Raw genomic sequence first — 115,343 nt, 5'->3', positions numbered from 1 at the left:
AACGGCCGGGGCGAAGTACGTTCCCTTCCAAGGAACCATCGGCACGTCCGCTCCCCGAGATCAGATTTTCAAAGTGGCCACCGGAGACGCGGTCCTGGCGATGGATTGCCACGTGCTTTATCCGCCAGGCACCATTAAGCGGCTGATCGAATGGTACGACGACCATCCCGATACCGAGGACATCTATAGCGGGCCGTTGGTTTACGACGATCTGCACAACTTCACGACTCACTTCGACAATGTCTGGCGAGGTGAGATGTGGGGGATCTGGGCCCGGGCTTGGAAATGCTGTGACGGCGGCGTGCATTTTTCCGCGCGTCAAAACAACCAAGAGTGCGAATACTTCGACCTTACGCTCGGCAAGACGCCCGTGCAAAGCTGTCACAAGTGCAACAAGCCGTTACCCACGGGGATTTCATGGGCGGGCCACGAGAACAAGCTTCGTGAAGCCGGTTATCGGCCACTTGGCGAGCACGTCGACGACGAACCCTTTGAGATCCCAGGCATGGGCCTCGGAGTCTTTTCCTGCCGTCGAAAGGCCTGGCTTGGCTTCCATGAACATGCCTCAGGCTTCGGGGGTGAAGAACTGTATATCCACGAGAAATTTCGCCAGGAAGGACGAAAGGCCATGTGCCTGCCCTTTCTGCGTTGGGTTCATCGATTCGCGCGACCGGATGGCGTCCCTTATCCTTTGCCGCGGTACTCGAAAGTTCGAAATTACGTCCTGGAGTTCCAGGAACTTGGCTTTTCTCTGGACGAAATTCACGACCACTTCGTCAAGCCTGGATTGTTGTCTCAGCAGCAATGGGATCACCTCGTTGAAGATCCCATCGGACATTCTAGTCCGCCTCCGGCCAATAGCTGCGGCAATGCTGAGAGCAATGAAATTACGAAGACAAAAACCGTGAAGGATGCCTTTAAACGGATGCTCCAGCGAGAACGAGATTTGAATCGGCACATGCCCAAGTTGCGTGAACTGGCAGAGAAAGTAGAGCACGTTACGGAGTTTGGCAAACGCACGGAAGGATTCACTGCCTTTGCGGCCGCTCAGCCCAAGAAGATCGTCTCGTATAACGTGGATGCTTCTCGAGAAATGGCCCACCTGACCGAGCTGGCCAGGACCGAAGGCATTGAAGTAACTCACGAAAAGTCTGCCTCCCCGGATGTATCGGAGATCGAAGCGACCGATCTTCTGTTCATTGATTCGACGGCTCACAACGCTAAGCGACTGAACGAAGAACTCAAGAAGTTCTCCGGATCGGTGGCACGCTACATCGTCATGCATGATACGGCGCTACACGGCAATAAAGGGGATGATGGCGGGGCAGGCCTATTCGGTGCACTGCTGCCTTTTTTGAAACAAAACCAGTCTTGGCAAGTCGTCTATCACACCCAGGATCAATATGGCCTGACGGTTATCTCCAAGGACCCAGCCGATCGAAAGTCGCTCCCTTCCACCATAACGATGGCCAAGAATTTCGCGAAGGCATCACTAGCGCACATCAAAGATGGCGCTAAGGCCGCATCCCAGGAACTTTTGGAAGCCAGACTAGCGGTTTGCACGCTCTGTGAACAACGAAATGGAAACCGCTGCTCCGTATGCGGCTGTGGTCTGTCCGCGAAAGCTGGTTGGTTGGAACAAAACTGCCCGCTTGATAAATGGCCAACCTACGACAAGGAAACGAAACGTCCTCACGTCGACTTTGAGGTCGTCAAGGAAGACTCGAGCGAAGCCGTTCTCAACAGTTAGCCAGGCATAAAGGGATGACAGACTCTGGATGCTTTTGATTCTCCAGTGTATGCCCGACGGCAACACTGGAGATCCTGGCAAGTGATTGAGTACCGACGATTGCGGGCAAACGCTCTTTTGTGAGGACAACAATGATTCCCCGAATTTTCCATCATGTTTGGCTGGGAAGAAAACCCTTGCCCACCTTGTTTGATCGCTTTCGGAATCAATTTCGCGATCTGCATCCCGACTGGGATCATCGATTCTGGACCGAGGATGATTGTCAGCAGCTTGACTGCAAAGCGTTATTGAATGCCTGGCCTAACCAGGCGTCTCGATCAAACGCCGCTCGTCTGGAGATCTTGAGTCGGTATGGTGGCGTCTACGTGGACACAGACGTGGAACCGCTTAAGTCATTCGATCCTCTGCTGCAGGTAGATGCTTTTGCCGCGGAAGAGTATCGCGGAAGAGTCTGCAACGCCGTGATGGGATCTGTTCCGCAACATCCTTGGGTCCTTTGGCAATTAGAAGCACTTCCACGCTACAAAAAGAAACGCCCGCCTTGGGGGCCACTTCTAGCGACCGAGGCTTACAAGGAGATGGTGAAGCAAGGAGTCGAAGTTTCACTTTACCCAACCACTCATTTCTATCCTTATCTGTGGAACCAGTTGAGCCTGCGAGGTTCGAACGAATACCCAAAGAGTTATGCCGTTCACCACTGGGCTATCAGTTGGAATCCACGAATTGCTTGGGAGACCTCCAAATGATCGGGTGCATTTTATTGACCTACAACCGCTTCTCCGGGGACCGACAGTTCCTTCTTAGCGAATCGGTTGAATCGTTCCTACGTCAAACGCACCAGGACGCCGTTCTCTTGATCTGCAACGATACGCCTGGACAGAAGATTCAAGTCGAAGATGAGATCGGACGACGCATTCGCATCTTCAACTTCGAACGGCGATTTCCATTTCTGACCGATAAGATCCAAGCAATGATCGATAAGAACCCTGATTGCGACATGTTCTGTCGATGGGATGACGACGACATCAGCCTACCCAATCGCCTGACACTCTCGCACGATCATTTGCTGGCTGGCAATTGTCTGGAATGGAGACCCAACAACTACGTTTGGTCGACATCTCCAGGAAGCTATCGACATATTTCCAAGCCGGGAAATACGCACGTCATGAGCCTTTGGAGGAGAGACGTATTGAAGTACTTTCCCGAGGGCAAGTACCCACAGAGGATCTCGGGTTGGGAAGACCAAACGTTCAATCAGTATCTTTCCCAATACAACGTTCCACGTTCCGTCGAGAAGAGCATCTCGTACCAGGATGTCACCTACGTTTACCGCTGGGGTGCGTCCGATCGACATCTTTCTAGTAAACGACAAGGCAGCGATAGCAGCTTGCAAGCCCACTACGATTCGATTGGAACACAGCCAATCCGCGCCGGCAACTTTACGATCCATCCGTATTGGCAGAGAGACTATGAATCAGAAGTCCGCAGCCTCGACCATCACGTCAGCGATTCAAGTCGCAGCCGGGGAAACTCCCCAATCGCTTCAAGTATGGAATGATCATGTCTCACTTTCTGATTAGATCCAAGAATCCTGAAACCCGATTATGTGCATCAAGTGGAGGATTTGCTCGTGAGTTTTTGGCTGGCCTGCTTCGATATCGATTGGTCGATGTCGTGTGTTACGTTTCGACTGGGAATAGCGCCAATGGACTTCGTCCCATCATTCGTACAACGAGTGATCCTAGTGAAATACTTACAAGCACTTGTACAAGCTCCGTTTATCATCCGGTAAACCCATTGCCGACAATAGCTCGGGTTCAAGGAAGATGTGCTGCGACGCTTCTTGCTTGTCATGCGAAATCGGCAAACCGCCAGAGCCTCCCTCACCTCACCTGCAAAGTTGAGTTGCTATGCAAGTTGGTTCCACCGAGACGCTGGACTTTGGAAATGCTCGCCCAGATGAAGGTCGATCCAAGCAATGTCTCCAAGTATGCCTACCGATATGGCGAACCCCCAGGCAAATTCACCGTCTGGACGCGGGATAACAAACTCTTGACGAAGGATTTTCGGCCTAGTTGGCCGGATGAAGATCGAGAACACTTCCCCAGCTTTTGCAAGTCATGCGCTCTCCGCGATGGCGGGAGTGACGTTCTCTGCTGCGACCCTTGGAGAATATCCGGTGCAATTGGTTTTACTCTGGTTTCGGTACGATCTTCCAAATGGATGCCGATCATTCGCCAACTTGAAAGAGACGGACAAATTGAGACTCACCCTGTGTCACGGCAAGAGTGGGAACGAAACAATCAACGATTTTACGCATGCAAGGCGGTCAGAAAATGAAGGTCGAGTCGATCTATTGGCAAAAAGATTCCGCCATCTTGAACTTTGGCGAGCATTTTGCAGAGTATATCCCACAAACCATCTTTGGGACGAAATTCGTCGAACGCTCATCTGTAGGATTCTTAAGTATTAGTTCCGAGTTTACCCCAAAGACTTTAGGACAATTTTCCAAGGTGTGTGTTTGGGGCGCGGCCAATGGTTATGGAAAAGCATACGCCGTAAAGGATTTTTCGAACTGGGAGGTGTGGGCAGTACGAGACCTCCTGACGCGCAAGTGGTCCCACCTACATGTGCCAGTTTGCGATCCAATCTTCTTGTCAAATGAAATCTGGCTACGCTCCTCTTATCTTTCGGGAGTTCTCTATGCTCCCCACTGTCATGAACTAAGTCACTTCGGCAAACAAAAGATCTTGGAACGACTACCGGGAATTACGGAAATTTTCGACGTCAAGATTCATCGACGTGATTTTCCGGCCGGTGTGAACAAATTACTTACTGCGGAGTTTGTCCTGTCAGGCTCCCTCCATGTTCTGTTGTTTTGTATCGCCTTGCGAATTCCCTGTGCCCCCTGCTTTGTCTTCTATCAAGACAAGCCGACTAAATGGCAGGGAATGGCCGCAACGCTTGATGTTTCCCTAGATGGCGTTAGCAATGTCCAAACTGGAAAAGCCTGGTGGGAACGAAATTCTTTAATGATACGGGAACAGGATACCGCCGGATTGAAAGACTCTTACAACCTTTAGGAGAATTACCATGCGCGTTAGCTGCATCATGGTGACAGGACATAAGCCCGAAAGAAGAAGACTCGCTGAAGTCGCGATTGGCTGCTTCAATCAACAGACTTGGCCTGATCGCGAACTGGTTATCGTCAATGAAGGAGAACCCTTTAATTTGCCTGGCGAGCGGTTAGTTCCTACGGGAGCAACGCTGGGAGAATTACGAAATCTAGGCCTTTCAAACGCGGATGGAGATTTGATTATTCAATGGGATGATGACGACTGGTACCACCCTGATCGAATACGAGTTCAAGCCGAAGCATGGAAACCAGGGCATGCCGTCATCCTCAACCATGAAATCATTTGTGACATGACATCGGGACAAGCCCTTGTCTGCACCGTTGGTTTTCCGGGTTCTATTCTGCATGAGGCTCAAACTACTGCTAGATATGAAACGCTAAGAAAAGGGGAAGACTCCGTTTTTGCGGATTCCTTTCGGCGAATCCATCTCAACAACAATCCAACCCTCTATATTCGATTTTGGCATGGCCTGAATACTTGGGATCGAAAACATTTTCAGAGCTTAGCCAGAATTAGCCGTCCTCTAACCGAGGATGAAAATCTGCAACTTCAGAGGGCTCTCTCATCCTATCAATGCCAAAAAGTAATGTGATCGCGATAAAGAACGACATGTTGTCAAGTGTTTCACCGGTGGTTCCCTTCCTCTATCCGAGCGTTTGCCCAGGAGCACCGTCTGTATACCTTTCCGAAGAAAAAGGTGAATGCTTGACGAGTTGCGTCACTCGAAGTATCTCCCAGATTTTACTTTTGTATCGTGGAGATTTCTTGAGTTCAAACGGTTTGTTCACGGCGGTGGCGGTCTGGTTCTTTTTAAGACGCGATTCTTGGTGTCGGCAGCGAACCCAGTGATTGGCCAACGCCATCACGACTTCATTTTGCAGTTTGCCTCGACTCCGCATGCTGACGACCAGCCTGGTCCCGCGACCACTCGTTTGTCGAATCATTTGTTTCCCCAGTTCAATCCAGTACGTTCGGCAGGTCAGCTGGTGCTACATTTCATCTGGGTTTGCGTGACAACGCTGGACGCCAACGCGGCGATGAAAGCGATCGTAGCCCCAATAGGAATACCCTCTCTTAGGCCGAATGCCTTTGAGTTTTTTTGCGCGCACTATGTTGAAACTATCGAAGGCGGTATAACAAAACAACCGACAGACGATGAGGCCATATTCTCACCGTGGCGAGAACCCTGAACACTCTGTTGTTAGTATGGCCACAGCTACTCGCTGCAATCTCGAAGTGGTATCGGGATCTTGTTCTACAAGTGCTCCCCAACCCGCAGATTTGCTTTTCAACACGTGTCCTCCATGTCTGCCTTCTTCAAAACGTTGTAAGTGTTGAGTTCGCCTGTGATGCTTCATTGAAGTTGAAAAAATCGTCTACTCCCCATGCAGTGCAAGACGACAAGTGCACTTCAAATCACAAGTGCAAAGTGAAGGTATTGAAGCGGTTAGATTTTACAGAGGGATAGAACACTCGGTGGGCAAGATTTGTGAATTTGGCGGATCGAATCAATCAATAACAAGTCCGCTATTCAGGAAAGGGATGCGGCATCTCACGCATCCTTTTCTAAATAGTGCAAATGAACTTTTAGATCGGCCTTTGAGACAAAAATCGCATATCCCCTTTGCTAGTGCGGAGAGGATTTGAAGTCAACGTGCTTGGCCAAACTCGTCGGCTAGAACGTCAGCGTGCGCATCACGCCAACTCTTAAACGAGTGAATTAGCCGAAAGACCGATTCAGCAATTTCTTCAGTAAGTTCTTTTCGAACGAGCCGCACTAAAAGGTCTCGGTCGATTTGGGGTGCAAGGCTTTCATCGCGAAAATGCCCTTGAAAGCAATGATTCCCTGAGCCGGTCAATGGCCATTCAGAAAATGAACCGTTCAAAAAAAACAATTTCGTGTAATTCCCGGAAACATGAAACACCCTATCGAATCTTGAATCAGTATTTCGAGTTATTTCGAGATTTGCAACAACAGCAGGAGTCACTTTCCCATGACCTTAGACAAGGAAGACCTTAAGCATCGCTTTCTCGCTGCTATCGATTATGGTTGGCAGTGGGAGAAAGTGTGGCACCTACTAATCTCGCATCCCTGGTATCAGATAACGCTTCAAACCCAGGCTCAAAATGTATTACGGAAACAGCGACTTCCGATAAACTGGCATGAGGATGTACAACAAGACGCCATGTTGCTACTAGCCCGTAGCTTGCGGCATAGAGCAGACCTTCGTGTCGACTTGGATCAAGTGCATGAATGCTTTGCCGGCTGGATGGCAAGAATCATTGCACGAGATTGCCAAGAGGCCGTTCGACAAATGCGAAGACAGTTCATGCGAGAACAGTCTATGCCGGATATTGTTCCATTAGAAATGGATCGCCTGCCCCTAGATGCGAAAATTGATATTAGCCTGAAGATCCAGCAGTTGAATGATCCAGAGCGGACGATTCTTACCCTATGGTCAGAAGGGTTCTCTGTGACTGACATAGCTAATCGACTGGCTTTATCCTATCAACGTACCTATTACCTGTGGCGACGTGGCACACGGCAACTACGAGCACTTTTAGGGGCATCCTACTTGGCGGTACACGTCAGCTAGAAATTGTTCTCGCAATCGGATGCAAATCTTTTTTTCCTGCCATTCGAGTGTTTTTAGCCGCGAAATTGTTCAAGAACTCCTGCGATCAGTTGGAAGGTATCGTTGGCATCAGCTGTCCACCCTAATGGTTTCGCGTCCTCGTTATTATCGACGAGGAAATCGTGAACTAACGCTTCGAGCTTGGGAATGCCGCGAAACGCACCCAGACGGTCCCGCTTCTTCGCAATCTCAGCGAAGAAACGGTCAACATGATTAAACCATCTCGTACTTACAACTCACTGCCCAAAGCCTCGAACTGCATCGTTCTTTCGTTGTAAGAATAGACCGCGTGTGATTCGACTCGAAAGAACAGCGAGGTCACCTGGATTTCGGCAACGGTGGAATACTTGTGAATTGCGCACAGCTGTGCGAGTTGAACATTCACTTCAAGTAACCTCTGTTCCGCCAGCTTGCTAGATTCCTGCCGTTTGGCCATACGCTGCAGCAGACTGCTTGGTTCCGCGATGCAATCGCCTGGACTGACGTTATTGGACGCCTGGCCGGGCGGCAAGAAGTGAGAGTGACCTAAGATGACAACTTCGCCGATTGCATAGTCTCTGAGATTTTCTTCAATCACAGAGATAAGATGCAGTGGCGATTCAAATAGTTCGCCAGAAACACGAACGATTGGATCACCGTACGTGTTTACAATTCTTGATAGAAGTCGATTCACGCAATCATCTTGATCGGTAAGCCAAAGAGTAGCCTTGCGTTGCGATCGAGACGTGGCGGAAGAGCTCTGTGATGAGTTTCCGTCCATCCACCAGAAAGACCCCTGCGAAGATACCATAGCACTCTCCCTTCTTGAGTTTATAGAATTGGCTTGCTCTATTGACCTACTTCGGTCCGGATACTTTTGAGACGACTAAGCTGTAGATGTTCTCAGCGATGTCCTCAGCTTTTGAATGATCCCTGGAATTGCTTGTATCTCCATGAGAGTCGAGATCGAAATACAGGAACTCGTTCCGTGAACACTCTCGACGGATCGCATTTTTGAGCTCTTGATTGCCAGCTTCGAATACTGATATGCAAATTAGCCCCATGTCACTTAACGATCGGGTGACCTGCAGGCCTGGCCAAAGATGGCTCGGCTTTCCTGTCGCCGCATGAGATCCGTCGTTCTCATGTTCTCCGTGAAGGTCGCCTGCATTAATTACGCCGACATGGAAACCCTCATTGAATAGACGAAGTTCCAGGTCATACGCGACACGCAAAAGTTCGTTACTCGTTCGACCGGCAATCACGACAGAAAGCGAATCATGTCCCACTCGATACTTCCGTTGAGCTGCCGTTACTTGGCTGAATTGCCTCTCGGTAGCAATCGGTATCGAAGCAGCAACACTCCTATTGTCTTCGCTTGAAATAATTCCTGCCGCGACCGTCTCATGGGAAATTCGATCAACCAGGATGAACGATCCCATCTCACGGATACTAGTGTAGCTTTCATGAACAACCGGTTCGTGAAGCAGTAGATGACATTGGCCAATTTCATTCAACTCAAGCATCGAAGCAGGTTCGCTATCTCCCGTTTCGATACATATCTTCGACTGCATTGTAGCGACTTCGGCCATTACCGTTTTCGTACCGCACTTAAGCCAATAGATCTTTCCGACAACTAGTGGTTCGGTTGACATCCAAACCAGTCTCGCATTGAGCTCACTACTCATCGCGGACGAAACACCGGGCGAAACGATCCAGTCTCCTCGCGCCACGTCGATCTCATCTGCCAACGTGATGGTTACCGCTTGCCCTGCGCAGGCAGATTCATATTCTCCATCCATCGTAATGATCGATTGAATCTTTGATGTCCTTCTTTGTGGAAGGATCTCGATCGGATCATGAACCCTTATCTTGCCTGTAGCAATCGTTCCGCTCACACCACGAAACTCGGAATCGGGTCGTACGACTCGCTGGATTGGTAACCGAAAACCATCCGCGGGATTGCCACGAGACGCCTGAGATGACTCCAGTGTCTCGATCAAGGTCGGCCCCTGATACCAATCCATATTTTCACTACGGCGACATACGTTATCGCCACACAAACCAGAGAGAGGAATCGAAACGATATCCAACTCCTCAAAGGCTTTCGTAAAGCGATGAAAATCGCCGGTAATCTCGTGAAAGACGTTGCTCCTGTAGTCAACAAGATCCATCTTGTTGGTGGCTAAGATAAATCGCTTGATCCCTAACATGGAGGCAATCAATGCATGACGTTTGGTCTGTTGAACAATTCCTTTCCTCGCATCAACTAGTAATAATGCCACGTCGGAACGCGAGGCAGCCGTGACCATGTTCCTGGTGTACTGCTCATGACCGGGACTATCCGCGATGATGATTTTTCGGCGAGGCGACCGAAGGTAGCGATAGGCGACGTCGATCGTAATGCCCTGGGCTCTTTCGTCTTCCAGCCCGTCTACGATCAGAGCAGGATCGACTGCCAATTCCGTGGTACCGTGTCGCTTGGTTTCAAGTTGAAGCGACTGTAAATGATCTTCGTATACGGCGCCAGTTTCGAGTAGAAGTCGTCCAATTAACGTACTCTTGCCATCGTCTACGCTTCCGCACGTGAGCAATCTAAGTATGCCCAAACGAGTTCCAATGGTCTGACCTGCTGGGGGCGTGATTTCGATCGTGCTGTCTTTTTGCGTAATCATCAAAAGTATCCTTGTCGCTTCTTGCGTTCCATTGCTGATTCTTCATCCTTATCGATTGCCCGTCCTGCTCTTTCGGAAAGATGGGTCAACCGTAACTCTTGAACAATCTGGCTGACAGATTCCGCTTCAGACTCGATGGCCCCCGTGACCGGATAGCAGCCCAGGGTCCTAAATCGAACCTTTCGCATTTCCGGCTGCTCCCCAGACCTCAGTGGCATTCGCTCATCATCTACCATGATCAGATTGCCATCGCGTTGAACGACTGGCCGCTCTTTGGCGAAATAGAGCGGCACGAGCGGAATTTCTTCCAGCAGGATGTATTGCCAGATCTCCTCTTCGGTCCAATCTGAGAGTGGAAAGACACGCATACTTTGACCACGATGGACCCACGTGTTGTAAAGTCGCCAAAGCTCTGGACGCTGATTGCGCGGATCCCATCGGTGATGCTTGTCTCGAAAGGAAAAGATTCTTTCTTTTGCTCGCGATCGTTCCTCTTCCCGACGCCCTCCCCCAATCGCCGCATCAAAGCGATACCGTGTCAGGGCCTTCTTCAACGGTTCTGTTCGCATGACGTCGGTGTAAACAGGACTGGGAAAGTCGAACGGATTGATACCGCGGCGGACTCCCTCGTGATTGATTTCCACAAGGACCTCCATTCCGAGCGTCCCTCGAACGTGTTGCTCGCGAAACTCAATCATTTCTCGGAACTCCCATGTCGAATCGATATGAAGCAGCGGAAATGGAGGCTTCTCCGGATAAAAGGCCTTCCGGGCCAGGTGCAAGAGCACACTGGAATCCTTCCCGATGGAGTAGAGCAATACGGGATTCTCAAATGACTCGGCAACTTCCCTGAAAATGTAGATGCTCTCTTCCTCGAGCATTCTCAGGTGTGCGTTCAGGTCGCCTGAGACAACATTCTGTCGTCCTTCTCTATCCACTACCGAAGTGTTCATGAGGCTCGTCCTCTTGAGCAAAAAATCACACAGTAAAATTAGTTCGATGGTTGATCATCCCAAGGCTCCCAAGCGCCTTGACTGGTCCATCGGGAGAAACGCTCTCCTTCCAAGCAAAGCAAAGTGATCCATCCATGAGACACAAGTTGCCGAACGTCGGTATGGGAGCGAACAATTTGCTCAATGCGTACCTTCGGCGCTTCAATGATCACTGTTAGCCGCAGTGGCTGATGTTGCCATTGCTTTCCATTGTGCACGGACTGCAAAGGCAGTCCCGTTTTCAAGTCACCTCCGTTTCCTTCCAGCACGCCGAACTTACCTACCGCATTATGGATCAGCTTATCCCCACTTCCGTACTTGCCTGCCTCAACCGTTGAAGCAAAGTACTGCAAATTAATCCAGCTAGTGACGATCATCGGTGCGGTCATGATCAGTTCGAGCACACTGCCATCAGAGTCTTTCTCTGCCTCATAGCTATGCAGAAATACACGGCCTTTTAGATCCAGCGATTGCGTTCTAGATCGAGGTGCGACAACGAATGCGGCATTTCCAGCGAGTCCCCACTCGGGACGCACGTCACTCCAGTCGTGACTCTTACGCGTTAAGTCTTCTTTTTTCGATGTACCATATCTTTCAGGACGATTCCCAGCGCATTGTTGACTTGCTTCATTGCAAATCGAGATTAGCTGAGCAAACTCTTCCTGAAACTCATCAGGAACATTAGCTTTCTCCGTGAATACAATCTGTTCGGTAGTCGTGTTATGAACGGCCGGTACAAACCACGTACTATCTGGAATCGCAATCCCCAGCGTCGCCAGTCCAGCCCGAACTTCAGAACTGTTCAACCACCAGCTCGCGACACGCGCGTTGGGCTCTCCCGAGTGTCCTCCGCAGGCACCACAGTCGAGACCTGATTGAAACAGGTTGTTTTGCACGTCCGAAGCATGCCCACACACAACGACGAAGCGAGCAAATCCTTTGGTCAGGCCAAGGTTCGCAAGAAAGCCTTTGCAAAATGTGATCCGGCTTTCCAGAGAAAGCTCTTCGCAATGCCCAACGTGTGTTTCTCCCTCAGGATAGACTTGAGGTTTGCTGTCACACGATTGTTGCTGAAATCGACTTTTTACCCATCCATAAGAATCGGACAACAACTTTCCGGCCGTAAGCCAGCCCAAAGTCTCGACGAATCCCAGGCTCGAAATCGGGCCGGAACGAAAGGCTTTCCAAGCGTTTTGCAAACTCTCTTGCCCAGAACTTTCATGCGCTTGATCCCAGTTGACCTGGAACGCTGGTTGGAGAAGCACTGGACAGTGCGCGCTACCGACCGAGCCTCCCCCAGTCACATGACGCAACGGCATGCCGAAGAATCCAGCAAATCCGAATGTCTCTACTTGCTCATTGACACGTTCTAGATGGCGACGAATTGGTTCGGAACGCACGTCAATGCAGAACACCATTTGCGCCAGGGCTTTTACCGGTCCTGTCTTCTCGTTGATTCCGTCCAAAAGACCTGAAGTCAGGCTCTGCTGGAACTTCATCTCCTGCGCAACAAGTAGAACATACCGCACGACACTTATGAGACTGGGCGACAACACTTGGCGATTGAAGTCGTGGTCGTTCCAGATGTCTTCGTGAAAACAGCATGAAATGCTTTGCTTACTCGACTCAATCAGAAACACATCGTATGCCAGTCGAATGGCAAGCAAATCTTTCAGGCAACTTGACTCCGGCTTCGCTGACTGTCCCGACTGGTTCCGTGCGTAGGACGCCCATCCCGAAATGGATGCGAGCTGGCAAACACAAAGCAAAGAGAGAAGTCGATTCGGTACGTCTGCCTTCTCGAGCAAAAGGGGAATTGCCTGATCAGAATCGTCGGGCAAACTGCGGACAAACTTCCTGAAGCCTCGCATTCCTAGCAGGTCCATGCGATAGCTAGTAGAGCTAACCTGCTTCCAAGCCGCGTAGGGCGAATCATCCTGCCATGGCATCAACCAGGAAGCCTCGCCTTCGTCGAAGTATCCCGATAGGAACCGAGTGATATCATTGATGATTTGATTGCTTCTCTCCCCTCCACCCTCGCCATCCAACACTTCGGCCATCGTCCAAACCTTACGACGGCAGCGTATTGCGGGCTTAAGGTCGCTCTGTAGCCAGTCCAGCACGTCGGCTAGAGATACGTCTGTGAGGCTGGCGGAACCATCTCGGGCAATCTGTAGGTAAGCTGTTTCCACGTCACTCGTGGAGATCGATTCACTTCGATAGCATTCCCGGAAGAATTCCAGTGACGGGAGTAGTTCGACATCACTGATCGATTTCAAAAGTGAGTCAGTTTCCAGAAGCGTCTTGCCGGTGAATCCGAGAAATGGGTTCACGGCAACAAAATCCTTTAGCGGCCAAAGCGGGGCAATCGACTCGTGAAGTTTCTCGATGACGTGCTGAATGCCTTGCGATTTTTTATCGGCATTCGTGCGATTCGGCTTGTCGGTATCCTTCAGCAAGTGATTCGATGATTCTATTAATGAAATCATGTCGGAGTTCCTTCGATAATCTTACTTATGAGTGATGAATGATTGCTTAAGGAGTTGGAGCGGATCGCCCCCACAGCAAAGCCGTCACACGACGTGCAGCGATGTCTAGGTAGAACCCGTTTAACGCATGGACATAAGCTGCTTGCACGAACGGTGAGTTCCCGAACTTGACCCTCGCGATCTGAAATGCTGCCAGACACACAAATCCCAAAGATACGATCCCAACAACAACCCACATTGCTGAACCGAACGCGGGCATTTCCCCAGCGTAAGCCTCGAATGCTAAACGGTGCATTGCCTCGTGGCTGAACAAGTAGATACCTACCAGCAGCAGCACGACAGACAGCCCGATTAGCACTGTTTTGGTTGACCGCGTGCGAATCACTTCCACAAGTATTTGTGACAGAGACAGGGCCAGAATAAGTCCGAGCAGTAGTCGTCCATCTGGTTTGACAACATCAATTCCCAGCAACCATCCAGAGCCTGCCAGAAGCCCGAAAGATGCGGCCGTTCCAAGTACCATCGCCCAACCGTTTTGGGTGAATGCGATCTGACCTTCCGGATTTCCGATCGAGTGGTTTGCAACTGCGCTGCCAGATCTAAGGAAAGCATGCGACTTGTAGAGCGAATGAAAGATGATGTGCAGAAAGGCCACTGAAAACGCTCCCAGGCCGCATTGCATCATCATGAAGCCCATTTGTGACATGGTGCTGTAAGCCAGCTTCTTCTTGATGCTCGACTGGGTCATCATGATGAGTCCGCCCAACAGACAGGTAACGCCGCCAACCAACAAGCACAGAGAGAGAGCTGTCGCCGATTGTCCAATAATCGGGTACAAGCGGATGAGTAGAAAGCCGCCTGCGTTGATGATCCCCGCATGCATCAAAGCGGAAACGGGAGTTGGGGTCTCCAAGGTATCTGGCAGCCAGGTATGAAACGGAAATTGGGCCGACTTGGTTAAGGCGCTGAGAACAAACAAGAGGCAAACAATCGTTACTCTTGGGTCATATATTCCTAGGCTTTCCGTGGCGTGCACGTTAGCAAAGAGCATTTCAATCTCGACAGTTCCCCAAATCTGGAGAGTCAGATATATCGCCGCGGCCAAGAACACGTCGCCTAGTCGACTGATTAGAAACTTTTTGCGGGCAGTCCAAATTGCCCAAGGGCGATTGCTGTAGTGGATCAAAAGCTGATGCAGCGCGAGACTTGTCAATATCCAGAAACCGAACATCTGAATGAGGTTTCCGCTCACCACGAGTCCGAGAATTGCACCCAGACAAACCATAAGCCACTTGTAGTAACGGCCCTCGTTTGAATCGCCGTCGAGATATCTGACCGAGAATCGCGTGATGATCCAAGCGACGTAAGCGATCAGAAGCGTCATCATTGCGGATAGTGGATCGTAGAAAACAGACAAAGTCCAAAGTCTGCTCGACTGTGATAATGAAATACTCGTACTGATGCTTTCAACTTTCAGTAGCATCAGCGAGGCGAGCAAGTAAAAAACGGCAACAGTTACAACAGCAAAGCAGGCGAAGCGTCGAACTTGCTGTGGATACCTGTTCGCCCACGACGTAGGGAACGTCATAGCCAACACAAGACATAAAGGCGCGACTAACAAAAGCATGGCTGTGTCCAACATGGCGAATTCCTGGTGCGGTTCGACTTTCCGGGCTAGGCCCACGACACACGAAGATTAAAGCACGACTTATTTGTCGTCAATCCCATGTCGCATGACTTTTCGGTAGATTTTGCTGTTTGACTTGAGTGAAAAAGAATTCCGTTGACTTGCGACACAGAATTCCGGATTGCTGAATCACGACACTTCGGCTAATATAAGTTCTTTCACAGCATGGCCTTACGCGTCCCACCCAGTCCCCGGCTAGGCCTTCCCCTGCAGAGGTGAATTTATGGCGGTGAATCGCAAAAAAACTTCGCGTGCCAGCAACTCGTCAAAGTCATCTGGCGCTGTTCAAACCCGCCTGAAGAAAGCCCAATCGCCTGTGGGACAAGAGCATTCGCCCGCGCGGTGGACTTTCCTCACCAATCATTCCCATGTCTTAATTCTGCTCTCGAGAAATCCGAGCATGGTGCTTCGGCAAGTCGCCATCGAAGTTGGTATTACCGAACGCGCTGTCCAGAGAATTATCGCTGACTTGGAAGAATGCGGAGTGATTCGAAAAGAAAAAGTCGGCCGTCAGAATCATTACTTCATCATGGGGGATCAGCCGCTCAGACACCCCGTCGAAGCACACAAATCGATCAAAGATCTGTTGGAATTGCTTGCCGATGACACAAACTTGCGAGAAGGCATAGGCCCCTAGCAGGCTAAAGAACTCGGTGGGCTTGAGCTTGTTTGAGCATGGGGAAATGAGGGGCCTTTACTCGACGTTGGAACTAAAGAACGGTTTTTCTCATATCATTAGTTATCACTAGGGCTGATTTTCGGTGCGCTCACTTGGCCAGGCAGTGCATCGGTAGAACCTCGGCAGTACTTCATCTAGTTTAGGTAAGTGCTCTCGTCCAACCCCTAAATTCCTGAATTCACTGTTCAATGGCAACAATACGTGTGAGAATCACGCTCCCATGGATCTCTCGTTGCGAGTAACAGTCAACACCAGCTAGTTCAGGAACGGATCAAGGGAATGAAACTACAAGCAACAGCCGCAATTCTCTTGTTTCTGTATGCATGGCAAGTGTGCTTCGCAGAGAATTATCCTCAGTTTCGAGGTGCGGAATCGAACGCTATTTCGGCTTCGCGACTTCCGGTCACTTGGTCAGACGAAAACGGAAATCAAACGAACATTCGCTGGAAGATTCCTCTACAGGGTGAAGGATGGTCTCAGCCGATCGTTTGGGAAAATCGTGTGTACTTGACCGCTGCTGTTCCCTCTGACCCAAACCAGAAAGAGAGGACTCGCCCAGAGTCCAACAATGGTGGCTACGGACGTGATCGCAGGGACTTGGTAAATGTCATTTATCGATACGACGTCATCTGCATTGATTGTGAAAACGGAGAAGTCATTTGGCGTAAAACCGTTAAGAAAGGAAAGCCGCCACTCCCGCGACACAGCACGAACACCTACGCGACCGAGACGCCTGTGACGGACGGCGAACGTATCTACGCCTACTTTGGTATGAATGGTGTCTATTGCCTGGACATGGAAGGCAACATGCTGTGGCAAAAGGATCTAGGCATTTATGAAATGCGTGCCGGTTGGGGTACCGCTAGCTCTCCGACCCTCCTGGGCAACCGCTTGTTCGTGCAGGTCGACAATCAGGAGAAATCGTTCCTCTTAGCCTTAGATACGCATACAGGCAAGGAAATCTGGCGGGAGAATCGGGATGAGTCTTCCCAGTACAAGTCCATTTATTTGGGAGAATTCATTACGGAAAGAATTGATTGTCGGTGGAATGATTTATCGCTCTTATGATCCCTTCACCGGTAAACTACTTTGGCAAATTGACATGAATAAAGGGCGATCTTCCGCAACACCTGTGGCGATTGGTGATCGACTGTTTATAGGAAATGAGTTCCGAAATCGAGGTGGCGACGACGACGGAGGAGGACGACTTTATGCAGTCATGCCAGGTGGAAGTGGTGATATTACGCCTCCCGACAATCGCAATAGTGGCGAGTTTGTCCAGTGGAGGATGGATGAGTCAGGCATTCAAATGGCATCCCCCACTTACTTGGATGGCAATTTGTACTTCTTCGAACGTCGTCTTGGAATCGTTCGCTGTGTAGATGCTGAAACCGGGCGACTGAAGTACAGACGGCGAGTCGGTCGCGCTCCCGCATTCTGGGCTTCACCATGGTCTGATGGCCAACATGTTTATGCGCTGGATTCTAACGGAAACACGCATGTTATTTCCGCCGGCGATGATCTTGAAGTGGTCTCAGTGAATGTACTTGACCAACAAGCTTGGGGAACGCCCGCACTTGCTGAAGGGCGAATCTATCTCCGCACAGTTGATCACTTGTATTGCATTACTGATGAAAACTGACGGTCCGCCCCATGAGTGCGCCGGCCACGTTCATCGGGCGAAGTACGTGAACCGCAGACACATGCGAGGCAAATAAGAATCATGGATCACTCAGAGAGGGTCAAACTTGCCAGGAGTTGCTGGAAGAACACTGGACAAAATCGTCCGGCGTTCGCGATAGAACCGAAAGAAGGTGAAGAATCGGTTTGGGATTACCCGAGACCTCCGGTGATTGTAGAGGACAACCGCGAGGTGATTGTCCGCTCTGGTCAGGTCATTATTGCTCACACGACAAGGAGCTTGCGAATCTGTGAAACCGCGAGTCCTCCGACGTTCTATCTGCCACCTTCGGACGTAGATCAAAAGTATCTCAGTCGAACAGCAAGCCGAACTTTTTGTGAATGGAAGGGGCAAGCTACTTACTGGTCGTTGGCGATACCTGAACAGTTAGAAAAAGCAAATATTGGCTGGTCTTATGAGCGGCCAAGTGTCGAATTTGAACCGATTCAGGGATTCTTCTCATTTTACCCTGGTCGGATTGATTGCTTTGTCGATGGCCACGCGGTCTTACCCCAAGCCGGTAATTTCTATGGCGGGTGGATCACTCCGGAAATTGTCGGTCCCTTTAAGGGCGAGCCAGGTACTTTTGGTTGGTGAGAATTGTCATGGCGGAATGGGACGTGATCATCGTCGGAGCTGGCATCGCTGGATTGAGCTGTGCGGAAGAACTCCGATCGCAGGGTCTCGAATTACTAGTCCTGGAATCGAGCAATTCCCCAGGAGGACGGATCGCAACTGATGAATACGAAGGCTTTCTTCTCGATCGAGGTTTTCAAGTTTTTTTGACTGCCTACCCAGAGGCCAAAAGGTTACTCAACTACGCCGAGCTCAAGCTAAAACGCTTTGCGCCGGGGGCCCTAATCTGGCACGATCGCAAGTTTCACCGTTTTTCCGATCCATGGCGAAAACCTGGCGACTTACTTGCGACAGCTCTCTCACCAGTTGCCTCTACCTTAGACAAGGTACGTATTGCCAGGTTTCGTCGTGATACGACAACCGGCGACGTAGCCCGGCTCTACGAGCGTCCTGAGATGACAACCATTGAGATGCTCCAGCAACGAGGTTTTTCTCCGGTTGTTATCGAAAGATTCTTTCGCCCATTTCTGGGCGGCATTTTCCTGGAACAAGAGTTGAATACGTCACGCCGACTTTGTGAATTCGTTTTTCGGATGTTCTCAACCGGTGATGCCGCATTGCCCGCTGATGGAATGCAAGCGATACCCATGCAGTTGGCCAGTCGACAACCGGCAGGAGTTCTAAGACTAAACTCGCCGGTAAACGAGGTGCGTGAGGGGGTCGTGCAACTCTCATCTGGCCAGCAGTTAACCGCCAAGCAAATTGTGGTAGCGACGGACAAGCCGACAGCGGAAAGACTCACCGGAACCTCTTCTAACAGCGAGGCAAATCGCGTCGTTTGCATGTACTTTGCTGCTGACAAACCTCCAATTGAGGAGCCGATTCTTATGCTCAACGGTGAAGGCCAGGGCGTAGTGAATAACGTTTGTGTGCCGAGCCAAGTCGCAAGCAACTATGCTCCGGCGGGGCAATCGTTAATCTCTGTCACAGTTCTGCCTGAGTCCGAGCAAGAACCCCGCGTAGATGTCGTTTTGAGTCAACTTCGCGAGTGGTTTGGCTCGCCGGTCAACAGTTGGCGACATTTGAAGACCTATTCCATTCGCTATGCCCTGCCCCGTCAGTTTTCCCCAGCACTCGAACCGGTAGAGAAAAGTCCGCGTCTCACTACCGGCATCTACTGCTGTGGTGACTACTGCGATACTGCTTCGATCAATGGAGCCATGGCCGCAGGGAGACGTGCTGCCGCGGCCGTGATTGAGGATCTTGGCCAATAGGAAACGCCGAAGGTATCTCAAACCAAACCACCAGAACTCGACGAAAACGCGTCACGTTTTTCGCCACCCAAGCCTTCTAGACGAAAGCACTTACAGAGCCCCGGTCTATCCTCTGCGACATCCACAAATTTGTTGGGAACGCGGTGGTCAGAACTCTATTAACATGTGCAACACATCTTCGCTTCCCGGCCGCGAATGACAAGATATCCCAACTTCCGGCCCAGGTTTTAAGAACCTCACGACGGTTCATCCTGATGTGCAGGTCAAATTGGGCAGAAACTGGTTTACCGACTGGAGGCGATTGAAGGGGGTAGATCACGCTTTCTTGACAAACTCAGACTTCAAGGCCATTGCTCCAATACCGTCGATCTTACAGTCAATGTCATGGTCACCTTCGACGATGCGGATGTTCTTCACCTTCGTACCTCCTTTTACGACACCTCCCTTGAACTTTAGATCTTTTATAACAACGACGGTGTCGCCGGTCTGAAGCAAGTTACCGTTTGCATCACGCGTCGCATCGTTGTCAGCGGCAGCCGCTTCGTCGGCCTGTGACCACTCGTGGCCACAGTTCGGACACACAAGTAATGGTCCGTCCTCGTACGTGAATTCGCTATCGCACTGGGGGCAGTTGGGGAGTTCGCTCATGGACTGATTACCTATTGATCTAAGAATGGCTTCTGGATTTGCGAGGCAACGGTGATATAGATCGCTTAAATGATAGCAAAACAACCACGGGCAGGATCGTATGAACGAACACGGGCGGTGTTGTCATTGACGACCCAAGCGTGCAGCTGCAACGTCCCGGCTTCAAGCTTGTTGCGGATAAACGCATGAGAACAAAGATGCTCCAACTGAAACAGAGTGTGTTCACAAATCAGGGCCTCAATTCGATCCTCGGCAGAATATTCGGGATATGCTTGATTCACCGCCTCCAAAGTGGTCTGCTCAAAACGAGCTCGGATTCCACTTACGTCAGGAGCGTCAGGATAAAGCAGCCAATTTCGGATTACGCCGCATCCAGTATGCCCACAAATAATCACGTGTTTGATTTTGTATTTCGAAAATGCAAATTCGATGTCCGAAATTTCTGAATTCTCGTCACGATCGCCTGCTGGACGAATCGACGATGCCAAGTGCTGAACCACAAAAAAACGACCTGATTTCGCAAATGAAACTCTATCAGGCGCGCCTCCCTGATCTGCACAGGCAATCATCAATGTATCCCTCTCCTCGCTTTCTGCTGACAACAGAAAGTCACTTGCCGTGCCAAAATGCTTGACCGGAAAACGGTGCAGAGAGGAATCAAGCTTATTCATAGTCGCATCCTATCGGATCCGCTGAAGAAGGGTTATGCGTCTCTCGATTCGTGTTGAACGATTTCGATTGAATCCACGCAAGCATGTCCGTTTTGCTCTGTGAGGACATCTCGCCGGATAAAATCGAGAAAGTTTTCGCACGTCTGTGGCGATACAATGAGTTCGATACGAATTAGCGACTTGGATGGGACGACTGAAAAGGTGCTTGCCCCAAATTCAGGAAGTCGTTCTTCGATTCGCGGGAAGTGCTCGGACTCCATCGTAAAAGCAACGCGTCGCATTATTTTCGGACGTCGTTTTCGAGTCGCATGAACGTTGTCGGAGAATGACTCTAGCTGGTTCAATCCTCGAACCTCAAATGTCAGCCCTTCTTGTTCAAAATCTCGTTGAACTTCTTCCAGTTTCTCCATCACACTATGGTCAATCAACTTCGTACCCGATACATCGATCACCAGATTTCGCTTCTGAACTAGACCAATCTGTTCAATCTGGCGTCGAAAAGGGAGCCAGTTACTGAAAACGGCCGACTCTCGGGCCAGGATCACACTCGTGTCGTCATTGATTTCCTGGACTTCGATATAGGGTTTGAACAACGATCGCAACGAGACGCCGTTGGCGAGATGAATCACCATCTTGAGCAAGATCCCAACGGCAACTCCAACCAACAAGTCCGTTGCCAGAACGACCACCAAAGTGGTGACAAAGATGGCAAGCTGCTCTTTGCCGATTCGATAAACGTGAATGAACTCGTTCGGGTGGGCGAGGCGATATCCAGTATAGATAAGCATCGCAGCCAAGGCCGCCAGTGGAATCCTATGCAGATAAAATGGAATCAAGGCAACACACGCCAGCAAAAATACACCATGCCAGAAATTGGCAAATCGCGTTCTTGCACCATTGTCGATGTTGGCCTTCGAGCGAACGATTTCGGATATCATGGGCAAGCCGCCCACCATGGATGCACAAAGATTCCCAACGCCAATCGCAATCAGGTCGCGATTCATCTTGGTCTTACGTTTCCATGGATCGAGTAGATCGATCGCTTTGGCACTCAACACCGACTCCAGGCTGCCGATGATGAAGAACATCAGAATCCATTTCCAAGCCTTGGGTTGCACCAAGACTGCAAATTCCGGAAACGTAATGTCATTGAACATCCCGAACACCTTGTCTGGCATCTTCACGAGATACTGTTCACTAAGTTGATATTTATGTCCTTGCAGCGTGTAGGAGTGTTCGTGCAGCAGATCGAATGCCATGGCCATGGGAACTGCAAATAAAAGCACGACGACGGGTGCAGGAATCTTTTTTAGAACTCCCAGGCGTGCGGCCATCAGAGGCCACAGAAACATTATTAGCAGACTGACGACACCAATTGCCGCGATGGCAGGATTCGCCTCCATCAGGTAATGCGGGATCTCGCGAAGCATTTCCATCGGTTCACCTCCAGCCGACACCCCTAGCGCGAACGGGATCTGCTTAACGATGATGATGACGCCGATTGCTGCCAGCATGCCGTGAACCACGGATACAGGGAAAAACTCGCCCAGGATTCCGCCGCGAAAAAGCCCAAACACAATTTGAATAGCACCTGCAACGACCCCTACGGCGATAGCAGCCCGGTAGGCAGCAATGTCCGACTCCGTCCAACCGCCTGTCATGCCATCGCCACCGAAGTCCTGGACACAGCCGATGGCGATCACAATCAGCCCGGCCGCTGGCCCTTTGATGGTCAACTCACTGTTGCTGATCAAAGGCGTTACAACCGCCCCGATGATCGCAGTAAAGATGCCTGCGATGGGTGGAAAGCCGCAAGCAAGCGAGATGCCTAAACAAAGCGGAAGCGCTATCAGAAAAACCAAGAAGCCGGAGTTAAAGTCGTACTGAAAGTACTTAAGGAATCCAGCGGAGTTTCCGTGTGGGATATCACTGGCAAGTTTGTCGCTAGGCATCATTAGACTCAACGATTCGATTGAGGAAATAAGAAACCACCGGTGGAATGACCCTGATTAATTCCGCGTGCATTGGCGCGGGAAGTAGCAGAATGCTCTATTGCTTCATCGACTCCCCGCATCTTGATCAATGCAGTTGCAGCGTGATACCGCGATCGAACTCCTGGCTCGGGAAACACCCCACCGCCGATGATCAATACCACCATGAGTAAGATCGTCACACGTTCGGGCGGTCGGCATACGAGTGACACGGTGGCCAGATGACGCGTACCAGTGAAGACGTGAAAGTAAGCTTTAACCACAGCAATACCATTGAGTGCGGCGGCTAGTACGACGGCAAAGCCCATCATGGGATAGATATCAACGACTCCCTCTACGAGCAACTCCGTGCCGATAAAGCCAATCGTCCCTGGGAATCCAATCGAAGCCAGGCCGGTCAATAGAAACATGTTCGCGAGGAACGGAGTGTGTTCATACAGCCCGTGAAACCCATCGAGTGAGAGGCGTCCCGTTCGCGCCTCGACCGATCGCAGCGCCAAACCAAATCCCAACAACGAGATCCCCACAGAAAGCCAGACGTACAGCGCCCCGGTTAAACCGATGGGGGTCGCCATTTCCAGTCCGACCAAAACCAGCGATGAGTGGCTCAAAAAAAGGTAGCAAAAGAATCGTCGTGATTCATGCTGAACCAAGGCCATACCGGCAGCGTAAACGGCCGTCATCATCGACAAAATGGCGATGCTTTGCAGAGCCCAGTCGGGGGCAATCGGAAATACCAGCCGCATTACAGCGTAGGCGCCTGCCATCGGAGTGACAAATAGCAAAGCGGTGCCGAAGGTTGCTTTCTCAAATAGATCGGTCATCCAACAATGCAACGGGCAAACACCACTTCGAACCAACGCGCCCGCAGTCAATAGGCAACCGGCAAGGATAGGCGGATTGGCAGCCGATGCATCAGGCCCCACCAACCACTGCCCCAAGACCAACAGTCCCACGAACAACCCCATGTGCAGCGAGTACACCTGCGTTGATTGATGACGCTTGCGCAACTCGATCCAAGGGGGAACGACGCCGACGGCCAGCAGCAAGATAATCAACCAAGAATCCCGACAACCGAGCGTTGCCAAAAGCACCGATTCCGAAAACAACGTCCACCCGAATGAAAAGCGATTCACCTTGGTTCGAAGTGTCGTCAAAATGGTCGTGAGATAGAGCAAAGCCCCTAGTGGGATGAGGGGGGCGCTAAGTTCGTCTACCACGAACGCATCGTTTGCAAAGAATAATTGAAAGATGTCCCAGTGATCGTGTGCTTCGAAGGAATGCAGCATCGTAAAATCGATCCATTCCCCACAGGCGCAAATGAGCGTCATGACACCTATCGCGACGCTGACTTGCCGCGCGTGATCACGATCCTTCATCAACGACACCACGATCGCACCCGCCAGCGGCAACAGCACGGTCAAACCCAGCCAGGGCAAGTGCAATTCCGACATTATGCAACGTCCTCCAGCGAATCTCCGTACGGAGTTAGACGATCTGATTCGCGTGATTCGCCGCCAGAAAGGAAGCTGGTCCAGCGTCTCTCCAGGACATCGAAGCTACGAAACGCGGTCACGAACGGATCGACAATCCAGCGATTGAGAAATGCGTCGAGATAGCCACGTTCGAGAGCAAATCGATAAAGCCAGATTTGACGAGAAGAAATGGCGGGAGACTCAACGGACTTATTGCCCCCCAAGGGGCTTCCCACGGCATCTTCCAACATCCTGTAATCTTTCAGCACGGAAGGTGCTCGTAGCAGTTGCAACGTTCTCAAACAGGCATGGCCAATCATATGGACCAGAGCGACGTATTGTAGGCCGAACCCAATCTCGACCGTAATAATTCCAACTTGAGTCAACGATGCAAAGGCCAAGGCGTTCTTGACATCGCTTTGGGCACGGCAAGCGATGGCTCCAAAGATTGCCGTGGCAAGTCCCATCACGATAACCGCTATTCGCAGCGGAACTGATACATCCAATAATGGACTCACACGCAGCAACAGAAACGCGCCGAGGTGAACCGACAATGCTCCATAAAACACGGCACTCGATGGCGTAGGGCCCTCCATCGCACGGGGAATCCAACCGGAAAACGGCACCATCCCTGACTTGCCTGCGGCAGCCAGTAGCAGGAGAAGACCAACCATCAGTGCCGACGTGGAATCGATTGCAGCGACGCCGTCGGGCCAAGGGCCTGACCCCATCAGTCCGTCGAAATCCCCGGCTCCCGTCAAATGGTGCATCGTTAACGCGGCAATCAAGAATGCCGCATCCGCAATGCGATAGATGGCCCAGACCCGAAGTCCGTTGCGAACCGGAGCGGTACGCTCATGGAAATAAGCAACAAGCAGCGCCGACGACAGACCTACCAGTTCCCAACCAAAGAACAGCGTCTCGATGGTGCCAGCTAGCGAGGAAACCACCATTCCCAATAAGAACAATGCATAGAGCAGGAAGAAACGCCGATAGCCGCGATCACGATGCAAATAAACCGAAGCGAATGCTCCCACAGTCCCACACAGCACGAAGGATAGAATCGCAAACGGGACAGACAGCCTATCGAAAACAAACTTAAGATGAAAATGAAAGTGTTCCTGAGGGATGGAAACCCAGTTTCCAAACTCGATTGGCACATGACGCGATCCCGACGCAAGCATGACTCCGAGAATGCCGATCGCGGCCATCAACCCTGTGACGACACTGAGTTTTGTCAGTCTCGATTGAACCACTTCACTCAGTCGGACCCCAGCCATCAGCGGCAGTCCCAGGGCCATTACCAAAAGCGTTGGACTGACAACGACCGCAACTCCCAGGACATATAGGACATAGTCAACGATCATTGCTGCCTCACCGTTCCCGCAATCGAGTAAAACGGCAAGTTCTCACGGGATCCTCGATAACATTCCAGCGAGCAGGAAGCCTCCGGCAGGTACCTTCCTGAGACTTCATACGGATCGAATTGTCCATTCCTGTAGACTTGAACCGTCGATGTTTTCGGATTGATGACTGCCAAATGGATCCAACCGCCGCGACAAAGTCGACCGATGGTTGGATTACTTTGCATGATGGAAAGGATAGCCTCAGGGGTTGATTCAATCACAAACAACATCCTCAGTGGTTCATGTATCTCTACCATTTGCTGGTAAAGTCCGGTCCTCAAATCACTTGCCGTCCCATCCATGACCCCCAGCAGAGAAACAATGTTATGTGGCAGTTTTGATCCAGAACCGTAAACCACATGATCCACACGTGAAAAGTAGTACTCCAGATTGATGCCGGCACAAACGGGAATCGCCGCTGCCAGAATTCGTGCGAGGACGGAATGGTCGTCGTTGTCCTGGGCCGGATCATAAGACGTGAGAAATGCTCGGCGATCTAGAAATAATCCACGTGACCAGTCGCGTCGTCCGACAATGCAGAGTGCGTTGGTGGCGTGATTGTATTCTGGCCGGGCCTGTGAAATATCTTGAGCACGAGCTTCAACGTGCCGAATGGCTTCATTGGGAGAAATGGACAGAGGCACGGAAACAAACCGTCGGCAACGTTCATGGGCATTTCGCCGACGTGCCTCCTCGATGGCATCTCGAGCGGTTTCGAAGTCGGCATGATGGGATGCCGGCAGCATGTCGAGATCAAAAAACACGACCGAGTCATCACACGTATTGTGGTAAGCACCAACGAATACGGTGTCGTCTGGAATCGATATTCCTGCCTGCCGGACTTTGGCACGTACTCGCCAATCGTTGGCCATTTTGGCAAATGCTCTGGCATTCGGGCCGCCTCGTTTTCCCGCGCACGCCCCGCAACAATACGCGGATTCGTGGGGGTTGTTGAGACTCGAAGAACCATGTCCGCAAACGACAAACAGGCGTGAAAACGATTCTGGGCTCGTTACGCCAATGTCCTGCATTAGTCGCACGACGACATTGGCCATTTCATCACAGGTGAATCCGATGTGGCCATTCTCCGGACCAGGATTTTCCTCATATCGTTCCAACTGAAGTGTCGTTACCGGTGGCGGCTGGACGAACGTTCCTAAGTGCTTGCGAATGCGAGCCGTCAGATGGGGAAACAACACACTGGCCACGAGCGGCACGGTGGCCAATGATCCGACGATGCCAGTAAAGATTCCCCCCAGAAACGTTCGGCTGCGGGTATGGAAGGCGTGACTCACCAATCCAAGTCGCCTTCTTAACTCGGCCCGCTCGCGGTGCATTCCTTCGAACGTGTAACCAACGTCCTCTTGAACATAGTGCTCTGGAGTAATTACGTTGGGACATAGCGGCTTGTAAAAGCTATCTGCTGCTCCACGATAATAGATAGCCACCGCAAAAAAGCCCGCCGCTCCCAAAGTTTCGCACTCAGGATGCACTTCTTCCAGGTGCCGCCGGAACGACTCCTCTCGATCGTCGATGCAAGTTAGGACTTGAAACTCCGGACGGCGCGGTTTTCGCTCCGCAATAGATGCGTTAAGGACATTGGTGTGGTTCACGAAAGCATCGAGCGCTTCGCGTCGATACTTTCGCTCGAATGCCTCATGGTAGATTCGACGTCTTTCGACGGCAGAGAACCCATCGGCTTCGTCATACAACTCTTGCCATTGAATCTCAGACAATGCCAGTAACTGCTGCGGCTGCCAACCAAGTGTTTGGGCTACTTGAAACAAGAGAAACGCGCGGCGTTCCACACTCAATGGCCGCGGTTCAGACAACTTCGTCCGAGCAAATTGCAATACATCCGACGCACTGCCACGCTTCCCGGTGGCTTCTCGACCAACATCGATGATCGCAAATCGCTCAAGAATAAGTTGAACAGCCAATAGCCCGAGCAAGGATCCTTTGGGAATCGAATGGACAACCGGACCCGCACCGGTTTCGAGTTGCCAAACCATTCCTGCCCAACCACGCAGGCTTAGGAGTGTTTGGATTACGAATTCTTCGCGATCGTCGTTGGCGATTCCTAATTCCGCCAGTGATTCTTGGATCGATGCTTCTGGCGAGAGGCCGGAACTTTGCAGTCGCCACAACTCTCCTGAGAGCCCGCGTAACCGACGATCCGAACACCAATTCGATTGCGAATACAACGTAAGAAAAGCGTCATAAAAGCCCTTGTCGCGACAAGGCATTTCCCAGTCGGAATAGCCTTGATCGATATAAGCCGCACAAAAGCGAATTAATAGATCATGCACATCGCGATCGACGTCGATGCCAAGTGCGTTCAGCAATAGGTCGCGCGGACGGACATAACGACTGGGGGCGCCTTGGTGCGGAACGGATTGAATACCGCTGCGACAGATTCGCCACAGCAGATGCAAGGAGAATGCTTCCCAGGAAGCCTTTTTCCATTCCGGATAGTTACTGCCGAACTTGGAAACAAGTTCGGCAAGATCTGCCAGGGCTGGACTCAGAGACGCTTGCTCGTGTTGCAGCCACTGTCGCGTACCAGCGACAACCCGGTCGCGAAGGTCGTTGGGAACTTCCGGGCGAAATCGATCGAGGGCATCAGTTTCCGCCACGATCCACCTCAATTCCGCATCAGGCCCGACGTGGATCGGCTGACGAAGCATCGCCAAACGAATTTGCCCTCGTGTTCCCAGACCATTGATTTGCTTGTGACCCTGAGGCCCCAGGGCTTCTTGTAAGACTGCCTGGAGATCCTCATCCGTGATGCGACCTTCCTGAAACAATTGCCGATACTCTTGCTCCGGCAAGTAGGGGTGAGCGCCATATCGTGCCAGGCCCGTCTTCACGGCCTCGTGAAAGGGCAAGTCCTCAAACGCATGCAGCGTATTGTGATGGACAAAGACTTCGATCGGCCCCTGGGACGGCAACAAGTGTGCAGCGTGCTCAACCAATTTGCGGATCGCGTCAGATCCGCAGTGGTCATCGACCGACTCGGCCGCAGATTCAGTGGTACATTCCAAAGCGAAATTGGCCCAGGGCTAACGTTCAGACAAAAAGGCAGGAGATAGGTGTTCCCTGCCTCAAATGGGGAGGGAGTCATTGCAGGGGTAGGTGTACCTTTATGCAAGCGTCATGCCGGAAGCAGGGCAACAAGTTCGCTACCAGGCGTTCAAAAAGGGGTGCACTTCGGAAAAGTCGGGGTTGGAAGAGAACTTTTGTTCGCAAAAAACACAATCGAGGAGGTCAATCGGCCTCCCAATGGATAGAATTTGGAGATATCAATCACGCAATTTATTGCAGATCCAGTGCAGATTTTTGCACGGATTATCTTCTTCGACGAACGGGATTCGACCAATGCAGCAGTTAGTTCAAGGAATCCATCGATTTCAGCGCGAGCAGTTCAGCCAGGATCAAAAGCTATTTGAGACACTCGTCGATGGGCAGCATCCGTTGGCATTGTTTATCACTTGTTCGGATTCACGGATTGATCCAAGTCGCCTGACTCAGACGAAGCCTGGTGAGCTATTTATTCAACGCACCGCGGGAAATATTGTCCCTCCCTATGGATCTATTCTTGGCGGTGAGGCCGCCACAATCGAGTATGCGGTAGCGGCGTTAAAGGTCCGTGACATCGTCATTTGCGGACATTCTCACTGCGGAGCGATGGCCGGTCTTCTGACACCGGAAATGGTCGATAAAATGCCAGCGGTTCGTGCCTACCTTCAACACGCTGAAGCGACGCGGCGAATCGTCGAAGAAAACTATTCCCACCTAACCGATCCAGCCAAGAGACTAACCCTGACGGTGGAGGAGAATGTCCTGGTCCAACTAGAGAGCCTGAGAACCCATCCCGCCGTGGCCGCAGCGATTGGTCGTGGCGATTTAAAATTACATGGGTGGGTCTACAAATTTGAAACTGGCGACGTATTTGCTTTTGATCCGGATCAGAATCAGTTCTTACCACTCCAGGACGTCACTTCACCAGTAAGCGAGAAACAACGGACGCTTCCACCGATCTAAGACTTGATGTTGCTAAACACGAGAATTCGAGAGGTTTGAGTGCGCACGTTGGCAACCTCGCAACCAAGGGAATTGGCGTGAATCTTTGGAGCGGCTGTCCTTTGACACCTTGATCATCTGCTTTTATGTTTCGTACTCAATCTGTTGCTACCGGTAAGGGATACCGGCTTTCCATTACCGGGCTGCTACTGCTCAGCTTGGCGGCCCTGGTCATAACCATTTGGATGATGGCTGACTTTCTGCGAGAACAAGCCATTGTCGAAGAACTGACGCGACAACTGCCCCGTGATTCAACCGCTGTGGCCAAGGACTTGGCTAGCGAATTACGTTGGCAGTTTCGGCTTTCCATCCTGGTCGTTCTTAATCTTATCGCGACTGGTTTGGCGCTTATATTGCTCTCCCGGGCCTATCGGTCATCCCAAGAATCTCTTCGGGACATCAAAGCGCTCGCGGGGCATATTCTCAGCAGCATGGACCAGACGGTAATCACAACCGATCGAAACAGCATCGTTACCAGCATCAATCGTCATGGCATGGATTTATTGGGGGCCAAACTCGACTGTATCGGCAAGCATGTGAACGAACTGTCGAGTGACCTTGACCTTGATCAGTTCATAAGTGACTGGCAGACGGAAAAGTCCTCGTCCGTGACAAGAGATTTTCATGTCGGCAAAGCCGGAAGGACCGTCCGTGCGACATGTCAATCATTGAATGACTTCGGCGGAAAGGAAATCGGCAAAGTTCTACAACTACGCGATGTAACGGAACGCGTCTTAATGGAAGAGCGAATGCGTCGAATGGAACGTTACATGGGACTTGGGTCCTTGGCAGCGGGACTTCATCATGAGATCCGAAATCCACTCGCGGCTCTATCGCTACATGTACAACTGCTCGAAGAACAGCTTGAGGAAAGCGCGGATTCCGAGGACGTGCAACCGATGCTAGCCGTAATTAAGTCGGAAATGACGCGAATTGGAGAAGTGTTAGAGCGATTCCGTGATTTTGCATCCATGGACAATTTAAAGCTCGAACAGGTCAATCTTGTCCAGCTCATACAGCGTCAAGTGGATCTGGCAATTCCTCAAGCAAACCAGCAGGGGATCGCGGTTCAATTCGCGTTGCCGGAATCGCCTTTGCCAAATTTAACGGCAGATCTTCTCCGATTGGAACAAACTTTGCTAAACCTGTTCCTCAACGCGATGCAAGCCATGCCCCACGGGGGCAGACTTTCCGTTTCCGTGACTCAGTCTTCCGACGCGTTACGTGTCGAAATCTCGGATACCGGATCTGGGATTCCGGAGGATCTCCGTGATCAGGTATTCGATGCCTACTTTACGACCAAGAGCGATGGGACAGGCTTAGGGCTAGCCTTGTGCGACAAAATCGTACGACAGCACAATGGGAGCCTTGACTTCTTTAGCAGCAAGGATGGCACGACCTTCGTGATGACGTTGCCAATTCAACAAGTGTCTTTACCTTCGGACTAGTGTCATGGACGAAGCTTTTCGCATTCTGATTGTTGATGACGAGCCCAACATTCGCTCCGGGCTGGCTAAAGGCCTCGAGAAAGAGGTCGACCATGTCGACACGGCGAGTAGCGTTAATGAGGCATTGGACAAGTTCGATGCGGAGAGCTTTCAGATCGTTATTGCCGATGTTCGGTTGCCAGGGGATCGCGATGGCCTGGAGCTTTTATCTCTGATCCAGCAGCGCGAACCCAATACGACGATGATCATGATAACTGCCCATGGCACGGTTGAGATGGCCGTCGACGCGATGCGCCGTGGGGCGTTCGATTTTATTACCAAGCCGGTTGATCTGAACTTAATCCGACAACAAATTGCCAAGGCAGTGGAACACCATCGGTTGCAGACCGAAAACCGCTTCCTGAAGGATCGGTTGGCGGAAGCAGGCGAATTGCCGAATATCATCGGAAATTGCCAAGCTCTCAATGATGTACTGCGACAGATTCGACAGGTCGCTGATACGGATGCCACGATTTTGATTCACGGCGAAAGTGGGACTGGAAAAGAGTTGATTGCGAGGGCAATTCACGACTTGAGCAAACGCTCCACATTTCCGTTCATTCCCGTCAACCTCGGTGCATTGCCGGTGAATCTATTGGAAAGCGAGTTATTTGGACATGAAAAGGGAGCATTTACGGGGGCCTCTCGCCAAAGACCTGGCTGCTTCGAACAGTCCATGCGAGGAACGTTATTTCTCGACGAAATTACCGAAATCCCCATGAAGTGCCAAGTGGATTTGCTTCGTGTCCTTGAGACGGGACAGTTCACAAGAGTCGGAGGCGAAACAACACTTACGTCCGATGCTCGCATTGTGTCCGCCACGAACAGGGACATCCCGCAATTAATAGAAGAAGCGAGTTTTCGAGAGGATCTTTACTATCGACTGAACATCATCCCAATTGAAGTGCCGTCACTGCGGCAGCGGCGCGAGGACATTGCTCTATTGGTGGACCATTTCCTGAATTTCTTTTGCACTCGACATCATCGACCACCCAAAACCGTAGACAATGAGGCATTACAGGTTCTCATGTCGGCGACTTGGCCAGGCAATGTTCGTCAACTACGCAATGTCATCGAACGCTTGGTTGTCACCGTAAGCAGTGACAGAATTACAGCGGCAAATTTACCTGCTGAATTAAGCTCGGTTGCAAGAAACGCTTCCGCAAGCGAAGTACGCTCACTGGCAGAAGTAACGGAAGAGGCTGAGAAGGAAGCAATCCGGATTTCCCTTGCGGCCAATGATTTTCACCGCGAGCAAACCGCAAAAGTGCTGGGGGTCAGTGTTCGCACATTGCACTATAAGATGAGTCGCTACGGCCTGCATTAGCCACCGTTTTGAGGAACGCTTTGCCGTACTTTCTTAAAAGCGCCTTGTGGGCTTGGCGGGCAACAACATTAGAAGTGAACTGTAGCACCAGGTCGTGGATGCTACAGAAGACCGACCAGAAAGTTTACTGGTCCGCATCGTGAATCGCTTCCGGTGAGTGCTGACGGATAAAGAGTAATGGGATTCATTTCCATTGCCCTATTAATTCCCACTGGGCTATGCACAGGAGACGCCTTTTTATCTTCTCTAGTTTGCCGTAAGTAAGAAAGCCTTTCCCGTAGCCATGATGTCACGAGTTATTTTTCGCTTAACAAAGCATTTGCTAGTCAGATAAAACTGGACTGAACCGTCCAGGATTGGTATCTTAGAGACTTCCTCCCTCCCTCAACCTCACCGAACGCTGGCCCCCTGGCGTTTCATCCCCTCCCCCCTTCCTCAGGGCGATTAATTATGGTTTTGCCTATCTCTCTTTGGGCAAGTCGCCGGCAAATCGTTGGCTTGGCAATCGTGCTGTTTCTAGTTTCCGTTGTCCATTCGGAGGACGTTGCCCAACAGCCAGTCAGTTTCGTCAATGATGTTGTCCCTGTTCTGACGAAAGCAAGCTGTAACACAGGCGGTTGTCACGCGAAAGCTGGAGGAGGTCAAAACGGATTTCAGTTGTCGTTGCTGGGATTCGAGGTCGCAGAAGACTACGAAGCCATTGTTCGTGAAGGACGCGGCCGTCGCTTGTTTCCTCCCATTCCCGAAGAGAGCCTGCTGCTTCGCAAGGCTTCCGGTGAAACACCTCATGGTGGTGGCGTAAGACTTTCGAAGGACTCTGAGGGGTACGAAATCATTCGCCGCTGGATCAGTGAAGGAGCTCCTTTCCATACCGCTAATACCCCGCAGCTTGAAACCTTTGAAGTCTCGCCCAACCGTGGCGTCGTGGGAATGGGTGCCCAGCAGCAGCTCCAGGCGCTGGCAACTTTCTCTGATGGCAGCCAACGCGATGTCACCGAATTCGCGTTGTTTGAGTCGAATTCAGAAGCAATGGCCGAGGTTTCATCCGATGGCCTCGTCAAGTTCCAACAGATCCCTGGACGCGTGGCAATCATGCTGAGATACCAGGACAAATCGGCCGTTTTCACAGCGGCGATCCCACTGGGTGCACCGATCGGGGAATTGCCGAAACCGAACAATTTTGTCGACGAACTGGTCTTTGGCAACCTGCAGGAAATCGGCATTCCTCCTTCACCGGTCAGTGACGATGCCACCTTCCTCCGTCGAGTCACCCTCGATATGACTGGACGTCTCCCAACCGTCAAGGAAACGGAATCCTTCTTGAGCAGCAGCGCCCCTGACAAAAGAGACCAAGTCATCGAGCGTTTGTTACGCAGCCCAGGCTATGCGGACTTCTTTGCCAACAAGTGGACTTCGCTGCTGAAGAATCGCCGGGACGATGCCAGCGACATTACGTCGAACTTCGCATTCCATGCCTGGATCCGCGATAGCCTCTTAGATAACGTTCCGTACGATCAGCTAGTTCGTGAACTTCTGGCTGCAACAGGCACGGTCGTGGCCAATCCACCGGTTGCCTGGTACAAGCGAGTGAAGGAATCTAAAGAACAACTCGAGGATGTCGCTCAGCTATTTCTGGGCGTTCGTCTGCAGTGTGCCCAGTGTCATCATCATCCATTTGAACGCTGGAGTCAGGACGACTATTACAGCCTCGCGGCTTTCTTTAGCCAGGTAGGTCGTAAACCAACAGAGATCCGCGGCGAGGATATGATCTTCCATAAACGAGGGATCGCTGCCGCCACAAACATGAAGACAGGAGAAAAGCTCCGTCCTGCGGCTTTGGGTGATTCGGTCGGCGATATTCCTCCAGAACAAGATCCACGATTGCTGCTGGCCGATTGGATTTCCAAGCCGAACAATCCCTTCTTTGCCAAGGCCGTTGTTAACCGATATTGGAAACATTTCTTCAAGCGGGGACTGATCGAACCGGAAGACGACATTCGAGATACCAATCCTCCGTCGAATCCTGAATTATTGGCGGCATTGGAAGAGCACTTCGTCGCCAGCGGCTTTGACCTGAAAGAATTGGTCCGCGTCATCACGCAATCGAAAGCTTATCAACTCAGTTCGGTTCCCAACGAATTCAACCTGATCGACGAGCAAAACTACTCACGGTATTACCCGCGTCGCCTTCAAGCGGAAGTACTGCTGGATGCCGTGAACGACCTTACGGCTTCCCCAACCGACTTTCCCAATCTTCCGCTAGGCACTCGTGCGGTGGCCTTACCAGACAACAGCTACAACAAGGCTTCCCCCTTTCTGCGAGTCTTCGGACGTCCTGATAATTCCAGTGTATGCGAGTGCGAACGCGTGCAGTCTTCCAGCTTGGCTCAAAGCCTGCATCTGATCAATTCCTCGGAAATCAAATCGAAACTGGGCGCGGCCAAAGGTCGTGCCGCCAATCTGGCCGGGCAAGACACACCGGTGGAAGCAAAGATAAGCGAGATCTACCGAATCGCGTTTTCCCGGGAACCTACTGCGGAAGAGCTGCAAATTGCGATCGAGTACGTGAAGCAGATTCCCACCGATGCGGAGGGAAAACCAATCGATGCCAACCAAGCTGCCCGACAGAACTATCAAGATTTGATCTGGGCGTTGATGAACTCCAAAGAATTCCTGTTCAACCACTAGAGGACGCGATGTATATCAAACGCGTAGGCGCGGCCACCTGCCTCCGAGTGCTTCAGCTATTGTTCCTCGCGGTCATCTGGCCGTCTATTGGATCGGCACAGTCGGTCTGTTTGCCAGCACCGAGACTACTGACGACGCTGCCGATGGGTGGCCAGGCCGGAACGACCGTGGACGTGACGATCAGCGGCGAAAACCTCGACGACCTGGGGGAGTTGCGATTCTCGCATCCGGGGATCACTGCGACTGCGAAGGTGGGTGAAGAAGGGATTCCGCTACCCAATCAATACTCCGTGACGATTGCCCCTGATTGTCCGACCGGGGTACATGAAGCACGCATCATGTCTCGCCTGGGGCTTTCCAGTTCTCGTGTATTCAGCGTCGGCAATTTGCCCGAGATTATAGCCACCGAGTCACACAACACGCTCGATACGGCAATACCTCTGCAAGTTAACTCGATCTGCAATGGACAGATGAAAGCCAAGGCAATCGATTACTACACATTCGAGGCAAAGGCAGGGCAACGGTTGGTTATCAGCAGTGCCGCGGAAGGTATCGACTCGAAGCTTAAGTCGGTCTTAATTGTTGCTGATGAAGATGGCAACGACCTGCAAGTCGAACGACGCGGCGGCGCGATTGATTTCACCCCGGAAGCGGACGGCAAGTTCGTCATTAAGGTTCACGACTTGACGTATGGCGGCGGTCCGTATTACTTCTATCGGCTGGCCCTGGAGGAGATCCCGGCCGATGCGGCCGTCCCGCGGCCTGCATCAACACGCAATGTCAACGCATTTTCATGGCCGCCAACCAACCTGGCAACAACCGCTGTATTGACCGAAGTCGAGCCCAACAATGCCTCCACCAAGGCCCAGCAGATCACGCTTCCGTGTGACATCGAGGGAAGTTTCTTCCCAGCAGCAGATGTCGATACCTTCGAGTTCACCGCCAAGAAGGGAGAGGTCTGGTGGGTCGAGGTTGCATCGGAAAGACTTGGACTTCCGACAGATCCTTCCATCACCGTACATCAAGTAAAGAAAAGCGGTGACCAAGAAGAGGAGGTCGACGTCACCCAGCTTTCGGATATTCCCAGCCCGGTTAAGGTTTCGAGCAATGGATATAGCTACGACGGCCCGCCTTACAATGCCGGTTCGTCGGATATTCTTGGCAAGGTCGAGATCAAGGAGGATGGCGTCTATCGGCTGAGGTTAACTGACCTGTTCGGTGGCACACGCAACGACGCGCGAAACATCTATCGCCTGATTATCCGCAAAGCCCAGCCCGATTTTGCGATCGTGGGATGGGCACTCCATATGAATCTACGCAATGGAGATCGCAATGCTTTATCCAAGCCAATTGCACTTCGGGGTGGCGCAACGATGCCAATCGAAGTGGTCGTTGTCCGTCGAGATGGATTCGACGGCCCAATCGAACTAGGCATGGAAAATTTGCCGGAAGGCGTTACCGCCAGCGGCTTGACGATTCCGTCTGGCAAGTGCTGCGGAACTTTGCTGGTGACCGCAGCAGAAAACGCTCCGCGCGGCCTGACAAGTGCCAGTTTGTTCGGGCGCGCGGAAATCGATGGTAAGCCGGTTACCCGACAAGGAAGCTACGCGTCGATGGCCTGGCCGGTGACCAATGCCTGGTCCGAAATACCCAGCCCGCGACTCCTTGCCGATGTGCCGGTTTCCGTTGGCGGTTCCGAGAATACTCCCTTGAGCGTCGCCCCGACCGAGGACAAAGTTTGGGAAGTCACAGCAGGCCAGTCCTTGACGATTCCGCTGACTCTTACGCGCCGCTGCGAGTTCTCGGGCCCGACGATGAGCATGAAGACGTTTGGCGAACCCTTCGATAAGAACGGTGCGTTTGACGTATCTCTCGAGGAAGATTCTTCCGAAGCCGTACTCGATTTGGCAAAGCTGAAACCAGCCCCAGGCCTGTACACCATCGCATTCTACGGAAGCGCCGTTGCCAAGTATTCGTACAACACCGCGGCGGTGGCCGAAGCGGAACTCGCCTTGGAAGCGGTTAAGAAGTCCGCCGAGCAAGCATCTGAAGAAGAACAACAAAAAGCAAAGGCGGCCGTTACCGCGGCGGAAAAACGTTTGCAAAAGGTCAAGAAAGAAGCAGCTCCGAAAGACATCGTCGACATCATCGTCTCGAAACCGATTCAGATTCGTGTCATTCCCGCCATTGAGGTAACTTCGAAATGACTCACCCGTTCAACGCATCATATGCCATCTGCCCGGGTCCTTCATCGCGCCGTGGGTTCATGCGCATGGGACTAGCGGGATTCGCTTCGCTGAGCCTGCCTGGCATGCTTCGCCTCCGGGCCGAGAGCCCAGCCGACCCAAGCCGCAAGAAGAACGCCGTCATCATGGTCTGGCAACCAGGCGGATGCTCTCATATCGACACGTACGATCCCAAGCCGAACGCACCGGTTGAATACGGAGGTCCGTTCAGTACGATCCAGACGAAAGTGCCTGGTCTGAACTTCACCGAGTTGCTGCCGATGCAAGCCGCCATCGCCGACAAGTTCACGGTCTTACGCTCCATGCGTCAGACCGCCGGCGGACATCCGGCCGGGTCGATGCAGTTACTCTCGGGAGACCCTGATACTCGGGACAAACCAGCGCCTCGTCTGCCAGATTGGATGTCGATTGCCAATTACATGCGATCTCAAAATACCGAGCGCAACAATCCGCTACCAATCTACGCAGGAGTAAACCCACCCACGAACTATACCGGCCCTGCATATTTAGGTGATGCCTACGCGCCGTTCGCCGTGACCGGTGACCCTAACAGCCCGAGCTTTTCAGTACCGAATATCGGAGTTGCGAATCCCGGTGAAGCCATCCATCTCGAACGACGAGCCTCTTTGCGGCAAAGACTCGACACGCTCGAGCGAGCCTTCGACAAGGCTGGAGAGATGGATGCACTCGACGAATTCGAAACACAGGCGATGACCCTGCTAACGAACCCCAAGGCCAAAGAAGCTTTCGATCTCAGCCAAGAAGACGACAAAACTCGCGATCGGTACGGGAGAAATACCTGGGGGCAGCAGTTGCTTCTAGCACGTCGATTGGTCGAGGCAGGTGTTGAGATCCTGACGACCAGCTTGCATGGACCGCTTTGCGGTCGCGTCAGTAACTGGGACGATCACGCAGTGAATCATCACGTTTTCGACGCGCTGAAGTTCAGGGCCCAGGCTTACGATCAGGCAGTCTCGGCACTCATCGAAGATGTTTACCAGCGTGGGCTGTCAGAGCGTGTGCTTGTGGTAGTGACCGGCGAGTTCGGCCGAACCCCCAAGGTCAATTATCAGCCGAGCACTGGCGCCGGCAATGCGAGTGCGGCGGCAGGCACCAAGCAACCGGGGCGTGACCACTGGCCGCGCGCATTCTCAAACATCTGGGCCGGAGGGGGCATCGAGACGGGCCGCGTCATTGGTGCTACCGACAAATTGGGAGAAGATTCCGTTGAAAGAATCTGCGGACCGGGAGACTTTCTTTCAACGATCTACCATCACCTGGGGATCGATGGCAGAAAGGTCTTCATCAAAGACTTCAACGGCCGCCCAACACCGATCATCGATCATGGCGAACCAATTCCGGAACTGATTTCCTGATACTCGTGGGCACTTATTCGCCCACGAGTATCGACTTCAGCTGCTTCCCATTCGTCCCGTCCCAGATAAATAACCGTCCGTCATCGCCCCCGGCGATCACCAACTTTTCGTCTGCCGTCGCATCGACGCAGTGCAGCCAGACGCCAGCTTGAAAGGTTCTGATCGACTTACCACTGGCGGCATCCTGCAGACGAACGATTCCGTCGCCACAGCTCGAAACCACATGATTCGTAGCCCCAACGAATCGTACCGCCGTGACATCCTTTCCGAAGCCGGAAATCGTCTTCAATTGATCAGCCGTTTCCGCGTCCCAGACCTTGATGGTTTTATCCGACGATGCAGTCGCAATGGATGTCGCGTCGTCTTTCCAGGACACACCCAACACATAATCGGAATGCCCTTCAAACTGCTTCAATGGATCCTGGTCAGTTAGGTTCCAGAGTCGTACGTACTTATCGGCGCCGCCGGAAATAAACTGCGTACCATCGGGAGAGAACCTCGCAGAATAAACCACGTCGGAGTGCGCATCCGGCAGATGCTGGATGCAGGCACTGTCTTCCAGACGGAATAGACTGAGTTCGCCGTTTCGTGATGGTAGGCCACTACCAATTAGCAGTTGGGCGTCATTCGCGTCGATATCGAGTGACGTGACGCGTCCCATGATCGGGTCGTCACTCTCAGCGGAATCGATTGTCTGTCGTAGCCGCCAAGCGGGATTCAGTTCCCAAACAACCGTTTCCGTCGTTCCGAACGATGAAAGCAGACGATCATTGCCGATAAATTCGATCGGGGAAAGGGAGCCTGGTTGCTTCGCCAAGGCATCTACCGCGATCCCTGTTTCAGCATTCCAGATCTGCACGGTCGGAAAATCACCCGCGGTCGCCAGTCTCGTTCCATCGAGCGAGAAGCTAACCGAACGCAGAGGTAATTCCGACTCGCTTGACTGCTTGACCGCCAAATCGGATCTGGCCTGAGCTTCTTCTACTCTCGCCGCAGCGTGCTCTACTAGCTGGTTAACCAACGCGACGCTTTCTTCCGCTTGTTTTACGGCTGCTTCGGCCGCAGTTTGTTTCTTGGTCGCCAGTTGCTGGGCTGACATTGCCTCTTGTAGCTTCTTTTGAGCCGCTTCTTTCATGGTTTCAACATCATCAGGCTTCTCTTCTTTCTCTGCGTCTTCGGCAGCAGCAGGCTCTGAAGCGGGTGGCTCATTATTTAATTTGTCCAGCGCCGTTTTCCTCTGAGCGAGATCCTTTTCGGCTGCGGCAACTTCCTTATCGGAAGTTTCTTTCGCCTCGATCCGCTTCTTGAGCACGTCTTCAACGGTAGCAAGTCGCTGCTTGACAATTGCCAATCGCTGCTGCGCCGCGGCGAGGATCTGCTTTTTCCTCTGTGCATGCTGCTGTAATCGCGGGTCTCCCTTCATCTCGGCGATCTGCTTGCCGCCCTTATCCCACAGCTTTGCGGTATTGTTTTCACTAACTGAAGCGATTCGCTGCCCATCCGATCGGACGGCAACTGCCAGCACCGGCGCGCCATGCGAGAATTGACCAAGCTGCTTTTTTTTCTCCAGGTCCCAGTGGCGTACCGTTCCGTCGCGGCTCGCTGAATAGACATGCATTGTCTGCCCGGATATCGCAGCAAGAGAAGTGATAGCTTCTGTGTGTCCTGGAAGTTCTTCTGCTTCGATCATGGACCACGCCTGTGCCGTCGCGTCGGGTTCTACCAGCCAAGTCCGTAGTACCTTATCGACACCTCCCGCAATTAGCATTTGCCGAGGCTGTGCATCATTGTCCGGCACCGCGGTAGTCCACAACAATTCGATCGCGTGGATCGGCGTGGGAACCTGAACAAGCCCCGCTTGCGTACCTTCGGAACAGTTCCACACCCGGATCGTCTTATCGTGCGATGCCGAGAACAAATGCCTGCCGTCTGAAGTAAACCGCAGGGCAGTGATCAAATCCCCGTGCCCAGTCATTTTCGGACCGCGTTTTGAAGTCTCAAGGCTCCAAAGCTGAATGACATGGTCATCACCAGCGGTAGCCATCCACTTGCGATCGGTGCTGAAAGCCAACGCTGTCGTTGCCGATTTAGTTGGGAATGACAACGCACGTGCGTCGAGTGGCTTTTCCCACAGCTTTGCCTCACGAAATCCGCCTGAGACGAGCAACGAACCATCGCTTCCCCAGGCAAGCGATTGGACCAGATCACGATGCGCCGCAGGAGGTTTCAGCGAGGGATCCTCCAAACTTCCGACCAATTTCCCGGACTCAGCGTGGTAAATGAATAGCCGGTTAGCTCGGCTCACCGCCACGAATTGTCCATCAGGGCTCAGTGCCGCTGCGTAGACCGGGCCCAGATTCTTAGGAATCGAACTCCAATCTCGCGGTGTTGTCGATGTAGCAGACGATCCGCCTACGGCACCTTGGTCGATCCATAGACGGATAAGCCCAAGTTCCTGCGAAGTCAGTTGGGGAGCGTTCACATCGTTATCAGGAGGAGGCATGAAAGACTCCTCCTGGTGCGCCGACAGCTTGACAAGCAAACTTTCAGCCCCTTTACCAGGAATGACCGCCGCTCCAGAGTCCCCTCCTTTGCGAATTGTCGCCGGAGTTTCCAAAACCAATTCTCCATTCGCTTCGCTGGCACTGTGACAGGCAAGACAACTGCGCCGGAAGATCGGAAGGATCTCTTTCTCGAATGAAACTGGATTGGATCGCTGAATATCGGCCACGGTAATTGGTTCACCGAAAGTCGCTGTGCAACAACTAATGAGAATTGCACAACAGAGTACAAAGAGTCGCATAGTCAGACCCTGAAAGATGCGGGCAGCGCCCAGTCATTATGGAGAGGCAAAGGGGGAAGTTGGCGGGAGGCCCTATGGAGCAAGAAGCATTGATTCGACTTCAACTAGGCCACATCGAGGAACGATACTCGGCATTGAGTGACTTATCGCCCGACATGGATTATCAACCCAGGACCGATTCCCATCATATCACACCAGAATTCGGTTGACAGAAAAATATCTGCCTGCTCCCCGAACGCCATGAAATGGTTCAGGCATGGCTCTGTAAAAAACTCAAGCCCACCAGAGAATCATAACTTGGTGGGGCAGCGACATCAGGAGCAATTCTTCGTGGCATCTTTGGTCCGTTTTGCCTCGGACGATGTTGCCTGGGAGACGTTTGATCATGCTCATCACCTTTCGACTTGGCTTCGATGGCGTCAGGTGTTGGCATCGGAGCTAAGGTTGCATGCGCCATCGGTAAAGACCACTGGCTGGCTTGTCAGTGGGACGAACGTGCTTGTCACTTTTGACCTCAGCTTACCAATGCTGCTCTCCACGAGTTCGCTCAGAAGAGGAGCCAAGCCTTCGTCCTCCAACGAACCCCAAACTCAGCCCTATCAGGAATGAACCTGGCTACCATTCGGCCTGGCAACCACCTTGATGCTCTAACGGATACCCAGCATCGCACGCACAGATGATCGACGCATGTTTTGTTCGTAATCAATCACGAGCAGCTATTGATGTCTGCGCCCTAAATCGAATGCCTCTGCCAGCCATTTTGCCACGAATTCCGGGACTTCCGTTGGTCGCCCCTATCGGATTGGATGCGCGGACGACAATAATCTGCATTTCCTGACGTTACTTTCGATACCAAGAGAGCCTACATATCAAAACACTTCTATCATCATTCCTTAACAAGAAAAGTCCTGGCATTCATGCATCTGCATTTATATACTCGCGTCTACCTCAAGTTGGACGAAGTTCAGCACACAGTTGTTTCCCTACAAGCATAGAAGGTGTACAGCAATGAGACGGTTGTGTTTGCTATTATCGTGCCTTGCGTTTAGTTGGATAACCAGTCCGCTCTTCTCGCATGACATTTGTTCGACTGACTATGTGGTGGCGATGCACGAATATCCACCGTACAACCAAATGGAGAACTTTCTCCCGCCGCCTCAGAATTTGATGCGTGTTCCTTACCTGCACACCCCGACATGCCCCCCCACGGCGATTGCGCCATGATGGGTTATCTGCGACACTGAGGCAATGGCGGTCAGGCGATTTTGTGACGGAGGTTGTCGCGGCCTGATCCGGTGTTCTCAGGTGCCTTTCTCATGTCGTCACGTTCGCCTGTTTCCCTTCAAGAGTGCTTTGCCGATCTGACCGATCCGCGGACTCGCAAGGTGACTTATCCGTTAACGAATATCGTGACCATCGCGCTGTGTGCGGTGATGAGTGGGGCGGATGATTTTGTGGCTATCGCCGACTGGGCCGAGATGAAGAAGGAGTGGCTGGGTAAGTTCCTTGATTTGAGTTCCGGCATCCCTTCGCACGATCGCTTTAATGCGATCTTGGCTTCGCTGAATCCGGCTGAGTTTGAGAAGTGTTTGCTGACTTGGATCACCGCCTTACACGAAATCACCGACGGGCAGATCATCGCGATTGACGGCAAGACGCTGCGGCGGAGTTTCGACAAGGCCAGCAGCAAGGCGGCCATTCACATGGTCAGTGCCTGGGCGACTGCCAATCATGTGAGTCTCGGCCAGGTAGTAACCGACGCGAAGAGCAACGAGATCACCGCCATTCCCAAACTGCTTGAAATCGTCGAGGTTTCCGGCAGTTTAGTGACGATTGACGCTCAAGGTTGCCAACAGGACATCGCTCAGAAGATCGTCGACCAGGGAGCCGATTATTGCCTGGCCGTGAAGCGCAATCAGCCGACCCTCCACGATTCGATCGAAGATTTTTTTGTCGCGCAGCAGGAAAGCAATTTCAAGCGAGCCAAAGTACACCGTCACGAAACGCACGAGAAAGGGCATGGTCGCGAGGAGTCGCGTTCCTATTATATCTGCCCTGTGAACGACGAGATCATCACACGAGATCGTTGGTCGAACTTGAGGGCGATCGGGATGACGATCAATATCGTGAAGCAAGGCGGGAACGAGACGAGCGAGGTGCGATACTATATCCTGAGCAAGTACCTTTCCGGCAAGCGTTTCGCCGAGGCCGTTCGCGGTCATTGGGGCATTGAAAACAGCCTGCACTGGCAACTGGACGTGACGTTCGGTGAAGATCAATCTCGCATCCGCAAAGGGCACGCCGACGCCAACTTTAGCCTGCTACGAAGGACGAGCCTGAGCCTGCTGAAGAACAACAAGACAGCCAAGGTCGGCGTGAAGAACAAACGATTAAAATGCGGCTGGGGCGATGACTACCGCATGGAAGTCCTGCTGGGACGGTGAGTTATGGTGCAATCGCCGTGCATGCCCCCCTGGTCACAAGAAGTCTTTTTTTATCATGAATCCCGGTGAAGACATGCTTCAACCGGGGATTACTCGTTCATGGGCCTATCCAGCCCAAGGCTTTGACAATGGGCTGCGTACTGGAGTTCACTGCCATTGGGTATGCCGCCACGGTTCTTGGGTTCGTGAGTATTACATCTGGCTAACGCTATCGCCGGAAGCAATCTATCAACCTCTTATCTATACTTATTCCGATCCTAACAACGCTTCGCAAAGCTGTTTCGATCCCGCAGCGGGTTCGACATTTGTTGATTTCTTCGAAAGAAATCGATCCGAACTAGAAAAGTACTTTCATGCCGACAAGGTCCGAGATCATTTTTGGAAACAATATGTTGCCGTAGGCCCTAAGACATTTACTGAACTGAAGCGGTGGAACTTCGGTTTGATGGGGCCTCGAATATCGCCGGAGCCTACTCAGACACCTATTGTTGCCGCCATCGATCTCAAACCAGGAATGCGTCTGCGTGTGGAGCACGCGGCCCTGCAAAACGAAGGCCGAGGTTTTCCTGACGACAAGGGAACGATTCGGGGCTACGTTGCCAGCGGGGTTACCTATCTGGAAGTGAGCGAACAACCGACGCGGGTCGCGGGTGTGACCAATCCGTTCCTTTCCTTTGATCCGTTCTTGGGAGATCTACGTGAGTCGATGGCGTTGCCGCACGATCAAACCAACGACTTCACTAATGTTGCTTCCGGCACGCTCGATTTAAGTACTTCGCAGACCCCCGTCAGCAAGTACCGGCTGGTTTATCCCCAAACTTGGTTTGCCAGCCAGACAGCCGAAGACAAACCGAAAAACCACGTCGTCCTCGTTGGTTCCGATGATCGGGCGGATCTGGAGGGTCGGTCACTGTATCGCATGCTGAATGAAGGGGAAATTGACTGGACGATCCAAGAAGATCCCTTCTTAAGCGAGGGATTTTCACGAACGCTATTGACGTTTCGAGGAAGAAGCTTTGCCGTTCCGGAAGTCGCCGTGAAGTTTGATGGCGAACCAACGTACGTATCGGTATCGACTCGGTTTCGACAACTCGTCCAACGGCGGGAAGATTGGCCGCGAGGGAACTATAAGACCAATGCAAAGCTATATCGACGAGACGCTCAAGGGCTTCATCGCGTCGTTTTTCATGTAGCAGGCCCCCTGGACGCGGCCTGCTTTGAAATTCCCCTTCTGAAAGGTGACGAGATCCGATGGTAGCCATACAGCGTCATCAGTCGACCAATTTGTTTTTGGTGGCCGGTATCGATCCCGCGCAAGCGCGATTTGCCGTAGTTCTCGATCCCGACGATTCCTCGGCCAATCCTCAAACACTTGCCGAGACCTGGGGTAGTGCGCGGTACGTGTTCTTTCCCAGGGGAAAGGCCCTCGAGTTTCTGAGTGTTGGAGAAGCCATCTGGAACATGTTCCAGTCGCAGCCGGACATACGAATTGGATGGAGTGCAGCCCCCGGCGTATTTACCCAGACAGTCCGCGTTCCTGTGGCCGCCCCACAAGACGCTCCCATCACTAACGATGTCGAGTTGGGGATCCGCAATTACAAGTTGAACATTCCTCAGGGAACACGACTTGGTTTTGGTCCCAATGGTTTTCTATTCGCTTTCGGTTCGCAACCGTCTTCTCCCAAACTGGAGCGGGACCGCTTTCACGTAAAGCTTCAAGGAGACTCCTTCCAGTTGGCCGTCGTCGACGATCATTCAAAACATGTTTCGCGATTTGAGTGCGCCTTGTCGGCTAACGCCGCGACGGTCGACAAACCGGATGACTTCGATCGACTCGACATCGGTTTGCGATACTTCCGCCGTATCTTTGACGTGGAAAGGACTATCGAACAGATTGCCGACCCCGATACGCTCGTTTCGCGGCGATTCGCGGTATTCGATATTTCTCCTCCCTTTGTCCCTTCTGGCAACGCTCCCATGCGGGCCTACCTCGATTTCTTCCACCATGGCGTTCAATTGGATGAGGATTCGCGAATCGTCGCAGACTCCTACCTAGAGTTTGACCCGCGTCATGAGTTGGAAATCGGTACGTACTTCCGCACGAGTCATGGTCAGCGGTTGATCCTCAAACCCGAGACGACATCGCGGCTTCTTTTCATTGACAAGCCGCAGTTTTTTAATCAGGCCGCCGACCAGTACTATCTGGCCCCAGACGGGGAATTTCACATCGATCGAATCGTGAACGAAAAGGGTCAGACGATCGACGGCAACCGATCGAACCGCCTGGTCTGCGGAAATTCAGGGATCGAATATATTCGCTTTCGTTCCCGCGATCGCATCTCATTTTTGCCACTGCAGAATGCCTTTTACACGATGCCGCAGCCGCCGCTCGATCCGGCTGAGGCTCCCGCCTCTAACGGCGCGGCTCGGAAACTCTCGGGGGAAGCCCGAACCTCGTGGCTGCAAGTCCTGCCCCATGAGATTGACAAACTGGCGAATTATCGAGCCCAAGCAGACGACGCACCCCTCTACACACCCCTCCCCAAAGATCCTGACATCGACCAAAGTCAGTGGCCTGAGTCTGGGAAGCCCATTTTCGAATTTCAACAGATCAATGTGAAAGCATTGCCGGCGGATACCCAGCCCCCCTTTCCGTTGGCTCCTGTCGACGGCTTTCGCCCCGCGATCTCAAACCGAGTCGGTTCCCATCACCTCAAAACGCTGGTTCCTTGGCTCAATCGTGAATATGTCGCCTTCGAGTCGCTCGTGTTGCAGCCATCGCGACGAGAGATCATCGGGCAAGTTCAAGCAACGGCGCCCCCCGCACCGGTCTCCTTTGCCGAGCGAACGGACGAAGAACTGCAGGACACCGTCACGCCACAGGGTTTGATCGTACAGACCAACCCGCAACAAGGATTCCGCTATGAGACCTTGCAATTGGCCAGGTCCGAGCCGCCCAATGAGGACGCCTTCCTCACGCTGAAGAACGTCTTCGAGAATCAGAATCTCGTCGACGCACTGCAGCGCAATCGTCTCTTCGCGGTACTCTCGCGCATTCCTACCGGCGTCATATTCGACGACGACACGTTCAAAATCTTGAGTTGGGCATTTGCTTTTAAATTCGATCGCACGACCCCGCCCGAGGATCGGCCACTCTTGATTTTCAAGTTGTATGAAGGCAAGTCGTTCGCGGAACTGGCAGAAGATGAGACCCTTTGGGCCGCTGGCCTGCACTCGGCCAACGATAAAGAGGCCGTTCGTGCGTACGTCAAACGAATTCAACAGAAGCGGACAGAGGAACTCAATTCCAAGGATCGGAAACTTGACCTCTACAAGGGGATCTATCAGAAACTCCACGATCCCAACTGGAACGGGATTTTGGGTATCAATTTGGTCCTTGATTCCCAAAATCTACCGGACCAATTGCAGGGACTGGCGATTGGGATCGATCTTAAAGAACTTCGTTGGGACCATGTCGGCTTCAATGCCACGCGTTTCTCCGGTAACGCTAACGGGCAGGTCGAATCGGAGCGGACATCCGCATTTGCCCTACTAGATTACAACGCTCCCAAAGAGAAAAAGCCTGAGGGAGGCCCCGCCTACAAGATCCTGGTGAGGTCACTACAAGTACTCTTCGAGCAATCGAAACTGCGGCAATTCAACGCCAAGGTCGAATTGACCTCAGCCGAGATGTTCAAGCAGAAAACGAAGGACGACACGAATACGGTCACTCTGCTGGGAAGCTACGCGCAAAAGGATGGGCTGGATACGTATACGTTCGCCTATGCCGGAAACCAGAAGATCACCTTTGACGCGGTCAGCAAATTCATTGAAAACGTGACCATACGCAAGGTCACCATGGTCACGGTCGCCCCGGATGCCTCCGGGTTTCGAAAAACACAGTTCTTGATTGACGGGGAAATCTCATCCGGAGATACGATCGAGGATTATCTATGCATCGAAGGCGTGAAGTTCAAAGACTTGAGCGCCACTTTCCGTTTTCGAGAGGGAGGCAGCGACCTGCAGCCAGTCGACTTCGACCCAGGCATCGTGTCGTTCGATCTGACCGACAATAAGTGTGAATCTTCGCTCCTGACGCACATACCGCTGAAGCTGCGCGAGTTTTTCTTCAGCTTAAGCGACAAACTCGTCAACTTGACCGACCTTGGCTTTCTGCCCTTGTCTGCGGCCACCGGCGACTTTGACGTGAAGTTTGACTACGGCTTCAGCTTCGCCCTCGACCTGGGTTCACTTGGAGAGCTCACCTCGTCTTTGAAGGATTTGAAGGCGGAAATCTTCGTCGGTTGGCAGCAACTGAAGCCTGAGTTACCCGTACTAGGGATGAAACTTCCCAACGGACGCATGGAACTGGGCATCCAGGGGGTCATCAAGCTGACGATCGAGGACTTCCAGGTATGTATCGAGAGATTCGGTGCGGGCAATGAGAAGCGATTCTTCGCGATTGCCATGAGAGACTGCACACTGGAGTTGCTCGGCATCTCGATTCCCGACGAGTCCGGCGAGGGCAAAAAGCTAAACATCTACCTCTTCCCAAATCCAGATGACCCACTAGGGGACCGAGTTGGCTGGTTTGGCGGCCTCTCATTCGACAGTGACAAGCAATTCGTCGGCGCTGGTCAAAGGGTCCAAATCGAAGCACCCTCCGGTGGAGGACCGCAAAACTTCGACAGCATTATCAAGCAACTCAAAGACTACCGTACCGCGCTTGGTGACGAGCCTTGTCAGAAGCTTCGCACGGTCATGCACTACTCGCGTGAGAACGAGTGGACCGCTGGCTTTGATCTGCAAGTCGTCGATAGCGTCAAGTTGGGCGTGATCTTCAACGATCCCCATTTGTATGGGCTGAAGATCGACGTGGCCAAGTTGTTTGCCCTGCAAGTAGTCTACCGCAAGATTACCGACGAACTGGGAGTCTATTCCGCCGAGATTCGCTTACCCGACGCGATACGCCAGATTGAATTGGGGGCCGCATCGCTGACCTTACCGATCATCGGAATCGAGGTCTACACCAATGGTGACTTCCGCCTCGATCTGGGATTCCCTTGGCAGTTAAGTTTTGAACGCTGCTTCAATCTGCAGATATTCCCATTTATCGGCAAGGGGGGCTTCTACGTCGGGAGGTTACTGGGCGTCTCCACGAACATGCTGCCTGGATTGCCGGCAGATGCCCGCGTAGCCGTATTTGGCCTGGGACTTAGCATCGGCCTAGGGAAAGAGGTTACCAAGGGGATCTTCAGCTTTGGCGTCAGTGTCTCCGTGTATGGAATCTTGGAAGGCGCCTTAGGCTACCACAAAGACAACTCGGATATCCTGCCCCCGGACGCCTATGCCCTTGTGGGCCGGGTTGGGATTATTGGCATATTGTTTGGCTCCGTCGATTTTGGAATCGTGAAGGCAGCGGTCCATATCACGATCGAAATCGGTATGCCGTTTCGAATTCAGCAGTTGCCCGGCAAATCGTTCGAGATCTCCGTTCCGGGCATCGAGGCTAATGTGAAAGTTAGCGTCGAGGTGGTGATCAAGACGATCAAAATCTTCGGCAAGAAAATCAAGATCTCCTTCACGTTCAAATTCGAGATGCACATTCGCCTCGACTTCCCTATCGGCTCCGACAGTAGCACTGCCAGGGAAGCCCGCTTGACATCGATGGCTGGTGAGCCGGCGATGCTTGAAGCTCAGGACGACTCTCAGATCGATTGGGATGAAGACCTGTTCACCGATTTGTTCACCCTGCTTGAGGCTTAACAATGGCGCCCCTACTAGAACTTTACTTCACCCCGGCGATGACGCTACGTCAAGTGGACTCCGAAACAGTCCCGCAGTACGTTGCCGCTTTAGGAATCCCAGTGGGGGAGTCGGGAGACAGCTTTCAACAACTTTGCAAGGTGGCTTGGCTGGCAGCCCTGCAGTGCCATCTCGCACCCCCTGCGCTGACACGCGCAACGGTGCTCACTCCAGACCAATTGGGTAAGCGATTTCCGAGCGTTCCCGATGATGAAATCCGAATCAACGGAACCTCCGTCAATAATTCTTCAGGGCTGCGCGAGCGATTGCTGCTGCCCAAGACCTTGGCTCGGACAAGCACTGGCCGTGGACTCGACTACCCCCAGATCGTCCGATTGCTATCACAAAACTTCAACGTCGTTCTGTCGGGCTTCGCGGAAGCGGATGAGCAATCCAAGGATTTCGTCTTCTTTCCAATGATTCCAGGGCTCCAGTTGACCGCCGCCGAGCAGTCGCTGCTTATCGACTTCCACCAGCACCAGCCACGCAGTTCGGAATTTGAAGACCAGTTTGACGAGGTACTGGAATCGTTGTTGGTGCGTTTCGAAGATGCGCCTGGGGTCACCCATCCGGCGAAAGATCGATCCGAACTTTCGTACGCAACGCTGCTCTTTGAACAGTACTTCGATCGACTTGTCTCGTTAGTCAACGACGCCTATCACGATGCGTTTGTCGCCAGTGGCCAAGAGTCACTGACGTTGGGGGAATTGTTAGACGGGGACTTTGAGGTTGAAGAGGCGCAAAAGATAGATTTTGAACGAATCGGCGCCATGTTGACGAACGACTTTCTAAGCGGACTGCGTATCCCGGATCAATTTGCCGATCTCGCGACTACGTCCGCCACATTCGAAGGACACTATGTTTGGTCAGGTCAACAATTCTCGATCACTGAATTTGACCCTGACGATCCAGTTGGTGCTTACGAGGTCGCTCTCGGCAGATCAGCCACACTGCCAGCAAGTTGGGTGAATTTCGGTACGGTTCCTCCAACGACCGAAACGATCAATGGGCAGCAGATGCAGCAGTTCATGTCGAATTCGGTCCCGACGCAGATCCGCTCAGCCGCGCCGATCAACCCCATCGAAAAGAATCCTCGTCGTTTCGCATTTACGGAAGCCTATCAATGGGATGTTGCTGAAACGCATCCTGCGATCTTGAAGTTTTCATCAGGGCTTCAGCAGGAACTGAAGCGGATTCGTGATAATCTGAAAGATTCCGACGCGACCGACGTCGACCAAAGGATTCGTTTGCGGCTTTTCGCCGATGTGGCAAGTCAGAACAACCAGGCCGGCGCGGATCCACCCGACCAGGAGCTAACGGATCTGCGATGGATTACACTGATTCCGATGTTGATCCGCCAAGTCGTCGATACGACCGCGGAACGCACATCCGGCGAGGATCCGCCTTCCCCGGTGAAAAACCTTTACGAACTGGTCGGCATGTCGGAAGACAATCGCCGACGGCTTACGGAACTGCTAGGAAACTTCCAAAGCGATCAAGCGGAAGTGTTTGTTCTCTATCCCACTGGTGCTGGCGAGAGCAAGAACGGATTTGCGTCCGATAGCCTGTCGAGCAACGTCGACGCGAATCAGTGCATTTTGCTACGTACGAACCTGTCAACGGAAACGGCCCCTTCTTCGGTTACTTTCCGGGAAGCAGGTGCCGCGTTGCTCGCCCGGGAAGTCGCCGATCCGGACGTCGCGTCGATCGGCCAGGAACGGGGCTTTCTTCGCTTGGTAGAGAATGCCTGTCTGGTCAATGGTGGTGGGTACTATCTGTATTACGAGCCTTCACCAGGCGACGATCCGCTATCTGAGCTGTTCGAAGTCTTGAACACCGATCAAGTCCAACTTCAGATCCTTGTTCGCTTCAAGAAGACCTCAGAGGATCCAGCGGTCCGACCGTATTACAACGGGGTCAGCGGACCAATCCCAGACGCGCCATCAGGCGACGCGACTCAGTATGTTTACGCACGGTTGGATCGTGCCAAGGCAGCCGGTCCCCTAGAATTTCATCCCGTCAACGAATTCGATACTCGCATGCCGCCGGGGAGCGTCGGATTTCGCGTAACACGCGACCGCATCGCGACGCCAACCGACAGTGTCGGACTGGATCTAAGCAATGAAGAAGTCCGACATTATCTGGACAACCTATTCAGCCGCCTCGCTTACCAGGTCACCACTCCCGATACAGAGGAATATCGTAAGTTTCCGTTAACGCTTCCCTTACGAGCGATCGATCCGAATGCCAACAGTTCGGACGTCCAGGCTTCGGGGGCCTCAACAACCGAGCCGTGGACATGGGATGGGGTCCTACAAGTTCTTACCCAACCCTTCACCACACCTTATGCAGGCATCGGCGGCCCCCCTATCCATGTCAGTTTCGGGTTCTGTGATGTCTATGGCAACCAGTTCCCAGCGGCCACCGGATCACCATCAAGCATCGACCTTTCGCTGCGATATTTTGATAAGCTCATCCATCCCCGCCAGTGGCCAGGTCTGCGATCGCGTTTTGATATTGAAGACGGCCAGTTTGTGGTTCGTCTTGAGTGCAATCCATATGACGTGGAAGTTGTCGACAACCAGGCCGAGCACCGCTTAACTCTGGAACAACGCGTCGAGATATGGAAGCGGTATCAGCAAATCAAATTGCAGTTGAATGATCGCCGCTTACAGTCCCAAATCGAGCTTAGCCTGAAGGGCATGACCGGAGATCCTGCGAAAATTCTTAACGAATGCAAGGGGGAACTTGTGGAGTTTGTCGATCAAGTTCCACTGCCCGACGCCCCAGCGACTCCCTTGCCCGATGTCGTCATCAAGTTAGGCAAACCTGACTTGAGTTTTCCTGCCGACTTCTATTCTCTCGACGTCACCCTGGTCGTTTTCCGAAACGGCGACGATAGCCTTTTCGCCAAAATTAAAGAGCCCTGGGATGCGGCCCCTTATGCGTTTCCTTCCGCCAGGAAAGTCCAAGTCCCAATCTCTCTGCCAGGAGACGAGGTTAAAAGCAATGATCAAAGCATGCTTGCATTCGCCACGAAGTTCGAGGCGCTTTTTGCATCTCAGGGATTTCATTTCGCGCTGGGCGTGCGCGACGACGGCACCCCACAAAGCTGGATTCTAGACAAGAAACGTTTAGTCCCAGAATTGCGTCAGGTTTCTCGCACTGAGGAACAAACAGATCTTGTATTTGCACCCCGCCCTCTCACGACAAAGCTGGAAGGTCGCGAATTGAACGGCATCCCTGCGGCAATGCCACTCCCCGGGGCCAGCGATGGTGATCCACTGGACAAGAAGTTCACTGAAGTAGAAATCGATGCTGAATCTCGTCGATATCTGGGTACCGTCGAATCATTCCTCGCGCCTCCCACAGTCCGTTCGATTTTGACCGTGGAAGACACCACGGCAGGCAACAAGAAATTCGGACGCGACAGTCTTCAACGAATCATTGATGCGAAGCGAGAGATATCCAACGGTCTTCCAGAACAGTTGATCGTCGGGCTTTATCAGAACGCTCCGGATCCTCAGACTTGTGCTCAGACATCGGCTCGCAATGCATTTCGTCAACGCGTGTTGAGTACGCTAAACGCGATCTACGGTCTGGACGTGATCCTGCAGTTCGACGCGATTCCTCCGGTCGCAATGCAATCTCATCGCGAGCAAGGGGGAATCGCGTGGTTCGGAAAGATAGCCGAAAAGCAGCGCTCCAGCGTTACTTTAAACTACCAGAATAGTAAGATTCGCTTTCAGAGCCCGTTCGAAGAACAGCCACCCCGCCTGACAGTTCTAATCGATCAGCCATCTTCGGACCGTAGGCCACCGGAATCGCGCTCGCTGACGTTCCAATTTACGCACCTCGAATACGACATCAAAAAAGGATCGACCCCGTGCGGCGTAGAAGCGAGCTTTCAAGACTCGCGCTGGCTGACATTGATCAACCCTATTTCAATTGACGTCGCCGGCGGTAACCAGGTCGACATCCCGATTCCTCTACGCGTATATCCCGATACGCCGCGACTGACCAGTCATGCGGCCGAGCTTTCACTCGACCGCCAAGACAGTGACCTGACACCGACATTGCAGAACGCGCGCTTTTGGGACTATCAGTTGGTCTACGAGGCGAGAATGGAACAACAAGATACGATGCGTCTAACCGTTGACCTGAACGTTGCTCCCTCGACGTTGCGTGCAATGGCGGTCAGCCGAGACCTTCTGACTGAGTTACTACTGTTTCACACTTCGTTCCCCAACCCCAACCAGTACTTCAAGGCACTTCGCACCGCTGGCATCGACCCAGCCTACCGGCCAAAGTTTTTGAAGCGTTTCGTCGAGCGAACATCCGCAGTCGCCGAAACCCTGGCGACCATGGCTCTTGCACCTTCCTCCGCCGCTGTGAGCAGGGTGGGCGATCGTCGCCTTGAATACGAAATCGACGACTTTACACCCGGCGTCCCCAATTCGCCTGACAATCGATTGGCTCGGATTCGTTGGAAAGATATTGACGAGTTGGCCACATTGATTGGACCTTTTCCTAGCACCGATGCTGAGGTTACGTTGGAACCTCACAGTACAACCGCTAGATTTTTGGAACCCGATCCCGTGGAAACGGACGGTTATCGAGGTCGCCTGGTCGAGGTACAGGGAATCGACGTCTTGCGTTTTGAATCGAGCAAGCCGCGCAGTCACATGTTGCGAAATCTGGTACTCGTTCCGCCGTCCGCAACGCCGGGCGATCCAAAATACGCAGTGCGTAGTGATTTCGTCTATAAAACGGGAGAAGTCACGCTCGCAGATCCTCTGATTCCTCACCTGTTGGTAACCGATCCGATCCCCTTGTCCGATCCCCCAACAGTCAGGTCGCTGACGGAACATCTTGAGAAGCTATTCACATCTTTCTTCGCCAATACTCCCGACGTGATTCGGCCAGAACGACTGGCTCGCCTGGAAATGCGATATGCCTTTGATGCCTCAGGGCGAGTAGACTTAGGAAGCAGCAACCCTCAACCGATACTAGAGATTCCCGTTTCATCCGCCCAAAGACTTCTTCCTCCAACGGAGATCAAACTCGATCCCGATCAAAGACGCGATTTGATTCATATGCTGGTCACGGAACTGGCGAGTTGGAACGACACCCACGCTCCTGCACAGGATGGACGCTTGGTCTTCGACCTGCTTCTTTACGCCAGCATCGTTCCGGCCGACATAAACCGGCCACTACTGCATATCAAGAACATCGAATTGCCTCTCTCCCTGATTCGATCATGGGAGTAATTCAAGATTAAAAACTCGGCACTACTTGGAACAAGAATCGGAGCAGGAATGTCCGTCGTGCCGATGCAAATTGAAGTAACACGATCACGTGCTCAGGACACGTCCATCTTTGACCCTCAGCAGCTTTGACCACTGGCGAGATTGGCACAGGTGGCGGGCCTTCGGCAAAGACGGCGTAACCTGTCGGGACCTGATCCTTTCGCCAAAACCGTTCGAAACGCTGTTCCCTCCAACGGTTATTTACTACCGATGACCTTTCTCGCCGTGATGCGTACAACGCAGTTGCCACCAAGAGCGAGAGACTCAGGCAAGTATCTCGTGGACTACCTTACCACCTTCTGGTCCGGTCAGGCGGTGTTCTCTTCCTTCGTGAAAGAACGTCAGGCGGTCGTGCTCAAGCCCAAGGGCATGCAGAATAGTCGCATGCAGATCGCGAAAATGAACTTTCCCTTCCACCGCGCGTGAGCCAGTCTCGTCGGTCTTGCCGTGCGTGTAGCCGGCCTTCACTCCGCCGCCAGCCATCCAGAAGGTGAAGCCGCGGTAGTTGTGTCCACTTTCGTCCTTGCCGTTGTCCGGCGTCAAGCCTGGTCGGCCAAACTCACCTCCCCAGACAACCAGCGTGTCGTCCAGCATTCCGCGCATCTCGAGGTCGTCCAGCAGCGCTGCGATGGGGGCATCGGTGACTTCGCAGTTGGCTTCCAAGTCGCGCCGATGGTTCTTATGCTGGTCCCAACTTCCATGATTGAGTTCGATGAAACGGACGCCTGCTTCCGCAAACCGTCGGGCCAAGAGGCATTGGCGGCCAAAATCAGAAGGCATACAAGTTCCAACCGAAAGCGACTTACCAACACGATATCGCTGGAGCGTTTCTTCCGACTCGGTGCTGGTATCGAGCAATTGCGGTGCGGTACTCTGCATGCGATAGGCGAGTTCCATCGACTCGATCACCCCTTCCAGCTTTCCCGCATCTGGATTCTGCTGGAGGTGCTGCTGGTTCAGAGCCTGGATGAAATCCAACTGTTGACGTTTGGCCTTGTCGGAGAGATGATCGCCACGGATGTTGTTGATTGTGGCGTTCGACATGTTCTCGCCGTTGGTACCGATCGGCGTTCCCTCGTAGACAGGCGGGAGAAACGCACTTGAAAAAACGGAGGGCTTCGAGGTATTTAGACTGATGAAGCCAGGCAAATTCTGGTTCTCGGTCCCCAGGCCATAGTTGATCCACGCGCCCATGCTGGGGCGCTGCCGGAGCCGTTCGCCAGTATGAAGTTGCAGGAACGATTGCGCGTGGTTGCCAGTATCGGCATGCATGCCGTTGATCATGCAAAGCTTATCGGCATGTCGCGACGTTTCCGGCAAGAGATCCGAAATCCATTGGCCGCTTTCGCCGCGCTGCCTGAATGGATAGACCGAACCGGGATGCTTCTTCTGACCTGTTTGCGGCTTGTAGTCGAACAAATCCAATTGAGCCGGCCCGCCGCTCATGCACAGAAAAATGACCCGTCGGGCTCTCGGACGCAGCGGCGGTACTTTCGGCTCCAACGAACCAGAAGATTCTGCCAAAGTCGACTGCTGACATAGTGCCGATAGGGCCAAGTACCCGAACCCGCACGATGCTGCTTGCAACAGGTTTCTGCGAGATGGAATCATGGGAGACCTCGTGTTTGGCTGGGTACCAACAATTGTCATTTGTGGGGTTTAATCGACATAGCGAAACTCATTGGCGGCGAACAAGCCCTGACACAAGACGGCCCAGGGATGCACTTGGTGGCTATCGGACGCACTGGAGTTTTCGCTTTCGAGCCGATCAATGAGCGTAACCGCTTGTTGTAACTCGGACTCGTTGGGATCGCGTTGTAATGTTTGCCGGAAGGCGAACGTGACCTTTTCTTCGGTCGTGGCCTTGGGATCCGCGGTTACCTTCGATGCTAAGTTCTCTGCCTGCTCGATAACGAAGGGACTGTTCAATAGAAACAGCGACTGCGCTGGCAACACGGTTTGATTGCGTTTGCCGGTTACTTTCAGTCCGTCGGGTAAATCGAAGGCCGCCAGTTGAGCAGGCGGGGCATTTCGCATGTAGCAAAGATAGATGCTGCGATGATTGCTCGGCTGATGCAACGTCGATGCTTCATGCGGAGGCTTGTTGATTAGCGCATCGATGTCTTGGATAGAACTCCCTGCGGCAGGCTCCAGGTTCAGTGCTCCGCTTGCCAGAAGAATCGAGTCGCGTAGCTGCTCGGCGCTTAGGCGTCGCTTGCGATGCCGCGTCAATAATCGGTTCTCGGGGTCGCGATCGGCAATAATGGAATCGTAGTCGCTAGACAACTGATACGTTCGACTCAGCACAATCGAGCGAATCAATCCTTTGATCGACCCGCCACGGTCAATAAAGTCCTGCGCGAGCCAATCGAGCAGTTCCGGATGTGTCGGCCGGGCACCATACACGCCGAAATCGTCCGGCGTTGCGACCAGCCCTTCCCCCATCAACTTCAGCCAGACTCGATTCACCATCACGCGCCACGTTTGGGGTTGCCGCGGATCGGTTAACCAATGGGCCAATTCAAGTCGTCCGCTACCGGCGTCGGGAATCGTCAGGTCCGGGACGATCGGTGAGGACGCTTCTCCCTGCACTGCCTTCCAACATGCGGTGAGAGCACCGCGTGGCACCTCAGCCCCCAACTTAGCACTGGTGCCATTGATGTGCACCTTACAGTCCGCAGGCTTCGTCGCTTCCCGAACACCCATTGCCAGTCCAAGTTGCGTTACCCCCTTAGGGCGGCCTGAGGCATCGTGCAAAGAAACGACATCTGTATCGGAAAGCGATTGTGAAAACAAGCTGAAGTGAGCCAGGTTTCCCGTGAGGGGTGCGAAGCCTTCGCTTCTTCCCCCGAAGCTGAAACGACTCTCATTGCCAAAGGTCGATTCGAGCTTGCCATCAATTTCCGGCTTTTGTACTCCATTGAGATACACACGGATCCGATCCCCTTGGCGGACCATGACCACGTGATTCCACGTCCCTGGCGAAATGATGGTCGATCCACCCAGGGAAGCCTTCTTCTTGTTGCCGTTGAATACGAACAACCGCCCGGTTCGTTTTGGATCATGCGTTCCTCCGATTCCCAGGTGGTCGCCAGGAATCTCTTTGTTACCAAGCTCACCACGGGTAAACAGGTATGTCGTGATTGGCCGTGCATTGTTGTCCATCTCGTTCTTGAACCAGAACGAAACGGTATAGTCCGCCGTCAGATCGGCGGCGCTCCCTTCCAGGTAAGACTCTCTGAGCTGGGCAAACTCGGCTTGGGAAAACTTCGACGAGCCGACTTCCTTCCACCCTTCAGGCAATTGATCAAGCGGAACGTTTACCGCTGGATTTAACTGCTGGGTCTGGTCAAAGTATTCGGCAGGTAAATCGAGGGAAGCTTTCATCTGTTCAAGCTTCGCGCCAGCGTCGGGGAGTTCGGATTGCAGGATATGCAGTTCCGTTGGAGGCGCGGTCAATTTCTCGTTGCCTGCGGCGCCGTAGAGCGTCTCACTACTCTTGAAAATGCCCGCCAAGGCATAATAGTCGCGAGTTGGAATAGGATCGTGCTTATGGTCATGGCAGCGGGCACACGCAACACTAAGCCCCATGACGGCCGTGCTGACCGTGTTGATCTGATCGTCAACGATATCCATTGGGAAATCTTTGTTCATCGCCGATGCAGGCTTCGAGCCAATGGCCAAGAAGCCGGTCGCAACCAGCAATCGGTTTCGCTCCTGGGCTGTCGCGGCAGGCAACAGGTCGCCGGCAATCTGTTCGGTCAGAAACCGATCGTAGGGGACGTCGCGATTGATGGCGTCGATGACATAGTCGCGATACCGCCAGGCATGGGGGAAGGTGGCATTGCGGGACAAACCGTCGTTCCCATTCGACTCACCGTACCGAGCAACATCAAGCCAGTGCCTTCCCCAGTGTTCGCCAAACTGAGGTCGCGAAAGCAACTCGTCCACCACTGCCTGCATGGCAAGCTGGCGATCTTTCGTCGCCGCTTGCACAAATGATTCGATTTCTTTCACCGAGGGGGGAAGACCGATCAGGTCGTAGTACAAGCGTCGAAGCAGCGCGGGAAGCTCAGCATCGGCCGTGGGCTGGGCCCCGGCCTGTTCCATTTGGTGCAGCACGAACTGATCGATCGGACCTAGCGGCCAGTCTTTCTGCTCGACGCTTGGAGGATCCGTTAATTTCCGTGGATAGAATGACCACAGTTCTTCCGGTGTCCAACTCTCCTTCGGCCCAGTTTTCACCTCTTTCGTTCGCGGATCCCAAGCCCCCCGCTGGATCCACTGCGAAATCACATGGATCTCCGATTCTGAGAGGGGCTTATCAGGCGGCATCTCGAACGATTCGTAATGTAAAGCGTCCAGCAGCAAGCTCTTCTCAGGATCGCCAGGCACAACGGCCGGACCAGATTCGCCACCTTTTAAGATCCCTGCACGGCTATCCAGCAGCAGCTTCCCACCAATCTCTTTCGATGCCTCGGCGTGGCACTCGTAACAATGGGTGACCAGGATCGGACGGACCTTCTCTTCAAAGAAAGCACGCTCCTGGTTGGGGATCTGCTCTTGCCCCAAAGCGTTCGAACCGATTACCGGACCGATGAGCAAGGCGAATAGCAATTGAGGAATCCGGTGCGTCATGTCCGGGGTCCTGACTGGGCGGGAGGTGGAGAACGAAAGTTCTTAGGCAGGTTGCGCCTGATTGTCGCTCTGAGGGGACCGGCATGCAACGTTTCTCTTCCATGTTCCGGCGATTTTTCCCGACAAAGTGCTCCACCCCGCAGAACTGGGCATTCTAGGTAGATATTTCATGACATCACCTTGCCTATTATCTGCCATTTCAGTCAGGCATCCTATGTGTCAACGCGTCGAAACAGGCGAACAACAATCACGTCACCTACCCAACGTTTCCGCCGGAGATAGTCATCCATCGTCGGTCGGCTGGGACGATTGAGATGCTCCCCCTACGTCAAAAAGTGTGGGCAGATTGGGTTTGGGCGTCCCGAATTTCGCTATTGTGGCTACGCAGGGCTTTGGATTAAATTGCTTCCACACAGCCTCACACTGCCTTCGGGCTGAGCTATTTTCAGCTCCAATCAATAGGCACCAAACGTTGAATTTGTCGAGACTTACGACGGAAAAGCTCGGCGCCAACGGTTGTCTCGGTCATCGTGATTCACGCGGCATCTTTGGGTTCGCTATTGTAGCGGTGGTTTGAGCGAGAATTGTTACAGGATGTTCGGCTGGAAATCTGGTCTTCGATCGAATTATCAGCCGCCAGGAGACCCAAGCAAGGAAGCTGGTAATGTTGCGTGTAAAAATCTATGGGGCAGGCTCGATCGGGAATCATCTCGCAAATGCATCGCGACAACTCGGCTGGGATGTAACCGTTTGCGATGTCTCCGAGGCCGCTCTAAACCGAATGCGGGAAGAGATTTACCCCGCCCGCTACGGCACGTGGGACCCTGCGATTCAGCTTTGTACTAACGACAATGCTCCTCAGGGTGGTTTCGACCTGATTCTCGTGGGAACTCCACCGGAATATCACCTGCCGTTGGCCGTGCAGGCCTTAGCCGAAAACCCTAGGGCCATCATGGTCGAAAAACCGGTCTGCCAGCCATCGCTCGAACTGGCTCAAACGCTCTGCAAGGAAGCCGGTGATACCAAATTATTCGTTGGATACGATCACGTAGTTTCCCGCGCGGTGACTGCCGGGCGCCAACATCTGGCCGACCAGGTGCTGGGCCAAGTCCATTGGATTGACGTCGAATTCCGCGAGCACTGGAAAGGTATCTTCGCCGCTCATCCATGGTTAAGTGGTCCATCCGATACCTATCTTGGATATTGGCAACGCGGTGGCGGCGCCAGTGGCGAACATTCGCACGCGCTCAATCTCTGGCAACACCTGGCTCATGTTTGCGATGGCGGACGTGTTTCTGAAGTCGACGCCAAGATGGTGTACGAAAGCCATGACCAGGGTACCTACGATAGCCAGTGCATGTTGAATCTACAAACAGAAGCTGGACTAGTTGGGCGAGTGGTCCAAGACGTCGTCACGTTCCCACCGTCCAAGCGTGCCGTCGTACATGGCGAACGAGGCTCGCTGCAAATCGTCATCGGATACAAGCCTGGCTGCGACGCTGTCATCTTACAGGTTGAAGACGTCGCTCCTGTCGTCGCCGAGTTTCCCAAGACGCGTCCCGACGACTTTATTCAAGAGCTGCGACATATTGCCGCACACCTGGAAGATTCAGCTCCAGAATCGCCTATCTCGCTAGCACGTGGCCTCGACACAATGCTGGTCATTGCCGCGGCCCACGAAAGCGACTCGCAATCGTGCCGCATGCAGCTGGATTATCAGCGTGGTTATTTGCTCGAAGCAGTTTCCGCCTGTCCTGCGAAAGCTCAGCCGCACCCCATTTCAAATCGTCGATGCGCTTAAGCCGCCGGTCCTTTGCTCATGCACCGTTCACTTCGTTAAGTGAGGTTCCCGTGTCTCCGTTCAACTTCAATGGCCTCTTCGTCCTTGACTTGGCAAACAACCATCAAGGCGATCCGGAACATGCAACCAATATCATCCGCGCGATGGGGGAAGTCGCCCGTGAAAACGGCGTTCGGACCGCGTTGAAGTTTCAATTTCGCCATCTTGATACGTTCATTCACGCCGATCATCTCGAAGGAAGCTCGAACCGGCATGTCGATCGCTTTCTGTCGACGCGTCTCACGAACCTGCAGTTCGCGGGTCTCGTTGACCAAGTGCGTGCCAATGAAATGATCACCATGGCGACTCCGTTTGACGAAGAGTCGGTCGACTTTGCGTCGGATCTCGATATCGACATTCTGAAGGTCGCCAGCTGCTCTGCCACAGACTGGCCTCTTTTGGAACGGATTGCCGAAGCCAACAAGCCGGTCATTTTCAGCACCGGCGGACTGACCATGAAGCAGATCGATAACCTCGTGAGCTTCTTCGATCATCGTCGAGTGCGCTGCGCCATCATGCACTGCGTGTCGATTTACCCAACCCCCAAAGAACACCTGCACCTGAATCAGATCAGCGCTCTAAAGCGGCGTTATCCCGACAAGGTCATCGGTTTTTCAACTCATGAAGAACCAGATGAAACTTCCCCCGTGCATATCGCAATCGGCCTGGGTGCCGGCATGCTCGAGCGGCACGTCGGGATTGAAACGGACTCAATCAAACTCAACAAGTATTCGTCGACGCCCGCCCAGGTCGATCGATGGATGAAAGCGGCAATCGAAGCAAGACAGATCTGCGGCTCCCTCGAGCGCGTTCCGCCCCAGCCGGAAGAAACCGATGCGCTTCGCAGTTTGATGCGAGGCATCTACTTGCGACGTCCGCTTGCCAAAGGCCAGCAGATCACGCGTGACGATGTCTATTTCGCAATGCCCCTCAACGAAGGGCAATTGACTTCGGGCCAATGGGCCGAAGGAATCGTCGCCACCGCGGATCTAGCCAAAGACCAAGCCTTGCTGGGGGAGTACGCTGATCGCCCAAAGCCGGATGACACCCAGGCACTCACTTCGGCCATCCATGGCATGAAAGCGATGCTGAACGAAGCCCAAATCTCGCTTCCACCAACTTTCGAAACCGAGTTTTCCCATCACTTCGGTGTCGGCAATTTCCGTGAAGTTGGCGCGACGTTGATCACGTTCGTCAACCGGGAATACTGCAAAAAACTAATCATCCAACTGCCTGGCCAACGTCATCCAGCCCACTACCACAAGGCCAAGGAAGAGACGTTTGTAGTACTGCATGGCAAGCTGGAACTTGTCGTCGAAGGACGCCACTACACGCTTTATCCAGGCGATATGCAGCTTGTCCAGCAAGGCGTGTGGCACGAATTCTGGACAGATACCGGCGTAATTTTCGAGGAAATCTCAAGCAAACACGGCCTGTGCGATTCGTTTTACGAGGACAAATCGATCAACAGCATGGACGCCGACTCGCGAAAAACGCGGGTAAATCAGTGGGGACGGTATCAGATCCGACCTGCCAAAGCGATTCGAAGGATGGCCGCCTAGTCATGCAATCTGCGATGAATCAAACGTGCCCGATTTGTAATTCCACCGATTGGAAAGCGGAATACGAAGGCCCGGTACGCGATGGTGTCTTTGGCAAGTATGACGACGGCACCGTCTGGAAGTGCAATGGCTGCGGTGTAAGCCATTTGCCGCCGCGACAGACAAGCCTTGAAGCTTACTACCAGTCGGACGAGTACCGCGAAGACGTCGGCGAACAGGCCGATCCTCAGGACTACTTCTCGCGCCACGACGACGAACAGTTCGACAAAGCCCGATTTCTGAAAGGCACCTCTTTCCGAGGCAAAGTCATCGCCGACATCGGTTGTGCAGGCGGCTCGTTCCTGGACGTCGCCAAGGGGCTAGCCGAAGCCTCCATCGCCATTGAGCCAGGCAAATCGTATCATGCTTCCCTCATCGAGCGAGGCCATCTTGTCTATGGCTCGCTTGAATCCGCTGCTGTAGAGTGGGCAGGCAAGGTCGATGTGGCTGTCTGCTTCAGTGTGATCGAGCACGTTGCCGATCCGGTCGAATTCCTGGCTGGCATCCGGCGTCTCCTGAAATCAGATGGCGTGCTGGTTCTAAGCACTCCTAATCACCGTGATGCCCTGCTTGAGTTCTCGGGAGATCCATATCGATCATTCTTCTATCGCTGGGTCCATCCCTGGTATTTCGACGAGGATTGCTTACGTTCCGCTTCGACCAAGTGCGGCATGACCTTCGAGCCACATTACGTTCAACGATTCAGTTTCGCGAATTTCGCCGCGTGGCTACGTGAGGGAAAACCGACGGGCAACGGTCATGACGCGGCTCTTGGCCCCGTGTTCGATGACGTATGGAAGTCGACCCTTGAGGCGCAAAAGAAGTCGGATTACCTGTACGGCTTTTGCCGACCGGCGGCCTAACATCCCCATGCGTCAAGGATGGCGAACCTAAATGAATACTACGATTCGTACGATCGTATTCGACTTCGACGGGGTGCTGGTCGCGTCCAATGCCATCAAACGGGATGCGTACTTCCGGATCTTTGAAGACGCCGAAATATCTTCTGGCCAGATCGACCTTTGCATTCGCCAGAATTATGACGGAAACCGATACGATGTGATCGGCGCCGTTGTCGATAACCTTCTGAATCCGAGCCTGCTACCAAGTGAGTTCGATCGCTCTGCTTGCATCGAGCAATACGCTACGCTTTACAACGAACATTGCGAGTCGGCGGTGGCGGAGTGCGACGAAGTAGCTGGTACCAGCGAAATACTTGATCAACTCTATGGCAAGATCCCGCTGTACATCAACTCTGCCACCTTGGAAGAACCGCTTCAGCGCATTGTTCGTCAACGAGGCTGGCATCAGCGTTTTCAAGGGGTCTTCGGCTCACCAACTTCGAAGGTCGCAAATCTCGAAAAAATTCGGCAAGCCGAAAACTGTCTCCCCGAAGAGATCGCGTTTGTCGGTGATGGTCAACGAGACGGGGACGCCGCAAGAGCTTTTGGATGCTTGTTTGTTGGAGTCCGAAATGACCATACGGATTTTGTCGCTCCGATACCGTACGAAATTGTTCGGTTTACCGAATTGATAGAGGTATTGGAAAACATTGCCTCCAACATCAAGGCTGCATAAATGATCCAGGATAAACGTGTGCTTGTTGTCGTTCCGGCTCGTGGGGGCAGCAAGGGAGTTAAGCTGAAGAACATCCGTCCGCTCAATGGTCGGCCGTTGATTCATTACACCGGCGAACTCGTTCAGAAATTGCAGTATGTCGATCGTGCGGTCGTATCGACCGACCATGTCGGAATTGCCGCCGAAGCGAAAGCGGTGGGTCTCGACGTGCCGTTCTATCGCCCTCCAGAGCTTTCCGGGGATCGCGTGGGTGACCTGGAAGTGCTACAGCATGCTCTCACGGAAACCGAAAAGATCGATGGCGTTACCTATGGCATCGTGGTGATGCTACAACCAACTTGCCCTCAGCGAACTATCGAGCACGTCACGCAAACGATTGAGCGTTGTGCCGAGGGAGATTATGACGCGGTCTGGACGGTTTCTCCCACCGATTTGAAATACCATCCCCTGAAACAATTACAAATCGATTCAGAAGGCAACCTGAGCCACTTCGATCAGCGAGGGCGACAGATCATTGCCCGTCAACAACTTCAGCCAACGTATACCCGCAACGGCGCAGCCTATGCGATTAGCCGCGCTTGTTTGCTCGAGAAAAAATCGATCATGGGGGACAAGGTGAGCGCGGTTGTCATCGACGAACAACTCGTGAGCATTGACACGCTGGAAGACATGCAGCAAGTGGAACGACTTGTCGCCTAAGACTATTGATAGCCGCCGCGTGAACGAACACGGATAGGATCCATCGGATGAGCAAACTTACCAAACTTGTTCGCAGCTGCACCACATTTGCCAAGCGGCTAATCAATCCATTGAGTGGAGATGTCGTCCGGCATCCAAGCTTGCGATCGCAATGGCAGCAGGTTCTTGCGAATAGTCCCGCTGTTGTCAGCAACCTCCCAGCCCCGACCGGGACGCGAGTATTGTTCGCAACCTCTTGGGGTAGTGCCGAGCAGTGTCTTGTGCTCGAATCGATATTTGCCATGGCGTTGCGATTGCGTGGTGAGAATCCGACCATGCTGCGATGCGACAATACGCTTCCGGCATGCGAATATAATCCCAACGCCAAATTCGTACCCCCGTACGAGGATGTCGATTCAAGCCACGCGGAAGCGGCGCGCCCGGACATCTGCGCCCAATGCACGCTTGATAGTGAGCAGGGATACGATGCGTTGCCGATCGAGACCTGCGCATTCAGCGACTATGCGAAGCATGAGGATCTTGCCCGTATCCTCAAGATCGTCGATCAGGTTCCGTTCAGCGAGTTCCGGGACTTTACCTACCGCGACATCGCAGTCGGCGAACATGCGTATGCGACGACGGTGCGTGTTCAACGTCGTGGTACGTTGCTCGATAATCCTGAAACTCGAGCCCAGAGTCGAAGATTTCTGGCTGCCTCGATCATGGTGGTCGACTTGATGGAACGACTGATCGAAGACCTGAAGCCCGAACGGGTGATTGCGGTCCATGGTGTCTACGTGACCCACGGTACGCTCTGTGAAGTGGCTAGAAAGCACGATATTCCCGTTGTCGTCTACGGTACGCCGCTTCGGAAGAACTCAATCTGGCTCTCACACAAAGACACGTACCATCGCACTTTGATCACCGAACCGAAACATCTGTGGGAAAATCTTCCCCTCACCCCTGCCCGCCGCGAACGGATGAACTCTTATATCGCCGGTAAGCGGCTCGGTGGACGAGAGTACGCGGCCTACTACAAGGATTCCATCGACTCGCCGGAAGCGATCCGACAAGAATTAGGACTCGACGATCGGCCGATTGTCAGCCTGTTCACCAATGTCCTATGGGATGCCCAACTCTATTTTCAATACAACGCGTTCGACAATATGTTGGATTGGCTGAATCGCACCATCACCTATTTTGGCAAGCGGGACGATGTGCAACTCGTCGTGCGGATTCATCCAGCTGAAGCCAACGGCGGCCGAGGTTCTCTGCCTACCAATCAACCTATTCTTGCGGAGATCGAACGCGAGTTCCCCCAGCTTCCGGCAAACGTGAAGATCATTCGACCGGAAAGCAAAATGAATTCGTATACGCTTGCCGAGATGAGCAGTGCAGCCCTGATTTACGGAGCCCGGATGGGGGTCGAGATCGCCATGCTCGGTGTGCCTCTAATCGTAGCAGGCGAGACATTCAATCGTGGAAAGGGGTATTCCTATGACGTCGAATCGGCAGAGGAATACTTTGAGTTGTTGGACCGAGTCACGGAACTTCCCTACGGCGTGCCAGACTCGATCGGCCTGGCTACCAAATATGCCTATCATTACTTCTTTAAGTTGATGATGGACTTCCCCCTCTACGAAGTCAGCGACGAGTTTCAAGTTTCGGGCGCTCGCCTGTCGTTTAAGACTCTCGATGCGCTTCTTCCTGGAAGTTGTGCTTCGCTCGATACCATCTGCGCTGGGATCGTCGACGGGGAAACACCATTCTTGCATGACGAACTCAGAGACGCCGCGTAAGGATTTTCGCGGGAATTAATGAGCAAAGAAATATCTCGGCCGTTGCCTTGATGGCTGTGCATGTCCGTTTCCTCAACAACACGGAATGCACTTGGCCCATGCCAACGAGGGGGTCGACTTTATCAATATGGGCTAATACTCGTATTGACCCAACCGCTTGTGATTTCTTACAACCTTCTCGCATCGTCCAGAGAGTTTTACGAAGCCCATCAACTTCAAGTCCCTCTCAGACGACTTGTGAAACGTAGCAATATCTGGCAATTTGCGAAGAAGGTCAACGGCCAGACGAGCCCCAGGTTTATACGCTGGTTGTGGGAGAGTTCGACGTGAAGTGGCTTCGGCGAATTTATGAAAAGCATCGCCTTCGTATGCTGTCAGTTCGAGATACGGTCTTTTCCCTCATACCATTTTTTGGGCAACGACGCAGCATCCGGAAGCTTCAAGAGGAACTCTTCTCGGTGCCGCCGCTCCCTCCAATCCACTTTCTCCCCGATCCATTGGCGGATCGGCTGAAATCCGCGCGGAGGCAAATGTCGGACTTCCTGGTCGAAGAAGACGGCATTACGGACGAAGAGCATCAATACCTTCTGATGCAAATGTTCTTTCGTGGTCCGATGGACAAAGTACGTGAAGAGCTACGCGCCGTCCTCGACACGATTGACGTCGACCAGTCGGTGCAATCGCTTCCGGTCTGGGATATTGGCTGCGGACGAGGAGAACTCCTAGAAATTCTGAACGAAGCAGGATTCAACGCGGTTGGCATCGATACCAGCGCCTTGATGATCCGGAAGCTGAATGAACTCAACTTGGAAGCCCGGCATGGAGACGCGATTGATGAACTCCGCATGGCTCCCGACAACAGCCTGTGTGGAATAACCGCATTTCACGTCATCGAGCACATGCCATTTGGCACCGTGACCGAACTCTTACGGCTTAGCTACCAAAAACTGGCTCCCGGCGGCTTCTTACTGCTCGAGACACCCAATCCGTTTTGCTTTGAATCGTTAAGCTTCTTCTATACCGATCAAACGCACGTGCGTCCTATTCAGCCATACCAATTGGCGTTCGCGGTCGAGACAACCGGGTTTACTGACACGCGTCTCCATTTCACCGCGCCGGTGCCCGCCTCACGAAAGCAAGACACGCACAATTGGATGCGGCTTTATCAAAACCATGGAATCGTAGCAAAGAAACCACTAGCGTCCGCTTCGACCCTGAAAAAAGCAGCCTAACCAAGGTTTGAACGCGAAATGGATTTCTCGGCCAACAATCCAGCGAAACCTACCATGCGACCATGGCTGCATCAAAATTGGGGGCACCTGGCTGGGATCGCAATGCTTGTCCTGGCATCGATTGGTTTGATTCGGATTGCGTTTCTCAACGCATTCGCGGCCGATGAAATCGCGTTCTTCGTCTGGGGCAGCAGCATGCTCCAGGACCCAGAATTCCAAGGCATTGGGAGCCCTCTCTTCCGCCTGAATGAAGCAGGCTATGGTTCCAGCTATTGGACCCTCTACGTCAACTTGATCGACTGGTTCGAAACCGACGCGTTCTGGATTTTAAGAACGCTCGCCTGCATCGCATTTGTGAGCATTCCCGTTTCGATCGCTGTCGTTGGCAACATGGCGAAACCCAAGTTTGGCTATCTCCTGGCAGCGCTATGGCTAACGATGCCGATCGCCTGGTGGTGCGGCAAGATCACAGGCCCCGAGACGTTTGCGTTGGCGATGGCCGTTTATGGGGTACTGTTACTCTACAGCGATTCCCATCTTCGCGAGTCGCTGTCTCCGAGGATGGCCCAGGTTGTCGCTCCATTGGGATGGATTCTGATTGGCGGTGCCGTTTCTCTCAAATTGACGATGATGCCGACCGCCATCTTCGCGTTTCTCTTGCATTTCACGTTTCCGATGAAGGAAGGCAAGAGCCTAAAGACAGTCTCATTGAAGATGTTTCATGTGACTGGCCTTATGGCTTGTGGTTTCCTTCTGATGACTCCAATCGTGATCTTCGATTCCGCAGCATTTGTCCAGCGAATCGTAACACTACCCAGTGGAGAAGCCTGGAGTTGGATGATTGCCAAGACGAGTCTCAACAATCACATTTGGGGCTGGGATGGTGTCTTTTCTGGCGGCTTAGTTCAGTGGAGTCTTTGTCCTTTGGCGTTCCTAATTCTTGCCGGAATGCTTTTGATCAAGCAGCGACGAGTCTTCCTCATTCTGCTGATCTCCTTTCTGGCCTGTTGGTTGATGATTGCCAGTAAGGGCGCACTGCTTGGTTGGTATTGGTTCGGCTGGATTCCCATGATCGTTCTGTCCTTACTCTGGGTACTTAAGCCAGATCAACCGAATCGTGGACTGATCGCCACAGTAGCATCGGTGATTTTGATCAACCTGTTGTTTCAAACGCCGGACATCGTCGAACGATACAGCATGAAATCGCAGCAGGCCATCTCGCTAACCCAGCGATCTTCCGTCCAGCAAGCTTTATCCGAGATAACCAATGGAAAGAGTTACGACCTTGTTCTGGATTACTGGGAAGTTTCTCATGTTGGAGGGTTAGAGTTTCCTAAGTCTGGTGCTTCCGAATTGGTGCAAATGACCCCACCTGAGACGAATTTCGTTTCGGATCGCCGTTCATCCAAGGATTCCGCCCCTAGGAGGTTTGATCCCGGAGTTGTCAAAGCCAATGCGTTTTGCCGCATTCATGACATGGGCACCTATGGCACCGAAGGTAAGTCGGTCCTCGTCGTTGTCTCCAAACGACTTGCTTCCAAGCATGCTTTCGCTGATTTCGACCGATTCTTAACCGAGAGAGTTATCCCCAATTCTCCCGATCAGACTACCTACTCGCGAATTGTGGACCTTCCCGAGACTGCGATTTATGAGATCCATAGTGGGGCATCCGTCGCAGGCCTCGTGAATCACGCCGATTCGAGTCGCTAGCAAGCTTCTGAAGCGACACCTCTGGCCCATAAAAGCGATATTGGCCCGATATTGCAGATGCCTTAAGATACCCCGCAATTCCTGAGGGCATAGGAAACCCAGGTTAATTTGGTGCACGGTGAGCAATCGGTTGCAGCCGATTCCAACAAGGATGAAGTGATGGATCTAGCGCATGCGCGCGAATTGCGACCCACTGCCTGGATTGCGGCACTCAGTCCTCAACGTCGCCATCTCTACCTGGCCTTGCTCATGACTGCCATCGGAAGTGTCGTGATGGCATTTGCGCTTCCCCGTATCGACTTTCACGCTGACGAAGCGATCTATCTTACAAGAGTCCCCGTCAACACAGGCAAAGATAGCGGACTCGTGTTTCATGCTGCTTACCTGTCAACGGGTGGAGGAGCCCTAACGCCTCTATCGGCTCGTTGGACCTCGCTTCTTCTGGGATGCGTGCTAATTTTTTCCACAACGCGAGTCGTGCAGCTTTTGGTTCCTTCACGCGCACAGCTTGCGGGAGTTCTGATCCCACTATCGATGGTGATCTCGTACCAAGGCATATTTACCATCCTGCGAGTTCGACCTGAAATCTCATGGGTTGCCGTCGCCAGTTTGGCATGCTGGTGCCTGGCCGAATTGCGCACCAAAGATAGTTGGCTATTTCGAGGGCTCTTGATTCTCTCGTTATTGCTTTTGCCCATGAATCATTTACTCAGTCTCTTCCCGGCCTTCTTTCTGGGTTGTTACCTCATACTGTTTGCACGGACACGACTGGGAAACGTTTTTACTGGCATCGCCGTTAGCGCGATGGGCGTAGGACTAATTCTGAACCACGCCGTAAGAACATGGATGGTGGATGGACAACTCCATTTCCTTCCTGCACTGGGTGGGGGCTCAGAAGGGCAGCGGTTAGGTTTGGGCAGTTTCTTGAAGAACGTCTATTGGCACAGTCCCTTGTTTTTGAAAGACGCGGCGGTCAACGATAACTTGTGGTCTTCGATGAACCCCTTTGAAGCGGACTTTGCAACCTCGCACTGCTTTGTTGCCACCATGATCTGGGCAATTGCCTTACCGCTTCCCCTGGTCATGCGTACTTGGGAATCGAGATTCGTTGCATCGATCCCGCTGGCAACGCTGGGCCTGTTCTATGCGTCAGGCTACTTCAACCCAACGTATTCTCCGATTCTTACGATCTACGCAGTCGCGATCTACGGATTCATGGTCGTCAATCGCTCTTACTGGGTTGGCAATCGCGCAATTGCCGCGGCCATCTTAGTGGTGACGATTCTGAATGGTGGTTCCTTCCTTGCAACGCGAGTCTTGAATCACGGCCCGGCGACCTTCTTCGAAGTCGAGGCGCTCTTGCGTGAGAAGATTGCCGCTCTGCCGCCGGAAACAGTGATCTCGGTTCCCGAGCGATTTCAATCAGCAATGGGAGATCGTGCTCAGAAGCACGTCCTCTTCAAGGGGGACCTTCCAGAAGACATCGACATTATAGTACTTGATAACTACGACTTCGAAATGTATCGCTTCGTTCCGGACTACGACAAGCGACAACAGCAAATAGCGACCTTCGCGAGTAACGCCAAACAGCTAGAAGACCTTGCTTTGCCCGTATACCAGGGAGAGAAGTTATTCCCTCAAACGGCGGAGAATACTCCCCTGAAAACCGTTCAAGGATCATGGTTCTTCAGGAACTCGGTCAACTATACCGTCTCGATCCTTGAGAATTCCGCCGAGCAAAAGCAACTGGCCAGCCGCAAGCCAAACAGTATCGAACATCGTTAGGATCAAACGCATGTGTGACAAAGCCACCATCGAACGAGTCCGGGCAGACTTGAGAAAGACCTTGTTGCCCATGGATAGTCTTCGAGAAAAGGTATTCCAATCCGTCGATATTGCCGAGCTTCTGACGCCGAAGGACGATATCGAGTTTATCCGGCTTGCCTATCGCAGAATCCTCAATCGGTCAGCATCCGAGAATTGCATCCAGCAGTGGATTGTTCCTCTGGAAAAGGGATCACTGACTCGGGTTGATGTCCTGATGAAGTTAAAGCAATCGAAAGAGGGACGTCGTCGCAATATTCAAGTGCTGGGCTTGGAAATGTATGCCAAAGATGAACTGAAGGAGAACCCACGCAAGCGTCGTTGGTGGAAGCGACTGATTTCGAAGTTGAAATTATCTCGCATGAGTGCCGAAGACGTGAACAACATGACGAACCTTGATCGTCGTGTTGCTTCCCTGGCAGCCGATTGGCTGGAAGTCACTGAGAACATCGAACATCAACTTCGCCAACTACGCTCGAGTGCGAATTGCGGTACGCTTCCTTCGCTCCCAAATCTGTACATCGATGAACAAAGCATTGCCGCGAACGACATCGCAATGCACGTTCAGCAAATGCACGCCGCAATGGCCCAAGTACAGGACGCCACACCGCCCTCTTCGTTGGAAGGAATTCTCTCGGAGATTGGGCACTACACTGACAAGTCTGACGTTGGACAAGGGGTTCTTCGGGATTGGCTGATCGCCACAGATGGTGTCCAAGATGTGATACGTGGTTGTCGCTCAGCCGGCATCGAGATCGCGAATTGGGCAGTGCCGGCCAGTTCGCTCGGCTATATCCGCTCGCTTGGCATCCCCGCAACGCTCGAAACAACGCTGACCGACTTCCTTGCATCCCAGCCATTGGAGTCATTCGGCGGGATTCTACTCGAGTCACGGCTTTCCCATCTGGACGACAACGAACTGATCAAGTGCCTGCTGCTGGCATCCGGTGCTTTAGTACCGGGAGGATGCCTCTTGATTGTAGAAACGACCTCGAATCAGCCATTTCATGTGATACGACTTCAGTCCGCTTTGCAAGCGTGCGGATTCACAAACCAAGGGTCGACTGCGCAGTTGCAATCCAAGTATGCAGACACCATGATCCTGCTGGCAAAAGCGCCCGTTCGTAGCGAGGTTTCTTGTGATTCGTAAGATAGCGATGATTACCCCCTGGCCTGATGAAAGGACAGGAATCGCTGACTACGCGTTTGACTTGGTGCATGGCCTGGCAACCTCAGGCGTGGAAGTGGATGTATTCACCACAAGCAACGACGCGTCAAGCAACCATTCCCGAGTCACTGTTCACGATCTCGATCATTTCGCTGGTGGTAACGGGTATGATCAAACCGTCTATCAAATGGGCAACTGCAGTACGTTTCATGGTCCCCAACTGCCGGTCCTGACCCAGTACCCAGGCGTTGTACATCTCCATGATCCGGCACTGCACCACCTGATGGCGTTCTTTCTCTATCGCAACGACGTGCAAGATCAGAGCAAGATGCTGGCCTATTACGATGTTCTTCGAACGTGGTATGGACCAGCTGTTGCAGATTGGATTTTGAAATACAACGAAACCGATACTCCATTATTTTGGGATGGGCCGTACGTTAACGAGGTTCCTTTCTTCGACCCCGTACTTGCCTGTGCGACAGGCTGCATCGTTCACTCGCAGTTTGCGCAGAAATCGATTGGCAAGCGATTTCCCGAATTGGAAGCGTTGAAGTTTCCACAACTCTACCGGGGAATGACACCGAGTTGTTCGGATCGTATGGAACAAGATACGATCCAGGTCGGCATCTTCGGAATTGTTCAGCCCCACAAGCATGTAGACATCGTGTTAGAAGCGGTGAAGGCATGTGCCGCCAAGGGCTCGAAAATTCATCTACACGTTGGAGGCTCTCTTCAGGGAACTTGCGAAACACTACCTCAATTTGCCCGCAACCTGGGCATTCAAGACAGCGTGACCTTCTACGGTCGAATGGAAGAAGAAGCATTTCTCGACAAAATGCGAAACGTCGACGTTTGCATTTCACTTCGCTATCCAACCATGGGCGAGACGAGCGCCATCGTCTCGCGGGCTCTGCAACTCGGTTTGCCGACCATCGTCAACGATGTCGGCTGGTACGCGGAATTGCCGGAGTGTGTCGTCAAACTGCCAGTCGACAAAAACGAAATGAGACAACGCCTGACCCAGGAACTTTCGAGGCTGAGTGAAGACTCGTCACGTCTTCCCTCATGGAAGCAGCGATGCCGCAAATACGCGAGTTCGGCTTGTTCTTACGAACGTGGCATCCAAGACTACATTCAACTTCTGAATCACTTCCGTTCGCCGTTACCGCTGCAGAAAGCAGGCTGAACACGATACCAGGCGATTCGGTGACGGAACTATTCCTTCCGTCGCATTTGATTGATCGTGGCCTTCATTTTGGCTGCCACTTCCTCCGTATCTCCCAGAGGCTGCGACGGCACGGTCTTCTCGCGAGAATAGCCAATGTGTTTCATCCAGTTAGCAGAACGATACTTGCGCAACTTGTCGATCTGCTGATAAAGCGGATCGGCCTGAATCGTAGCGAGGGACTCCTTGGGGACAGGGACGTTCAAGCCAGCCAATATCGCTTGTGCCATGAATAGATGCCCCTCGCCTCCGGGATGGACACGATCTTTTGAAAAAACCTCGGTTCGAGCATCGCGTGCTTTACGCATGGCGGAATGTAAATCAATGACGTGGACGGCTGGTTCATCGAGAGACATTTCCCACGCCGCGTATCTGGTCATCACTGAGTCATAATTGAATTCACCAGGCCGAGTGATCGTATCGTAGATGGGAGGAGTAACGAGGAATATCTGCTCAACGCCCGCCGCCTGGCACTGCTCGATGAGTTTCTTTACACCGTTCTGAAATGCCGAGAAACGATCAGGATCAAGTGGCTGATAGATTCCGTCGTTGATTCCGTAGCACGCAAACACCACTTCAGGCTTCGCTCGCTCCAAGAGCCTCCCCAGACGTTCAAACAAACATGGTCGGGGAAAGGCACCCCCTGCGTGATTGTCTTCGCTAAGCCCCGACAAGGTCTCGCTTGCAAGACCGAGGCCATAAACGTCAAAGTTTTGCTCGGGGTACAGTTTCTCGAGATAATAATCGATGAAGCTGATGTATCCCCCTGCCTGCGTAATGCTGTCTCCCAGAAACACCACGCGTTTGCCTGCGAGATCTTTCCCGGTGATACCGTCGGGAGAACTGCCTTCAGGCTGCTGAGTATTCGGTTCCGCGGCAGAGGTCTCTGCCGTGATGAAAAGCATCAAAACAACCGCGATCATCTTCATGGAATTCATGGTGGGCCTTTGAGTGGGTTTACCTGTTTAGACACCATTGTAAACCACAGTCCCATGTGATTTCGACAGTTTGCACCACTGCGGCAATATTCGTAAACTAGTTCCAGCCTTTTATTTCGGCTGAACGTGACCAAGTGTGCCAGGTCTGCCGCAACCCTTCCGGCGGTGCGGTCTTCGCGTTTCCAACGTTTCGACGCAAGTTCTACCGTGCAAACCACATCTCATTCGTTTAAGCGTCCTAAGGCAGATCTCTCCATCTTGGAATTGCTCGCATTGCAGTTCCCCAACGCCGACGCGGCCATCGCTGAGGCCGCTCGCCTGGCCGCCGTGCAGACTTTGCCCAAGGGGGTCGTGCATGTGATCAGCGACATCCACGGCGAAGACAAGAAGCTGCAGCACGTCATCAATAATGCTTCGGGAACGCTTCGCCCATTGGTCGAAGAAATGTTCGCGGACTCGATGACCGCAACCGAGTTGGAAGAGTTTCTCAAGCTGACCTTCTATCCGGCAGAAGTAACCCAACGTGTCGGAGAGACGTTAACTCAGCCGGAAAGCATTCGGGCCTACGCATTGCAGATGCTAATGCCCCAACTTGAACTGCTGCGATATCTCGTCTCGAACTTCAGTCTTCGCCTGGCAACCAATCTCTTCCCGGCAGAATACCGAGAACTTCTGCTCGAGATGATGCATGCACCTTCCACGGAACGAGGACCGGAATTCATCGGAGCAATCCTCGATGAACTGGTACGGCGTGGTAAAGCTTTGCACTTAGTCCATCTCTTGGGGCGACTGATTCGTAACCTGGCAGTGGACGAGTTGATCATCGCTGGCGATCTGTGGGACCGGGGCCCGCGTGGCGACAAAGTTATGGACTATCTCCAGTTGCAACCCAATGTCGAGTTCATTTGGGGTAATCACGACGTGCTGTGGCTGGCGGCCTCCCTCGGACACGAAACTGCAATCTGCACGGTACTTCGCGTTTCACTACGGTATCGACGCATTGGCCAATTGGACGAAGGCTACGGGGTCCCGCTGACGCCCCTGGAACATCTCGCGCGTACCGTCTATGCCGATGACCCTTCCGAGTTCTTCATGCCTAAAGGACACGGCATGCGTCCCAATGAAGTCGTCGCCAGGATGCAGAAGGCTGCGGCGATTATGCAATTCAAGCTCGAAGGTCAAATGATCGAGCGAAATCCTCACTGGGAACTAGAGCATCGCAGGTTGATGCACCGCATCAACCACCAGGCAGGCACCATTGAAATTGATGGCCAGACATACGCCCTTCGCGACACCAACTTCCCGACAGTCGACCCTGACAATCCTTATCAACTGAGCGAAGAAGAAGCAGCCTGTCTATCACGCTTGAAGCATTCGTTTCTCAATAGCCAGAAACTGCGGGAGCAGATGCGTTTTATGGTCGGTCACGGATCGATGTACCTGAAACGAGACGATTGCTTAATCTTTCATGGCTGCGTGCCGGTCGATGCTGACGGTAGCTTTCTGCCGGTTACCATCGATCAGAAGTCCGTCTCTGGACGCGCCATGTTTGAGGAAATCGAAACGGTCGTCCGTCGTGCGTTTGTCCATTCGGAACAGGCTGATCTTGATTTCCTGTGGTACCTCTGGAGCGGTCCGAGATCTCCCTTGTTCGGCAAGGACCGCATCGCGACCTTGGAACGTGACTTCATCGCGGATAAGAAGCCCCATCACGAGACGAAGAACACCTATTTCTCGTTGATCCACGAATCGGAGTTCTGCGACAAAGTTCTCAAGGAATTTGGCATGGAGGCCGCCAATGGCTTGATCGTCAATGGGCACGTCCCGGTCAAAGTCGAAGCGGGTGAGTCTCCACTGAAGCGAAGTGGTAAGGCGATTACCATCGACGGTGCGTTCTCCGAAGCATACGGAGATTACGGTTACACGCTGGTATTGGAAACGGATCGAATCGTTCTGGCGCAGCATTCTCACTTTGAATCGGTGGAAGCCGCCATTCGAAATGGCGTCGATATCATCCCGCAAGTTCAAAACATTCGCGTCTTCGATTCACCGCGGCGCACCCGTGATACCGAGCGTGGTCAACGAATCGGTTTTCGCATGGAAATGCTCGAGCGATTGATCGAGGCGTATCAAGAGAACCGCTTACACGAGCGTCCCGTCGCTCCGTCGCGCTGATCGCCTACCGAGCGGAAATCACTCGAAGTACCGAATGAAAAGCGAACGAAGTTCTGCGACGTTCACTGGCTTCACCAGTACCTGATCGCATCCGGAAGAGAGGCATCTCTCGACGTCATCACTAAGAGCCGCGGCTGTTAAGGCAATGACGGGGGTGGAAACGTTCTTCGATTTGAGGAACTGGGTCGCCTCATATCCATCCATGATGGGCATCTGCATATCCATGATGATCAAGTCATAGGTGGAATCTTCGGCCTGGCGGGAGAGTACCATATCGCACGCTTGCTTGCCGTCCTCGGCAAAGTCTGGTTGAACGCCTAATCTGGCGAACACCTTTTGAAGCAAGTAACGATTCGCTTCGACATCTTCCGCAATCAAAATCGATCGTTTATTCCACAGATTGGGATCCGCCTCATCCACCGATTTCTGCTCCGATTGAGCGTGTTCCTGGGCTTCCAGGCACTCTGGTGCATCAAGTTCCATGACGAAGGTCGAGCCGTCCGAAGACGTCTCTTGAAGTCGCAGGAAGCCGCCCATTTTCGTCGCCAATTCACGGCTAATCGAAAGGCCCAGTCCAATCCCCATTCGCTTCTTCTCCAAACTCGTCGGTCCTTGGTTAAAGGGAGAGAAGATTCGGCTGACAACTTCCGGAGGAATACCAGGCCCAGTATCGGTTACACGAATCGTTAACCGCTGTTGCGAGTAATCGTAATCCGCTTCACATTTGATCCGACCTTGGTCGGTAAATTTAATGGCGTTGCCGAGTAAATTGATTAATATCTGCCGCAACCGAACCGGATCGACTCGAAGGGGTTTGGGGCAATTCTGAGGCAACTCCCAACGCAGATCCAGTCCGTTCGCCGTCGCGCGGTACTTCACAAGCTCGCAAACGGCTTCAATGAGCCGACGGACGTCGGTCGGCACAGGCTCAACCTCAAGTGTGCCTGCTTCGACCTTCGCGATATCGAGAAGATCATTAATCAATTCCAACAAGTGCTCGCCACTACTGGAGATCATTGCCAACATTTTTTGAGCATCATCCGCGCCGAGATCCTGTTGAAGGATTTCCGCGAAACCAATGATTGCCGTCAATGGCGTCCGCAGTTCATGGCTCAGCGATGTAAGAAACTGTGACTTGGTACGGTTAGCTTGGTCGGCCAACGTCATGGCCTGTTCAGCTCTTCGCTCACTCTCGACGACTTTCAGCAACAGCTTGTGACGCTCGATCGCGTTGCGTGCGATACGCGGGAGAATTTGTTCGGTGATCTGAGACTTACCAAAAAAATCCTGAACGCCGCGTTTAAGAAACGAGGTATCTATGGCACTCGAGTCGATGCTTCCCGTGACAAGCACGATTGGCACGGGAGGGATACTCGATTCTGCCAAAAGAAGTTCTACGAATCGCCGGGCATCCATGTCCGGCAAGCGGTAATCAAGAATCACCAGGTCGACTTCCGACTTAAGAGATTCGATCTTCGCCAGCCCTTCGGTGCCGGTAGCCACTTCAGTAAACCGATAGCGGCTGTTCATGTCCTTCCGAAGCGCAGAAATGACGGCATCACGATCAACATCGGAGTCGTCGATGATAAGAAAATGATACTTCAAAGCAGTCCTGGCCTAGCTCAGTAATTTCGACGCGATTTGGCGAACGGTTAACAAGTATTGATCCGGGTCGGGAGACTTTGTGTAAAAGTCGGATGCGCCGAGCTTCAATGCCATCTCGCGATCATTCGGACTGGAGGAAGTCGTAAGTACGACAACTTGACGAAGCCGTTCGGGGTAAGATTCGGCTAGATGAGTAAGCAACTCGAATCCCTTGCAGCGTGTCAGATTGAGATCCAGGAAGATCAGTTGCGGGACAAACTCTTCGATAATCCTTCTACCCTCGGTGCAACATTTGGCTCGAACGATTTCCGCTTCGGGATGCGCCAAACGAATGGCCATTGTTCCCACTTCGTAATCCAGATCACTATCCTCAACAAAGCACACAATTGCTTGGGACATGACTAACCAACCTGTTCGAGAGTAAAAAATATGGTCGAACCTAGCCCTGGCTCGGACTCAATCCATATCTTGCCACCATGACGCGTGACAATTTTCTGGCAGATCGTCAAACCGGCACCTGATCCACCACCATATTCTTCCGGCAAATGGAGGCGGCGAAACACCTGAAAGACTTCTTTCAAATTGTCGGCAGCAATTCCTATGCCATTATCCCGAACGTAAAGAACCGCGTGATTCTCGTGGCCTGAGCCTCGGTCTTGCCAAACACCTATTCTCAAATGCTTTAGGTTGTTTTGGTTATACTTGATTCCATTCGCTATTAAGTTGGTAAAAAGCTCACGGATACAAAGATAGTCGGCCCACAGGATCGCATCACCATCGATCACGACCTCGATTCCACTCGGAGTCGGTCGACCAACAACCATTTCCAAAGCTTCGTCAACCACTTCTTTGAGGTCGACTCTCTCGTATTCGAGATTGCCCTGACCTGCTCGAGAAAGCCTGAGTAATCCTTGGATCAATTCGTCCATCCGGGAAGCAAGCTTCGACAACGTCGCCAACCGCCCCTCGGTTGCCTCATTCAACTCGACACCTAACTCGCGTCGCAGCAGAAACGCAGTCTGCTTGATCCCTCGCAATGGCTCACGTAGATCGTGCGATGCGGCGTAGGCAAACGAATCGAGATCAGCATTGATGCTCGCAAGCTCTTCGTTCAAACGAACCAACTCGGCGGCACGTAAGCTGAGAAGTTCCACCAAGCCACTGCGAAGCTCTTCCGCCATTTCACGGTCGACCAGCGTCCAGCGTTTCGACTGACGGTGAACGGTCGTTTTCCACTGCTCAAACGACTTTCGCGGTGAAAGCCTGAATCCATCCTCAGACGGAACTGCGGACTTGTCGGGATTGCCGGCCCAGGTCACTTCGCTGACAAATTCATCCCGGAAGAACAGAAGCCATTTGACCTCGGGAGCGGAAAGCGGTACCGCGAGGCATCCACAGACGCTGCTCTCTTGTTCCAATGGATAACCAGGAATACTGTCCGCAAGGCAATGGGTATCCCAGATGCCAGTTCCTTCCCCTTGAGTCGATTCGAGATTCCGAACAATCGCTTGAACCGTTCCCGTACGAGGAGTTGAGCCAAGCAGCTGAACGGTTCGCTCTGAGACGACCGCTAATCCATTCGAATCGACGATCTGCCGCAACTCACTCCAGATGGCATCGAGCGACCGCCAAACGCCTGTATTTTGCGTGATCAGATCAAGCACGTTGTGAAAGTTCCGACGTCGACGACTACGTTCGTGATTCACTTCCGACTGCTCACGCGCCGACAGATAGTTCCCAATAACAAGCCCCATGATCTCGCATGCGGCGCGTTCTTCCAGGCGAAGCGGCTTTGCCGTGTAGTGATGGCACGCAATCAATCCCCAAAGTCGATTATCGATAACAATCGAGATCGACATCGAGGCCTGGACACCCATGTTCTGCAGGTACTCTAGATGCACTGGCGAGACCGCTCGAAAACAGCTGAGGCTCAAATCGAGTGGTCTCTTCGCGTCTGCGTGACAGCCAGGAAGAATCGGTACCGCTTCCGCGTTGACATCACCGATAGAACGAACCGTGTTGAGAACGTAGAGCCGACGTGCCTGTTCTGGAATGTCGGTTGCCGGATAATGTAGCCCCAGGAACGATCCTTTTCCTTCGACGACCGACTCGCCGATGACTTCACCATGGTTGTCGTCGGCAAACCGGTAAAGCATGACTCGATCGAAGCCACTAATGTCTCGCATCTCCTCAGCGATCACCTGATAGAGTTGTTTTAGATCGTTGCTTTGCTGCAGTCGCTGATTCGCCCGGGTGAGTTGAAGCGGCAAACTCAATTCCCCAAGGTTCGCAGTTAAATCCCCATCAGCCGCGGATCGCTCGAGCTCAACGATCAGCGTTCCCTGGTACACATGGGCCGCCGCCGAGAAGAGGCCTATGGAGTTTCCCACACGAGGTCGAAGCTTGATAGGACGCACGACATTCCGCAAGCCGGTGGCAACCATCTGCAATAACTTGCACGACGCTTCATCGAAGAGTTTTGAAACAGTCGTTCCAATCTCTGGGATGGTCTTGAACCACTGATCGGCATTCTGCGAAACGTGCTTCAATGACAAGCCCGCTAACTCGAACGCTAGCAGGGCACCATGCGGCTGTACAGCACCAGCCAGGTGAATCGGCTCGCGATCACAATTCGTGAGATCGACTTCAGGCTTTTTGCTCGGTGACTCAGGATTTGTCATTTCTTGCAACTTAGTTGACCACCATAGATTTGGAACATCTTTCGGGCGGCACTAACGGCTGTTGCGATTTCGATTTCCGTGCTGAGCACACGATCTAGCCAGAGCTTGGTTTCCTGCCAACGACGAGCGGTATCTTTGCCGTAGGCACGAAGAAACTTCACCGGAGCATCGGCTGGAGAATCAAAATTGGAGCAGGCAAGGTCGCAAAGAAACAGGCTTCCCATCGTTGACCCTTCCAGCACGTAAAGAATTCCAGCCGCATCCGCCGAGTCCTTCACCCAGTCGTACAGTTCATCTGCCGTCGCCTGATTGCCCAAGGACTCGATCTGCTTTGTTCCACCGTGTGCGGCGAACAGCTCGCGCAGGTCCGATTGTGCCCATGCGGCGGTGCGGCGAGTGTTGAACCAGTGCTCTGACTGACCGAAGTATTGCTCGACAATCCGATCTGCGGGAGAAAGGAAGTAACACACCGTGGCCAAGAACTGTTCGTATGCCCTAAGACCTTCGAGCCTTGCACGCCAGTCGATTGACTCTTCGACAAGTCGATGGAGGTCGTCTGTCCCCAATTTGAGCGCAGTACTAGCGACCGAGTTGTTGTTTTCGGCAAGTGGAGACATAGAAAACGGGAGGTTTCGTGAGACCCGAGCAAGAGAAAGAAATCGAGTATCGAAACGTGCCCAAAGCACGCCCTACTTCCTACAGGCCAATTCAATCCGTAAAGAATTGCGCAGCCGCAGAAGCAAATCCCCCGAGAAAACACATCATAGCGCTAAATTGTTTTTCGTCAACTGGCTGAGACAACAATTCGCCATTCTATCCTAATTGCTGTGGCTCGCATCGAGATCAATATCGCTGCGGTAAAGAAACGCGTCCGAAGTGAGCAGCGACGTCAACATTGCTTTCATGCTCCCCCCGTTTTCCTTGTAGGCGCGATAGGCATCCTGAAGTACAGGCCGGTCGTTCAGGGTCTCGTTGCGCCCCATCCAAAACCGGAAGGCATGGCGGACGAAGACCTGTTCGGCACGTTCGCTATCGGCGATTTTCTTGATCATCTCGATCGCATCGGCAACCTTACCGTCTAGCTCAGGATCGCCGGAATCGATGATCTCGCCTGAGGTATCGACCGGCTTCTCAAGCTCTGTCTTGCGAAAGAGTCCGGCATGGTTATACATTTCAAATGGCAACCCGAGCGGGTCCATCTTTTGATGGCACGTCCAGCAATACGACTCTTGGGTTACTCTCATCCTCTCACGTAGTGTGTTGTGAGGCTCATCCGGCAGCATCGCATCGACCGTGATGGGCACATCTGGAATTCCGCCACCCAGCAGCCGTTCGTAAACCCATCGGCCACGGCGAATGGCATGATTGTCCATGGCATCCGAATGCGACACGAGCCAGCTAGGGTGCGTCAAAATGCCAAGTCGTTGCCCTTCTGTCACGGTGGCGAGGATACGCTCTGGCTTCATCGATCCTGCGCCAAAGCTTCGTCGGCCCACCCGGGCGTAAATTTTCTCGCCTGAAAGCTGCGCCTCGGCAACCTTGTGATTCACGTCATCCCGCTTGTTAATCAGTGACTTGGGAGGCTCTTTTCCAGGATTGGCTTCCCGCCAGGCTTCGATTTCGGCGTCGTGCCTCTTCTTTGCTTCGGCAATCGACTTGGCTGTTTCCTGCCGGCTGAGTCTCTCTCCGAAAAACGTGTTATCACTCTTGGTAGCAATCACCTTATCCGTGGTCAACAATTGCTTCAGGACATCCTTGTCTTCTTCCAAAATCAATTCGACCAGGCGATCGGTACTTGCCGTCGCATCGAACATGGAAAGATAGTACCCCTGCCCCCCAGCTACTCCGGTGTCGGCCAGGGCTTTGGTGTCTTTACAGATATAGCCACCCAGGTCGTAGTCGAAGTAGTCACGAAAGAACTGCAAAATGCGGGGCTTCCGGATGCTGTCGTCGGCCAAAATCCGCTCGACTTCACGCTTCACGTCGGCTCGGGTACGCATCCGACCTTCGACAATTGCCTTGCACAGCGGTTCATCTGGTGGGATATAGCTGAACGCATGATTGACGGCTAAACCTAGCTCCCAATCTCTGAGCATCACGCGGCCGTATTGGTCTGGCTCGCTACCCGCGGCAAGTTCGGTCCGAAACAATGCGTCGCGATCGAGAAAGATTGACGATAGTCCAAGGACGGCTCCATCTTCCTTCCCAAGTTTGCCGATCGATTGTTGAACGATCTCCAGATAAGCATCCGACTCCTGTGGCGTGGGAGGACGAAAGGTGAGTGCCTCGAAAAGATAATCGACGGCCGCTCGCACGCTTACTTCGTCGGCCCCCTCGTTTTTCATCAGATCATAGACCGGCGTCAGGGGACGCACGATCTTGGTGTTGTACACCAGCGAAGTAGGCAGGCCGCGAAGGTCCCCCTGCATCTTATCTCGAATGGAATTCGGATCGTCAGTGATTTGGTACGGCTCGGCGATACTCAGCGGGCCGTAAGCCATGTAGCGTATGACGTCTTCGGCGATGCTGATGATCTGGGTGGCTTCGGCGCTGTTTACCGTAGAAAAGTGAGGGTAGTTCTTTAGCCCGTGATCTCGCGACGAGGAAAGCACGGCTGGAACGCTCTTGACCGCCGTGGCGTAGGCAACCGTACCACCTTGCCACTTGATGATGCGATCGACACCGAAGTAAAGCTTCAATTCTCCACCGTGGTTGGTGGGTACCGCGTCCCCATGCGTTCGCAGACCAGGCTTAGCCGGATCAAACTTGGGCTCACTGTTGATTAATTCGTTTAGCCGCGTGATGTGCTCTTGAGGCGTCACTCGCCAGATGCGAGCTGGCGACGAAGTAGGACGCAGTTGAATGTCATTCGGCAAAGGGCCAAATAGCAGATCATGATCAACAAAGTTACCCTTTTCTGGGTCGAGGTGTGCCTGGAAGCCTCCCTTATCCTTCAAGACGCGAGCAAGCTCCTGGACGATCCAGTCCGAGAGTTGAAGACGCTCGACAACTTCCAACTGGAGCATGTCCTTGGGAGGCATCTGCTTCAAGGTGACCTGTGCCCAAACCGAAGTCCAGGCGTCAGCGTTCACAGCATCGACAGCACCTAGATCATATAGCGAAAAATTGCCTTCGTTTGCCTCGGGATCTTTCTCTCCGTGACAGTCCCCACAGTACGTGGCCAGAAGCGGCTTGACAAAGCCGCGAAAGTCTTTTTCAATGCGTTGACCAGGCGTATAAGTCTCGGCGCTAGCTACCGCAAACAGGCCGCACCAAAGAAGCGCGGCACCAGCGTAAGCGAACTTGCTCATGCCAGCAGTTCCTTGAGCGGGCCGTTACCGGAATCAAACTTCTTGGCCAGCTTTCCATCCATGTTGAAGCGATCACACGTAACGCCTGCTGCTCGCAGTAGCGTGGTATAGAGCGCGTTGATGGGACGATTACCGTCTATCTGGGTGAAGCAACCGGTCTTGAACGCACCGTCAAAATTGCCCAGCAACATGACCGGCCAGTTATCACCGCGGGTGTGCTGACTGTCGGCATTGTTGCTGGTGTAGACGATCAACGTATTGTCCATCATGGTGCCACTGCCTTCGGGCACGCTTTCCAACGACTCGACGATTTTCACCAACATCCGACTGTTATACTGGCGGATCTTGATCCAAATCGGATTGTCAGGCTGCTTCATGTGCCCGAGGTTATGCCCTTGCTGCTCAATCCCCAGTCCCTTCCAAGCGCCGAAGATTTCCCCCCGGCCAGAACCGATCGTCAACGTGTTCGTGATGCCTGAGGTGAGCGCCGAGATTCCCAGGTCCAACAAGACGTCATGCCAATCGGTTTCGAATTCGGGATTGGTATAGCGCTCGTCAACCTCAGGCGCGAACTTCTTCAGATGGTCGGAAACCGTGTCGAGACGTTCGCGCAGGCCGTTGATATCCTGGAATCCGTTGACGAACTGCTGGTAACGCTGACCGTCGACCGTGGGAAGCGACTCGCCCTTTGCGGCGGCCAGGCCTTCGATCTGGTTGAAAACGTTCGAGCGGGCCTCGTGCTGAAGTCGGATATCGCCGGTCGCGATACTGCCATACAGCATCTGATACAGGTGATTGGGATTCGAGTGCATGAAGATCGGTTGACCGGCACCACTTGCAGAGAGAGTGGCCAACGTCGGCTTGGTCGTCATGTTTTCGATCGAGTCCATGCCAATGCATAAATGCGGCAGAAGCGTCTGCGGCAAGGCCTTGCTCAACTCGTAGTCAATCGTCGCGGCGCTCGGCGGAACGCCGTCCCCCCCGCGGTAGCCGCCCAACGCGCCAAAAAACGCACTATGCGAAGGGCTGGTATGCACGCCATGCAGACCATTGATAATGTGCAGGCGATCCTTGTATGCCTCTAGCGGACGAATCGGCTCCGGCAATTCTGCATTGGCCAACGAACCACTGTTGTGGATTCCTTTGGGAATACAGGTTGCCGGGTCGAAGCCCTGATTCTGCATGAAGAAGATGATACGCTTCGGCGTGGTGTTTTCTGGCGTCGATGCAACCAGACGCTGGGCCGTCAGAGGAAGCCCCAGTGCGGCGCCGGCACCAGTCGCGACTGCTTGCAGCATGGTTCTACGAGTAAGCATGAACGATCCTTCCGCGTATCAAGGAGGTCAATTGCCTGTTTATTTGCTTTAAGCCCAGAGAGATACGATAGGACTCTTTCTGGTTTAGGTCCGCAGGGAGTTGCTGCGACACAAATAAGGGACGTGGTGGGAATGTTTGCAAGATGGAAGCAGGTGGGTGTTACGCTTTTTAGTATATCGGCACGTGATCACGAAGACTACGGAATTCACCGGATCCATTCAATTTTTTTGGTCGCGGAGTTGCCCCTTCTTCACCTCCCTAACCCCCATAATTACCGCGTTTCACGGAATTGAAACGAAGATATCCAAGTGCCCTTCTGGACTTTGATTTAGTGCCGAATCTTTCCCTTGCCGCATCATGATGTGCAACGTGAAATCACCAGACGAACGGGGCAGCAAAAGAGGTGCTTGTCGCTGGAAAGATTCTCCAGGACCAACGTCAAACGGGATCTCGATCGGCGGCATCCACTGGACCGCCCCCGACCGATCGCTCCAAGCGTAGGCCAGATGGATGGCGTTTTTTCGCGTTCGCGGCCAGGATGATTCCCCTTCATTCGTGACAGTTATCGGAAGAACAACATAGGCCTGGGGGAACCGCAACCCCCCTAATTCAAGTTGGTAGTCGTCTCGCTTTTCGGCAATCAGGCTCCTCAATTCGCCCTGATCCAACTGAATCGAACAGGCGAGGTCTTCGACGGGCGGCTGATCATCGGCACTTAGTGGCTGCAAGATTTGATAGTCGGGAATTGGCATCAACCGAACCTCACCCAGAACTTCCCGCAGGCACTGCGTGTAGAACAGCACAGCCGCTACCAACATCACCATAAGAACTCTGGCAACCCCCTTGGTCGTCCATGGCAAAGCGATCACCATGAATGCCAGAACGGTCCCCATTGCCTTCGAGTAACCACTCAGATCAACCCAAACGGTCTGAGACATCATCGACAGGACAACGAAATAGGGAAGCAGGATCAGCGATAAAGATGATGCTCTGCGGATGTTCCACAGCACGAAGAATCCCAGGAGTAAAACGGCAAAGTAAAAGGGACGCGTCAAGAGGCTGGGCGAAGCGATGGATGATCGAAAGAACGCCACGAATGGAAGATCGAGAATTACCCCACCCGCTGACTCGGAACCTGATTGCCCGAAGTAGGCCCTTAGGTATACCTGCCAGCCGATAAACAGGGCACATGGAATCATGACGACGGCAAGTTGCCAGAGGGGTGTTCGATAGGCCCAATAATTCCAGGCGTTTGGCTTGCCGTCGAAGATGGTATGACTCGCTTTGACGTCAGGCTGAGTCATTAATTGGCTTGATAGACGTTCCAACCCTATTCTGCGGAAGACCAAAATGACCCATCCGCCATCTTCCGTGGCCCCTTTCCAGGGAACCAGCCCAGCAAACGATGCCGCGGCAATGGTCCCGGCGATCGCGAAGTAGGGCTCTCGCGTCAAGCACATCATCGAAGCGGCCACGGCATACGTCAGCGTCATTCCACGAAGGAGTGCCAACATCGCCAAAATGAAAAAGGCATCGGCCAGCGGATCTGGCTGACCGTGCAGCAGACAAATCGGGATGCCCACATTGGCTGCCCAGCCGAGACACCATAACGGCGAATAGTGATGAGCGACGAGCCATGCGGCCAACGCCCCCATGGCGATCCCCACAAACGGCAACGAAGCAAAGAGAAACGTATGGGGCGAAACATAATCGCTTCCCATCAGTTCGCTCATCAGCCGCGCGACGATCGGCAGACCAATCCGTTGATATCGATAAGGAGGCGCGTCAATGTGGGTGTAAGCATCTGGATGGGGAAGAAGGTAGTTTGCCTGCAAGTAATAGAACTGCCCGTCCCAGCCAATCTCTTGATTAGGAAAGTACCCTTCTTCCATCAAGCGATCCGGAACACCGAAATGGTATCCGGGAAGAATCATTCCCCCCCACTGACCACAGTATTTGTTGTAGGCAGCAATGGTGAGGACTGCGTATGCCAGCAGCGTTCCAAGCACTGCCGTAATCAGAAACACGACCAAGAGACGGCGCGTTGATACGGGCTTTGATTCGAGAGTCGAATCAGCCATCATGGCATCTCTCTTCCCTGCGATGGTCATACCGTGATAGCAGTGACATCACTCGCCCCAAATGCCTCGTCCCAGGATGCTTGACTTACCATTTCACTTGTTACGAGCGTCAGGATACCTTGACAGCAGAATTCCACCAAGATGAATCCGTAATTCAGGCAGGCCTGGAAGAATAGCAAGGCCTTGAAGGACGCGAATCGTCGTCAATGTAAGCCAGTCAAACAAGTACGAACCGGTGAGGATGCGGGCGTAGTCTCTCTTGCATTTGATTCCTGTTGCACGACCAAGCGGCTTCTGATATTTACGCTCCACCCTCAAGTGCTAACCCCCTGACTTGAGGCTGCCATTTTCCGAGAAAATGGCTTGGACCGGATCGTTCTCTTCGATCGAGCAAGTTGGCTATGGGATCTCCAATCAACGTTCTCAATTGGCTTCGTCGTCAAACGATTCTTTCGCACTGGTATCGATTTCGATACCTGATTGGGTTCATCCTAATTGGGATGGCATCCATCTGCCTGGAACTGGTTTTGATGAATACGATCATGCCGGAGAGTTGGCCGCGGCTTGGCCGAGCCTCGGCGGCGCTCGTGTTCGGCATCGTTTTTGGCTATGTCCTCAACGCGAAGCTCAACTTTCAGGTCGCCCCCAAGTATTTGCTGAGCACGTTCACCAAGTATTCGGTCGTATCGGTGCTGTCATTTGGGCTCAATATGACCGTCATTTCGTTTATCGAGGCCTCGACGGATACGCTTTACTGGGAGCTACGATTGGCCACGGCCGCAGCCCTGTTTTCTTTCGCCTACACGCTGCATCGCTATTTCACGTTCGATCAGGCGCGCAACCTGGGGGTTGCCGTGTACGCGGCTTCCGATGAAGACGTAGGGGCGATTTTTGAATCGGTTGGTGACAGCTGCGATCATATCCACGTCGACCTGGTCGATGAAACCATGGGGGATAACCCGGCACCAGTCAATGTTTTCAAACTTCAGGAAGCTCGCAAGTATTGGCCCCACCGACAAGTGGCGCTGCACCTGATGACACGCCAGCCATCGCGGTGGCTGGATCGCGTATGGAACGAAGTAGATTGGGTTCTCTTGCATCTGGAAATCGAAGAAGACCTGAACAAATTGATCTTCCAGTGCCGCCAACATGGTAAGAAAGTGGGTATCGTCTGGCGAGTCGGAAATGATCCGGCCGATTTATTGCCCTTCTTAAATCACGTCGATTTCATTATGGTTTTGGGAATTGCCAAGCCAGGGCAATCAGGTCAAAAGATTTGCCAGGAAGCAATCGACCTCGTTGCCGCTTTGAACACAATGCGCACCAAATACAACTTCGAGTTAATGTTTGATGGAGGAGTGAACTCTTCGACCATCTCGCAAATCGAAGCGAAATATGTCGTATCCGCATCGGCCATTCTGCGTGCAGAGAACCCGATTTTAGCTGTCGACGAAATCCGACGACGCGTTCAATACCCTACCAAAGTGGCGGCTTAGCGTGGTTTAACAATCGGTTTTTAGGCCTCGCCCCGATTCATTGCAAAGGATTGCCAAAATGAATCTTACAAAACTTCGGGAAGAAGTTTGTTACGCCAACAAGATGCTTCCCCAAACCGGTCTCGTGACGATGCATTCGGGCAATGCTAGCGGTCTCGATCGTGAGTCAGGAAGTTTGGTGATCAAGCCCTCCGGGATCGACTACGATACGCTGAAACCAGAAATGCTGGTTGAAGTCGACCTGGAAAGTGGTGAAGTCGTTTCCGGTGATCTTCGTCCCAGCGTCGACCTCCCTCATCACCTGGCGCTCTATCGCAATATGCCAGAGGTGAACGGCATCATTCACACGCATAGCAACTATGCCAGTTCGTTCGCTGCCGTTCATTCGAGCATCCCCTTGTGCTTGACGGCGATCGCGGATGAATTTGGGGGCGAGATCCCTTGTGCTCCATTTGCCGATTGCGACGATCACTCGATCGGAAACGCCATCCTCAAACACCGAGGTAAAGCGCCAGCAATCCTGTTAGCCAATCATGGCGTCTTTGCCTGGGGCCCCAGCCCGAAAGCGGCTCTCAAAGCAGCCGTGATGACCGAAGACGTCGCCAAGACGGTCTTCCTGGCCAAGCAACTGGGCGAAGTGAAGATCCTCTCCTTCGAGGCCGCAGCAAAGTACCACGATCGTTATCAAAATCGCTACGGGCAAAAGAAGGCCGCCTAAGAGATGACCTCGATTGTCACCGATTTCATCTCGGTTGATCCTTCGCCAGAATTCAGCCGAACGATCAATGCGTACAAACAGACGGTGCGCGATCTGGTAGGCAACCAGATCTTTCTGAACGAGCCTCCCCATATGACGGCATACCTGGCTCGTTTTGTCGCAGGGACAGACCTTTCCCAATCCGTCGTTAGGCTGGCCGAATCGATTCCGGCCCCCACTCTTCGCACAACCGGCTGGCATGTGTTTGACGCGGATCCCATGACAGGCAACCGTACCTTGGTCGTCAACTTTGACGAACCTTCGCAAAGTCTATTGCGATCCATCCAGGAACAAATCGGATCGTCGCTGCAAGGACTCTACGATCCTGCGGCGACGAAGCAGCGCTATGCCGAAGCATGGCAACATTTCGCACCTGAGCAGCGCAAGGCTGTCGAGACCGTCGGTTTCCCATTTTGGGGTGCTGGCTGGCACCCTCATTTCACGATTGCATCGATCAGTCCATTGGACTGGCCCACGGTTGCTGACAAGTTATTGCCGTCTCCTCCCTCTGGTGAAATTGTCTGCCCAAGCTTGTCGCAATACCGCGTCATCGATGGCGAATCTCATCTTATTTTCTCGTCTGACCTTCGGTGAATCGTATGTCTGAAAACCAAGCAGTCAAACCGCAACTTTACGATCGCGACGCCTCGTTTGATCTGCATGCACTGCCTCCGATGAAACGTGAGATCGTTCATGCCCTGCACTCGGTGGCGGACTCTATCCCATGGGTACTTTCGGCCACACTGACAGGCAGCTTCCTCAACAGCGACGATCTTTCCGGCGTGAGCGATATCGACTACATCGTCATTGTCGATCAACTTCACCGAGAACGCTTTGAAAGCCTGCAGGCCACTTTTCAGAAGCAACTTGAGCCCGTTGTCCAGGCCCACGGTTGGAAGCTTCGCATCAATCCAACGCTTGGGCCACTGAAGTTCAACGACGAACAGACAGCCGTCCTGCACTTAATGCTTTACTCGCGAGAAGCCCACGTAAAGCACGTGATCGAAAGTCCCTTTACCTGTTTCGACTGGCAGCTTTCGCCCGTGAATCACCGGGCATCGATGGCAGACATCTACCCAGCATTTGCCCTCCAACCGCGTCATTTCGTCAGTGCCCGTCGCAGCATTACCGACTACCTGAATGACTATCGAGCCCGCGTCGTTTCTTACCGAGAACTTGTCTGCAATGACGTCTCGTACGAAGAACGCAAGCAGCTCAAGCCGATGACCGTTCGCGACCAACATGAATTCGCGTATCACATCATCCGGTTCCTCATGAAAAACCTGGTCAAGTTGCTGACGCGGTCGAATCGTGACCTGCCAAGCGATGAGCTTCAGGCCAACTTCTTCCGCTACTTCCCGGCCGAAGAATCACCCATTCGAGCATTCTTCAGCGAACTGTCGCTTCGAAAACACGGACAACAATTTGATCCGCCGGTTGAAAACCTGGACGAACGCCTGGAGTCGTTCGCGGCAACATTCGAGCAACAATTTCGTTCAACCTTTCACTCCCATGCGACTCGGCACGTTGTCTTTCGTCACGCTCCGACACCTCAGAACTATGCCGAGGATGGCTCGGTTCGATTCTTGGGACGCAGCAATCCTGAAATTCTTCCGCCCGATTCGGCGGCTATCAGTAGCCTGAGCGACGCCATTTCGTCCCTGGATGCCCCTCTCTTCTTCTCTTCTCCCCAGACTCGGTGCCGGCAATCACTGGCATCGATTGATCCTTCGGTCGTGTTTGAAACCGACGATCGTTTGCAGGAAATCAACTACGGGGCCTGCGAAGGCATGACTGTTCAAGCGGCGCGTAATTCTCACCCTGCTTTGTTTCAGGCATGGCAACAAGGACACGACCCTCGCTTTCCAGGAGGGGAATGCACCGAGGACGTCTTTCAGCGTGGCTTGAAGGCGATGACGGATATCTGGGATAAAAGTCCAACCGATACCGTTACCTGCACGCACAATGTGGTCTTGCGCTGCCTGGTGGGCAATGCGTTGGGCGTACCGCGCTCGCAGTGCTATCGCCTGAAGATTCCTCACTTGGCTCCGATCACCTTCATCCGTACACCAGAGCACGGCGTCTACCTCGATCTAACCCCCGAGGTCGAGCGTCAGATCTTCCAATCCTTTTCCGACTCCATGAGATAATCATGAATATCATTGTCCCCATGGCAGGTGCCGGATCACGGTTTTCCTCCGCTGGTTACACGCTACCGAAACCGTTGATTCCGGTAGACGGACTTCCCATGGTGGTTCGCGCCATTGGTGACCTGCCGTCGGCGGAACGAATCATTTTTTTGGTGCATCGCGATCACGTGGCCGAGCATCAGATCGACCAGGTACTACGCAGCCATTTCTCCGATTGTGAGATCGTTGTCGTCCCTGGCCTGACCGAGGGACAGGCCTGTACGGTTCGACTGGCAGCGGAGGCCTTCTCCGAGGATACGGACGTTCTTGTCGCGGCGTGCGACAACACCCACGTGTACGACGAAGAGGTTTTCATCGAGAAAGCGACGTCTGGGCAATGGGACGGTCTGATCTGGACGTATCGTGGTGACAATCGAGTCTTGCCCAAACCGACTAGCTACGGCTGGGTAGCAACCGATCAAGAGGATCAACAAGTCACCCATGTCTCTTGCAAGAAGCCGATCTCGGAACACTTATTGAGTGACCACGTCGTGAGTGGGTTCTTCTGGTTTCAATCGGCCTATCAACTCTTCGATGCCATCGATGCCTTGGTCGCTTCGGACGAGCGGATCAACAACGAGTTCTATCTGGACGTCGTCCCCAATAGGATGATTTCCACAGGCAACCGCTTTGACACCTTTGAAGTCGAAAAATACATCGGCTGGGGAACCCCGGAAGAGTTGCGGGATTACCAGCGCTGGGAGAAATACTTTGCCCAACAACAGCAACGAAAACTCGCCGCCTAAGGTATCGCGTCAGATACTCCGCTTTCTCGTGATTGGCGGAAGCTCGGTCGCGATCGACGGAATCTGCTACGCGCTGATCACCACGTGGTCCGGTATTTCCCCTGACGTCGCCAAGGGAATCTCGTACGTTTGCGGAATGCTATTTGGCTTCTGGGGTAACAAAGTGTGGACTTTCGAGTCGACGAAGCGATCGGTCAGCGAACCGATTTTCTACGTTCTTATCTACGCCTGCACGCTTGGCTTGAACGTGGGAATCAACCGTGCCGTGCTTCTGCTGGCTGGAGATGAATTCCGCTTGTTGGGCTTCTTCCTGGCAACCGGAACGACCACGGTCGCCAACTTTGTAGGCATGAAGTTCCTGGCATTTCGTGAACAGTTGCCCGCAGACTCCACCACGTCGGCTCCTTCTAGCGAACCTCCAGAAGTCGCAATTCCTGTTTCCGACCGCCGAGCAGCCTAGCGAGAACTTCCATGCTATACATCGCTCATCGTATCAACACACGCCAGCAGTTGGCCGATGTACCAACCGAATACGGGGTCGAACTCGATTTGCGAGATCATGGCGACGACCTGATTCTCCAGCATGATCCTTTCCAAGGGGGCGAGCGATTTGAGGATTACCTGGCCGACTACCGTCACGGACTGATGATCCTGAACATCAAGAGCGAACGCATCGAGCATCGCGTGCTGGAAATGATTCAAGGGACGGTCGACGACTACTTTTTTCTCGACAGCAGCTACCCCATGATCCGCACTCTCTGCCGACAGGGAGAAAGCAAGATTGCGGTTCGCTTCTCCGAGTATGAACCGATCGAGTCCGCCATGGCCTTGGCAGGCGACGTCCAGTGGGCCTGGATCGATTGCTTCACCAAGATGCCGTTGACCGACGAAACGTACGACCAACTCAAGGCTCATTTCAAGCTGTGCATCGTTTCACCAGAACTTCAAGGAAGAAGCGTCGAAACGATCGCCGACTATGCCCAAGCCCTCTCTCCCTATTCGGTCGACGCCATTTGCACCAAGCGGCCGGATCTCTGGCAAGCGGCTTTGTCTTCCTGATGGCTGCGTTGACCTTGACCCTTTCGCTATTGTTGGCCTATACCATTGGGCGAAATCGAGTCGCTCGACCGTTCAGCTAGCACCGCTGCTTTCGAAGGAAGCCCACGTTGAATACCACACTTTCCATCGTCGTCCCGTGTTACAACGAATCGAAGAATCTGGACCGACTGGTCTCGGCGTTTCGCGACGCGATCGGCAGTCGAAAGGATATCGAACTGGTGCTGGTCGATAACGGCTCGAAGGACGACACACCCCAAGTCATGGCCGATCTGCTAGATCGTCCGGAGAACGCGTTTGCCCGCTCGGTTTTGGTCGACGTCAATCAAGGCTACGGCTACGGGATTCTGTTCGGCCTCCGCAAGAGCCGAGGCGAGTACCTGGCCTGGACGCATGCCGATCTGCAAACTCCCCCAGAGGACGTCATCCGGGCATTGGATCGCCTCATGCAGATGCCCAATCCCAAACACGCGTTGGTCCGCGGCAACCGCAAAGGTCGCCCGATGTTTGATCAATTCTTTACCTCAGCCATGGGCTGGGTCGCATCGGCGGCGCTGGGGGGTTCGTACTTTGACGTCAACGCCCAGCCCAAAGTGTTCCATCACTCGCTGATGCAGCACATGGACGAGGCACCGTATGACTTTACGCTGGACTTGTACATCCTGTACGTGGCAAGCGAACGGAAGATGGATGTCGAGCTGGTCGACGTCCGGTTCGACCTGCGTACCGAAGGGGAATCCAAGGGAGGCGGAACGCTTCTTGGCAAATATCGCCTATGCAAGCGCACCTTTGGTCAGATCTGGAAACTGCGAAAATCGCTCAAGCAATCGCAGCGTCCGTTTTCGACCCAACACGAGGAAGCAGAAGCACCGGTAGACAAACGATCTGCCGCTTGAGCAACTGAGCGAATTCACACTCCTGCTAACGGTACGAGATCGGGATATCGATGTAGTTGTCCCCCTTTTCATCGAACGTGAACTGTTCCAACTGCCGTAGCGTTATCCTCAGGGTGTAATCACCAGGACGGCGCGGAAGCAGGATCGGCACCTCGCGGGTGAACGATTCACCTGGGGGCACTTTGTCCGGCACATCGGTAGCGGCCTGCCAGTGGGGCAATTGCTCTCCCTCGATCCAGCCAGGCACGATTTGAATTGCGTTCTCTCTTGAATGTTCCCACGTCTCGGACCCTTCGTTGGTAACCGTGATGGGTACCGTAAAGTAGGTTTGTGGGAAACGCCGTCCCAGCAATTCAAAGCGGTAGATGCCATTCTTTGCCGCGGCTCGCTTCACGAGTTCTTCCTGATCAACCCTGATCGAACATCGAGGGGCCTTGAGGACAGGCTGCGTCTGTTCCATATCAAGCTGCACGACCTGGAAGTCAGGCACGCGCACCAGATCAACCGGGCCATAGACTCGTTTGAAGCACTGTGTATATGTCAGCACGGCAAAAATCAAGAGCAGCCCGACTGGGTAAAGCATCCTTTTTCCCATCAGCGGAAAGCAGATCACGATGGTCGCCAACACCGTCCCCATGGCCTTGGAGTAACCGCTGATATCGATCCAAACCACTTCCGACATCATCGACAAGACCAGGAAGTAAGGCAAAAGAATCAACGCCAGGGACAACTTGCGGCGAACGCTCCACAGGACGACGAATCCCATCATCAAAGTGACGTAGTAAAACGGTCTGATCACATAGTCAGGCGAACGAACCGAGGACCTGAAAAACGCAAAGAACGGGTAGTCAAGCATGACGCCGCCAGATCCTTCCGATCCCGTCTGACCAAAGACCGTCCGCAAGTACAATTGCCAGGCGATGAAGACCGCGCAGGGAACCAGCAAGACAATCAACTGCCACAGCGGTGTTCGATAGGCCCAAAAGTTCCAGGCACTTGGTCTTCCACTGAAGATAGTCGACTGCGGCTCGGATTCCGGAGTAACCATGACCAATTCCGCCAAACGCCGCAGACCGATCGCCCGCAAGGTCACCACCATCCATCCGCCTGTATCGGGATTGCCTTTCCAGGGAATCATCCCGGCAAAGGACGCAGCGAGTATGGTTCCCGCGATCAGAAAATAGGGCTCGCGCGTCAGACACATCAACGTCGCCGCCGCGGCATAAGCGATGGGCATGCCTCGAATCAACGCTAACATCGCGAGGATAAACAACGCATCTGCCAATGGATCTGGCTGACCATGCAGTAGGCAAATCGGTATTCCCACGTTCGCGGCCCATCCTAGACACCATAGTGGAGAATAGCGATGGGCAAACAACCATGCAGCGAGTGCCCCCATCCCCACACCAACAAACGGAAGCGAGGCGAACAAGTAAGTATGGGGGGAAACGTAATCGCTACCGATCGCCCAACTAAACACAGCAGCTACCAGCGGCAAGCCAATGCGCTGGTAACGATAAGGCGGAGCATCAATATGATCGTAAGCATCCGGATGGGGATCTAAGTAATTCGCCTGGAGGTAGTAGAACTGTCCATCCCAACCAATTTCATGGACAGGGTAGACCCCTTTCTCCACAAGACGCTGCGGTACCCCAAACCGGTACCCGGAAAGCAGCATGCCACTCCACTCGTTGCAATACCGGCTGTATGCGGCAACGCAGAGGACAAAATACGCTATCCCGGTACCCACCAGCGCCGTAATCACAAACACGGCGAGAATCCTTCGAGAAGAAACCTCCTCTGCGCTGGTTGAAGAATCCGAATCCATTCGAAACTTACCTGGTCTTACAAAAGTTCAGATTCGCCTTCTCGTGCATGTTGACGAGTTTTCCAAAGCGAGAGAACCAGCGGATGTCGTAAATGAGATCTTTACCAATGAAAGACCTCGTAAGGCTCTCCGAGTGTAGTCGAAACGACTTTGTAGATAGTCAGATACGCCGATACGTTTCTCCTAGAATGCATAGACTACCCTAGCCTCACGGATAATCAAAGGTGGAAATGCTTCCCGCTGCGGCATCAGATCGGCTGCCCTAGCCATGATTTTGGAGAAGTACGTGATTTCTGTATGAAGAGGGACTACCAGACCTCGTGTAATCTGGAAGCCGTCACGGTATAAAGGGAAACATCTTTCAGCTCTGGGATAGAGACAACGAGACCAGCAACAGGAAGTAGTAATGCAGCTGAACGTGCTTCGCCTGACGATCACTCTGACACTTGCTCTACTTATCACCATCGGCTGTGGCCCGCGCCGGCAGATGCCCAAAGCCGAACCACCGAATGTGACCGTGGCCCCTGCCATCAAACGCCAGGTCGTCGACTTCAGCGAGTATACCGGCCACATCGAAGCGGTTTCTTCGGTCGATGTTTACGCCAAAGTATCTGGCTACCTGCAGAGGGTTGCTTTTGAAGATGGGGCGATGGTCAAGAAGGGGGATCTTCTGTTCGAGATCGATAAGCGGACCTACCAGGCCGAGTACGATCAAGCCGTTTCCCAAAAAGAACTTTACGTTGCCAAAAACGAGTTGGCCCAGGCAACCTTGGCCCGCAACAAAAAGCTGGTAGGCAGCGGAGCAGTCAGCCAGGAACTTTTCGATGAAAGTGTCGCGGCCGCCAATGAGGCAGTCGCTCAGGTCAATGCGGCCGATTCCGAAATTGCCGCCCGCAAAGTCGACCTTGATTATTGCACGATCAATGCAGCGATCAGCGGCCGCATAGATCGAACGTACGTTACCGATGGAAATCTTGTTCAAAGTGGAGTTGGTGAACCAACGCTTCTGACTACCATCGTATCGGTCGACCCCATCTACGCCTACTTCGACGTCGACGAACTCGCTTTGTTGAGCTATATCCAACGGCACAGCTCAGAAACCAATCCGCAAGAGGAAGGCTCACTACGAGAATTGAAGATCCCCGTCCAAATCTACCTCGCCGATGGCTCGGAATATCCCCACCTGGGAACAATTGACTTCGGCTCGAATCAAGTCAACGCAGGCTCTGGAACGCTGACCGTACGTGCCGTGATTCCAAATCCCAAAGGGGCCCTCCGCCCCGGGCTTTTCGTTCGAGTCAAGGTTGCCACGAAGGCCCCCTACGATGCCGTGTTAGTTCCCGAGGGCGCTATCGGTGCCGATCAGAGTGATCGGTATGTTTACGTACTCGATAAAGACGGCAACGCGGAGCGTCGCAGTGTTCAACTGGGAACCAAGCAAGGCTCACTACGAGTCGTTGAAGAAGGTCTTGCCGAGGGGGAAAAAGTCATTGTGAATGGTCTGCTATTGGTACGCCCCGGCAAACCGGTCAAGCCGCAGGACACGACCATGCCAGAACCTCCTCCGATTGATGAGAAGGTCCTTCGTTCCGTCAAAGAAAACGAGAAGCCCGTGTCGAATTCGCCTCCGCAGCAACCTGCCAATCAGACGAACCAGCCATCCGCGCCGATGCCGGGTGGTTCTTAATCAAAGTCGCAACCTTGTTCATTTGATTGCCAAATCACACCGACGAAAGATAGCAACGTGCTGGCTCGCTTCTTTATCGATCGCCCCATCTTTGCCTGGGTTATCTCCATTATCATCGTCTTGGCGGGCACGATCTGCGTGTGGATATTGCCTATTGCCCAGTATCCCGAAATCGCCCCGCCGACGGTTTCGGTAACATGCCAATACCCTGGTGCAAGTGCGGATGTCGTCGCTGAAACGGTGGCGGCCCCGATCGAACAACAGGTCGTTGGCGTCGAAGATGCACTTTACATGTCGTCGCAGTCGGCGAGTGACGGAAGTTACACATTAACGGTCACCTTCGCATTGGGAACCGACCTGGACATGGCCCAGGTTCTGGTTCAAAACCGCGTTGCTCAAGCCACTCCGCTGCTGCCGGACGTGGTGAAAGCCACTGGGGTGACGACCAAAAAGAAGTCCCCTAATATTTTGCTCGCGGTGAATCTCTTCTCCGAAGATGACCCCGAGACCGGCCAACCTCTGCTCGACAACCTTTACCTAAGCAACTACGCCACCATTCAAATCCGTGACCAATTGGCCAGCCTTGAGGGGGTCGGTGACGTGGGCATCCTGGGGCAGCAAGATTACAGCATGCGTGTCTGGCTAAACCCGAATGCCCTCGCATCGCGTAGCATGTCCGCAGGCGAAGTGGTCGCTTCCCTAAAGGAGCAGAACGTTCAGGTTGCCGCCGGGCAGATCGGTCAACCGCCGGTTCCTCCGGGGCAGGAAATGCAGCTCACGATGACGACCCTGGGACGATTGAAAACGCCTGAGCAATTTGAAGATATCGTCGTGAAAACGGGAAGTGACGGCCAAATCACACGCATCCGTGATATCGGCAGCGTCGAACTCGGTGCCAAGAACTTGAACACGATCTGCCGGTTCGACCAGAAGCCTTCGGCAGGGATTGGCATCTTCCAATTACCTGGCTCCAATGCGCTTGATGTGGGGGATCGCGTCAAACGCAAGATGGAAGAGTTAAAGGAGAAGTTCCCACCAGGCCTTAAGTACGAGATTGGCTACGATACGACTCCCTTCATTAAACAGTCGGTGGAAGAAGTCTTCAAAACGCTTCGCGACGCGATCATCCTGGTTGCCATCGTCGTCCTCTTCTTTCTCCAGGACTGGAAAGCGGTAATGCTACCGCTGATCGACGTGGGCGTATCGCTCATCGGGACCTTCGCGATCATGGCGATGATGGGCTTCACGCTCAATAACTTAACGCTGTTTGGCCTGGTGCTTGCCATTGGCATAGTCGTGGACGATGCAATTGTCGTGCTCGAGAATATCGAGCGTTGGATTGGCATGGGCTACAAGGTCCGCGACGCCACGATTCATGCGATGGAAGAAATCACCGGTCCCATTGTGGCAATCACGCTCGTGTTGAGCAGCGTATTTTTCCCCAGCGCCTTCCTGGGAGGCGTCACGGGGCAGTTCTTCCGGCAGTTTGCACTGACGATCGCGGCAGCCATGCTGATTTCAGCCATGAACGCCATGACGATGACCCCGGCCAGAGCGACCTCGATTTTCCGCGACCCGAAGCCAGGCGAAGACCATACGCAACATCGCGAAGCGTTGCCATGGTGGGGAATTACCGCGCTGGGTGGAGTTCTGCTGGTATGGCTGGGAAGTACTTTCCTGGGTGGTTCCGGCGAGCATGGCGAAGAGGGATTGCCCTTGTGGATGCAAGCCGCGCTCTTCGTTCCAGGTGCCGTCATCGGTTATCTACTATCCCACACGGTGAACCGTGCCTTAGCGGCCGTATTCGGTGTCTTCAACACCATCTTCGATTGGGTGACCAACTTCTACGGCCGGGGCATCGCATCGCTGCTTCGCATCAGTGCCGTGGCGGTGATCGTGTACGTCGGGCTGATCGGATTGACCGGTTACGGTTTCAATGCAGTGCCGGCCGGCTTCATTCCCACCCAGGATCAAGGGTACCTGGTTTTCGATGTACAACTTCCCGACTCAGCCTCGCGGGAACGTACCGACAAGGTCATGACCGAGGTAGAAAAGATTGCGATGGAGACGCCTGGCATCGCCCATGTCGTCGACGTATCGGGCCAATCTTTTGTGCAAAACGCGGTCAGTTCCAATCTTGGCGGCGGCTTCTTTTCACTGGCCCCCTTCTCGGAGAGAACGGGAAAAGAAACCACGTCCGAATACATCGCGATGGAACTGCGTAAGAAGTTCAGCAAGATCCAAGAGGCCCGCGTTTCCGTATTCGAGGCTCCCCCAATCAACGGTCTGGGAAATGCTGGCGGCTTCAAGCTGATGGTCGAAGACCGTGGCGACAACGGTTATGCCGTCCTACAGGCCCAAGCCGATCGACTGGCCAATCTGGCTTTAGAGCAGCCCGGCATCGTGGTCGCTTTCAGTACTTTCCGTGCCAATACGCCGCAGTTGTTTGTCGACATTGATCGCGAAAAGTGCAAAAGCATGGGAGTCGAGCTAGACGCCGTCTTCGAAGCACTCCAAGTCTATATGGGTGGCTACTATGTGAATGACTTCAATCGTTTCGGCCGGACCTGGCAGGTCAACGTCCAGGCCGATTCCAAGTTTCGCGTGAATGCCGAAACGGTCCGCCAGTTCAAAGTCAAAAGCGTCACTGGTGAAATGGTTCCTCTGGGAACGCTTTGTACCATTGAAGACAGTACCGGGCCGATGTTCATCAATCGTTACAACAACTTCCCCGCAGCGGCCATCAATGGGGTGAATGTACCGATCGTCAGCACCGGCGAAGTGCTCACGATGATGAACGATCTGGCCGCCCAAGAGCTGCCTGCCTCGATGGAAGCGGAATGGACCGAGATTTCGTTCCTGCAGGAACAGGCCAGCCAGTTTCAATCGTTTAAGGATGTACTGCAGAATCCGATCTCAGCACTGATTGGCGCGGTGATTCTGGTCTATTTGATCCTGGCGGCACTTTACGAAAGCTGGGAGCTGCCGGTCACGATTATTCTGGTGGTCCCCATGTGCGTTCTGGCCGCGCTTACCGGTGTCATCATCGCGCACATGGCGCTCAACATCTTCGTCCAGATCGGCTTTGTGGTGTTAGTGGGGTTGGCATGCAAGAACGCGATTCTTGTGGTCGAGTTCGCCAAGGATCTGATGGAGAAGGAAAACAAGCCACTTCTGGAAGCCACGGTTCAAGCATGCATTGTTCGTTTGCGGCCGATCGTCATGACCAGCTTTGCGTTTATCCTGGGCGTAGCGCCTTTGCTTTGGGGACACGGCGCCGGGGCGGAAATGCGTTTCTCGCTTGGTGTCGCCGTGTTCAGCGGCATGCTGGGTGTGACCGGTTTCGGCCTGATCTTTACGCCGGTCTTCTTCTATGTCGTGATGAAGTTCTTGCAAAAAGAAGGTCTCTCCCCAATCCACAGCCAAGAGCCGGAACCTGAGCCACCCATGGAACCGTAAGACGGCCCTTATCGACGATCCGACGCCGCTGAGACGAGCAATCTCTCAAGCGGCGTTTGTCCCATTCGCCGAATCAAAAATCTTCCTAGGGGACGATATCTCCCAGCACGAGGATCTGACTGGCACGCACATTCGTACCCTGGTACTTGGGCGTCTTCAATTCCTCTTCTGGGTTCTTCAGGCGGAACGCAACCGGCTGCCGATCAGGCTGATCGGGATGGATCTCGATCGTCACCTCATGAACCTTTTCAGGGTCGAGATCACCGGCCAGGGAAAGGGTGGCAATGCGGTGGTAGGTGCAGTAGCTATCGAATCGTGGCACTGGCTTCTCGCGGGGCTTGCCATCAACGGTAATGACAACCTGACCACCATCGGGGCCGAGCAAGTCGTACAATTTGGCGGACGACCCCTTAAAGCGGAACGTCAACTTGCTGCCTGGCTCGGCTGCTTCGTAGATCTGGCCCATTCGGTTACCAAACCGCTTTTGAAGCGTGCTATCTTCCGCTAGTGCTTTCCAGTCTCCGCTGAGCATGTCCGAACTGATCGGCACCATTTTCGCGGCTTGCCAATGGTCGCTGATAAACGAGTCCTTAAGCTTGGCCCGATGATCCACGGGATGGGCGTTGGCTGCCATCTGCTCAATCGCATCGGCCAGCACTTCCGTATAAATCTCGTGACCAGCATCGAAAGGATGAACGCCATCTTTTGAAAATTGAATCTTACCGTCCTCGGGTTCGTCGCTCTGAAAGATGAGCTTGCCATCCGATTCCAATTCCACGATCTTCTTCGCGAAGTTCACCGACGGAATTCCATAGTGGTCGGCCAACAATTCCATGGCAGAGGCTGCCTGAGGGCATTCGCCTTTTCGAAGTGGTTCTTCGTAGTTCACACGAAACGTATAAACGAAACAGATATCCGTTTTGGGATTGGCCGCCCAGGTCTGACGAACGATCCCCTCCATGGCCTTCCAGATACGATCCGGCGGTGCCCCACCATCGTTCACGGCGAACTCTACAAATAGAAGATCCGGTTTATGCCGCAAGGCATCCCGCTCTAAGCGAAACACTCCCAAGTCGCTCCCGGTCCCACCGATCGCGGCGTGAATCTCCTCGATCGTGGCCTGGGGGTACTTCTGCTTCAGCCAGGCCGTCGTCTTAACACGCCATCCGTTGGCTGCCGTAATCGATCCACCCAGGTAAGCAACGCGAACGGTCTGGCCCGCTTCAAGTTTTGCCAGCACATTGCCCAATCCATCGCGAGGCTTCACAAGCTCGGCTTGAACCACGTGGTAGGCTGGTTCCGCAGTAGTGACCGTGGGGACAAGAGCAACAAAACAAAGTGCCAACGTGGCCAGTGCAGATTTCATGGGAAAGGTTCCATCGAGGTAGGTTATCAGAGGGCTCTTTAGTCTAATCACGCTCTACAATGTTTGCGAGACAATCAATAAGAAGCCCAGGCCACCGAGAACCTGGGCTCATCTTATGGAACTGCTGAGAGAGCTGGCACCAACTACCCAAAGAGTTTGGCAATTGGCTTACCACCATCGGTGATGGGTACCGGCCGGTCTCCGTCATAGAGGGACTTCGCATAGTCAATCCCCAGCGAAGCGTGGATCGTCGCAAAGAAGTCAGGCACCGAGACCGGATCGGAAACGATCTTCTGCGAAAGCTCGTCCGTTACGCCGTATGCCCCTTGATGCTTCAGGCCGCCACCGGCCAGCACGCAGGTGAATGCCGAACTTTGATGTCCGCGTCCTCCCCCGCCATCGAATTGGGGAGGTCGACCGAACTCGGTCGTGATTACCACCAGCGTTTTGTCCAGCAGCTTTTGATTCTCCAAGTCGAGAATCAGTGTTGAGACGGCATCGTCCATTTCACGAATCAACTTGTGCTGATCGAGGATGCCTCGATTGTGCACGTCCCACCCTGCCCCGTTCAGGAAATTGAGGTTGTGAGATACTTCAATGAATCGTACGCCCCTCTGGACGAGTCGACGCGAAAGCAGGCATCGTTGGCCGAACTCGCCACCGTAGCTTTCCCGCAGTTCGGCTGGCTCACTATCCAGGGCAAAGCTCTTCATGAACTCCGGTCCGCTCAATCGCAGGCTCAACTCAGCTGCTGCTTCGTAGTCACGCAGGCGAGCATCCATCGTTTTGGGCTGAACGCCACGAAGAGCCGTCAGATACTTCTCACGGCGCAGCTGCCGCTCTGGCGTGATGGCATCGGGGCGAGATAGACCAGCCGGCCCACGTCCCGTCTCGGTAAGATACAGGTAACTATGCTGTGCCCCCAGGAAACCCGGGCCACGCGAACTATTGGGGTATCCAATGAGCACGTAGGGAGGTGCCGCCTCGGAAACGGCCCCTCGCTCGTGAGCAATAATCGAACCAAGGGATGGGTACACAACCGTGCCGCTCACAGGGCGGCCGACATGCATCCAGTTGGTAGCCGCGGCATGCTCATCAATCACCGAGTGGTTCACCGTGCGAACCGCGGTAATACGGTCCATGATCGAAGCAACCTTCGGCAAGTGCTCGCAAAGTTCCACGCCATCGACAGCGGTGGGAATCGAGTCGTAGTACGAACCGGCCTGTTTTTTGGCAGGATCTCCCTTCCGCTTGGGATCGAATGTATCGATCTGCCCCATCCCTCCGCCCAGCCAGATCGAGATAACGTGCTCGGCCTGGCCTTGGATGCGATGGCCCTCGGACGAAGCCCACACTGGAGTCGCTGCCACGCTTGCGGCAGCGGCACCAGTCGCCAGAAACTCGCGTCGGTTTAGTGCTGAGTTATTCATTGAAAATATCCTTGTATCGGGTTCAACTGTTTTGCAGGAGGAATACGCCGTGCATTAACAGCACTAGGGCATCCAAACGAATTCCTTGAGGTTCACGACGCTCCAGACGAAGTCTTCGTAGCGCATTCGCCAGTCCGATTGAAGACGCGGATCGGCAGGCGGGCCCTGGCGAACACGCTGGGCATGTTGCTGTTGAATCGTATTCGCTTCCGATCGTAGGTGATTCGACCATGTGACCTGAGGCAAACGCTCCCATGGTTCCGGCTGGACCACTTCACTCGGCGGAACGAGTCGATCAGCAAAGCCCTCGGAAAGTCGCTCGTGGAATAACGAGCGTTCCTCATCCGTTGGGTATCGACTCAGAAACCGCAGAAACACGGAATCGATCAGGGCATCGACCGACTTCGCATTGACGGCCAGGTCAGCCAGGGCAGAGCCATCCGCGGCTTTGGTCAAGTTGATCGTCAAGTTGCTGTTCGCCATCACCGCAGGTTGGCGAACATTCGGATCGGTTTCGCGATCGGTTTTGGGTGCCTGGCGATCGGCCGACCATCCAAACGCCGACAGTACTTCGGTAACCATTGCCGCGTACGGAAAGGTAAGACTTGGCCGATCGCGTTCGTTCGAGAGGCTCACGAACATCCAACTGCGATGCGGCGTGCCGAAGTTATTCCGACTGCCTGCCGCGCGGCGTCCATCAGGATCGATCGTCATCGTTTCGACGTCCATTTCACGTCCCGTTGCGGCATACAACGAATCGACAATCTGCTCGGCCGTCATGCGGCGGCGCTCCGGAGCGTTGAACAGACGCTGAGAGGGTTCCGCAGTCAAATTCTCGCCAATCGCCTCTTGCTGATAGAGTTCCGAGGTCATGATGACTTTCACCAGGTGCTTGACGTCATAGTCGTTGGCAACAAGCTCTTTCGCCAACCATTCGAGAAGCTCGGGATGACTCGGAGGATTCCCTTCCCAGTCGTGCGGCAATTCAACCAGACCGGCGCCAATCAGCCGGCGCCAAACGCGATTGGCAATCACTTGGGCAAACCGCGTGTTCTGTGGTGCCGTGATCAACGTTGCCAACTTCTCGCGACTGTCCTCCTTGTTCTGCATCAGGGTCCAGAGTTGTTCGTTGTCATCTGCCCCGGTCAACTCGGCGAAGGGCCACGTCGGCGTGACGGGCTCGCCTGGCTTGAGGGTGACCTTGATCAAGGAATCACGCTCCTTGGCCTCAAAGAAGCCAGGCGGCACGGTACTCGACTTGGGTACCGTCACCGACTTACGAGCAAACATGGCGGCAAGAGAATAAAGATCACGCTGAGTCGTGGAGTGATAGGGGGAGTCATGGCAACGCGCACATTGCATTTCAATCCCCAGAAAGGCGCTCGCGACGACGTGTCCCTTGGCGGCCAGTGGGGCGTCGTTCTGGGCTGCCTGAGCAAAACCAGCGCTGCCCCCTTCGGGGCCACTACCTCGCATCATCATCAGCTCGGTGACCATCCGGTCGATTCCCTTATCATCGACAAGCGAGTCGTACAGGAACCAGCGAAACGGACCGGTGGCGTTGAGGGTAGCATTGATCATCGTCGGATTCTCGGCCAGTAGATCCTGCCAGTAACTGACCCAGTGGTCGGCCCAACGAGGATCGGCAAGCAAGCGATCGATCAGCTTCTCTCGCTTGTCTGGAGAGGCGTCCTTCAGGAACGCACTCACTTCGGCCTCAGATGGAACGACACCGACCGTATCGAGGTATGCCCGTCGAATAAACGCCGCGTCACTGACAATGGAAGCTCGCGTGGTGCGATCTTCAGCCAGCGAGGGCTGCGGCCACTTCGCCCCATCGGTAATCCACTTTTCGAGTATCTGAATTTTCTCTTCCGACACTGGATTGCCCGTCGGTGGCATTCGCGTGTCTTCATCCTTGCTTCGCATGCGAGTGATCATTTGGCTGGCATGAGGATCGCCCGGCTTGATTGCCGGCTCGCCTGAGAAACCTCCCAGCACCGCCAACTCACGATCATTCAATGAGAGACCACCCTTGTCCTTCTCGCCATGACAACGAAAACACTCGCTGCGAAGAATGGGAAGCACCTTCGAGTGAAAGTGATCCGATTCGTCCATGGGCGAGTCACCGCTGGCGGCCTTGACCTCTTCAATCCAAGCAACAATGAAAGCATCAATCGGGTGTTTCACACCAGCCGATGTCGCTGGAATGCCTGGCTGCGGATTCTGGTCAACCCAGTCTCGGCCCATCCGGTGCCGCTGCTCCCATCGCTGATCCTGAATGGCAGATGCGAGGTGACGATTTCGATCATTGAGTCGGGTCATCGAAGCCGAAATGCGATCAAGTTCTGCTTCGACGGCGGAATCCGTCAGAGGAAGCGGATCACTCGCAAGATTTACTGGTCGCAAAATCGAAAAGGTCTCTTCACCATCGGTGCTGATCGCCACGGTCAGTTCACCAGGCTCGGCTCGGAAACGCTTGCCCCCAGCGATCGCTTCTACGACTACCCGGACCGGGCCTGACTTCTCAGCCGAAACGGACGCCTTCACTTCCTGGCAACGATGCCACTTCGGACGATGTCCCGGAGCAGGCGGCGGCGAGACCGGAGTGATCGGCTCTTCTCCATCCGGCGATCCGGAAAGCGGTGCGGTTTTCGCAATCAATTTGCCATCCACCCAAACCCGCGACATACCCCGGGCACGCAGAAGCAATGTGTGCTTGCCTTGCGGGAGCATCACATTGCCTGCCATGCGAATGACGACAGGCGCTTTCCAGGCCGTGCGAATTCCCCAGTCGTCGTACCGTACCGGAAGTTGATCGAGCAGGAAGGACTTGCCTGTCCATCGTGCCGTAACTTCCGGGAAGGATTCATCCGTCATCAGCCAGCGGTCGTGAGCAGGAAAGTCATCGTGAAAGGTCACCTGAACTTCATTGGGGGGAATAAAACCTAGTTCCGGCATGGTCTCCGGCGCCGGCCCGATGATCGTTCGCTTGCCCTCATACCGAAAACGCTTCTTGAGCGTTTCATCGCTGAGAATCTCGCGATGAATGGCAATCGAATCCAGCCCTCCTCGGAAGCTCGTCGTGGGTGCTCCCCCCATCGATGAACCAATCCAGATTTCATCATCGTCGACAATCGGGGCGTCCTCGGTTGGCCCACCCATATCCCAAAAGCCGTCGACCTTCTGTCCGTCGATCCATGTGCCTACGCTCTTGGGTTCTCCGAACCGGTAGGTAGCCGCAACATGGTGCCAGCCACTACGAGGGATAAAACCTTCGCGAGACGTCCAGCGATGCCAATGACCTTGACCTTCCGTGGAATTCGGCGTGGCGAAAAGAAAACTCACGCATGCCTTGCCATCAAGGCGTCGGATGCGGAGTGCCCAGTTCTGATTGTCCCGTGCGAATCCGGCTCGATTGGTTCGGCCTTTGCCAATCACATACGTGTTTTCTCCTTCACGCAGATCACGGACGTTCACCCAGGCTTCTAAGGTAATCTCGTCTCCGTTGGTAAAATCAAATGGGCTGAGTTTACCTGGATCGGAAAAGACAAATCGCGAACCACTTCCATCAAACTCGACGGCTGTGTTGTTGACTGGAAAGTCGGGAAAGCTCGGCGGACGTGGCCCAGGCACATCGCGATGGACACCTCCGACGGATCGCAGGGGTGTCTCTTCTTCAGTACCAAACTCCCAGCTCGCGGCAGGTTCTTCCGCGAACGCAATAGTTACATTCCATGTCACCAACAGCAGGCAGGGAACTAAGATTGGACGGATAAGATTCATGGGATGGCCTTCCGGAATCGTCTTCATGGTGGGATGTGGTTGTTGGCGGGCAAGGCGTGGCAGGAAGTAGAACGCTAGTCTTTCAGTTCCAGCGTAAATTGATTGTCACCATTGGATACGACCTCGGCCGTAAGTTCGCTGGTGGAGAAACTGGTGTACTTCTTCGGAATCATCGACTTGGGAACCGCCATCTCGGTATTCGCGGCGGTCTCGGCCATGGTACCGGCATCGGCTTCGGTTGCGGTGACGGCAATTTGGTGCTTACCAACGATGGCCCCATCACCGTTTCCGTACGTCGATAGCGAAAAACTGCCATCCGATTGGATCTCTCCGGTTGCTGGTGATCCAGCCTGAGGTCGGAAACTCACTCGTCCATAGGGAAGTGGCTTACCGTTGTAGGTGACAACGCCGGTCACCGGTGCTGTCTCCAATCCCTTCTCCCCGAAGCAACCAGAACAGAGCATCAAACTGGCCGAAGCCAGAAACAGGAAACTGAAAAAACGCATATTCATCTCCAAATACCATCGATGAATTACGATGGTGAAGGTTTTCATTAGGGTGGTGATCCACCAGGTAGGCTTAAGGGATGGAGTGCGTCTCACCGCCATTGATCGTCGCAACCGTCCGGTAAACATCAAAATTGATGGTTTCCGGCAGGAAGTGAACACTGCCGTCGGCCGCGGCAAAATTAGCGCCACCGGGATGCTTGCTGGTAAATGGAAGGTGATTGAACGCAATCCCATCGTTTCGATCACGGCGGGAATTGATCGTGTCCTCGTAGATGATCTTCACGTTATAGAGTGCGCCGTTGACGGTGCTCGTCGTTCCAGTGATCCAGACTCTCACGTTGCCGGGAAATCCGCTATTCACGCCAGTGCGGTCGCTGTGCGTGAAATCGCCAATCATGATCGTATTGCTCAACCCATCCACGATATCGGCGGCGCGGCGTTCGCCATTGATTCGGAAGACGCCGTTGGACGTGATCATCCCATGCCCGGCGTTGCCCGGCAGGTTTTGATCGAGGGAAGAATCATTGAAGTAGACGCCGGCGATACCTTGGTAAGTGAACAACGCTCCATCGGAAAAAAGTGAACTCGAACTGTTCTTGGGAGCGCCATTGAAACTGGGGCAGATATACCCATCGACAACGGTTCGACGGATGTCTTGATGCGCGGCAGCCAGGGGATTCAATGAAAAGTTGTACTGATCGTACAAGGCGTTCTGTTCAATGAACGGCAAAATGGCCACGGCCCAGCCATGCGAGTCCCATTGACCAGATTGCAGTTTGTAATAAGAACCCGGCGGGAAGCTTCCCTGGCTGATGTCCATATAGTTGTGACAGGCAAGCCCCATCTGCTTCAGGTTGTTCGAGCATTGCATACGACGAGCTGCCTCGCGAGCCTGTTGCACGGCCGGCAGCAAAAGAGCGATGAGAATCCCAATGATGGCGATGACGACAAGTAACTCGACAAGCGTGAAACCAGCCTGGCGTGATCGAGAGAGTGATAGGGACATAAACGGAATGCTTTCGTGACGAGAAAAGGAATCGAGAAAAAGAATGTATTAGGGGTAATCAGGCATGACTCTTCTTAACTTTCAACCTCGGGAAGACCCGCGATGAACGTTGGATCGACGATGTCGTCATCATTCAACGCATCTTGGAAAAACAATCCATCCACAAGAGCCCCTTCTTCGTAACCGAGATCGGATAGGTCAATTCCCACGGCAATCGCGTGAAATTTGACGGCCTGAACCACAGGGGTCGATGGGAACGCTTCCAACTGGGTAAGGGAACGGGGAACCTGCTCAAACTTTTGCAGGAAGAGTGTCCTCACTTGCAAAGCTTCCGGCGATTCCAAAGTCAAGTCGTAGGAGGTTATCGTGTGCGAATGCAAGCCATCTCGAAACTCGAGGGGGCTGACGTGAAACGCATCTCCAACAAGCGGGTTCGAGAACATTTGAAGCTCGAAGAATACAACGTCGGCGCCGGGACCGTTCTTAACAGGCCCATCAAACCGGATCGCCATTCCAGGCGTACCAAATTGCCCTGCTTCATCATCGACGGCCAGATTAGGACTCTCAGTCAGCGGCTGCCGGCTTCCGCCAATATTGATGATGCCGGTACGGATGCTTCGATCGGAGGCGAAACTGCCGTGGACCGCCGGAAGCTGGCTATCCCCGATCAGATAACCGTGGCTCTCCTGGGCATGGAAATGAGTTACCTGGGAACCGATGAGATCTTCCACCGCGTAGTGATACCGTTTCCCGCCGCGTTGAACCTGAACTCTGACCAATTCATCGGCGCGACCATCTTCAGACAGCGTCGCTTCATAGGCAACGACGCGATCGGGTAAATGCCGCTTGTATTGATCGGCCTGGAAGGGAACGGCGACTGCGACCTGAGGGCCTACGTGCGAAAACCGACGAGCGTCCGTCGAGTTGAGACGTAACCCAGAAAGCTCCCCGTCAACATCACTCTTGGGTGATTTCTCTTTTCCGTAAATATCCGCCGCACCTTCAACGACTTGAACCTCGGTAGCATTGTCTTCCAGCACATGAACCGAGAATCGCGTGCCTCGGTCGACGACATTCACCTCCGGGGTCTCTACCTGAAAGCCTTCGGCGCCATCGGGAGCGTGGACACTGCAGCGACCGATATCAAGAGCCAGTTTCTCGTTCGATTCCACACGAAACACCGCCGGGCCTTCAATAATTGCCGAAGCGCCCTTTTGAAAAGCGAGTTCGACCATTCCCTCCATTAACACGTAGTCGCGCTGATGTATCGGCGAAGAAAAGACTTTCGGTGGCATTTCACCGAAGAAACGAGCATGTGACAGATTGGCAAATTGAACACCATCAACTTGCTTCGGTTGTCGCATCGATCGGGAGTTCTCTACTCGGGAGAGCGAGTTCTGAGCCACGGGGCTTGCTCTCCACGGAAGCATCGCTCCCACCAAAAAAGCGATCGGCAGCAAAATGGCGACAGCCAATCCCGATTGCCAGAGGGCAACGCCTGACTGGCGCTGGGCGTTTGCTCCAGCGCTTCGTGTTGGGAGTTCCGCCAATGGACTTTCGCTCGCCGAAAAAGCAATTTCCGGCAAGTCCTCATGGATTTGCAAGGCGTCAAGGTAAAGCTGTCTCGCTGCGGGATCTTCTTTAAGCAGTTGGTCGAGCCGATTAAACTGCTCATCGGTCATCGATCCATCGATAAGAGCCGCGACGAGATCACTTACCTGGCGTTCATTGTTATTGTTGTCTTCACTCATCGGGTGCCCTCCGCGGCTAGCGACTTATGTACGCAGGTGGCCAGCAAATACCGTATCCGAGCCAATGAGCGATATAGCTTCGCCACAGGCTCCTCGATTCTCTGCGCCAGGCTTTCCACCGTTTCTTCACTGAAGTATCGCAATTCAACCAAACGTCGATCTTGGTCTCCTAGCTTGCGAAGACATGCGTCGAGGGCCGTTCTTCGCTGTTCCGACAACTGCTGATGCTCCTGATACTCGGCCGCGATTGCCTCGACGACTTCGTCCGAGAAATGACGGCCTCGTGTCTTGGCTCGCTTTCGATGCTGAAGCACCTCGAACAGAGCGAACCGGCAAGCCCAATTGAAGAATGGTTGAGTTGAATCGTACTGATCGAACTTCCGCATCAACGCAATTGCCGTTTCTTGCAAAATGTCGTCCACATCCGCCATTACCGGCACCAGTGCGCAAACGTATCGCCGCAAGCGACCTTCGTCCCTGGCATACAGCCGAACAAACTCTTCATTCTGCTTGGTGATTCTCACGAGCACTCCGCCTTGGCCTTACCTACTTGAGTCATCCTGAAACCAACCAATTCTCGCCAGAAAATCGAGAAACTATCCTCTTTCCCGAAAGAACCCAGTCCAAAATCAGCCCAAGATGTTTTACTGCAAGCACTTAAGGCTAAAACGGCCAAGTACAAAACATCGCCAGGCTTAAGGGATGAAAAGGTCAACGCGTCCAATGAATAAGGGCCTTTTAGCTCGCCGTTATTTCCGATCTGAAGTGAAATCAGGCGCGGCGTATAAGCCTCGCGGCAAATCGGCATTTACCTATCATTAACAGAGACAAGGCACACTACTCGATCGCGAAAGCACGATTCCCGGGCAAGTCGAATGAAGTCCAGTTGCGGACACAAAAAACCTCAAGCCTTTTATCAATAGCTACTTACATTTCAATCTCCATCCCTTCAACCGCTTCAATCCTGCCAAGTATTGGCGAACTCGAATTCCCAGTCACGGCCATCTATATTCACACCTCGCCATCACTGAGCTAACAAATTCTTAATAATTATCACGTAAACTCAGTTGTTTGAATCCCTGCACAGCTTGCCTGCTGGTAAGTCAGAACAGGACCTAGCGATTTGGTAACACTTGGTGACTATGGCTTCTGGCGAAGTACAGGACGACCTTCAGTATCACGGTGCTCGTCATCAGTGGGATTTGATCGACGTTCAGGAAGTCTGGCGGTTTCGCGAGTTGATTTGGATGTTTGCCTTACGCGACTTGAAGGTCCGTTATCGGCAGACGTTCGTTGGCATTGCTTGGGCAGTGATTCAGCCGCTGGCAATGATGCTTGTATTCGCTTTCTTCTTCCGCATTTCCGGAGGGAAGCCATCCGATAGCGGCCTTCCCTACGCAATCACCGCGTTATGCGGTTTGATTCCTTGGCAACTGTTTGCCTCGTCGGTAACTTCTGGCACCCAATCCATCGTGATCAATCAGCAACTGGTGACCAAGGTATATTTCCCGAAGATCATTTTGCCGCTCTCGTCCGTTGCGGTGGCCTTGGTCGATTTCAGTATCGCTTTTTGCATGCTGCTTCTCGTGATGATGTGGTACCAGGTCGTTCCGACCGTCGCGATACTTCTCTTGCCGCTGATGATCGTGATCGTCGTCGTGTGCTCGCTGGCCGTGTCGTTGTGGTTGTCAGCCCTCAACGCGATCTATCGGGACGTTCAATACCTCGTTCCCTTTATGCTCCAGATTGGCTTACTGGCGAGTCCCACCGTTTATGATGCCTCGATGGTTTCTCCCCAGTGGCGATGGCTTTACTCACTGAACCCGATGGTCGGTGCGTTGGAAGGCTTCCGCTGGGCACTGCTGGGCACTACTCCGCCGGCGCTAGCCCCCATGGCCATCTCTCTTGGTTGTATGTTTGCCATCCTGATCGGAGGCATGATCTACTTCCGACGGATGGAACGTTTATTTTCGGATCGAATCTAAATGCAGAAACCAGCGATCCGAGTCGAAGGACTGGGAAAGAAGTTCAAGATTGGCACCCAGCAATCCGGTCATCGGCTGACCGAATTGATCGCTGGCTATGCGCAATCGGTAATCACGGCCCCCGCTCGATTCATCGGCGCTCGTCGAAACTCCAACACGCAGGCCAATAGTCCGTCACTCTCTGAATTCTGGGCGTTTCGCGATCTCAACTTCGACATCCAGGAAGGGGAAGTCGTTGGCATCATCGGTCGAAATGGAGCCGGCAAGAGCACGCTTCTGAAGGTCCTCTCTCGGATTACCGAGCCAACCGAAGGGCGCTTTGGCGTTCGAGGCCGAATCAGTTCGCTGCTGGAGGTCGGTACCGGTTTTCACCCCGAGTTGACTGGGCGAGAGAACATTTATCTCAGTGGCGTTGTACTCGGCATGAAGCAGGCCGAGGTGAAGCGGAAGTTTGATCAAATCGTCGAGTTCTCAGGCACGGAAAAGTTTCTCGATACGCCGGTCAAGCGTTTCTCATCAGGCATGCAGGTTCGACTTGGTTTCGCGGTTGCCGCTTTTCTAGAACCTGAAATCCTCATCGTGGACGAAGTCCTTGCGGTGGGGGACCACGAGTTTCAGAAGAAGTGCCTGGGCAAGATGTCCGACATCGCCCAGCAGGGACGCACGATTCTTTTTGTCAGC

General features: G+C 53.2%; 78 protein-coding genes (2 of these 78 cut by a window edge). 47 read left to right on the top strand and 31 right to left on the bottom strand.

From position 1 onward, the window contains the following. The 8 genes from Pan97_RS03485 to Pan97_RS03450 form a co-directional block, all read left to right on the top strand. Positions 1-1,750, top strand: partial view of a glycosyltransferase gene (locus Pan97_RS03485; protein ID WP_144970765.1) — the 3' portion only. 191 nt of this gene lie to the left of the window's left edge; only the last 1,750 of its 1,941 coding nucleotides appear in the window; the start codon falls outside the window, past its left edge; the stop codon is at positions 1,748-1,750. Between the two features lie 176 nt (positions 1,751-1,926). Next, positions 1,927-2,496 (top strand): glycosyltransferase family 32 protein, encoded by a 570-nt coding sequence (locus Pan97_RS03480; protein ID WP_165698593.1) that lies wholly within the window; start codon positions 1,927-1,929, stop codon positions 2,494-2,496. Then, positions 2,493-3,308 carry a glycosyltransferase family protein gene (locus Pan97_RS03475; RefSeq protein WP_144970763.1) on the top strand — a complete coding sequence of 272 codons (816 nt, stop codon included), beginning with the start codon at positions 2,493-2,495 and terminating at the stop codon, positions 3,306-3,308. The genes Pan97_RS03480 and Pan97_RS03475 overlap by 4 nt, the downstream gene beginning before the upstream one ends. Next, on the top strand, positions 3,305-4,090 hold the full coding sequence (locus Pan97_RS27115; protein ID WP_144970762.1) for a Coenzyme F420 hydrogenase/dehydrogenase, beta subunit C-terminal domain: 786 nt from the start codon (positions 3,305-3,307) through the stop codon (positions 4,088-4,090). The genes Pan97_RS03475 and Pan97_RS27115 overlap by 4 nt, the downstream gene beginning before the upstream one ends. Continuing rightward, a complete protein-coding gene (locus tag Pan97_RS03465) occupies positions 4,069-4,833 on the top strand; it encodes a hypothetical protein (RefSeq protein WP_144970761.1) in 765 nt (254 codons plus the stop codon). The genes Pan97_RS27115 and Pan97_RS03465 overlap by 22 nt, the downstream gene beginning before the upstream one ends. Before the next feature lie 10 nt (positions 4,834-4,843). Then, positions 4,844-5,479: a glycosyltransferase family 2 protein gene (locus Pan97_RS03460; RefSeq protein WP_144970760.1), complete on the top strand. Its 636-nt coding sequence runs from the start codon at positions 4,844-4,846 to the stop codon at positions 5,477-5,479. Between the two features lie 109 nt (positions 5,480-5,588). Next, positions 5,589-6,077, top strand: a complete 489-nt coding sequence (locus tag Pan97_RS03455; protein WP_144970759.1) for a hypothetical protein — start codon at positions 5,589-5,591, stop codon at positions 6,075-6,077. Positions 6,078-6,881: 804 nt separating this feature from the next. After that, complete coding sequence (locus Pan97_RS03450) at positions 6,882-7,484, top strand: sigma-70 RNA polymerase sigma factor region 4 domain-containing protein (protein WP_144970758.1); 603 nt, start codon at positions 6,882-6,884, stop codon at positions 7,482-7,484. A gap of 268 nt (positions 7,485-7,752) precedes the next feature. Here Pan97_RS03450 and Pan97_RS03445 read toward each other — a convergent pair whose 3' ends face one another. The 5 genes from Pan97_RS03445 to Pan97_RS03425 form a co-directional block, all read right to left on the bottom strand. Then, complete coding sequence (locus Pan97_RS03445) at positions 7,753-8,196, bottom strand: hypothetical protein (RefSeq protein WP_144970757.1); 444 nt, start codon at positions 8,194-8,196, stop codon at positions 7,753-7,755. Between the two features lie 163 nt (positions 8,197-8,359). Then, the gene (locus Pan97_RS03440) at positions 8,360-10,177 is read right to left on the bottom strand and encodes a sulfate adenylyltransferase subunit 1 (protein WP_144970756.1); all 1,818 of its coding nucleotides are present in this window, start codon (positions 10,175-10,177) and stop codon (positions 8,360-8,362) included. Then, entirely contained in the window at positions 10,177-11,130 is a 954-nt protein-coding gene (gene cysD / locus Pan97_RS03435; RefSeq protein WP_144970755.1) for a sulfate adenylyltransferase subunit CysD, read from the bottom strand. Before cysD ends, Pan97_RS03440 begins: the two co-directional genes overlap by 1 nt. Positions 11,131-11,168: 38 nt before the next feature. Then, the gene (locus tag Pan97_RS03430; protein WP_144970754.1) at positions 11,169-13,658 is read right to left on the bottom strand and encodes a YbcC family protein; all 2,490 of its coding nucleotides are present in this window, start codon (positions 13,656-13,658) and stop codon (positions 11,169-11,171) included. A 46-nt stretch (positions 13,659-13,704) separates the two neighbouring features. Continuing rightward, positions 13,705-15,300: a proton-conducting transporter transmembrane domain-containing protein gene (locus Pan97_RS03425; RefSeq protein WP_144970753.1), complete on the bottom strand. Its 1,596-nt coding sequence runs from the start codon at positions 15,298-15,300 to the stop codon at positions 13,705-13,707. A 268-nt stretch (positions 15,301-15,568) separates the two neighbouring features. Here Pan97_RS03425 and Pan97_RS03420 point away from each other — a divergent pair, with 268 nt between their 5' ends. From Pan97_RS03420 to Pan97_RS03400, 5 genes are all read left to right on the top strand, one after another. Continuing rightward, positions 15,569-15,982 carry a helix-turn-helix transcriptional regulator gene (locus tag Pan97_RS03420; RefSeq protein ID WP_144970752.1) on the top strand — a complete coding sequence of 138 codons (414 nt, stop codon included), beginning with the start codon at positions 15,569-15,571 and terminating at the stop codon, positions 15,980-15,982. 321 nt (positions 15,983-16,303) lie between these two features. Next, positions 16,304-17,092, top strand: coding sequence for an outer membrane protein assembly factor BamB family protein (locus Pan97_RS03415; RefSeq protein WP_144970751.1), 789 nt, complete (start codon positions 16,304-16,306; stop codon positions 17,090-17,092). Then, positions 17,073-17,666, top strand: a complete 594-nt coding sequence (locus Pan97_RS03410; protein ID WP_165698591.1) for a PQQ-like beta-propeller repeat protein — start codon at positions 17,073-17,075, stop codon at positions 17,664-17,666. Before Pan97_RS03415 ends, Pan97_RS03410 begins: the two co-directional genes overlap by 20 nt. An 81-nt stretch (positions 17,667-17,747) precedes the next feature. After that, complete coding sequence (locus Pan97_RS03405) at positions 17,748-18,302, top strand: DUF427 domain-containing protein (protein ID WP_144970749.1); 555 nt, start codon at positions 17,748-17,750, stop codon at positions 18,300-18,302. Between the two features lie 8 nt (positions 18,303-18,310). Next, positions 18,311-19,555, top strand: a complete 1,245-nt coding sequence (locus Pan97_RS03400; RefSeq protein WP_144970748.1) for a protoporphyrinogen/coproporphyrinogen oxidase — start codon at positions 18,311-18,313, stop codon at positions 19,553-19,555. A gap of 315 nt (positions 19,556-19,870) precedes the next feature. Here Pan97_RS03400 and Pan97_RS03395 read toward each other — a convergent pair whose 3' ends face one another. The 6 genes from Pan97_RS03395 to Pan97_RS03370 all read right to left on the bottom strand — a co-directional run bounded on the left by Pan97_RS03395 (position 19,871) and on the right by Pan97_RS03370 (position 28,790). Next, complete coding sequence (locus tag Pan97_RS03395; protein WP_144970747.1) at positions 19,871-20,203, bottom strand: zinc ribbon domain-containing protein YjdM; 333 nt, start codon at positions 20,201-20,203, stop codon at positions 19,871-19,873. Positions 20,204-20,268: 65 nt separating this feature from the next. Continuing rightward, on the bottom strand, positions 20,269-20,874 hold the full coding sequence (locus Pan97_RS03390; protein ID WP_144970746.1) for a carbonic anhydrase: 606 nt from the start codon (positions 20,872-20,874) through the stop codon (positions 20,269-20,271). A 32-nt stretch (positions 20,875-20,906) separates the two neighbouring features. Next, on the bottom strand, positions 20,907-22,826 hold the full coding sequence (locus Pan97_RS03385; RefSeq protein ID WP_241676402.1) for a SulP family inorganic anion transporter: 1,920 nt from the start codon (positions 22,824-22,826) through the stop codon (positions 20,907-20,909). Positions 22,827-22,834: 8 nt separating this feature from the next. Next, positions 22,835-24,283, bottom strand: a complete 1,449-nt coding sequence (locus Pan97_RS03380; protein ID WP_206668920.1) for a proton-conducting transporter transmembrane domain-containing protein — start codon at positions 24,281-24,283, stop codon at positions 22,835-22,837. A gap of 35 nt (positions 24,284-24,318) precedes the next feature. After that, a complete protein-coding gene (locus Pan97_RS03375) occupies positions 24,319-25,707 on the bottom strand; it encodes a proton-conducting transporter transmembrane domain-containing protein (protein ID WP_144970743.1) in 1,389 nt (462 codons plus the stop codon). Continuing rightward, positions 25,704-28,790, bottom strand: a complete 3,087-nt coding sequence (locus tag Pan97_RS03370) for a DUF2309 domain-containing protein (protein WP_144970742.1) — start codon at positions 28,788-28,790, stop codon at positions 25,704-25,706. The genes Pan97_RS03375 and Pan97_RS03370 overlap by 4 nt, the downstream gene beginning before the upstream one ends. Before the next feature lie 334 nt (positions 28,791-29,124). On the opposite strand from Pan97_RS03370, the gene Pan97_RS03365 reads away from it, so the two are divergent. The 6 genes from Pan97_RS03365 (at position 29,125) to Pan97_RS03340 (ending at position 38,953) form a co-directional block, all read left to right on the top strand. Beyond that, positions 29,125-29,790 carry a carbonic anhydrase gene (locus tag Pan97_RS03365; RefSeq protein WP_144970741.1) on the top strand — a complete coding sequence of 222 codons (666 nt, stop codon included), beginning with the start codon at positions 29,125-29,127 and terminating at the stop codon, positions 29,788-29,790. Positions 29,791-29,915: 125 nt separating this feature from the next. After that, positions 29,916-31,277: a two-component system sensor histidine kinase NtrB gene (locus Pan97_RS03360; protein WP_144970740.1), complete on the top strand. Its 1,362-nt coding sequence runs from the start codon at positions 29,916-29,918 to the stop codon at positions 31,275-31,277. A gap of 4 nt (positions 31,278-31,281) precedes the next feature. Next, the gene (locus tag Pan97_RS03355) at positions 31,282-32,643 is read left to right on the top strand and encodes a sigma-54-dependent transcriptional regulator (protein WP_144970738.1); all 1,362 of its coding nucleotides are present in this window, start codon (positions 31,282-31,284) and stop codon (positions 32,641-32,643) included. Positions 32,644-33,093: 450 nt separating this feature from the next. Then, positions 33,094-35,331, top strand: coding sequence for a DUF1549 domain-containing protein (locus Pan97_RS03350; protein WP_144970736.1), 2,238 nt, complete (start codon positions 33,094-33,096; stop codon positions 35,329-35,331). A gap of 8 nt (positions 35,332-35,339) precedes the next feature. Continuing rightward, positions 35,340-37,538 carry a PPC domain-containing protein gene (locus Pan97_RS03345; protein WP_174819536.1) on the top strand — a complete coding sequence of 733 codons (2,199 nt, stop codon included), beginning with the start codon at positions 35,340-35,342 and terminating at the stop codon, positions 37,536-37,538. Between the two features lie 65 nt (positions 37,539-37,603). Then, positions 37,604-38,953, top strand: coding sequence for a DUF1501 domain-containing protein (locus tag Pan97_RS03340; protein WP_206668919.1), 1,350 nt, complete (start codon positions 37,604-37,606; stop codon positions 38,951-38,953). Between the two features lie 13 nt (positions 38,954-38,966). Here Pan97_RS03340 and Pan97_RS03335 read toward each other — a convergent pair whose 3' ends face one another. Beyond that, positions 38,967-41,756: a c-type cytochrome domain-containing protein gene (locus Pan97_RS03335; protein ID WP_144970732.1), complete on the bottom strand. Its 2,790-nt coding sequence runs from the start codon at positions 41,754-41,756 to the stop codon at positions 38,967-38,969. A gap of 1,316 nt (positions 41,757-43,072) precedes the next feature. Here Pan97_RS03335 and Pan97_RS03330 point away from each other — a divergent pair. The 4 genes from Pan97_RS03330 to Pan97_RS03315 are packed head-to-tail and all read left to right on the top strand — an operon-like array spanning position 43,073 to position 55,275. Further along, on the top strand, positions 43,073-44,200 hold the full coding sequence (locus Pan97_RS03330) for an ISAs1 family transposase (RefSeq protein ID WP_144970136.1): 1,128 nt from the start codon (positions 43,073-43,075) through the stop codon (positions 44,198-44,200). Positions 44,201-44,255: 55 nt separating this feature from the next. Next, complete coding sequence (locus Pan97_RS03325; RefSeq protein WP_144970731.1) at positions 44,256-45,458, top strand: hypothetical protein; 1,203 nt, start codon at positions 44,256-44,258, stop codon at positions 45,456-45,458. After that, positions 45,452-49,966 (top strand): hypothetical protein, encoded by a 4,515-nt coding sequence (locus Pan97_RS03320; RefSeq protein ID WP_144970730.1) that lies wholly within the window; start codon positions 45,452-45,454, stop codon positions 49,964-49,966. The genes Pan97_RS03325 and Pan97_RS03320 overlap by 7 nt, the downstream gene beginning before the upstream one ends. Positions 49,967-49,968: 2 nt before the next feature. Further along, positions 49,969-55,275, top strand: coding sequence for a hypothetical protein (locus tag Pan97_RS03315; protein ID WP_144970729.1), 5,307 nt, complete (start codon positions 49,969-49,971; stop codon positions 55,273-55,275). Between the two features lie 303 nt (positions 55,276-55,578). Here Pan97_RS03315 and Pan97_RS03310 read toward each other — a convergent pair whose 3' ends face one another. Continuing rightward, a complete protein-coding gene (locus tag Pan97_RS03310) occupies positions 55,579-56,925 on the bottom strand; it encodes a DUF1501 domain-containing protein (RefSeq protein ID WP_144970728.1) in 1,347 nt (448 codons plus the stop codon). Between the two features lie 48 nt (positions 56,926-56,973). Beyond that, entirely contained in the window at positions 56,974-59,952 is a 2,979-nt protein-coding gene (locus tag Pan97_RS03305) for a DUF1553 domain-containing protein (protein WP_144970726.1), read from the bottom strand. Positions 59,953-60,616: 664 nt separating this feature from the next. On the opposite strand from Pan97_RS03305, the gene Pan97_RS03300 reads away from it, so the two are divergent. The 11 genes from Pan97_RS03300 to Pan97_RS03250 all read left to right on the top strand — a co-directional run bounded on the left by Pan97_RS03300 (position 60,617) and on the right by Pan97_RS03250 (position 74,568). Further along, positions 60,617-61,753 (top strand): Gfo/Idh/MocA family protein, encoded by a 1,137-nt coding sequence (locus Pan97_RS03300; RefSeq protein ID WP_144970724.1) that lies wholly within the window; start codon positions 60,617-60,619, stop codon positions 61,751-61,753. Positions 61,754-61,803: 50 nt separating this feature from the next. Then, entirely contained in the window at positions 61,804-63,354 is a 1,551-nt protein-coding gene (locus Pan97_RS03295; protein ID WP_196782268.1) for an N-acetylneuraminate synthase family protein, read from the top strand. 2 nt (positions 63,355-63,356) lie between these two features. Then, complete coding sequence (locus tag Pan97_RS03290) at positions 63,357-64,256, top strand: class I SAM-dependent methyltransferase (RefSeq protein ID WP_144970720.1); 900 nt, start codon at positions 63,357-63,359, stop codon at positions 64,254-64,256. Between the two features lie 31 nt (positions 64,257-64,287). Further along, the gene (locus Pan97_RS03285) at positions 64,288-64,971 is read left to right on the top strand and encodes an HAD family hydrolase (protein ID WP_144970718.1); all 684 of its coding nucleotides are present in this window, start codon (positions 64,288-64,290) and stop codon (positions 64,969-64,971) included. Further along, positions 64,972-65,670, top strand: a complete 699-nt coding sequence (locus Pan97_RS03280) for an acylneuraminate cytidylyltransferase family protein (RefSeq protein ID WP_144970716.1) — start codon at positions 64,972-64,974, stop codon at positions 65,668-65,670. A gap of 47 nt (positions 65,671-65,717) precedes the next feature. After that, positions 65,718-67,448 carry a hypothetical protein gene (locus tag Pan97_RS03275; RefSeq protein ID WP_144970714.1) on the top strand — a complete coding sequence of 577 codons (1,731 nt, stop codon included), beginning with the start codon at positions 65,718-65,720 and terminating at the stop codon, positions 67,446-67,448. A gap of 530 nt (positions 67,449-67,978) precedes the next feature. Then, positions 67,979-68,680 (top strand): class I SAM-dependent methyltransferase, encoded by a 702-nt coding sequence (locus tag Pan97_RS03270; RefSeq protein ID WP_165698588.1) that lies wholly within the window; start codon positions 67,979-67,981, stop codon positions 68,678-68,680. Positions 68,681-68,734: 54 nt separating this feature from the next. Next, positions 68,735-70,390 (top strand): glycosyltransferase family protein, encoded by a 1,656-nt coding sequence (locus Pan97_RS03265; RefSeq protein WP_144970710.1) that lies wholly within the window; start codon positions 68,735-68,737, stop codon positions 70,388-70,390. 159 nt (positions 70,391-70,549) lie between these two features. After that, positions 70,550-72,175, top strand: coding sequence for a hypothetical protein (locus Pan97_RS03260; protein WP_144970708.1), 1,626 nt, complete (start codon positions 70,550-70,552; stop codon positions 72,173-72,175). Positions 72,176-72,185: 10 nt separating this feature from the next. After that, positions 72,186-73,364, top strand: a complete 1,179-nt coding sequence (locus Pan97_RS03255) for a DUF4214 domain-containing protein (protein ID WP_144970706.1) — start codon at positions 72,186-72,188, stop codon at positions 73,362-73,364. Further along, positions 73,354-74,568 carry a glycosyltransferase family 4 protein gene (locus tag Pan97_RS03250; RefSeq protein ID WP_144970704.1) on the top strand — a complete coding sequence of 405 codons (1,215 nt, stop codon included), beginning with the start codon at positions 73,354-73,356 and terminating at the stop codon, positions 74,566-74,568. Before Pan97_RS03255 ends, Pan97_RS03250 begins: the two co-directional genes overlap by 11 nt. A gap of 29 nt (positions 74,569-74,597) precedes the next feature. Here the strand turns inward: Pan97_RS03250 and Pan97_RS03245 are convergent, their stop codons facing one another. Further along, on the bottom strand, positions 74,598-75,545 hold the full coding sequence (locus tag Pan97_RS03245; RefSeq protein ID WP_144970702.1) for an SGNH/GDSL hydrolase family protein: 948 nt from the start codon (positions 75,543-75,545) through the stop codon (positions 74,598-74,600). Between the two features lie 258 nt (positions 75,546-75,803). Here Pan97_RS03245 and Pan97_RS03240 point away from each other — a divergent pair, with 258 nt between their 5' ends. Further along, positions 75,804-77,720: a fructose-bisphosphatase class III gene (locus tag Pan97_RS03240; RefSeq protein WP_206668918.1), complete on the top strand. Its 1,917-nt coding sequence runs from the start codon at positions 75,804-75,806 to the stop codon at positions 77,718-77,720. 18 nt (positions 77,721-77,738) lie between these two features. On the opposite strand, the gene Pan97_RS03235 is transcribed toward Pan97_RS03240, so the two are convergent. The 7 genes from Pan97_RS03235 to Pan97_RS03205 form a co-directional block, all read right to left on the bottom strand. Next, positions 77,739-79,325: a hybrid sensor histidine kinase/response regulator gene (locus Pan97_RS03235; RefSeq protein ID WP_144970698.1), complete on the bottom strand. Its 1,587-nt coding sequence runs from the start codon at positions 79,323-79,325 to the stop codon at positions 77,739-77,741. A 12-nt stretch (positions 79,326-79,337) separates the two neighbouring features. Continuing rightward, positions 79,338-79,724 (bottom strand): response regulator, encoded by a 387-nt coding sequence (locus Pan97_RS03230; protein ID WP_144970697.1) that lies wholly within the window; start codon positions 79,722-79,724, stop codon positions 79,338-79,340. A 2-nt stretch (positions 79,725-79,726) separates the two neighbouring features. After that, complete coding sequence (locus tag Pan97_RS03225; RefSeq protein WP_144970695.1) at positions 79,727-82,006, bottom strand: ATP-binding protein; 2,280 nt, start codon at positions 82,004-82,006, stop codon at positions 79,727-79,729. Then, complete coding sequence (locus tag Pan97_RS03220) at positions 82,003-82,623, bottom strand: biliverdin-producing heme oxygenase (protein ID WP_144970693.1); 621 nt, start codon at positions 82,621-82,623, stop codon at positions 82,003-82,005. Before Pan97_RS03220 ends, Pan97_RS03225 begins: the two co-directional genes overlap by 4 nt. Positions 82,624-82,824: 201 nt before the next feature. Next, the gene (locus Pan97_RS03215; RefSeq protein WP_144970691.1) at positions 82,825-85,317 is read right to left on the bottom strand and encodes a DUF1588 domain-containing protein; all 2,493 of its coding nucleotides are present in this window, start codon (positions 85,315-85,317) and stop codon (positions 82,825-82,827) included. Next, positions 85,314-86,633, bottom strand: coding sequence for a DUF1552 domain-containing protein (locus tag Pan97_RS03210; protein WP_144970689.1), 1,320 nt, complete (start codon positions 86,631-86,633; stop codon positions 85,314-85,316). Before Pan97_RS03210 ends, Pan97_RS03215 begins: the two co-directional genes overlap by 4 nt. Positions 86,634-86,915: 282 nt before the next feature. Beyond that, complete coding sequence (locus Pan97_RS03205; RefSeq protein ID WP_144970687.1) at positions 86,916-88,718, bottom strand: hypothetical protein; 1,803 nt, start codon at positions 88,716-88,718, stop codon at positions 86,916-86,918. A 398-nt stretch (positions 88,719-89,116) separates the two neighbouring features. Between Pan97_RS03205 and Pan97_RS03200 the strand changes: the two genes are divergently transcribed. The 8 genes from Pan97_RS03200 (at position 89,117) to Pan97_RS03165 (ending at position 95,855) form a co-directional block, all read left to right on the top strand. Beyond that, on the top strand, positions 89,117-90,211 hold the full coding sequence (locus Pan97_RS03200) for a GtrA family protein (RefSeq protein ID WP_144970685.1): 1,095 nt from the start codon (positions 89,117-89,119) through the stop codon (positions 90,209-90,211). Positions 90,212-90,269: 58 nt separating this feature from the next. Next, complete coding sequence (locus tag Pan97_RS03195) at positions 90,270-90,929, top strand: L-ribulose-5-phosphate 4-epimerase (RefSeq protein WP_144970683.1); 660 nt, start codon at positions 90,270-90,272, stop codon at positions 90,927-90,929. 3 nt (positions 90,930-90,932) lie between these two features. Beyond that, positions 90,933-91,562, top strand: coding sequence for a 2'-5' RNA ligase family protein (locus Pan97_RS03190; protein WP_144970681.1), 630 nt, complete (start codon positions 90,933-90,935; stop codon positions 91,560-91,562). A gap of 5 nt (positions 91,563-91,567) precedes the next feature. Continuing rightward, positions 91,568-93,118, top strand: coding sequence for a histidine phosphatase family protein (locus tag Pan97_RS03185; protein ID WP_144970679.1), 1,551 nt, complete (start codon positions 91,568-91,570; stop codon positions 93,116-93,118). Between the two features lie 2 nt (positions 93,119-93,120). Next, positions 93,121-93,903: an NTP transferase domain-containing protein gene (locus Pan97_RS03180; RefSeq protein WP_144970677.1), complete on the top strand. Its 783-nt coding sequence runs from the start codon at positions 93,121-93,123 to the stop codon at positions 93,901-93,903. After that, positions 93,869-94,363: a GtrA family protein gene (locus Pan97_RS03175; protein ID WP_165698587.1), complete on the top strand. Its 495-nt coding sequence runs from the start codon at positions 93,869-93,871 to the stop codon at positions 94,361-94,363. Before Pan97_RS03180 ends, Pan97_RS03175 begins: the two co-directional genes overlap by 35 nt. Before the next feature lie 11 nt (positions 94,364-94,374). Next, entirely contained in the window at positions 94,375-94,962 is a 588-nt protein-coding gene (locus Pan97_RS03170; protein ID WP_144970673.1) for a phosphatidylinositol-specific phospholipase C/glycerophosphodiester phosphodiesterase family protein, read from the top strand. Between the two features lie 107 nt (positions 94,963-95,069). After that, entirely contained in the window at positions 95,070-95,855 is a 786-nt protein-coding gene (locus tag Pan97_RS03165) for a glycosyltransferase family 2 protein (protein WP_144970671.1), read from the top strand. A gap of 25 nt (positions 95,856-95,880) precedes the next feature. Here the strand turns inward: Pan97_RS03165 and Pan97_RS03160 are convergent, their stop codons facing one another. Continuing rightward, positions 95,881-97,626, bottom strand: coding sequence for a hypothetical protein (locus Pan97_RS03160; protein WP_144970669.1), 1,746 nt, complete (start codon positions 97,624-97,626; stop codon positions 95,881-95,883). 463 nt (positions 97,627-98,089) lie between these two features. Between Pan97_RS03160 and Pan97_RS03155 the strand changes: the two genes are divergently transcribed. Beyond that, positions 98,090-99,370, top strand: coding sequence for an efflux RND transporter periplasmic adaptor subunit (locus Pan97_RS03155; protein WP_144970667.1), 1,281 nt, complete (start codon positions 98,090-98,092; stop codon positions 99,368-99,370). 57 nt (positions 99,371-99,427) lie between these two features. After that, positions 99,428-102,829: an efflux RND transporter permease subunit gene (locus tag Pan97_RS03150; protein ID WP_144970665.1), complete on the top strand. Its 3,402-nt coding sequence runs from the start codon at positions 99,428-99,430 to the stop codon at positions 102,827-102,829. A gap of 85 nt (positions 102,830-102,914) precedes the next feature. Here Pan97_RS03150 and Pan97_RS03145 read toward each other — a convergent pair whose 3' ends face one another. The 8 genes from Pan97_RS03145 to Pan97_RS03110 all read right to left on the bottom strand — a co-directional run bounded on the left by Pan97_RS03145 (position 102,915) and on the right by Pan97_RS03110 (position 113,485). Continuing rightward, complete coding sequence (locus tag Pan97_RS03145) at positions 102,915-104,195, bottom strand: GDSL-type esterase/lipase family protein (RefSeq protein WP_144970663.1); 1,281 nt, start codon at positions 104,193-104,195, stop codon at positions 102,915-102,917. A gap of 143 nt (positions 104,196-104,338) precedes the next feature. After that, positions 104,339-105,625: a DUF1501 domain-containing protein gene (locus tag Pan97_RS03140; RefSeq protein WP_144970662.1), complete on the bottom strand. Its 1,287-nt coding sequence runs from the start codon at positions 105,623-105,625 to the stop codon at positions 104,339-104,341. A gap of 63 nt (positions 105,626-105,688) precedes the next feature. Continuing rightward, entirely contained in the window at positions 105,689-109,411 is a 3,723-nt protein-coding gene (locus Pan97_RS03135; protein ID WP_144970660.1) for a DUF1553 domain-containing protein, read from the bottom strand. A 74-nt stretch (positions 109,412-109,485) separates the two neighbouring features. Then, positions 109,486-109,923: a hypothetical protein gene (locus tag Pan97_RS03130; protein ID WP_196782267.1), complete on the bottom strand. Its 438-nt coding sequence runs from the start codon at positions 109,921-109,923 to the stop codon at positions 109,486-109,488. A 67-nt stretch (positions 109,924-109,990) separates the two neighbouring features. Continuing rightward, the gene (locus Pan97_RS03125; RefSeq protein ID WP_144970658.1) at positions 109,991-110,926 is read right to left on the bottom strand and encodes a DUF1559 domain-containing protein; all 936 of its coding nucleotides are present in this window, start codon (positions 110,924-110,926) and stop codon (positions 109,991-109,993) included. 74 nt (positions 110,927-111,000) lie between these two features. After that, on the bottom strand, positions 111,001-112,677 hold the full coding sequence (locus Pan97_RS03120) for a FecR domain-containing protein (RefSeq protein WP_144970656.1): 1,677 nt from the start codon (positions 112,675-112,677) through the stop codon (positions 111,001-111,003). Further along, complete coding sequence (locus tag Pan97_RS03115) at positions 112,674-113,201, bottom strand: sigma-70 family RNA polymerase sigma factor (RefSeq protein ID WP_165698586.1); 528 nt, start codon at positions 113,199-113,201, stop codon at positions 112,674-112,676. Before Pan97_RS03115 ends, Pan97_RS03120 begins: the two co-directional genes overlap by 4 nt. Then, positions 113,198-113,485 (bottom strand): hypothetical protein, encoded by a 288-nt coding sequence (locus Pan97_RS03110; protein ID WP_144970652.1) that lies wholly within the window; start codon positions 113,483-113,485, stop codon positions 113,198-113,200. The genes Pan97_RS03115 and Pan97_RS03110 overlap by 4 nt, the downstream gene beginning before the upstream one ends. Before the next feature lie 334 nt (positions 113,486-113,819). Between Pan97_RS03110 and Pan97_RS03105 the strand changes: the two genes are divergently transcribed. Further along, the gene (locus tag Pan97_RS03105; protein ID WP_241676400.1) at positions 113,820-114,662 is read left to right on the top strand and encodes an ABC transporter permease; all 843 of its coding nucleotides are present in this window, start codon (positions 113,820-113,822) and stop codon (positions 114,660-114,662) included. Continuing rightward, positions 114,663-115,343 carry the 5' portion of an ABC transporter ATP-binding protein gene (locus Pan97_RS03100; protein WP_144970648.1) on the top strand. The gene runs 642 nt beyond the window's last position, so the window shows 681 of its 1,323 coding nt (coding positions 1-681); the start codon lies at positions 114,663-114,665; its stop codon lies beyond the right edge, outside the window.

This window comes from Bremerella volcania (assembly GCF_007748115.1).
Lineage (GTDB): Bacteria > Planctomycetota > Planctomycetia > Pirellulales > Pirellulaceae > Bremerella > Bremerella volcania.
The sequence above is the reverse complement of the archived record's forward strand: the minus strand, read 5'-3'. Positions and strand labels throughout refer to the sequence as shown.

Coding starts and splice junctions, on each gene's coding strand:
- Pan97_RS03265 (WP_144970710.1), top strand. CDS start 68,735: ATGCGACCATGGCTGCATCAAAATTGGGGGCACCTGGCTGGGATCGCA.
- Pan97_RS03455 (WP_144970759.1), top strand. CDS start 5,589: ATGCTTGACGAGTTGCGTCACTCGAAGTATCTCCCAGATTTTACTTTT.
- Pan97_RS03130 (WP_196782267.1), bottom strand. CDS start 109,923: ATGAATATGCGTTTTTTCAGTTTCCTGTTTCTGGCTTCGGCCAGTTTG.
- Pan97_RS03355 (WP_144970738.1), top strand. CDS start 31,282: ATGGACGAAGCTTTTCGCATTCTGATTGTTGATGACGAGCCCAACATT.
- Pan97_RS03440 (WP_144970756.1), bottom strand. CDS start 10,177: ATGATTACGCAAAAAGACAGCACGATCGAAATCACGCCCCCAGCAGGT.
- Pan97_RS03135 (WP_144970660.1), bottom strand. CDS start 109,411: ATGAATCTTATCCGTCCAATCTTAGTTCCCTGCCTGCTGTTGGTGACA.
- Pan97_RS03275 (WP_144970714.1), top strand. CDS start 65,718: ATGAGCAAACTTACCAAACTTGTTCGCAGCTGCACCACATTTGCCAAG.
- Pan97_RS03340 (WP_206668919.1), top strand. CDS start 37,604: ATGGGACTAGCGGGATTCGCTTCGCTGAGCCTGCCTGGCATGCTTCGC.
- Pan97_RS03420 (WP_144970752.1), top strand. CDS start 15,569: ATGGCGGTGAATCGCAAAAAAACTTCGCGTGCCAGCAACTCGTCAAAG.
- Pan97_RS03350 (WP_144970736.1), top strand. CDS start 33,094: ATGGTTTTGCCTATCTCTCTTTGGGCAAGTCGCCGGCAAATCGTTGGC.
- Pan97_RS03430 (WP_144970754.1), bottom strand. CDS start 13,658: ATGATTTCATTAATAGAATCATCGAATCACTTGCTGAAGGATACCGAC.
- Pan97_RS03205 (WP_144970687.1), bottom strand. CDS start 88,718: ATGATGGCTGATTCGACTCTCGAATCAAAGCCCGTATCAACGCGCCGT.
- Pan97_RS03105 (WP_241676400.1), top strand. CDS start 113,820: ATGGCTTCTGGCGAAGTACAGGACGACCTTCAGTATCACGGTGCTCGT.
- Pan97_RS03300 (WP_144970724.1), top strand. CDS start 60,617: ATGTTGCGTGTAAAAATCTATGGGGCAGGCTCGATCGGGAATCATCTC.
- Pan97_RS03210 (WP_144970689.1), bottom strand. CDS start 86,633: ATGCTTACTCGTAGAACCATGCTGCAAGCAGTCGCGACTGGTGCCGGC.
- Pan97_RS03260 (WP_144970708.1), top strand. CDS start 70,550: ATGGATCTAGCGCATGCGCGCGAATTGCGACCCACTGCCTGGATTGCG.
- Pan97_RS03230 (WP_144970697.1), bottom strand. CDS start 79,724: ATGTCCCAAGCAATTGTGTGCTTTGTTGAGGATAGTGATCTGGATTAC.
- Pan97_RS03385 (WP_241676402.1), bottom strand. CDS start 22,826: ATGCCTAGCGACAAACTTGCCAGTGATATCCCACACGGAAACTCCGCT.
- Pan97_RS03465 (WP_144970761.1), top strand. CDS start 4,069: ATGCAAGGCGGTCAGAAAATGAAGGTCGAGTCGATCTATTGGCAAAAA.
- Pan97_RS03450 (WP_144970758.1), top strand. CDS start 6,882: ATGACCTTAGACAAGGAAGACCTTAAGCATCGCTTTCTCGCTGCTATC.
- cysD (WP_144970755.1), bottom strand. CDS start 11,130: ATGAACACTTCGGTAGTGGATAGAGAAGGACGACAGAATGTTGTCTCA.
- Pan97_RS03395 (WP_144970747.1), bottom strand. CDS start 20,203: ATGAGCGAACTCCCCAACTGCCCCCAGTGCGATAGCGAATTCACGTAC.
- Pan97_RS03185 (WP_144970679.1), top strand. CDS start 91,568: ATGTCTGAAAACCAAGCAGTCAAACCGCAACTTTACGATCGCGACGCC.
- Pan97_RS03155 (WP_144970667.1), top strand. CDS start 98,090: ATGCAGCTGAACGTGCTTCGCCTGACGATCACTCTGACACTTGCTCTA.
- Pan97_RS03120 (WP_144970656.1), bottom strand. CDS start 112,677: ATGAGTGAAGACAACAATAACAATGAACGCCAGGTAAGTGATCTCGTC.
- Pan97_RS03215 (WP_144970691.1), bottom strand. CDS start 85,317: ATGAGCAAGTTCGCTTACGCTGGTGCCGCGCTTCTTTGGTGCGGCCTG.
- Pan97_RS03335 (WP_144970732.1), bottom strand. CDS start 41,756: ATGCGACTCTTTGTACTCTGTTGTGCAATTCTCATTAGTTGTTGCACA.
- Pan97_RS03270 (WP_165698588.1), top strand. CDS start 67,979: ATGTCGGACTTCCTGGTCGAAGAAGACGGCATTACGGACGAAGAGCAT.
- Pan97_RS03110 (WP_144970652.1), bottom strand. CDS start 113,485: ATGCCGATTTGCCGCGAGGCTTATACGCCGCGCCTGATTTCACTTCAG.
- Pan97_RS03315 (WP_144970729.1), top strand. CDS start 49,969: ATGGCGCCCCTACTAGAACTTTACTTCACCCCGGCGATGACGCTACGT.
- Pan97_RS03200 (WP_144970685.1), top strand. CDS start 89,117: ATGGGATCTCCAATCAACGTTCTCAATTGGCTTCGTCGTCAAACGATT.
- Pan97_RS03225 (WP_144970695.1), bottom strand. CDS start 82,006: ATGACAAATCCTGAGTCACCGAGCAAAAAGCCTGAAGTCGATCTCACG.
- Pan97_RS03460 (WP_144970760.1), top strand. CDS start 4,844: ATGCGCGTTAGCTGCATCATGGTGACAGGACATAAGCCCGAAAGAAGA.
- Pan97_RS03310 (WP_144970728.1), bottom strand. CDS start 56,925: ATGATTCCATCTCGCAGAAACCTGTTGCAAGCAGCATCGTGCGGGTTC.
- Pan97_RS03410 (WP_165698591.1), top strand. CDS start 17,073: ATGATTTATCGCTCTTATGATCCCTTCACCGGTAAACTACTTTGGCAA.
- Pan97_RS03325 (WP_144970731.1), top strand. CDS start 44,256: ATGAATCCCGGTGAAGACATGCTTCAACCGGGGATTACTCGTTCATGG.
- Pan97_RS03220 (WP_144970693.1), bottom strand. CDS start 82,623: ATGTCTCCACTTGCCGAAAACAACAACTCGGTCGCTAGTACTGCGCTC.
- Pan97_RS03180 (WP_144970677.1), top strand. CDS start 93,121: ATGAATATCATTGTCCCCATGGCAGGTGCCGGATCACGGTTTTCCTCC.
- Pan97_RS03320 (WP_144970730.1), top strand. CDS start 45,452: ATGGTAGCCATACAGCGTCATCAGTCGACCAATTTGTTTTTGGTGGCC.
- Pan97_RS03140 (WP_144970662.1), bottom strand. CDS start 105,625: ATGAATAACTCAGCACTAAACCGACGCGAGTTTCTGGCGACTGGTGCC.
- Pan97_RS03195 (WP_144970683.1), top strand. CDS start 90,270: ATGAATCTTACAAAACTTCGGGAAGAAGTTTGTTACGCCAACAAGATG.
- Pan97_RS03145 (WP_144970663.1), bottom strand. CDS start 104,195: ATGAAATCTGCACTGGCCACGTTGGCACTTTGTTTTGTTGCTCTTGTC.
- Pan97_RS03290 (WP_144970720.1), top strand. CDS start 63,357: ATGCAATCTGCGATGAATCAAACGTGCCCGATTTGTAATTCCACCGAT.
- Pan97_RS03170 (WP_144970673.1), top strand. CDS start 94,375: ATGCTATACATCGCTCATCGTATCAACACACGCCAGCAGTTGGCCGAT.
- Pan97_RS03360 (WP_144970740.1), top strand. CDS start 29,916: ATGTTTCGTACTCAATCTGTTGCTACCGGTAAGGGATACCGGCTTTCC.
- Pan97_RS03280 (WP_144970716.1), top strand. CDS start 64,972: ATGATCCAGGATAAACGTGTGCTTGTTGTCGTTCCGGCTCGTGGGGGC.
- Pan97_RS03345 (WP_174819536.1), top strand. CDS start 35,340: ATGTATATCAAACGCGTAGGCGCGGCCACCTGCCTCCGAGTGCTTCAG.
- Pan97_RS03245 (WP_144970702.1), bottom strand. CDS start 75,545: ATGAATTCCATGAAGATGATCGCGGTTGTTTTGATGCTTTTCATCACG.
- Pan97_RS03190 (WP_144970681.1), top strand. CDS start 90,933: ATGACCTCGATTGTCACCGATTTCATCTCGGTTGATCCTTCGCCAGAA.
- Pan97_RS03415 (WP_144970751.1), top strand. CDS start 16,304: ATGAAACTACAAGCAACAGCCGCAATTCTCTTGTTTCTGTATGCATGG.
- Pan97_RS03400 (WP_144970748.1), top strand. CDS start 18,311: ATGGCGGAATGGGACGTGATCATCGTCGGAGCTGGCATCGCTGGATTG.
- Pan97_RS03365 (WP_144970741.1), top strand. CDS start 29,125: ATGCAGCAGTTAGTTCAAGGAATCCATCGATTTCAGCGCGAGCAGTTC.
- Pan97_RS27115 (WP_144970762.1), top strand. CDS start 3,305: ATGATCATGTCTCACTTTCTGATTAGATCCAAGAATCCTGAAACCCGA.
- Pan97_RS03330 (WP_144970136.1), top strand. CDS start 43,073: ATGTCGTCACGTTCGCCTGTTTCCCTTCAAGAGTGCTTTGCCGATCTG.
- Pan97_RS03375 (WP_144970743.1), bottom strand. CDS start 25,707: ATGATCGTTGACTATGTCCTATATGTCCTGGGAGTTGCGGTCGTTGTC.
- Pan97_RS03390 (WP_144970746.1), bottom strand. CDS start 20,874: ATGAATAAGCTTGATTCCTCTCTGCACCGTTTTCCGGTCAAGCATTTT.
- Pan97_RS03255 (WP_144970706.1), top strand. CDS start 72,186: ATGTGTGACAAAGCCACCATCGAACGAGTCCGGGCAGACTTGAGAAAG.
- Pan97_RS03425 (WP_144970753.1), bottom strand. CDS start 15,300: ATGTTGGACACAGCCATGCTTTTGTTAGTCGCGCCTTTATGTCTTGTG.
- Pan97_RS03285 (WP_144970718.1), top strand. CDS start 64,288: ATGAATACTACGATTCGTACGATCGTATTCGACTTCGACGGGGTGCTG.
- Pan97_RS03305 (WP_144970726.1), bottom strand. CDS start 59,952: ATGACGCACCGGATTCCTCAATTGCTATTCGCCTTGCTCATCGGTCCG.
- Pan97_RS03475 (WP_144970763.1), top strand. CDS start 2,493: ATGATCGGGTGCATTTTATTGACCTACAACCGCTTCTCCGGGGACCGA.
- Pan97_RS03405 (WP_144970749.1), top strand. CDS start 17,748: ATGGATCACTCAGAGAGGGTCAAACTTGCCAGGAGTTGCTGGAAGAAC.
- Pan97_RS03125 (WP_144970658.1), bottom strand. CDS start 110,926: ATGTCCCTATCACTCTCTCGATCACGCCAGGCTGGTTTCACGCTTGTC.